The sequence below is a fragment of the Pandoraea terrigena genome (genome assembly GCF_902459705.1).
In the GTDB taxonomy this organism is placed as follows: Bacteria; Pseudomonadota; Gammaproteobacteria; order Burkholderiales; family Burkholderiaceae; genus Pandoraea; species Pandoraea terrigena.
In genome coordinates, this window is sequence record NZ_CABPRU010000003.1 from 344,127 (window position 1) to 459,469 (window position 115,343).

Consider the following 115,343-nt stretch of genomic DNA (forward strand, 5'->3'; position numbering starts at 1 on the left):
ATCGCCCTCGGATATTTCGGCCGCCGCGTCGGTGGCGCCGAGCGAACGGGCGTATTGCAGTACGTCGCTGACGATTTCCTTGAGTTGATCCTGGGTATGCGTGAAGTGCTGGGTCGCTTGGGACATCGTCGCGATTCGGTCAGTGGCTAAATAGGAACCGCCATCTTAGCGCGACTTCCCCGCCGTCGTGCGCAGGCCCGGCAACTATTTGGTCGACGCGCGCCGCGCTACAATAGCGCCCATGACGCATATTCAACGCTATAACCATATCGCCCACGCCGAGCTTTCCGACGAAGGCCCGAGCAAATCCCAGCGAAAGCGCGAGTCGCATGCCTTGCAGGACCTGGGCGAAGAACTGGTCAACCTGGCCAAGGACGCGCTCGCGCGCGTGCCAATGCCCGAGAATCTCGAACGGGCCGTCAAGGACTGTCGCAAGATCACCGCACACGAAGGCCGCCGCCGTCAGATGCAGTACGTGGGCAAGCAAATGCGCACGCTGCACGAATCGGAAGTCGACGCAATTCGCCGCGCCCTCGATATCATCAAGGGCGTCTCGAAGGCGGAAACGGCCAAGCTTCACGCGCTCGAGCGCTGGCGCGAGCGCCTGCTGGCCAAGGACGAGGCCCTCACCGAGTTGCTCGCCCAGCACCCGCAAGCCGACGCCCAGCAACTGCGCACGCTGATTCGCAACGCCCGCCGCGAGCAGGCCGCGCAAAAGCCCCCCAAAGCGTTCCGCGAGCTATTTCAGGCGCTCAAGGATCTGCTTGGCACCGGATCGTCCAGCGTCGAATCTTCGGATGACGCCGACAACGAACTGCCGGAATTCCCAACCCGCGAGGAAGAGTGATGGTTGCCCGCTCACATCCGGACGAACTTCGCGTAGGCCTCGTCTCGATCAGCGACCGGGCGAGCCAGGGCACGTATGACGATCAGGGCATCCCGGCCCTTCAGGCCTGGCTTGGCGCCGCCCTCCAGTCTGCCTGGGTGGCCGAAACACGCCTGATTCCCGATGATGCCGACGGCATTACCGCCACGCTGGTCGACCTCGTCGATACGAGGCAGTGCGACCTGGTGCTCACCACCGGCGGTACGGGCCCCGCCCGGCGCGACGTCACACCGGAGGCCACGTTGCGGGCGGGCACGAAAGAGATGCCGGGCTTCGGGGAGCAGATGCGCCAGATCAGTCTGCGCTTCGTGCCGACGGCCATCCTGTCGCGTCAGGTGGCCGTGATCCGCGAGACGGCCAACCACGCCGCGCTCATCATCAACCTGCCCGGACAGCCCAAGTCGATCAAGGAAACGCTCGAAGGGCTGCGCGACGCGGACGGAAAGTCGATCGTGCCCGGTATCTTTGCTGCCGTACCGTATTGCATCGACCTGATCGGCGGACCCTACGTCGAGACCGACGAAGCCGTCTGCAAGGCCTTCCGTCCCAAGAGCGCCATTCGCGCGCCAAAACCCGCCTGAGCGCCTGACGACGGGACATGACGGGCCGTCCGGTTCGGGCATTCAAAGCACAACGCCAGCGACGTCGCTGGCGTTGTGCTGTCGCTGGCGGCGATCAGGGCGAAGTGGAAGCCGGCGCCTCAGGTACGTCAGGGGCTCCGGGCACGGCCGTCTTCAGGAAATGCTCGCGGTAGTACACCAGTTCGTCGATCGACTCGTGGATGTCGGCCATCGCCGTGTGGGCGGCACGCTTGGTGAACCCCTTGTAGACCGTGGGCTCCCAGCGGCGGCACAGTTCCTTGAGCGTGCTGACGTCCAGGTTCCGGTAATGGAAGAACGCCTCGAGCTTGGGCATGTAACGCGCCATGAAACGGCGATCCTGACAAATCGAATTACCGCACATCGGCGACTTGTTGGGCGGCACGTACTGCGAGAGGAACTCGATCAGTTGCGCTTCGGCACACGCCTCGTCGACGGTCGACGCCTTCACGCGATCGATCAGCCCCGAGCGGCCATGGGTCGATTTGTTCCAGTCGTCCATCCCGTCGAGCACAACATCCGATTGATGGATTGCGAACACCGGCCCCTCGATGCGGCGCGTCAGCGCGGAATCCGTGACGACGACCGCCACCTCGATGATCCGGTCGCTGTCGGGTTGCAGCCCGGTCATTTCCATATCGAGCCAGACCAGATTGAATTCGGCGCGCGCGAGCGTCGTCTCGGCATCGGCAGGCGTGGGATGTTGGGCGGGAATGACAGACATGGTCGGAAGACTCGGGAAAACACGTCGGTGGGCGACCGGCAAGGCGCCTGACCGGTCGAAAGAACTTATAATTCTCGCATACTTCGTATTCTCCTAAAGCGCATGCTCACTTACCTCTTCGTGATCTTCCTGCTGGCGATGGTCATGACCAAGCTTTGGCTGGCCGCCCGTCAGGTTCGCCATGTGGTCGCCCATCGGGCTGCCGTTCCCGAGCGCTTCGCCGACACGATCACGCTGATCGACCATCAACGCGCCGCCGATTACACCGTCGCCCGCACGCGCCTGGGCATGGCCGAGATCTTCGCCCAGGCGGTGCTGCTCGTTGCTTTCACGCTGTTGGGCGGGCTGAACCTGCTGCACATCGGCGTGACCGAGTGGCTCGGCGAAGGCTATCTGGGCCAGATTACCCTGATCGCGGCCGTCCTGCTGATTTCCGGCCTCGTCGACCTGCCCTTCACCTACGTGCGGCAGTTCGTGATCGAACAACGTTTTGGCTTCAACCGCATGTCGCTCGGGCTGTTCATCGCCGACATGCTCAAGGCCGCCGCGATCGGCACCGTGCTCGGGCTGCCGCTGCTGTTTGTCGTGCTATGGCTGATGGAACGCGCGGGGCCGTTGTGGTGGCTGTACGCGTGGATGGTCTGGGTCGCGTTCAATCTGTTCGTGCAGTTCATCTTCCCGCACGTCATCGCGCCGATGTTCAACAAGTTCGAGCCGCTCGCGGACGCATCGCTGGCGCAGCGCATCGAGGGACTGATGCAGCGCTGCGGCTTTGCGGCGCGCGGCTTGTTCGTGATGGACGGCTCGAAGCGATCCGCCCACGGCAATGCTTATTTCAGCGGCTTCGGCCGTACCAAGCGCATCGTGTTTTTCGATACGCTCATCGAGCGGCTCTCGCCCGCCGAAATCGAAGCCGTGCTGGCCCACGAACTGGGGCACTTCAAGCGTCGCCACATCACGAAACGCCTGGTCGTCGCTTTCGTGCTGTCGCTGGCCTTCCTTGCCCTGCTAGGCTGGCTGACTGGCCGCACATGGTTCTATACCGAGCTCGGCGTGATGCCGTCGCTGACCGGCAGCAACAACGCGCTGGCACTGGTCCTGTTCTTCCTGGTGCTGCCGGTGTTCGGCTTTTTCGCCAGCCCACTCAGCAGTCTGACGTCGCGCAAGCATGAGTTCGAGGCAGACGCCTTCGCGGCCAGCCAGACGCAAGCCAGCGATCTGGTCAACGCCCTCGTCAAGCTATACCAGGACAACGCGTCGACGCTCACGCCCGACCCGGTCTACACGGCCTTCTACTATTCGCATCCGCCGGCATCCCAGCGCATCGACCGTTTGCTGGGGAACGCATGAAGCGCAGCGTCAATGGGAAAGCCGTGCCGGTCGAGACCACCGCGCAGGAACGGCGTCACGGCCGAGTCACGGCGGCGCACGGCCGTCACTATGTCGTGGAAGCCGACGATGGCGAGACCGTGCTCTGCTTTCCGCGCGGCAAGAAGAGCGAAATCGCCGTCGGCGACGAAGTGGCCTGGGCGCGAACCGGCGACCAGGGGGTCATCGAAGACATCCTGCCGCGTCGCAACCTGCTCTATCGTTCGGACCAGTTCAGGAGCAAGCTCTTCGCCGCCAACATCGACCAGTTGGTCATCATGTTGGGGACCGAGCCTTACTTCAGCGAAGACTTGCTGGGTCGGGCACTTGTTGCATCGGAAGCCAACGCGCTGCGGCCGTTGATCGTGCTCAATAAAACCGACGTCACGGCGGCCTTGCCCGCCGCGCGCGAACGCTTGGCGCCGTATCGCGCGTTGGGCTACGACGTGGTAGAGCTTTCCGTGCGCGCCGATCCGGAAGGAGCGAAGGCGCTATTGTTGCCGCGTCTGGCGCATCAAGCCTCGTTGCTGCTCGGGCAGTCGGGCATGGGCAAGTCGAGCCTCGTGAACCTGCTCGTCCCCAATGCCGACGCCGCCACGCGCGAAATCTCCACAGTGTTGAACTCCGGCAAGCACACGACGACCTTCACCCGAATCTTCCATTTGCCCGAAGGCGGGCTGCTCATCGACTCGCCGGGCTTCCAGGAATTTGGCCTGCATCACCTCAAGGAGGGTGCGCTGGAGCGCGCATTCCCCGAATTCCGTCCGCGACTCAGCGGGTGCCGGTTCTACAATTGCCATCACCTGAAGGAACCCGGTTGCGCCATTCTTGAGGCGGTGTCCGACGGAAGCATCTCGCAACAGCGCCATGCGCTCTATGCTCAGCTCGTTCACGAGTCGGAGCAGCAGATTCCCTACTGAGGTGTCTTTCAAGGCGAATCGGGTACGCAAAGCCCCAATTCCGCGGCTTTTAACGGGCTGACGCGCCTGGCGCCTGGCGCCTGGCGCGTCAGCCCAACCATACGGCGAGCGTCAGCAGCAGCAACAGAAGCATCCATAGCAGGACTGCGCGCCACACCAGACCAACAGCGGCCTGAAGCGTGCGAGGTGTGCATTCACTGCCGACCGGCAGGACCGCGTCGTCGCCCTGATTGAGCGCATCGACGCTCGAGACTTCCGCCAGCGGTCCGGTCAATCGCGCGCCCAGTGCGCCGCTGCCTGCGGCCAGCAGGATGCCTTCGTTCTCGTTCGGCCACTGCTTGGCATAGTGACGCCAAGCGTATATTGCGTCTTCGAAGTTGCCGACGATGGCGAAACCGATAGCCGTCAAACGTGCCGGTACCCAGTCGATCACGTAGAACACCTTGCGTGCGAAGGCGCCGAACGCGGGACTGCGATCCGGCGCGGGCTCCGTCCAGCGACGCGACAGATATTCGGCGAGGCGGTACAAGACCGCTCCGGCGGGACCGACAGGCATCAGGAACCAGAAGAACACGCCGAAAACATGGCGATGCGACGCAATGACCGCATGCAGGAGCGTGTGACGCACGATCTCGTCCACCGGCATGTCGACCGTGTCGATACCGATCCATTGATGCAGGATTTCCCGCGCTTCGTTCACATTGTCGTTGTTCAGTGCAACGTGAATGTCGGTGAAGTAGTGACTGAACTGCCGGAACCCCATCGTCAGGTAGACGATGAGCACGTTCCAGGCGAAGCCCAGGAAAATGTTGACCCGCATGAGCAGGTAATAGACGACGCCAACGACCAGCACGAATGGCAGCACCACGACCATCCAAGCCAGCACACCGTGACGCGGAAGTCCGGCATCGAAGGATTGCGAAGTATGGGTCGCGTGGGAGCGAATCAGGTTGTAGATCGGGTTTTGCGTGGAGAGGGCACGCACCTGCTCGAGGATCAGCGCGAGGAGTACCGAAAAGAATGTCATGCGTGCGTTCAGATCACCAGACGGAATGACGTAACGATAGCACAGCTTCTCGCAAATGCCCGCCCCAGGCGCCTGCACGACGCACTCACTTGGCGCTTCGAGCAGACAACTTGCAGAAACGATAACGCGCTCGCGTCAGGCCCGCAGGAGTTGATAGAAATTGCGCAGCATGCCAGCCGTTGCTCCCCAAATGAAATACTCACCGCCCGCGGGCTTCGGATAGGGCATCGCGTAAAACCGGCGCTCGCCCACCGGATAATGGAAGACGCGGATCTGATGATGTGCAGGGTCCATCAGGAATTCCAGCGGCACTTCGAAGATCTCGTCGACTTCACCGGCATCGGCCATCAGATCGAACGGCGGCTTGACCAGACCCACGACGGGTGCGACACGAAAGCCGGTTCCCGTGACATAGTCGGGCAAGCGTCCGATCACTTCCACCACCCCGGAATCGAGTCCGATTTCCTCTCGCGACTCACGCAAGGCCGTGGCGATCGGCGTCGGATCGTCGGGCTCCCGACTGCCGCCAGGAAAACTCACTTGCCCGGCGTGTGTGCTCAGATGCTGTGTTCGCTGGGTCAGCAGCACGGTGGTGCCGTACGCTCGCATCACCAAGGGTACGAGCACGGCCGCCGCGCGCGGCGTAAATTGCGCAGGTGGCGCGAGTTCGATCGCGCCCGCCTCGGGCGTCCAAATCGGTGGACTGGCAAGACGATCTCGCAACGCTGCGGGTGTCAGCCGCTCCGCCGGCACCGCGGGCTCCCCCTCGCCCGTCGAGACGATGGGTAACGCTTCAGGATGCAGGATGAGAGGTGGCGCCACGTAGACCTTTGCTTGGTGAAGAACTCCGCTATTTTAGCGAGGAAGCCCAAATCGCGTACACGCAAAGAAAATGCCAATAGCGTGGTAATTCACGGGATTCGAGGGGGATGACACGCCGCAACATCCCGATCGACGAAAGGCGGCACAACGAAAAAAGCACCCCGAAGGGTGCTTTTCCGTACGGCTTTGGCCGCGCCCGGCCACGAGGTCGCCAGGCGTGGCCGCGTCCGACTTACGCGGCAGTAGCGGCCTTGCTCTTGAACGAGAGCTTTTCCTTGATACGTGCCGACTTGCCCGAACGCTCGCGCAGGTAGTACAGCTTCGCGCGACGAACGTCACCACGACGCTTGACTTCGATGCTGGCGATCAGCGGCGAGTACGTCTGGAACGTACGCTCAACGCCTTCACCCGACGAAATCTTGCGGACGATGAACGCCGAGTTCAGGCCACGGTTACGCTTGGCGATCACGACGCCTTCGTATGCCTGAACGCGCTTGCGCGTACCTTCCACCACGTTCACGTTGACGATCACGGTGTCGCCCGGGGCGAATTCGGGAATCGTTTTGTTCGCGGTCAGACGCGCGATTTCTTCTTGCTCGATCTTGGCGATCAGATTCATTTACCACTCCTTGTGCCATCGTATCGGCGTTATATACCGGCATGCCGGCCCCGACAGAGGATGGGTGCAAACCGAATGCCGTCCCCATGACGACACCCGCTGCCTACTTGGCCGATGGATCGGCCCGCAGGCTTGCCAGCCACGCCTCGTCGGCACGACTGAGCAATCCGTTGGCGCGTGCGCTCTCGATCAGATCGGGGCGCTTGCGCCAGGTATTGGTCAACGCCTCGCGGCGCCGCCATTTTTCAATCTCGGCGTGATGCCCGCCCAACAACACGTCGGGCACCCGCACCCCTTCGTACACTTCGGGGCGCGTGTAGTGCGGACAATCGAGCAGTCCGTTGACGAAACTGTCCTGCTCGGCCGACTGCTCATCGTTCAGTGCCCCCGGCAGCAGCCGGATCAGCGAGTCCATCAATGCCATGGCGGGCAACTCCCCCCCCGACAGCACGAAATCGCCAACACTGACCTCTTCGTCCACCACCCGATCGATCAAACGCTGGTCGATGGCCTCGTAGCGGCCACAGAGCAGAATCAGTCCCTGCGCCTCATCACGCAACTCGACCACGCGGCGATGCGTCAGCGGCTTGCCTTGCGGCGACATCAACAACACGCGACCGCGCGATACGCCCGCTTCTGCCTGCGCCGCCTTTGCCGCACCGATGGCGTCGTCAAGCGGCTTGGCAAGCATGACCATGCCTGGGCCACCACCGTACGGTCGATCGTCGATCGTGCGGTAGTTGTTATGCGTGAAATCGCGAGGATTCCAAAACCGCAGACCATAGCGCGACTGCTTGAGCGCCCGGCTGGTGACGCCCCAGTCGGTCAGTGCCCGAAACATCTCGGGAAAGAGCGTCACGACATCAAACTGCATCAAACCGGTTCCGTCCAGAGGTGCCCGAACGCCACAACGGCCGGGCGATCAATCGGTATCTCAGTAATCGAGACCCCAGTCGGCCACAATACGCCCCGCCTCGACATCGACGGTCTGCACATACTTGCCAACGAACGGGATCAGACGCTCAGCGGTCTTCGCCGGCTTATCGTCGACGGCGGGCGCCTCGTAAGCGACACGCAACACGGTGTGCACGCCGTTGTCGAGCAACCCGACGACCTTGCCAAGCGATTCGTCCTGCAGATTCGTGACCTGGGCGCCAATGAGGTCGACCCAGTAAAACTCGTCTTCGCCAGCGCTCGGAAACGCGCTGCGCGGCACCCAGACCTGGAGCCCCTTGAGCGCCTCGGCAGCCGAGCGGTTTTCGCTGCCGCGCAATTGCGCGACGACGGTTCCGGAATGCCCCCGACTGTGCAGCACATTGGCCCGGGCGTAGGCCGACTCACCGGGACGACGAAAATACCAGCAATCGGCGGACAAGAGCCCTTCGCCTTCGCCCGTATGCGGCTGCACCTTGATCCAGCCACGAATCCCGTAGGCGTCGCCGATGTAACCCAGCTCGACGAGATCGTCGGGCACTTCGGTCACCGGGGCGAGCACCTGCTCGGCACGCATGCCGGCGGCGCGGCGCGCCTCAGCACCGATTTTCAGCGGTACCCGCTCACGTGCGGGTCGAGCGGAACGAACCATGCCAATCCAACGTTATGACGAACACACGGCGATGACCGCTCCAGATCGCTCGGGAGCAGACACCGCCGTTCAATTCTCATGCCATCGGCAAACCGACGGCAATGCTGATAGCTCGACTAGCCGAAGCGCTTAGGCAGCAGCCTTGGCGCCTTGCTTGATCAGACGAGCCACGGTCGGCGACAGTTGCGCGCCAACGCCTTGCCAGTACGTCAGGCGGTCTTGAGCAATACGCAGACCTTCCGTGCCTTCGGTAGCGACCGGGTTGTAGAAGCCAATACGCTCGATGAAGCGACCATCGCGACGGTTACGCGAGTCGGTTGCAACGATGTTGTAAAACGGGCGCTTCTTCGCGCCGCCGCGAGCCAGGCGGATAACGACCATAATAAATCCTTGTGAATCCAGAAGTGTTCGGACAGAAAACGCGACATTATAGCGCAAAACCCTCGTCAAAACAAACACTTCCCCGGACGCCAACGGCGCCACGCCAAGCCACGCCCGAATTGGGCGGACGAGACAGCCGTATTGGCGACGGCGAGCACTGGTCTACAATGCACGCATCCTTGGCGTGAAGCGAGTCCGGCATGCGACGATTTCCCGATGGATGGCAACGCCTCGTTCGACCGCCAGGGTCAGCGCGGCTCGCCGCGCGAGTCGTCCGCCTCGTGAAGCATGCGCATCACGCCAGTCTGTTTCTCGGCGCCGCGCTGGCGCTAGCCCCCTGGCCCGCCGCGGCGCACGACGCCCTTCCCATTGAACGTCTCGCACTGCCGCCCGGCTTTCATGTCGAGGTTCTCTCCGATCGCGTGCCCGGCGCCCGTGGCATGACGCTTGGCCCAAAAGGCACGTTATTCGTCGGCAGCCGCGCACAAGGCGTTGTCTATGCCATCACGCTTGATCCGTCGCGCGCCTACGCGGCCAGAGTCCAGACGATCGCCTCCGGGCTGAACATGCCTGTCGGCGTGGCGCTGCACAACGGCACGCTCTATATCTCGGCCGTCTCGCGCATCGTCAAGCTCGAGAATATCGAAAGCCACCTCGACAATCCCGGCAAACCGATCGTTGTCTACGACAAGCTCCCTGGCGAGACGCATCACGGCTGGCGGTACATCGCATTCGGCCCCGATCGGCGCCTGTATGTCGGCGTGGGTGCGCCGTGCAACGTCTGCAAGCGCGATGACAGCCGGTTCGCGCTGATCGGCAGCATGAGACCGGACGGCACCGACTGGCAGGTCGTCGCCCGGGGCGTTCGCAACACCGTAGGCTTCGACTGGCAACCCAGGACCCATACGCTCTGGTTCACCGATAACGGTCGCGATCAACTCGGCGAAGACGTCCCGGACGACGAATTGAACCGACTCACACGCATCGGCGAACACTTTGGATTCCCTTACTGTCATGCCGGCGACATTGCGGATCCTGAATACGGAAGAGCGAAACCCTGCGTAGACTTCACTCCCCCCGTGGCGAAGCTTGGGGCCCACGTGGCCGCGCTGGGCGTGCGGTTTTATACCGGCAAGCAGTTCCCCAAGGACTATCGCGGTAGCCTCTTCATCGCAGAGCACGGCTCCTGGAACCGGAGCCGCAAGGTCGGCTACCGGGTCGTTCGCGCCGTTCTCGACGCCAAGGGCAACGTGGCGAAGCAGGAGATCTTCGCGCAAGGCTGGCTGGGCGACGACGAGTCAGTCTGGGGCCGCCCAGTCGACCTCCTCACGTTACCGGACGGTTCACTGTTGATCAGCGATGATTATGCTGGCGCGATCTATCGCATCACGTACCGGAAACCGTGAGGCGACTTCATGACGGCCGTCGACATCCACTCGGGAATCTCATGGCGATGACCACGCGAGGAACTGCACCGACCGCCATTCGGTCAATCTTTCATGTACTCCGGACTGCGCACGGCGTCCGCCGCTTCCGTGCGTTGCGACACTTTCGCCGCGTGTGCCCTCCCGGCACGCTCGGCCACTAAGCCAAGACAAGATCATGACCCAACGCCGACTCTCGTTCCTGCCCGCCTCGCTCGCTACCTATATGGCAACGCTCCTCGTGCCGGCGGCCATGCTCGCTGGCTGCGCCGCCCCGTCGGGCGGCGGCGCCAGCTCGTCGTCGGCGTCGCCCGGTGCAGCCGCAACCGCCCCCGCCGACATTCTCGGCACCTGGCAACTGATGCGGTGGGAAGGCATCGACGACTTGCCGAGCCTGCCGGAAAGCCGCGCCATCAACCTGACTTTCAACGACAAGGGGGCGTTCTCGGGCTCGGGGGGATGCAACCGGATCTTCGGTCAGTACACGGTGGGGCCGGCCAAGGGCCAGGTTAGCCTTCAGGCGCCGGCCACGACGCGCATGGCCTGCCCGGACTCGATGGCCTTCGAAGACCGCTACCTGCAGACGCTTCCGCGCATCACCCGTTTCGAACGCCGCGACACGCAGTTGATTTTGCGCGCCCCGAACGGCGAAACCCTGACCTATGCGTCGCAAACGCTCCTGGATCGTCCGGTTGCCGGCACCGCCGCCAAGACGGAAGACCGTATTGTCGATGTCGATTCGCAAATGGCGGATTGCGTGGGCGTTGCCCCGCGAAAGTGCTTGCGCGTGCGCAACGCCGACGATTCTGGCAAAGCGCCGTGGGAGCTCTGGTACGCCCACATCGATGGCTTCACATGGAAGCCCGGCGTAGAATACCGCGTGAAAATCCATGGCGAACCCATCGCCAATCCGCCCGCCGACGCGTCGAGCATGCGCTGGACGCTGGTCGAAGTCATTCGCGAAACGCCTGCCCGATAATTCTTCCCCATGAACGCAGTCGCCTACAAATCCAAGACCCTGACCGCCGGCCTGGCAATGCTGTTCGGCACGCTGGGCCTGCATCGTTTCTATCTGTATGGTCTGCGCGACCGCTTCGGATGGGCCCACATCGTGGGGTCGGCCTGCGGCGTGGCAGGCTGGGCGCTGCTTGTCACGAGCGATTTGCACTCTCCCGCAGGATGGGGCCTGACGATTCTCGGCGGCATTTCGCTCTTCTCCGCATTCCTGACGGCGATCGTCTACGGACTTCGCCCCGACGAACGCTGGAATGCCCAGTTCAACGCCAGCGCCCAGCGCAAGTCGCGCTCGGGATGGATCGCCGTCATCATCGTCAGTGTGTCGCTGTTTGTCGGCGCGATGTTGTTGATGGTCGGTCTCGCCGTGGCGTTCCAGACCTATTTCGAAACGCACGACACGCCGAATCGCCTGTCGCAGTAACGCGCGAGCATGACGACACTCTCCACCGCCACTGCCCCCCGGCCAACACTGGGCTTCATCGGTGCCGGCCGCGTCGCCTGCGCACTCGCGATCGCGGCGGCGCGTGCAGGGTATGACGTGACGGCGATCGCAAGCCGTCGCCTCGACGTGGCACAACGCGTCGCATCCGCCCTGCCAGCGTGCGAGGCCCTGCCGATCGACCGCCCGGAGGACATGAACGCCATCTTCTCGCGCGCGGACCTTGTCTTCCTGAGCGTTCCCGACGACGCCATCGCCACGTGCGCCGCGCATCTGTCCCCGCGCGCCGGTCAGGCACTGGTGCATTGCAGCGGCGCGTCCGAGGTCGACCTGCTCGCGGCCGCCCGCCACCAAGGTGCGCAAATTGGCGGCTTCCATCCGCTGTTTCTTTTTGCCGGCCTTGATGACGACGCGATACGCCTCTCGGGCAGCGCCATCACCATCGAAGCGGACGCACCGCTGAACGATACGCTCCACGGTCTTGCCACGGCCATGGGTTGCCGTGCCCTGTCGATTCCGGCGGGCGAACGGATGCGCTATCACGCCGGCGCCAACTACGCTGCCAGTTTTCTGTTGTGCCTGCTCGATGAAGCCACCCAGCTCTGGCAAGCCATCGGCATGCCCGAAGCCGATGCCCAAGAAGCCATGTGGCCGCTGGTCATGGGTACCCTCAACGCGGCCCGCGAGCGCGGACTTGCCGGCGCGCTTGCCGGCCCGGTGTCGCGGGGCGACGCAGGCATCGTCACCCGCCACACGGAAGCGCTTGCCTCGATGGGCGGCAATCACGCGACGCTGTATTCGCTCCTGACGCTTCGGGCGATTCACCTCGCCCGTCAACGCCCGAACGCCGATCGTGCCGCACTCGACGCCATCGCGCGTGCCATCGCCCCGTATTTGCCGCCATTCGCCCCAGAACGCGACGCATAAGGCCATCCAGCGTCCCCCGCCCGTCCCTCCGCTCAGCGCTGCCCTCCCGGGCCAACTCGCCGTGCTCGTCCATCCGATCCTCATCATGCGGGTCATGCGCGTCACCTCGAATACTGTACAAAAAAACAGTATAATGACTAGCATTCCTCGCGAACGCCCTGCCTTCGCATCCCGGACTGCCATCTAGGAGACGAGCCATGGCTTCCTCATTCGCGCCGCCCCCGTCACGCAAGGGCCGAGGCGCTACCGGCAATCTCGAATCGCGCTTTTCAGCATTCCGCCGCGAAAGCGACGAGACCCGGCATGAATCGGACGCAGCCCAAGAATGTGAGGTCAAGTTCGTCACGCAAGTCGCGCTGGAGCACGCGCGGACGATCATCTCGCGCAATCAATCGGCAGACATCCCCTTCGACCGTTCGATCAACCCTTATCGGGGATGCGAGCACGGCTGCGCGTATTGTTTTGCGCGTCCCACGCACGCCTATCTCGGTCTGTCTCCGGGGCTCGACTTCGAAACCCGCCTTTACGCAAAGCACAACGCCGCCGAGCGCCTCGACGCCGAGTTGCGCAAGCGCGGTTATCAGCCTGCGCTGCTGGCACTCGGCGCAAACACCGACCCGTACCAGCCCATCGAACGCGAATACGGCATCACCCGAAGCGTGCTGGAAGTGCTCGAGCGTTTCGGCCATCCCGTCGGCATCACGACGAAATCCGCGCTGGTCACGCGCGACATCGACATCCTGTCGCGGATGGCACAGCGCGGTCTGGCCCGCGTATTCATCTCGGTGGGAACACTCGATGCCGACATCGCCCGCAAGATGGAGCCGCGCGCCAATACGCCCGCGCGTCGTATCGACGCGATTCGCAAGCTCACCGATGCGGGCATCCCGACCGGGGTGATCGTGGCGCCCATCGTGCCCGCGCTCACCGATTTCGACATCGAACGGGTGTTGGCGACAGCGGCACAAGCCGGCGCAACGTACGCGGCTTATGTGATGCTGCGACTGCCGCGCGAAGTTCACGACATTTTCGTCACGTGGCTCGAAGCGCATTACCCGATGCGGGCACGCCACGTCATGAGCCTGATCGAGCAGGTGCGCGACGGCAAACACAACAGTTCCGAATTTGGTACGCGCATGCGCGGCACTGGTCTGCACGCGGAATTGATCCGTCAGCGCTTTCATCTGGCGGCCCGCAAGTTGGGGCTCAATCAGGCGAGACCGCCGTTGCGGAACGATCAGTTCAAAGTCCCCGCGCCTTCCCCCCCGGCTGACACTGCCAACGGACGGCGCCCCCCCTCCCCACGTCCGGCTGACACCGCCGACCCGCAGATGCCCCTCTTTTAAGACGGCTTCCCGACCCAAACGCGCCTTGCGTTCTCCTGCGTGCTTTGACGCCATCCGGCGCCCCACTCATTCGTCGACGTGGATGGTGAGCGTCTCCTTGATCTCCTCCATCACGACATAGCTCTTCGACTGCACGGCACCGGGCAGTTGCAGCAGGATGTCGCCAAGCAGCTTCCGGTATTCGGACATCTCTCGAATGCGCGCCTTGATCAGGTAATCGAAGTCGCCCGAGATGAGATGGCACTCCATCACCTCCGGAATCCGCAGCACTTCCCGCCGGAACTGATCGAACATGTTGCCGGACTTGTGATCGAGCGTGATCTCGACGAACACCAGCAACGAGGCGCCAAGCGCGGCCGGATTCACTCGCGCGTAGTAGCCCATGATCACGCCGTCGCGCTCCATGCGCTTCACGCGTTCGATACACGGCGTGATCGACAGCCCCACCTGCTCGGCGAGGTCTTTCATGGACATCCGCCCGTCTTGCTGAAGGAGGGCGAGGATGCGCCGGTCAAGCCGATCCAGCGTCCGGATCGATTGCTGCTGGACTCTCATTATTTATTCCTGAATTTCAGGCTATATACATTAACTAAACCTACCAATCAGATAATAGTATGCCAATTATTACTGGATAACCATGGTTTTACAGGAGTCAACGCAATGAAGGTCATCGTTCTCGGTAGCGGCGTCATTGGCGTCACCAGCGCCTATTACCTGGCGAAGGCCGGGCACGACGTCACGGTGCTCGATCGTCAGGCCGGTCCTGCGCTCGAGACCAGCTTCGGCAACGCCGGCCAGATTTCGCCGGGCTACGCCTCGCCGTGGGCAGCACCGGGCATTCCGACGAAGGCCATCAAGTGGTTGTTCCAGAAGCACGCCCCGCTCGCCATCCGTCCGGACGGCACGCTCACGCAACTCAAGTGGCTCTACCAGATGCTGCGCAATTGCACGCCCGAGCGTTATGCGGTCAACAAGGAACGCATGGTGCGGATCGCCGAGTACAGCCGCGATTGCTTCCGTGCGTTGCGTGCCGAGACCGGCATTCCTTATGAGGGCCGTCAGGCGGGTACGCTGCAACTGTTCCGTACCGAGGAGCAACTGGCGAACGCCGCGCGCGACATGGCGGTGCTTGAAGAGGCCGGCGTGCCATTCGAGTTGCTCGACAGTCACGCACTCGCCAGCGCAGAGCCAGCATTGGCGGCCGTCTCGCACAAGCTCACTGGCGGCTTGCGCCTGCCGAACGATGAAACCGGCGACTGCCAATTGTTCACTACGCACCTGGCGGCGATGGCCGAGGCGCTCGGCGTGAAATTCCGCTATGACATGCCGATCGACGGGCTGAACGTCGCCGGTGACAGGATCGACGGCGTGGTCTGCGCAGGTACGGTGCAGCGCGCCGACGCCTACGTGGTCGCGCTCGGGTCGTACACCACGCCGTTCCTGCGCGGCATCGTCGACATCCCCGTGTATCCGCTCAAGGGCTATTCGATTACGGTACCCATCGTCGACGCCTCGCGCGCGCCGGTGTCGACCGTGCTCGACGAGACCTACAAGATTGCCGTCACCCGTTTCGACGACCGCATTCGCGTCGGCGGGATGGCCGAAGTCGTCGGCTACGACAAGACACTCAACCCGGCACGCCGCGCCACGCTGGAAATGGTCGTGAACGATCTGTATCCAGGCGCCGGCAATACGGCCGAGGCCTCGTTCTGGACGGGGCTGCGCCCGATGACCCCCGACGGCACGCCGATTGTCGGCGCCACCGCCCTGCGCAATCTGTTCCTGAACACGGGACATGGCACGCTGGGCTGGACGATGTCGTGCGGTTCAGGCCAATTGCTGGCAGACCTGATGTCCGGACGGCGGCCGGCGATTCTGGCCGACGACCTGTCAGTGGCACGCTACGGCCGCGCGCCCGACGCGCAGGCCCAACCGGCCTTCGCCTGATCATCCAGACGGCACCTTCGGGTGCCGTTTTGATTGGCGCCGCCGCAACCTTGGCACGCGCTGTCGTCACTTTTGGCTGTCACATCACAAAAAAGGAGACGCATCATGAAAATCGGTGTACCGAAGGAGATCAAGAACAACGAATACCGCGTCGGCATGACGCCTGCCGCCGTACGCGAAGTCGTCGCGCGCGGGCACGAAGTGTGGATCGAAACCCAGGCCGGTTGCGGCATCGGCATGGACGACACCATCTACGCCGCCGCCGGCGCCCGCATTGCCGCCACCGCGATCGACGTGTTCGACCGCGCAGAGCTGATCGTCAAGGTCAAGGAGCCCCAGGCCGTCGAACGCGCCCGGCTCCAGCCCCACCACACGCTCTTCACGTATCTCCATCTCGCGCCCGATCCCGACCAGACCCATGACCTGCTCAAGAGCGGCGCCACGTGCATTGCGTACGAGACGGTGACATCCGTGAATGGCGGGCTACCGTTGCTCGCGCCCATGTCCGAGGTGGCCGGACGCATGTCGATCCAGGCCGGCGCTACCGCACTGGAAAAGACGCATGGCGGGCTGGGGTTGCTGCTCTCCGGCGTGCCAGGGGTGGAAGCGGGCAAGGTCGTGATCCTGGGGGGCGGCGTCGTAGGTACCAATGCCGCGACGGTGGCCGTCGGCATCGGCGCGCAGGTGACGGTCATCGACAAATCGGTCGACGCGCTGCGCCGCATCAGTGCACAGTTCGGTGGTCGCGTCCAGACGGTCTACTCGACGCAGCATGCCATCGAAACGCATCTGCGTGACGCCGATCTCGTCATCGGCGGCGTCCTCATTCCGGGGGCGGCCGCACCGAAGCTCATCACGCGCGCAATGCTCGGTCTCATGCGCAAGGGCGCCGTCATCGTCGACGTCGCGATCGATCAGGGCGGTTGTTGCGAGACGTCTCACGCGACGACGCATGCCGACCCGGTCTACGTCGTCGAAGGGGTGGTGCACTATTGCGTCGCCAATATGCCGGGCGGCGTGCCGCGCACCTCGACGTTCGCGCTCAACAACGTGACGTTGCCGTTCATTCTGCAATTGGCCGATCACGGACCGGTCGCGGCCATGCGTGCCGATCCGCACCTGCTTGCGGGACTCAACGTGGCACGCGGCAGGGTGACCAACCGTGGCGTTGCCGACGCACTTGGCCTGGCCTATCACGATCCGCACGCCGTGCTGGCGGACTTACCGGCCGCAGCATAGGCGTGACGGCGTTGGTCCGCTGAAGCGTTGACGCGGTGCCTGGGGTCGTCCAACCCGGCGTCGCGTCAGTGTCACTCCGGCGCTCCCGCGTCCCCTGACGCATGACGCGCTGGCCGCGGGCCCGCGCCACGCCTCGCGCTTTGGACATGGGCACACTCCCTTCGTTATACTTGCCCCATCTCGACGGCGCCCGCCGGTCAAACCCGGTACCCAGGCAAGCGTTATCGCGCGGCATCCTGCCTGCCCCGAGCCGTCCCTGTCCATGAGCAAGTGATGAACGCCGACCCGCAAGAACTCAATAAATTCAGTGAATTGGCCCACCGCTGGTGGGATCCGCACAGCGAATTCAAGCCGCTGCACGAGATCAACCCGTTGCGCCTCGACTGGATCGAGCAACATGTGCCGCTCCAGGGCAAGCGCGTGCTCGATATCGGGTGCGGCGGCGGCATTCTCTCCGAATCGATGGCGCGCCAGGGCGCACACGTCAAGGGGATCGACCTGTCGAAAAAAGCGCTCGGCGTGGCTGATCTGCATAGCCTCGAAGTTGGCCTGTCCATCGACTACGAAGAGATTTCCGCCGAGGCGCTCGCCGCACGCGATGCGGGAACGTATGACGTGGTGACCTGCATGGAGATGCTGGAACATGTACCGTCGCCGGCATCCGTGGTGGCGGCCTGTGCAACGCTCGTCAAACCGGGCGGTCATGTGTTCTTCTCGACGCTTAACCGCAATCCGAAGGCCTGGCTGCTGGCCGTGGTCGGCGCCGAATACGTGTTGCGCATGCTGCCGCGCGGTACGCACGATTACGCCAAGTTCATCCGTCCGTCGGAACTCGCGTCGTTCGCCCGCGCCAGCGGCCTGACGGTGCGCGATCTGCGAGGCATGACCTACAACCCGCTGAGTCAGCATTACGCGATCAACCGGGACACCGACGTCAACTACATGATCGCGTGCACCCGCGATGCCTGATATGTTCGAGCCCCCCGCCCGAGACCTCGCAACGCCTTTCGGCACTGCGGCGCAATTGCTGAACGGCAACGTTCGCGCCGTCCTGTTCGACCTGGACGGCACGCTGGCCGACACAGCGCTCGATCTTGTCGCCGCCGTCAACAAGGTACGAACCGACCGCGGCCTGCCGCCAGGACCCTATGAGACGCTGCGCCTGCAAGCGTCGCACGGCGCTCGCGGGCTGATCGGCAGCGCCTTCGGCGTCGCCCCCGAGGATGCGGCGTTCCCCGCCCTGCGCGACGCGTTCCTCGCCAATTACGAAGCCGCCCTGTGCGTGCAGAGTCGCCTGTTCGAGGGGATTCCCGCGCTGCTCGAGGCCTTGGCGGCCCGTGGCATGCCGTGGGGCATCGTGACCAACAAGGCGACCCGCCTGACGCATCCGCTCGTGAAGTTGCTCGGGCTCGCCGACAGCGCCGCGTGCGTGGTGTCGGGTGACACAACGCCGCACAGCAAGCCGCACCCCGCGCCCCTGCTGTATGCCGCCGAGCGCATCGGCATCGCCCCCGGACATATCGTGTACGTCGGCGACGACCTGCGCGACATCCAGGCCGGCAAGGCGGCAGGAATGGCAACGGTTGCCGCGGCCTATGGGTATTGCGGCGACGCGCAGGCCCCTGTCGAGTGGCAGGCGGACGCCGTCGTCGAACACGCGGGGGCGATCGCCCCGCTGGTGATGTCACCGGCCTGAACGGCCGGGTCATTGCCTCCCGGGACGGGGCCGCCGCGGCCACTCCCGGGTCTGTCCCGCCGCGCAACAGTGGCGCGGCGCGTGCTTCACTGGCGACTTACGGGAGACCGCATGGCCGAGCAAGCGAACGATCGCAAACCCCCTTCAGAATCATCGGCATCGTCCGCAGACGGCTCTCGTCTGCAGCAAGGACTCGTTCGCGCACGCGCGCTCGGGCGCGACCCCGACGTGCGCCGTCGTGCGCGCAAGGCCAGCTTGTGGACCGCCGGTGTGATCGCCGTGTTCGGCGTCATCGGCTATTTCACCATTCCGGCCGTGGTCAAGCATTACGCCGTCGAAAAGCTCTCGGCCTATCTAGAACGACCGGTCAGCGTGGGCGACGTCAGCTTCAATCCGTACACGCTGCGCCTGGACCTGCACCAGGTGCACATCGGCGACAAGACACCGGGGCAGCCGTTCGTGGACGTGGGCATGCTGCGCGTGAACGCCTCTTGGAGCTCGCTGTTCCGCTTTGCGCCGGTCGTCGACGAGCTTTACGTCGACACGCCGGTGCTCAACATCGTGCGCACGGCCCCGCAACGCTTCAACTTCTCGGACATCATCGATCGCGCTACTGCGGGAGCGCCGTCGCCCGAGCCGTCGAAGCCTGCGCGCTTTGCACTGAATAATGTTCAGATCAAGAACGGTACGGTGCGTTTCGACGACGCCGTGCAAAACGAAAAGCATGTGATCGACCATTTGCAGGTCGGTGTCCCGTTCATCGCGAACCTGCCGGCCGACACCGATATTTTCGTGCAGCCGCTGCTGCAGGCGTCGATCGACGGCTCACCGCTGCGTATCTCGGGCCAGACCAAGCCGTTCGCCGATTCGCTGGAATCAACGGTCGACATCAAGCTTGACCGGTTCGATCTGACCAAGTACCTCGGCTATTCGCCGGTCACGGTGCCCGCGCAGATCAAGAGCGGCGCGATCAGTACCGATCTGAAGCTGCGCTTCACCCGTGACAAGAACGGCAATCACGTCGTGCTCACGGGCACCGCGGGATTGTCCGATGCCGTCGTCAACGAGCCGGACGGCTCGCCGCTTGTCGCCGTCAAGCAGGTCGACGTGAAGCTGGGCAAGGTCGAACCGCTGGGCAACGTCTATCACATCGATAGCGTGCGGATCGATGGTCTCGACCAGCACGTCACGCTGGAAAAAGACGGCTCAATCAATGTGGCAAAGGCGCTACTTCCGCAGCGTCAGGTCATCAAGGCGGTGGGCAAGGCCGTCGATCAGGCGGCAGCGTCGCCGCGCGCGAGCGAAGCGGCCAAGGCGGCACCGAAGGTCCCGGCCGAGCAGACGGCACGACCCGCATCGCCGGCGTCGGCGGCCGAGGCGGCCCAGGCGAAAGCGTTGGCCGCTGCCCAGCCTGCGCCGCTCGACTTGATGGTCGGCGACGTCTCGCTTGTCAACAGCAAGGTGCGCTTGACCGACGAGCGCGGACCGAAACCGGCGAGCCTCGCACTGGAGAACATCCAGATCGGCGTGAAGCAGTTCTCGACGCTCGGCAAGGACCCGGCAACGTATGACGCATCGCTGGGCATCCAGAGCGGCGGCTCACTCAAGGCGCACGGCCAGTTCAGCCTGCCCGCGTACAACGCAAGTGGTGAACTCGAGGCCCAGTCGATCGCGCTCGCCGCCCTGCTGCCCTTCGCGCAAGGTGCCCTGGCGGGTGACCTGAAGAGCGGCACGATCGGCGTCCAGGCCAAGTTCAGCGCGGCGTTTGCCCCTGACAAGCAGCCCAACGTCCAAATCGAGCCGGCCACGGCCACGCTTGAGAAGATCGAGTGGCTCACGGGTCTCAAGGGCGACCCGCCGGTCAAGCTCGCCAAGGCGGAAGCAAAACTCTCGCGCTTCGATCTGGGGGCCCGGCAAGCGGTGGTCGACGAGGTTACCGTCAGCGGGCTGCAGGTGTCGGCACGCCGCGACAAGGATGGCAAGATCAATCTGCTCGCCCTGACCGGCGACGGCCAGCCGAAAGTGGCTGCGGGCCGCGCAAAGGGTCTCAAAGCGCGCGTCGGCACGGAGCGTGGCCGGCACACGTCGGCCATGCCGGCCAAGTCGACCGCATCGAGCGCCCCGGCAAGCGCCGGTGGCTGGCAGTGGAAAGTCGGCAAGGTCACGCTGGAAAACGCGAGCATCGGTTTTGAAGACCGTGACGTCAAAGGCCGTCCGATCAACGCAACGTTCGCGCCGCTCAACGTCAAGGTGCAAGGCGCGTCGCAAGACATGAGCAAACCGCTGCAATTGGAAATCAGCGGCACGCTCAACAAGAAGGGGGTGCTCAACGCCACCGGCCAAGTCACGCCGCAGCCGCTGGCTGCCGACCTTCAGATCAAGACGCAACAGCTCGATCTGGCGGCGTTCGACTCGTACATGAGCGACCAACTGAACGCAAGCATCGCGAGTGCGCTGCTCTCCAGCAACGGTCGGGCGACCTTCGCGATGAAGGGCAACACCCCGCAGGCGACCTATCGCGGCGACGCCACGCTGGGCAACGTGCGCCTGCTCGACAAGGTGACGGCCGACGACTTCATGCGTTGGAACGCGCTGTCGGTGCAACAAATCAATCTGGCGGTGGGCAGTGGCAAGCCGAACGTCCAGTTGGGCAGCATTGCACTGTCGCGCTTCTACGCGCGTTTGATCATCAACGCGAACGGGCGCTTGAATCTGGCCGATGTAGTCGGCAACAAGGAGGCGGCACCGCGTTCGCTGACGCGCGCGAACGAAGGCGTGCCGCTCGGTGGGGCGACGGCCAAGCCACCGCTCGATGCGGCGGCGTCGGCCGTTGAAGCGGGGCAGCCGACGGCCGCCGAGACGCCGGTGCAGAAACCTGGCGAGACGACGGCACAGCGAGGCCCGGGCTATGGCGCAGGCAAGGCGCTGCCCGCGGACGTCCGCATCGGACGCATCACGCTGCAGGGTGGCAACGTCAACTTCACGGACAACTTCGTCAGGCCGAACTACACGGCCAATCTGACGGATATTGGCGGGCACATCGGCGCATTTGGTACGGCGACGACCGAGCCGGCCGAGGTCGCGCTGCAAGGCAAGGTCAATCGCAATTCACCGATCGGCATCAACGGCAAGATCAATCCGCTCGCGCCGATGGCGTTCGTGGATCTGAGTGCCAAGGCCGACGGCATCGAGCTGACCAATCTCACCCCCTACTCGACGAAGTACGCGGGCTATCCCATCGAAAAGGGCAAGCTCACGGTCGATGTGCACTACCTGCTCGATCAGGCGAAGCTCACGGCGAACAACCACATTTTCATCGATCAGTTGACGTTCGGGGATCATGTGGACAGCCCGACGGCCACCAATCTTCCGGTGCGTCTGGCGGTGTCGCTGCTGAAGAATTCGCGCGGCGAAATCGATGTGGACATCCCGATTTCCGGCTCGCTCGACGATCCGCAGTTCAGCCTTGGCGGAGTGATTTTCCGGGCTTTCGTGAATTTGATCGTCAAGGCGGCGACGGCGCCGTTCAGTTTGCTGGCGTCGGCGTTTGGCGGTGGCGACCAGGAGTTGGGCTACGTCGAGTTCGCACCGGGCAGCGCGCGCCTGGCGCCCGAGAGCGAGAAGCGGCTCGAAACGCTGGTAAAGGCGCTGACGGATCGCACGGCGTTGAAGCTGGATATCGAGGGTCGCGTTGACCCGGCGAAGGATACCGAGGGTCTGCGCAAGGTGGCGGTGGAGCGCGCGATCAAGGCGCAGAAGGTGAAGGCGATGGTCGGCAAGGGCGAAAGTATCGATGTGGACAGCGTGAAGGTGAGCCCGGAGGAGCGCAGCAAGTATTTGACGGCGGCTTACAAGGCGGCCGACTTTGCCAAGCCGCGCAACATGATCGGGTTTGCGAAATCGCTGCCGGACGACGAGATGGAAAAGCTCATGGAGACGAACGTCAAGGTAGGCGATGACGATCTGCGGGCGCTGGCGGATCGGCGGGCGCAGCGCGTGCGGTCGTGGCTGGACGGCAAGATCGCGTCGGATCGGCTGTTCGTGGTGGCACCGAAGCTCACTGCGGACGGCATCAAGGACAAGGGGGCGACAACACGGGTGGACTTTGAACTTAAGTAGGCCATTTGTGTCATAATCAGCATTACCACAGGGGCCGACATGGTTTCGACGTGGGTAGCGAAGCGAATCAGGGCATACCGAGGACCCGTCACCTCGTTAATCAATGGGAAAATTAGTAACTGCAAACGATAACTCGTACGCACTGGCTGCCTAAGGGCGCCTGCCTCGCACTAGCTCTCTGACGGGTTAGGGTAGCAATACCAAGCGAGGTCATTTACGTCAGATAATCTCCGGTGGTGCCACGGCGCCGGGGCCCAAAATCAAGTGGATCGCTGTTGCGTAGCGTGTTCGTCCGCGACAAAACGGTTAAATCAAATGACTGAACTAAGTATGTAGAACTGATCGTAGAGTACTTGCGGACGCGGGTTCGATCCCCGCCGGCTCCACCAACAACACTTCCGAAGACTGTCTCAGTCTTCCGTAAAACCCCGATAGAGCAAGCCTCTTCGGGGTTTTTCTTTTCCTCCATCGATTATTCCCATTTGCGCTTTTCCGGTGGTACGTGGTGGTATTTGTGGTGGCCCAATGAATCTGGTCGCTGATTTGGGCGAGAATGCTCAGCACATGGCGTTTGGCGTTACGCGGCGGCGTGCGCGAGCTTTTCATCGAGAGTCGCAGTTCCGCCGGCAGCCGCAGCATTCCGGAATCAGTTGTCCACAACACACGCGCGATTTGCCACTGAAAGCCACAGGATACGAGCCGGAGAAAAATAACGAATGCCGAAAAATGATCGCATCAAGATGATTGCCAGGAGAACACCGGAATCAGCGGCCATGTCAGCAAACATCAAACGGGCGATGGCAATCACCGCAACGCTCAACCGGTTGACATTCAACGATATAGATGAAGTCCGAGCGTTGTTCAGCGATCTCATCGGCAAGAAAGTGGACGACAGCTTTCTATTGATACCGCCGTTCTATACGACCGGCGGGGTCGATATCCGCGTCGGGCGCAATGTCTTCATCAATCAGAATTGCACGTTTTATGACCTTGGCGGGCTCGACATCGCCGACGATGTGATGATCGGTCCAAACGTGAGCCTCATCACGTCCGGGCATCCCATCGAACCCTCCCAGCGGCACAACGGCGTCATCGCAAAGCCCATCGTGATCGAGAGGAACGTCTGGATCGCAGCCGGAGCGACCATCATCGGTGGAGTCACCGTAGGCGAGAACTCGGTTGTCGCGGCGGGATCGGTCGTCACCAACGACGTTCCGCCGAACACCCTTGTCGGCGGAAATCCAGCAAAGGTCATTCGTTCGATTGCTGACTGACAAAACGTCCTTACCCCTTGAACCGCCATTGAAACCTTCCCGAAGCCGCCGTTCGGGACCGCGCTAATCCCCTGAGCAAATACGCACTGGGCGGACGGCTGTGTTTCAAGCCCGCGCGGCGACGATACCGCGCATCCTCGCGCATGCGCTGTCCCATGCGACAATTCCGGGAGCCACCGCCACCCTACCGCGCCCGAGCGCCGTGCCGCGGCACGACATCCCGGGACATCCAAGGCCAGACATCATGAACCGGAAAGCACTGCGCTTGCGTCCCGACTGGGTGAGGCATGCCGAGCCGATAGAAGGCGTCGAGCGCATCGAAGCGTGGTTTCGCGGCAAGGCGTATGCCATGCATCGCCACGACACCTATGCGATTGGCCGCACGCTCGCCGGCGTTCAGCGTTTCAACTATCGACGCACTCAGCAAAACAGCCTGCCCGGGAACACGCTCGTGCTACATCCCGACGAGGCGCACGATGGTCAAGCGGGCACGGACGAGGGGTTCCAGTACCGGATGATTTACGTTGAACCCGCGCTCTTTCAGGACGTCCTCGGCGGACGCGCGCTGCCGTTCCTCGACGGCGGCGTGACGACCGATCCGCGCCTTGCCGCGGCAACCGCGACGTTGCTGCAGCACGTCGGCCATGCGCTCGAGCCGCTCGAGCAGAGCGATGCGCTCGCCGAACTGGCGCACGCGCTTGCCGCCGTTGCCGGCACGCCCGTACGACGCTCGAAAGGCCACTTCCTCTCGGCGCGGCGCGCACGCGACTATCTGCACGCGAACTGCGCGCGCGTCGTCACGCTCGCCGAACTCGAAGCGGCGACGGGTCGCGATCGCTGGAGTCTGTCGCACGACTTTCGTCTGTTCTACGGCACGAGTCCATACCGTTATCTGACGATGCGGCGCCTCGACGCAGTGCGCCGCATGCTGCTCACCGGCACCTCGCTCGCCGACGCCGCCGCGGCCGCGGGTTTTGCTGATCAGAGTCACATGACGCGACACTTCTCAAAGACATTCGGGCTGACGCCGGGGCACTGGCTCCAGGTCGCGGCCCGCTCCCAGCCCGGCTGAAATACCCACGATCGTTCAATACGGCCGCAAGGCGCGTGCGTATCCTCGACGCATTGACGTTGAACGGAGAAAACGATGTCCCAATCCCCGAACCACACCATCGCACCGGCCGAGCGCGGCCAGTGCCAGGCCATCGATCTGGCGGGCAAGATCGCGCAGATCGACGGTCACTGGCAACCGCGCGTCGTGGCTGAAATGAACGATTATCAGTTTAAGGTCGTCAAGGTCAAAGGCGAGTTCCAGTGGCACCGACATGCCGACACCGACGAAACATTCATCGTGCTCGAAGGCGAGTTGCGTATCGATTTTCGCGCGGGGCCTGCGGGCGACGGGGCAATCGTGCTGCGTGCCGGCCAGATGGCGGTGGTACCGAAGGGCGTCGAGCACAAGCCCTGTGCAAACGCAGAAGTGAAGCTGCTGCTGATCGAACCCCGGGGTGTGGTGAACACGGGCGACGGCGCGACGGGCGAGCGTACTGTCGAGAACGACCAGTGGATTTAAGACGGCCCCCCGGCGTATGCCAGGTGAGACGTCAAAGCGGGCGAGCTTGGGCGTTTCGCCGGAGGCGCGATTGTCGTCGACTGGGGCAGGATGCAAAATTGTCCAGTCAGGACGGTTGACCGCAAAAACTTCAATCTCGCATTCACACGGCATGCACGGCAAGCTTGCATTATTGGGGGCGGATCGATCCGATGATCGACGCGCATTCTGAACCGGGTGTCATTGCACGCTTGCGCCGCCAAGCCCGGGTAACGCCCGAATGTCGGCCCACCCTCGCGATTCATTCAGCTCGTAGCTGGTGCTGCGTCCACCCGCATCCGATTTGCGCAGGACGCCAAAGGCCAGCAATTCGGTAATGTCTCGCAGCGCGGTGTCTTGCGAGCACTTGGCGATCGCCGCCCATTTGCTACTGGTGAGCTTGCCCTCGAAGCCATCGAGCAGCCGATTCACCAGCTTCACTTGTCGCTCGTTCAGCGGCGTTGTCGCCCAGCGCTGCCAGAACCGCGTCTTGGCAAGCACCGCGTCAAGTGTGTGCTGTGCCTGATCGACGGCGCGATGCAACGTTTCAAGAAACCAAGCGAGCCACTCGGTGACGTCAAGCGATTGCTTCTGGGTCCGCTCCAAAATGTCGTAGTAGGCCTTGCGCTCCCGCTGAATTTGCGCCGACAGGCTGTAAAAGCGCTGGGGACTGCCATCGGCTCGTGCCAGGAACAGGTCACCGACGGCACGCGCGATACGGCCATTGCCGTCGTCGAACGGGTGCAGGGTGACAAACCACAAGTGCGCAAGCCCAGCCTTGATCAGCCGCGGCTCATTCGACGCGCTATTGGCCCACTCGATAAAGCGGTCCGTCTCGGTTTGGAGTCGATCGGCGGGCGGTGCTTCGAAATGCACGCGCTGACGACCCGGCGGGCCAGAGACCACCTGCATCGAACCGGTGACATCGTCGCGCCACCCGCCCACATTGATCCGGGCAAGGCCCGAGTAACCCGTGGGGAAGAGGGCTGCGTGCCACCCGAACAAACGATCCTGGGTGATCGAGGCGTTGCAGTTGGACGTGGCGTCGAGCACCATTTCGACTACGCCTTCGACGTGACGGTCCACCGGACCCAGGGCACCAATGTCGACGCCGAGGCGGCGTGCGACGGAGGACCGGACAGGCTCGACGCTGAGATGCTCGTCCTCGATCTCGCTGGTCTTGATGACATCCTCTGTCAGCGCCGACAGGCTGGCCTGGTCGCGCAACGCCATTCCGACGTCGGCCAGTCGTCCCATCAACAAACCTTGAGCGCGGCTGACGTCGGCCAACGACTGGACCAAGGCAGCCAGGTCATAGCGCCAGCTCGGCCAGTCGCTGGCCTGCCAGATATAGGTGTAATCGCCGCTTTTCATACGGAGATTATGTGCCACATTCACCGCAGGCGCAAGTTATTCACCGCATAAAATGCGGTGATATCGCCGCTTTTTCGCCGCACGACCAGCGCTGCGGTGGCAGGCTCGTTTCGGTCATTGGGGGTGTTGAACCGGGCACGCCATCCACACGTCAGTCCCCTGCCCGCGCCGCGCCTCCCTTCACTCCGCCAACCTCGCCGACGCCTCAAGCGACGCATCGCGCCGCTTCAACTCGTCGAGCACCATGCGCTTCGGCACCTTCCCGTAGCCCGACTTCGGCAGCGCCTCCCAAAAGACAATTCGCTTCGGAACCTTGTACTTGGCGATACGGGTCTTGAGCCAATCCTGCAGCGCCGATTCGTCCAGACTCGCGCCGCCATGCAAGACGCAGACGGCCACACCGACCTCCCCCCACTGCGCATCCGGCACGCCCACCACCGCGACCTCGGTGATCGCACCGTGCATCAGCATCAGTTCCTCGATCTCGCGCGGATAGACGTTCGAGCCCCCCGAGATGTACATATCCGACGCCCGACCGGTCAGATACACGTAACCACTCTCGTCCATATGCCCGATGTCGCCGGTGCGGAACCAGCCGTCGCGAAACGACTTGGCGTTGGCTTCCGGATTCCGGTAATAGCCGGCGAATACCGCCGGACCAATGACGCAGACTTCGCCCGTCTCGCCCGGCCCCAACTCGTTCCCCTCGTCGTCCTGAATCGTCACCTGCATGCCGCTGCGCTCGAACCCACACGTGCGCGGCCGCAGCGCAACGGTCTCGTCATTGTGGTCGCACGGCGGCAACACCGTGATGTTGCCGGTGACTTCCCCCAGGCCGTAATACTGCACCAGCACCGGCCCCAGCTTGGCCAGCGCACGCTTCTGATCCTGCTCGTACATCGACGCGCCCGCGTAGATCACGTAGCGCAGACTCGCGTGATCGTACGTATCGACGGCTGGGTGCTCGACCAGCATCTTGAGAATCGTCGGCACCGTGAACATGTTGGTCAGCCGATACCGCTCGATCAGCGCGAACGCCTGCGCCGGATCGAGCTTCTGCGCCGGCATCATTACCGTCGTGCCGCCGCGCGCCATCACGTTGAGTTGATGCATACCCGCCCCGTGCGAAATCGGCGCGACGACCAGCGAGCCGTCCTCGTGCGCAAGGCCGGGCAAAAGGTCGCACAGATGGTTGTTGATGACGAACGCAAGCTGCCCATGCGTGAGCACCGCCCCCTTCGGGCTCCCGGTGGTGCCCGAGGTAAAGAACAGCCAGCACGGCGTATCACGCTCGACCACCGCGTTAGTCATCGGCGCCGCCATGTGGCGATCGATCAACGCACTCACCTGCGGCGATGCGTCGGGCACCGCGTTGTCGCCGGTGAACCAGACGATGTGGCAGTCCGCACGCTCGGCGACGACCGCGGCGGCGTGATCGGGATAATCCGTCTGGCACAGGAATACCGCCGGTTCGGCAACACGCGCCATGGTGGCCACCTCGCCCGGCGCGAGCCGGAAGTTGGTCGGCACCCAGACCGCGCCAAGACGAAACACCGCAATCATCGCCTCGATCATCTCGTTGCTGTTGCGCGAGTGGGCGAGCACGGTATCGCCAGCGCCCACACCGAGCGCACGCAACCCCGCCGCGAGCGCCGAGACACGTGCATCGAACGCCTGCCAGGTCCATTCCTGTTCGCCAAAGACGACCGCGAGATGGTTCGGGAAACGACGCGCGTTGCGCGTCGCAAAATAGGCAAGGTTCATCACCCGCGCCGACGTCGGCGTCATGTTGACGAAACTCATTTGGCGCGCTCCATGATCGAGACGTAGTTGGCCACCGCAGCGCCCCCCATGTTGAATACTCCCGCCAGCGTGGCGTCGGCGATCTGCATGTCGCCCGCCTCTCCCGCTAGCTGCATCGCCGCCATCACATGTTGCGACACCCCCGTCGCACCCAGCGGGTGTCCACGCGACTTGAGCCCGCCCGACGGGTTGACCGGCAGACGCCCGTCACGCGTCGTCACGCCCTCCTCGATCGTCCGCCATCCTTCACCGGGTGCGGCGAGCCCCATCGCCTCATACTCGATCATCTCGGCGATGGTGAAGCAGTCATGCGTCTCGACGAGGCTCAGATCCCCCAGCGTCACCCCTGCGTGGCCGAGCGCCTTGCCCCACGCGCGACGCGCCCCCTCGAACGCGATCGGATCGCGCTTCGCGAGCGGCAGGAAGTCGTTGACCTGGACGCGCGCGCGAAACCGAATCGCGCGCGCCATCGTCATCGCGACCTCGGGGGCGGCGATCACCATCGCTGCGGCGCCGTCAGACACGGGCGAGCAATCGGTGCGACGCAGCGGTCCGGCGACGAACGGGTTGTGCTCCGACGGCGCGTTGCAAAACGCGAACCCGAGATCCTTGCGCAAGTGCGCGTAGGGATTGCGCACGCCGTTCGCATGGTTCTTGGCGGCGATCATCGCCAGTGCGTCACTGTGGTCGCCGTGGCGCGCGAAATACGTCTGCGCAATCCGGCCGAAAATGCCGGCAAAACCGTCGGGATTGCTTTCCTCGCGACGATAGCACCCGCTCATCAGGATGTCCGGAATGGCCCGCCCCGGCACTGCGGTCATCTTCTCCGCCCCGATCACCAACGCGAGCTTGCCACGCCCTGCCGCAATAAAATCCATCGCCGCATGAAGCGCCGCCGACCCGGTCGCGCAGGCGTTCTCGACATGCATCGCAGGCGCAAAGCGCAGGCCGGGCTGCGCGAGCGCGGCGAGTGCGCCCTCGAAGCCCTGCGGCGTAAGGCCGTTGTTGTAGACGCCGACCATGACCGCATCGATGTCTTCGGCCACGACGCCCGCATGCGCCAGCGCGTCGTCGATCACATCCCGCATCAGCGCTTCCACGTCGGGGGCATCAAGCTTGCCGAAGCGCGAATGCGCCCAACCGACCAGCATGGGTTGCGTATTCATCTTGTCTCTTCCTTAGACTCGGGCGCTGGTGAACGTCATTCGTCGAGGATGCCTGCGGCAACGAAACCGCCATCGACCGCGAGCGTCTGGCCGGTCACGAAACTCGCCCCCTCCGACGCGAAAAACGCGACCGCGGCAGCAATCTCGCCCGGCTGGCCGTACCGCTTCATCGGCACCTGGCGCAGATACGTCTCGCGCGCCTGCGCCGAGTGGTGTCGGGTGAGCGGCGTCTCGACCGGCCCCGGCGCGACCGCATTGGCCGTGATCCCCCACTGCGCAAGCTCGATCGCGATCTGACGCGTGAGTCCCATCATTGCGGTCTTCGACGTGCCATAACCGGTGCGCCCTGCGCCAGCACGGATGCCGCTCGTCGACGCGATGTTGATGATCCGGCCCCATTGGCGCGCAACCATGCGACGCGCGGCGTGCTGGGCGAGCGCAAGCGGACCGGTCAGGTTGATCTCCATGATGCGGCGGAACGTGTCGAGCGGGAAATCGATAAACGGCGTCAGACTGGCGATGCCCGCGTTGTTGACGAGCACGTCGCATCGGCCATGACGTTCGTCGAGCGCGGCGAAGAACTGTTCGATCGACGCGCCGTCGCCGACGTCGAGCGTCATGGCGTCGGCGCGCTGCCCGCGCGCCACGATCGCCGACGCCACCGTCTGCGCCGCCTCCAGTGCCAGATCACCGACGATCACGGTAAACCCGTCCTCGGCCAGCCGCTCAGCAATCGCCGCGCCAATGCCGCCCGCGCCGCCCGTGATCACCGCGACCCGTGAATCTGCTTGCATGCCTTGCTCCTGTGTGGAATTCGATAGGTTCGATACGCCCGCGCTCAACTTCACACGCGCCGATGAAATGGATGAATCGATGCCGGGCATCGGCGCGATATCGCGCGTCGCCCGCGTCTTGCGTCACTTGAGCGGAACCATTGCGCAGCTCTGGCCACCGTCGACGGGCAAGCCAACGCCCGTGATAAACCTGGCCTGGTCAGAGGCGAGAAACACAGCGGCGTTGGCGACGTCCCACGGGTCGCCCATGCGGCCCATCGGCACCATCTGGTTGCGCGCCTCGATCATGGCTTCCACGCTGCTGTACTGCGACGCGATCTGCGTATAGATCAGCGGGGTGTGAATCGCACCGGGAAGCACGCAATTGGCGCGGATGCCGTGGCGCGCGTACTGCATTGCCATACTGACGGTCGCCTGATTGACCGCAGCCTTCGAGGCCGAGTAAGCGAAATACGGGTAGCCGGTCCACCCCAGCGACGCGAGCGACGAGATATTGATGATCACGCCGCTGCCGCGCTCGATCATATGCGGCAACACGGCCTTCGCCGTGCGATAGACCGAGCCCAGGTTCAGTTCGATGGCGAGATGCCACGTCGCTTCGTCAAGCTCGACCGGCCCGCCCATGTGCGTCACTCCCACATTGTTGTGCAACACGTCGATGCGCCCCAGGCGCGACAGTGTCTCGGCAACCGCCCGCGCAACCGACGCACTGTCGGTGACATCGGCACGCACGGCGAGCGCCGTGCCATCCGCTTGCGTGATCGCATCGGCCGTGGCCTCGGCCAGCTCGCCGTCGAGATCGACGCAGCACACGCTCGCCCCGGCGCGCGCGTAAGCGGCAGCCGCCGCCTTGCCATTGTTCCAGCCCTCGCCGCGGCAGCCCGCGCCGAACACGATCACGGTCTTGCCGTGCATCGATGCCGTGGCGTTCATGGATGCATTCATTCGCGCCTCCTCGATCTCGTTAAACCAATTAAATCCATAATGTGGACTTTAAATAAAAAGCAATCGACGGATCGAAGAATAGAAGATGACCCGCTTTTGTGGATAGTGCTCGTTAACCACGATTCATAATCAACAACCAATCCCTATAATTTTCACGTAGTTATGCACAACAACTACCCACGATGTGGATTAATCAGCAATTCATCCAAACGTGAAATTCAGAATCAATAGTCCACAATGTGGAGTTTTATAAATGGGTCAATCTCCAGCCGATGAGATACCGCCGCAAGGCAACGCCGCGACGGCATCCGTGGTGTCGATCGAACGAGACGGCTCGCAAAGCATTGATCGCGCGATGGCGTTGCTCAACCTGGTGTCAGCGCAGAGCCGGGTCGGCACGCCGCTGCGCGAACTGGTAGCGCAGAGCGGCCTGAAGCAACCTACGGTGCACCGCCTGCTCGGTGCGCTCACGCGAGCCCGCCTGATCGAGCAGGATCCGCAAAGCAAGCGCTATCACCTCGGCATCGAAAGCTACGTGCTGGGCACGCTGGCGGCCGAGCGCTTCGGCACGCATCGCGTCGCCGTGGGCAGCGTGGTACGGCTCGCGCATCAGTCGGAGGACACCGCCTTCCTGACCGTACGCCGAGGCGATTACGCCGTGTGTCTCCACCGCGAGGAGGGCACGTATCCGGTGCGCGCCCAGGTGCTGACGATCGGGGACTGCCACCCGCTCGGCGTGGGCGCCGGCGCCATCGCCCTGCTGGCCGCACTGAACGATGACGAGGTCGAGCAAACGCTGAGCGCGAACGCGGCCAGTTATCGCGAACATTACCCGTCGATCACGCCCGAGGGGCTGTGGGAACTCGTGCGCGAGACGCGCGAACGCGGCTACTCGACGCACCGCGGTTTGGTGCACCCCGGCTCATGGGGCCTCGGCATCGTGTTTCGCGACGAATCGGGTGCCCCGTCCGGCGCGCTCTCGATCGGCGCGATCGAGAGCCGCATGGGCGAGGATCGTCAGCAAAAATTGGTACGCATGCTGCAGTCCGAGGTACGCAACATCGAACTGCGACTGAAACAACGGATAGAGGCGCACGCGACGGATGCGTCGGTGACGGCGGTCCGCGCCGCCCGTCGCACAAAGTAAGGCCCACTGCCGCACGGCGAGAACGACGAGCACCCCTCGCACGCGCCCACACAATGCCTGGAGACACCGTGAATATGCCCGCCCCTAGACGCCTGACGCAGCCCGGCCCACCGGCTGCGGCGCGGATCGAATCCATCGCCGGCGATGCCCTGTCGCTCACCTTCCCCCTGGCCGGCGGACAAAGCTTGCGCGATGGCATCCTCGCGCCCCTCGAAGCCGCCGGCATGGCCGCGGCCACGGTGCGCATCGAAGGCCTGCGGCTACGCTCGATGCACTACGTGCGCCCGGCCGCATCGCCAGACGACGAGCACGTGGCGTTCTATAGCGAACAACACCGCATCGACGAACCCGTCACGGTCGAGCTGGCCTGCGCGACCGTGGGTCGCCGCGACGGCGGGCCGTTCATCCATTGCCACGCGATGTGGCGCACTGCCGACGGTCGCTGGCAGGGCGGCCATATCTTCTCCGATCAGGTGATCGTCGCGCAGGATACCGAGGCGCGCGCCTGGGGCATCGCCAACGCCGAGATGCGCGCCGACTTCGATGCCGAAACCAACTTCACGCTGTTCCGCCCGGTGCCGATCGAGACACCGCGCCGCCCGGCGTCGACAGCACCCGGCCGGCGATGCGTGGTCGCGCGCATTCGTCCCAACGAGGATCTTGTGCAGAGTATCGAGCAGGTCTGCCGCGACCATGGTCTGCGCGCGGCCACGATTCGCGGCAGCGTCGGCAGCATCGTCGGCGCGCGCTTCGAGAACGCGGCGCCGGTCGACGACATTGCCACCGAGATCTTCGTGCTCGACGGCGCGGTTGCCGAGGCGGCGAACGGTCCGCGCGCAACGCTCGACATCGCACTGATCGACCCGCGCGGCAACATTCACCAAGGTCGCGTAGTGCGCGGCGACAATCCGGTGCTGATCTGCTTCGAGCTGTTCCTGGAGGAGTCCCTGGACGTCGGGACCGCCGCATGACGCGATATACTCTCTCGCACTGGGGCGCCTACGAAGCCGGCGTCGACGCTACGGGCAAAACCTGTCTGCGCCCCTACGCGAACGACAGCGACCCTTCGCCGATCGGCACCTACCAGACCGCCGATTCGCTGCGCGCACTGCGCGTTCGCCGTCCATCGGTGCGGCGCAGTTGGCTGGAAAAGGGGCCAGGGAGCGCCACGCACCTGCGCGGCAAGGAACCCTTCGTCGAAGTGTCGTGGGACGTCGCGCTCGATCTCGTCGCGAAGGAACTCGCGCGGGTTCGCGAGACCTACGGCAACACGGCGATTTTCGGTGGCTCATACGGCTGGGCGAGCGCGGGGCGATTCCACCACGCACAGAGCCAGGTGCATCGCTTCCTGAACTGTGTCGGCGGTTACGTCCGCCATCGGGATTCGTACAGCCTCGGCGCGGCGCATGTGATCATGCCGCATGTCGTCGACGACATGGACGCGCTGATCAGCTACCACCATTCGTGGGACGTGCTCGCCAAACACACCGAACTGTTCGTCACCTTCGGCGGCGTGCCGCAGAAGAATGCGCAGTCGGCACCGGGCGGCGTCGGCCGTCATCGCGTCCCCGGTGGACTGCGTACGATGCACGCCGCCGGCGTCAAGTTCGTCAACATCGGCCCGGTTTCCGACAATCTCGACACCGGCGGCGACGTTGAATGGATCGCGTCGCGCCCCGGCACCGATACGGCATTGATGCTTGCCCTCGCCTGGGTGCTGCGTCACGAGAATCTGCACAACCCCGCGTTCCTCGCCTCGCACTGCGAGGGATATGGCGAATTCGAGCAGTACCTGCTCGGACGTGTCGACGGCATTCCGAAAACGCCCACGTGGGCGGAACCGATCACCGGCGTGTCGGCCGACACGATCACCGCGCTCGCACGACGCATGCACGCAAGCCGCACACTACTCAACGTCGCATGGTCGTTGCAGCGCGCGCATCATGGCGAGCAACCGTTCTGGATGGTCGTCACCCTGGCGGCAATGCTCGGCCAGATCGGCCTGCCCGGCGGGGGCTTCGGCGTCGGCTACGGCAGCGTGAACACCCTGGGCACGCCGCACGACAAACTCGGCGGGCCAACGTTGCCTCAAGGCCGCAATCCGGTCAACGCGTTCATTCCGGTGGCTCGCATTGCCGACATGCTGCTCAAGCCCGGCGAGCCGTTCGACTACAACGGCAAGCGTTATCACTATCCCGACACGCACCTGGTCTACTGGGCCGGGGGCAATCCGTTCCACCATCACCAGGACATCAACCGCCTGTTGCGCGCCTGGCAGACGCCGGACACGATTGTCGTCCACGAGCAATCGTGGACCGCGACCGCGCGATATGCCGACGTCGTGCTGCCGATCTCAACGTCGCTGGAGCGCGACGACCTCGGCTACGCGTCGCAGGAAGCCATCCTGATGTGGATGGCCAAGATCGCCGAGCCGGTCGGCGAATCACGCGATGACTTCACTGTCTTTGCGGGTCTCGCGCAACGGCTCGGCGTCTTCGCGGAGTTTACCGAAGGCCGCGACGCCGCCCAATGGCTCAGGCACATGTATGAAGAAACGCGCGAGCGCTATGCGCGCGCGGACGTCGCGTTACCCGACTTCGACGCCTTCCGCGACGCGGGGATGGTCGATCTTCATTCGCGCGCGCGGCCGGTCGTGATGCTCGAGGCGTTTCGCGCCAATCCCGCCGCCGCGCCACTGAATACGCCGTCCGGGCGCATCGAGCTGTATTCGCGCCGGATCGCCTCGTTCAATATTCCCGACTGCCCGGGTCACGCGTGTTGGCTGCCGCCCGCCGAATGGCTCGGCGCACCGCTCGCGAAGACGTATCCGCTGCACCTGATCTCGGACCAGCCGCGCAACAAGCTGCACAGCCAGCTCGACGGAAGCCCATACAGCGCCGCCAACAAGATTCAGGGCCGTGAGCCGCTCTACATTCACCCGCGCGACGCCGCCGCACGCGGCGTCCACGACGGCGACATCGTCGAGGTGTTCAACGCGCGCGGTCGCTGCCTCGCCGGCGTGCGCATCACCGATCGCATCCTGCCCGGCGTGGTGCGGATGTCCACCGGCGCATGGTACGACCCGGAACCGGACAGCGGGCGCGACAAGCATGGCAATCCCAACGTCTTGACGGCCGACCTGCCGGCCTCGGGCCTGTCGCAAGGCTGCGCCGCGCAGTCGTGCCTGGTCGAGGTCAGCGCGCCGGTCGCCGACCCGCCGCCGGTAAGTGCCTTCGACTTACCCCGCTTCACTATCGCCATCACTGCCGCAACCGCCGTACCGTCCGAGCGCCCCTAGCGCCCGGACGCATCAGGCACCCAAATCCAAAAAAAGCAATCTTCAGGAGACACATCATGCAGAGCCTTTCCCGCCGTTCGATGCTGAAGCTTTCCCTGGGTACGGCGATCGCGGCCCCGGCGATCCTCAAGCACACACGCGTCTACGCTGCCGACTTCACGTTGAAGTACGCCAACAACGCGCCGATGACCCACCCGCTGACGGTACGCATCACCGAGGCCGCCGAGGCCATCCGCAAGGAGACCGGCGGCAAGGTCGACCTGCGCGTGTTCCCGAACAACCAGCTCGGCGGCGACACCGACATGCTGTCGCAATTGCGTGCAGGCGCGCTCGACTTCTTCACGCTGTCGCCGATGATCCTCTCCACACTCGTCCCGAAGGCCGCGATCAGTGGCGTGGGCTTCGCGTTCAAGGGTTACGACCATGTGTGGAGCGCGATGGACGGCGAGTTGGGCGACTACGTGCGCGCGCAGATCGAGCGCGGTGGCCTGCACCCGTTCCCGAAGATTTTCGACAACGGCTTCCGTCAGATCAGCTCGTCGACGCGAACCATCAAGACGCCCGACGACCTGAAGAGTTTCAAGATTCGCGTCCCGCCGTCGCCGATGTGGACGTCGATGTTCCAGGGCTTCGGCGCGGCGCCGCTCACCATCAACTTCGCGGAAGTCTATTCGGCGCTGCAGACGAAGATCGCCGACGGGCAGGAAAACCCATTGGTCACGATCAACTCGGCCAAGCTCTACGAAGTCCAGAAGTACGTAGCAAAGACCAACCACATGTGGGACGGCTTCTGGTTCCTGTCGAACCGCGCCTCGTGGGCCAAGCTGCCGGCGGAAGTCCGCAAGGTGATCGAAGACCAGATCACGGCCGCCGCGATGAAGCAGCGTGTCGACGTCGCGGCGCTCAACGATTCGCTCGAGAAGGATCTGACCGCCAAGGGCATTGCCTTCAACTCGGTCGACGCCGCCGCCTTCCAGAACAAGCTCCAGAGCGCCGGCTTCTACAAGGAATGGCAGGGCAAGTTCGGCGAAGCGGCCTGGGCACTGCTGCAAAAGAGTGCGGGCCGCGCGCTGTGAGCCCCCACAGGCCTTTCGAAGGAGACAGGGTATGAATCGCGCCAGGCTGGAGACTCGCATGAACAAAGGCATATTGCCGCTGCCCCCCGCCGAGGGGGGCGTCATCGCCGCGCTGCAAACCACCTTGGCGAGGTGCGTCGAGTTGCCGGCCGCGCTGCTGGTGCTGGCCGAGATCGTCACGCTGTTCTCCGGCGTCGTCAGTCGCGCCGTGTTCCACAGCCCGCTGGTCTGGTCGGATGAGCTTGCCTCGATCCTGTTCATCTGGCTGGCGATGCTCGGCTCGGTGATTGCCCTGCAGCGCGGCGAACACATGCGCATGACCGCCTTGGTCGGTCGCATGAACGCCGGCCGGCGCGCGTTCCTCGACGTGCTGGCCATCGCCACGCCGCTCGCGTTCCTGCTGCTTTTCATGCCGAGCGCGTACGACTTCGCGGCAGACCAGGCCTTCATCACGACGCCCGCGCTGGAGATTGCCGATTCGTGGCGTGCCGGCGCCATTCCGGTAGGCTGCGCGCTGATGGCGTTGACCGCCCTGCTGCGCCTGGTCCGTCACGGCAACGTGCGCATGGTCGCCGCCGCAGTGGTGACGATTGGCGTGATCGTCGGTGCGCTGCTGCTCGCGCAGCCCGTGCTGCGTGGGCTCGGCAACCTGAACCTGCTGATCTTCTTCGTCGGCTTCGTTGCGCTGATGGTGCTCACCGGCGTGCCGATCGCGTTCTCGTTCGCGCTCGCCACCTTCGGCTACCTGACGCTCGGCACCACCACGCCGGTCGTGATTCTGGCGGGACGGATGGACGAAGGCATGAGTCACCTGATCCTGCTCGCGGTGCCGCTGTTCGTGTTCCTCGGCCTGCTCATGGAGATGACGGGCATGGCGCGCTCCATGGTGGCGTTCCTCGGCAGTTTGCTCGGCCACGTGCGCGGCGGCCTGCAGTACGTGCTGATCGGCGCGATGTATCTCGTTTCCGGCATCTCTGGCTCGAAGGCGGCCGACATGGCGGCGGTCGCCCCGGTGCTGTTCCCGGAGATGCAGCGCCGAGGCGCCAAGCCCGGCGATCTCGTCGCGCTGCTCGCCGCCACCGGGGCGCAGACCGAGACGATCCCGCCAAGCCTGGTGTTGATCACCATCGGCTCGGTGACGGGCGTATCGATCGCGGCGCTGTTCACCGGCGGCCTGCTGCCCGGGGCGATCCTCGGCGTCACGCTGTGCTCGCTGGTGTGGTGGCGCTATCGCCACGAGACGGTGGACAGCGGCGCGCGGGCCTCGGGCTGGGAAATCGCGAAAAGCTTCGCGATCGCGCTGCCCGCCCTCGCGCTGCCGTTCGTGATCCGCGTCGCGGTGATCGAGGGCATTGCCACGGCAACCGAGGTGTCGACCATCGGCATCGTCTACTCCGCCGCGATCGGCGTGCTGATCTACCGCCGCTTCGACCTTAAGCGGGTGTATCCGATGCTGGTCGAGACTGCCTCGCTGACGGGGGCGATCCTCCTGATCATCGGCGCGGCGACCGGCATGGCGTGGTCGCTCACGCAGTCGGGCTTCTCGACGATGCTCGCCGCGGCAATGCGCGACGTCCCGGGCGGTCCGGTCGGCTTCATGGCCATCTCGATCCTGGCGTTCATCGTCCTGGGCAGCGTGCTCGAAGGCATTCCGGCCATCGTACTGTTCGGTCCCCTGCTGTTCCCGGTGGCGCAGAGCGTGGGCATCAACGAGGTGCATTACGCGATGGTGGTCGTCCTGTCCATGGGCATCGGCCTGTTCGCGCCGCCGTTCGGCGTCGGCTACTACTCCGCGTGCGTCATCAGCAAGGTCCATCCCGACGAGGGCATGCGGCCCATCGTTGGCTACATCGTCGCGCTGGCCATCGGCCTGGTGCTGGTCGCCGCCGTGCCCTGGCTCTCGACGGGCTTCCTCACCTGACCTTGGCCGATTCACGCCCCAGGAACTTCCCCCACTCCGGACCTGCCAACGCGGCGCGCGCTGCCATGCAGCGCGTTGCCCGACGCGCGCCGGGACACGTTCACTTTGCACAGGAGACTTCATGAGCACCGTTGCATCGCCCCCCACCGATACCTTGAGTCGGCTCGCGCAACGCGCGCATCGCATCCGCCACAACGCCATCACCATGGCCGAGGTTCAGGGCCAGGGTTATATCGCACAGGCGCTGGGCATCGCCGACGTGCTGGCCGTCGCCTATCTGCATGCCATGAACGTTCGGCCGCAAGAGCCGCAATGGGAGGCGCGCGATCGCTTCCTGCTGTCGGTCGGCCACTACGCCATCGCGCATTACGCCGCGCTCGCCGAGGCCGGCTACTTCCCGAGGGAGGAACTCGTCACCTACGGTTGCGACGACAGCCGCCTGCCGATGTCGGGCATGATGTCGTACACGCCGGGCGCGGAAATGTCGGGCGGCTCGATCGGTCTCGGCCTGCCGATGGCCGTGGGCATGGGACTCGGCCTCAAACGCAAGCAGTCAGCGTCGTTCGTCTACACGCTGATGGGCGATGGCGAGCTTGCCGAAGGACCGACCTGGGAAGCGGCAACGTCGGCATCGGCGTTCAAGCTCGACAACATCATCGCCATCGTCGATGTCAACGGCGTGCAAGCCGACGGCCCGTCAACGGTCATCATGCCGACCGAGCCGCTGGTGCAGAAGTTCGAGGCGTTCGGCTTCTACACCCAACGCGTCAACGGCAACGACCTGCCCGCCGTGCTGCGCGCCTTCGACAATGCCCGGTCTCACGACAAGCCCGTGCCGCGCATCATCATCTGCGACACCAAGATGGGCAAGGGCGTCGATTTCCTCGAAGCCCGCGAAAAAAATCACTTCATTCGCCTCGACCCGCCGGAGTGGCAACGGGCATTCAGCGCGCTCAACGCGCAAGGGAGCGCAGCATGAACACATCCGTAGCCGAAAAACTGTCGACGACGCCAACCGGCCAGCCCCCGGCGCCCGCCATGCCGGCGATTATCGCGTCGTCGGTCGATGAGGGACACCGGACGCGCGCCACGCCCTTCGGCAAGGCGCTCGTCGCCCTGGCCGACGAGCGCCCCGAGATCGTCGGCATGAGTGCCGACCTCGCGAAATATACGGACATGCACATCTTTGCGCAGGCGTATCCGGAGCGCTTCTACCAAATGGGCATGGCCGAGCAGTTGATGGCGACCGCCGCGGGCGGACTGGCCAAGGAGGGTTTCATTCCCTTCGCGTCGACCTACGCGACCTTCGCCGCACGCCGATGCTACGACTTCATCTCGCAGGGAATCGCCGAACAGCACGCCAACGTCAAGATCATTGGCGGGCTGCCAGGCCTGACCACCGGCTACGGCCCCAGCCACCAGGCCACGGATGACATCGCGATCTTCCGTGCGATGCCCAACCTGACCGTGATCGATCCTTGCGACGCCCTGGACATCGAGCAGATCGTGCCGGCCATCGCCGACCACCCCGGCCCTGTGTACCTGCGCGTGCTGCGCGGCAACGTCCCGCTGGTGCTCGACGAGTACGGCTACACGTTCGAACTCGGCAAAGCCAAGCCAATACGCGACGGCAACGATGTCCTGGTCATCTCGACCGGCTTCATGACCATGCGCGCCCTCGACGCCGCCAAGGCGCTGGCGGCCGATCGCATCGACGTGGCCGTGCTGCACGTCCCGACGATCAAGCCGCTCGACGAGGCGACCATCGTGCGCGAGGCAGCGCGTGGCGGGCGTCTGGTCGTCGTCGCGGAAAACCACACAGTGATCGGCGGCCTGGGCGAAGCGGTGGCCGGAGCGCTGATGCGCGCCGAGGTCTCGACGCGCTTTCGCCACATCGGCCTGCCCGACCAGTTCCTCGACGCGGGGTCCCTGCCGGTGCTGCAGGATCGCTACGGCATTTCCCGCAAGGCGCTCATCGCCTCGATCAAGCATTGGTTGGACTGACGCGGGTCAAGCGAGCGCGACGAGGGATCGCGCGCTCGCCCGACACGTCGTCAGCTTAACGCTGCGGCTGCGCGGCGGCACCGACCGCCTTGCGCACCTTGGCGACCTGAGCAACCGTCACCGCCGGTGCCTGGTTGCCCCAGCTCGAGCGCACGAACGTCAGCACGTCCGCCACATCCTGGTCGGTCAGACGGTCGTCGAAGCCCGGCATCGCGTAATGTGTCGGCGCCGTCTTCGTCCACGGCATCTCCGCACCGCGCAACACGATGTGGATGAGCGAGGTCGGATCGGTCGAGTTTACCGTCGCGCTCAGGGCGAGCGTCGGGAACGTCTGCGTGTAGCCCTTGCCGGTGCTGCGGTGGCACGCCGCACAGTTGTCGAGGAACGTGAGCGCACCGTTGCCCTTGCCAGCGCCCGTACGCAATGCCTTGGCCACGGTGTCGTCGTAGGCGAGCGCCTTGGCGTTCGGGTCGACCGGCTTGAGCGTCTTCAGGTACTTGGCGATGGCCGCGAGATCGTCGTCGTTCATGTGCTGGGTACTGTGCTGCACTACGTCCGACATCCCGCCGAAAGCCGCGGAGTGATCGTTACGTCCGGCCTTCAGGAACGCCGTGATATCGGCTTCGCTCCAGCTACCCAGGCCGTCGGTAACATCGCCCCGCAGATTCTTCGCCAGGAAGTTGTCGACCACGCCGCCCGACAGGAATGCGGTGCTGTCGTCGGTGAGCGCCTTCTCCTGGAAGGCAACACCGCGCGGCGTGTGGCACGCGCTACAGTGAGCCAGACCTTCGACGAGATAGCGTCCGCGCGAGATCGGATCGCGATCGGTCGAGGCGGTGTCGGCAACGACCGCCGGTGCGAACATCTTGCGCCAGATCGACAGCGGCCAGCGCATCGACATCGGCCAGGGGATATCGGTCGACTTGTTGGTCTGCGCGACCGGCGGCACGCCGTTCATGAAATAGGCATACAGCGCCTTGATGTCGGCCGGACGCACCTTCGCGTACGAGGTGTACGGCATGGCCGGATACAACGTCGCGCCATTTTTCGCGATACCGTGACGCACCGCCTTGTCGAAATCCTCGAGGCTGTAGCTGCCGATGCCAGTGCCCTTGTCCGGCGTGATGTTCGTCGAGTAGATCGTGCCGATCGGCGAGGCGATCGGCAGGCCGCCGGCGAATGGCTGCCCCTTGGGCGCCGTGTGGCACGCGGCACAATCGGCCGCGCGAGCGAGATATTCGCCCTGCTTCACGAGTTGCGCTTGCGGATCGTTCGCGGCAGGCGGCTGCGCCCCCCCTTCCACCGCCACGGCGGGTACCGTGCGCGTGGGCACGGGTGAGACGGCTGTCCCGGCGGGCGACGTCGCACTCTGCGCCCACGCGGCGGCCCCCATAAGCGTCAGGGCACCCGCCGTAAACACGCCAGCGAAGCGTTTCATCATCGTTTTGCGGATCATGGTTGCGCTCCTCAGGCCTGGACCAGCGGGCCGGCGTTCTTGAGGTACTGTTCGCGAATCGCCTTCGCGGACCAGTACGCCAGCGCCGCCACCACGCCCGTGGGGTTGTAACCCATGTTCTGCGGAAACGCCGATGCGCCCATCACGAACACATTGGATACGTCCCAGCTTTGCAGATACTTGTTGACCACGCTGTTCGACGGGTTCGTGCCCATGATCGCGCCGCCGGTCGTATGCGTGCTCTGGTAGATCCGCGTGTCGTAGTGCGTGCCTTTCTTGCGGATTGCGCGGAACACTTTCTCCGGATTCATCGCGCGGCCGACCGCCTCCATCCGGTCGCCCATGTAGCCCAGCATGGCGTACTCGTTGTCGTGCCAGTCGAACGTCATGCGCAGCAGCGGCACGCCATAGGCGTCCCGGTATGTCGGGTCGAGATCGAGGCACGCGTCGCGATACGACATGACCGAGCCCGAAATGCCGATCGTCATGTAACGCTGATACGCGTCGGCAACGCCCGCTTTCCATTGACTGCCCCACGACGGCGTGCCCGGCACGCTCGGCGTCATCTTGATCGGACGTCCGCCAGTGCGCACGTGACGGATGCTTGCGCCGCCGATAAACCCCAGCGGCCCGTGGTCGAACTGGTCGCCGTTCAGGTCGTCCATCGACACACCGCCCGCCCCCGTCCCGATGAAGGGGTTCAACTGGGTGCCCTTGGGCAGCAGCACGTTGATCGCGCCGTTCATCTGATAGGCGTAGTTCTTGCCGACGACGCCCTCCCCCGTCTTCGGATCGTAGGGCTTGCCGATGCCCGAGAGCAGCAGCAGGCGCACGTTGTGCATCTGGTACGCGGCCATGATGACGAGATCGGCCGGTTGCTCGACTTCGCGGCCCTGCGCATCGATGTAGGTCACGCCGGTGGCCTTCTTGCCGTCGCTGTCGAGATTGACCTTGATGACGTACGAATGGGTGCGTAACTCGAAATTGGGCTTCTTGAGCAGCACCGGCAGGATGGTGGTTTGCGGCGACGCCTTCGAGTACATGTAGCAGCCGTAGTTCTCGCAGAAGCCACAGAAGTTGCACGGCCCGAGGCGCACGCCGTACGGATTCGTGTAAGGCTCGGAAGTGTTCGCGGCGGGCGCGGGATACGGATTGAAGCCGACCTCGCGTGCCGCCTTCTCGAACAGCGATGCCCCGTAGGTCGTCTGCAGCGGCGGCGTGGGGAATTCGCTCGAACGCGCGCCCTCGCGCGGGTTGCCGCCGGGCACGATCGTGCCGTTCAGGTTGCCGGCCTTGCCCGACGTCCCGAACACTTTCTCGGCGAAATCGAAGTGCGGCTCCAGTTCCTCGTAGCTCACGCCGAAGTCCTGGATCGTCATGCCGTCGGGAATGAATGCCTTGCCGTAGCGCGCCTCGTAGTGGCTGCGCAGCTTCAGCTCCTCGGGCAGGATGCGGTAGTGCATGCCGTTCCAGTGGAAGCCCGCGCCGCCCACGCCGTTGCCGAGCAGGAACGAGCCGTTCTGGCGGTAAGGCACGGCGAGATCGTCCGGCGTGTGACGAATCGTGACGGTCTCGCGCGCCAGTTCCTGGAAGAGCTTGCCGCGCACCGAGTATTCGAGTTCGTCGATGACTTTGGGGTACTGCGCGTCCGTGGGCGTGTCGCGCATCGCGCCGCGCTCGAGCGCCACGACATTGAGCCCGGCATCGGTGAGTTCCTGGCCGAGGATGGCCCCGGTCCAGCCAAAGCCCACGATGACGGCGTCGACCTTATCTTTCTTGATGGCCATGGATCAGCCCCGCTTTCCGGAAATCGACACGGGCCCGTACGGGTACTTGACGTTCGGCTGGTCTGCCCAGTCGAGAAAGTCGGCGCGGGCGCCGGGAAAACCCACCATCTTCCAGCCCACCATGTCCCGGTTGCCGCCGTGGATGGGATCCGAGAAGAATCCTTCCTTCGTATTGGCCAGCAGATACGAGAAGAACGTGCGCGCAGGCACGCTGTCGAATTCGACCTTCGCGTGCTCGAGATCGCCGAGCACGGTCTCCTGCGCGGCGTGATCGAGGTCGGCGAATGCCTTGTTGTACTGTTTCTTGCAGTAGGCGTCGCAGGCCGCAATGCCGTGCCGATAGATGTCACGCGGCACGAGGCTCAACTGGTAGCCCATCTCGGGCGGCTGATCGGTGTGGAAAGGCCCCTGCATGTACCACAGCTTGCCGTGCCCGAAGGGCGTTTCCATCTGGCGGTCGATGAACTGCGGCACATCGGCCTGGAGCGCCCCCGGGCCGAGGTCGTCGGCGGGAATCAGACGATCGACGGCGGCGTTCACGAAACGCCATTCGTCAGCGGTGAAGTATTTGGGCGCGTAGGGCGTGGTTGACGCGGCGGGGGCAGCGGGCTTGTCGCTGCTGCAGGCCGACTGGGTGAGCGTGGCGCCGGTGGCCAGGGTCGTGGCAGGCACGATCGCCAGCACCTGACGCAAAAAACGTCGGCGCGGTTCCTTGTCCTGTGACATGGAGTTCTCCGTTTTGTGGGGGACGAATCACGCATGACAGTCAAGCCATTGCTCACCATGCGTGAAGAAAACCTGACAGGCTATTCGCTTCGCGTAGCGCAATTAACGCGGCCATTCTACTGACAAGCCCCCCTGCATGGCAAAACAAGAGTGTTGCGCAATTCGCGCAAACCATTGATTAAATAGGCTTGCAGATAATTAAAATATTCACTATCACGCGCGCACGAAGTGTTTCGCCAAATAAAATTCCTGGTGTGATTTCTTCGCGGAAGGCGTGAGGAAACCGCAGTGGCGGACAAGGACAGACGTCGCGGCAGGCGCGCCCTGGCGCCACATGAAAAAGGCCGCTCCGTGTTCCGGTAGCGGCCTGGCTTGCTTGATAACGCGGTTGATTACTCAGGGATGCGCGGCAGCGACGAGATCGGTGGCGGCGGTGGCGGCGACAAGGGGGGCGGAGGCGGCGGTGGCAACTGCGTCGCCCGGTCTCGCCCGCTGCCGACAGTCCTGCTTGTTCCCATGGTCGGTTCAGGCGATGCTGGCTCGGGCAGCATGGATCGGGAGAAAATCGTCCGCAACTGGTGCTGCTGCCCCGAATGCGCGCTGCAAAATGCCTGGGCGAAATATTCTCGCCGCGAGAGTGGTGATGCTTCGCGCAGGGACTCCGGTGAAACCTTGGCTTTCACAACGCGCGCGTATTCGCTCCCGTCCGGCGCGGTGAAGCGGGGGACATCCGACTGTGCGTCCGCCCGCGCGACACGCGCGTATCCATGCGCATCCGTCCCCTCGGGACTGTCGGGACGCTCGGCGCCCGGCGCGTTCACCGGGGGACGAATGCGATGCGAAAGCCGGGTGGCATCCACCGGCGTGGCCGTCGTCCGACGCAACCGTTCACGATTCGGACTCCGTGGGTCGGCGGCGGGCGTAAGGTCGTCGCCAAGCTGGCTGTCGTCATGCGCGGGCGTCGGTGTGCCCGCAGACGCCCTGCCCGCCTCCGACTGCCCGAGGTGACCGTGAACGGCGCGGCCGGCCGCCTTCCATGTATCGATGTCCAGTGCCCTGACGGCGAGCCAGGAGCGTGCAGCCTCGCGGCCGCTGGATCTGGCGTCGTTGAGCACCGCCGTGTACTCCTGCGCGCCGAACCCGAGGCGCCGAATCATCTTGAGCGTGACAGGCTGGTCGGCCGGATAGCCGAGAAGCAGGGCCAGGCGGGCCGAATCGTTGGCCGCACGCGTCTGGTTCCGGGCAAACCAGGAGGTCGACTCGGCAGGCTTGAGTACCCAGTTGCCATCGCGCACGGCCAGGCGCAGCGGCACATCGGCTCCGCCGTTGGTCATCTCTCGCTCAGCCTCGCGCGCCATGTCGTTGAGCGCGATCAGGGCGTTCAGTTCGGAACGAAGCAGGTCACTCCGTCGTTCGTGCGAATTCACCGTCAGTCGCAACATCGAATCCCGAAGCGCAGCGAGATCGTCGCGATTTCTCAGGGCAATCATCTGGGCCTCCCCCTTCGGTAACGAGGGAAGGGTCGCGGCCAGCTTGTGAACCTCGCGGCTCACCTGTGCAATCTCGCCAAGCTGCGCGCGCACCGAGCCTGTGGCGAACGTCCGCACAAAACGGGTTGGCTCGGCGGGAATCCCGAGACGTACGCGCTGCATGGAGGACGCGCGCGCAAGCTCGAAGCTCACGTCGGCGTCGACGGCGTCGGTAAACCGGGCGCACCAGCGCCCAAGCCCCTCGCCGACGAACTTGGGCATCAGCGGGTCGGCGCACAGGCGCTTGGCGTGAAGCACCTCCCGATCGCGCTCCGCGCACCAGGTTCCCAGGGAAATGCCGTTGTTGGCTTGTGTGCTTCGCGGCCGCACCGGGTAGGACTGCCAAGGCTTGCCGGTCGATCCAAGCGCCGACGTTGCAATCGATCCCAGTCTCTGAAAGTCCGAGCCGAAGCTGTTCCCATCATCAGGCGGCTTCGACCGGGTAATGGAAATGAGTTGCACCGGCGAGCCGCGCGATGCAGCGGAAATGGTTCCCATGATCGTCTCCAAGGTAAACAGACCGAATGGTCTTCAACCGCAAGGAGACTAGAGCGGTTTGCCGGGAAGCGATGTCGATTGTGTGGGAAGACTTCGTATTGTGGCACCGGCTCATCGTTTTCCCGCACGCAATGCGCGTGCACAACGAGGCCATTCGAGGCGCCTGCCGCCCCTCGCCAGCGCCCTCAGAACCGCGCCAGCAGTTCCCCGATCAGCGCCGCACCTTCCCTGCCCTTGGCCGAATCGGCCCAGAGTCGGTCGATCATGGCGCGGTACATGCCGACGCCGTCGGGTGACGTCGTGATGGTGGCAATGCCGGTACGCAGGTTCGGTAGCTCGCCGAGACGGAACGGCGAGACCGCGACATAGGCTTCGCCGTGCGCCTCGAAGATCTGGAACGACTCATTGGGCATGTTGTCGCTCACGACGCCGATCTGCACGCCCGTCGTGTCGGCCTCGAGAAACTCGACAATTCGCGCGACCTCGCGACGTGCCGCCATCTTGCGCTCGAGCTGCACGCCCGGTGGCAGCCCCAGCCGCCCCACGAGACCGTGATGCAGGAACTGCTCGATCTGACGCAGCCCGATGAGGCTGGTCACGGCCAGTTGGTGACGCGAGAAACTCGACTTGCGCTCCTGCAAAATGCCCAGCACGCGATCGATCGTGTTCGCCCAATGGCGGTCGGCGAGCGCGGGCGGAATGCTCTCCTCGAGCATGCGACGCAGCCACACGTCGTAGTCGTGCGAGGTGAGCAGAAACGAAATTGGGTCGAAGTGCGCCACGACGCGCTCTGAGCGGCCTTCCAACTGACGCATCCGCTCGAAGTAGCTCACTGCCGAGTCGTGATATTCGACTTCCACCCCCAGCAGATTTGCCAGCGACACACCCAGCAGTGCCGCGAGCCGCTCGAGGGTGTCGATCTTGACGATCTCGCCGCGCTCGAGCTTATAGATGGCCGCGCGCGAGATATCGAGTTGCTCGGCCACATCCTCGCTACGTAACTCCGCCGCCAGCCGATAGGCGCGCAAACGTTCGCCAATGGCTCGGAAATTGAAACGCGCGCCTCTCGGCGCCCGGGATGTCGTCGCAGCTCGATTCAAATCGCCCCCTCTCGGATGCCAATGCCCGGTCCGGCCAAACGCGCCGCGCCCGCATTGCAGTGCCGGGATTATACCGGTCGCCTGCACGTCTCGATGCCGCGCCTTTGCCGCCGAGACAGTGCCGTTCCCCCTCCCCGGCACTGTCGCAAACACCCCACATCGACTTGTCGAATATTTTTCTATTGTCTATTTTTTTAGACATCGGCACGATTCCGATCACGGGGACCCCACGGCACGGGCCTGCTCCGCAACGCGGGCAAACCCAATGCTTCGTGGAGGATGCCCCATATGCTCGCAGCGATAGCCTGCGCTTCGTCCATAAATTTAGACAGACAAAGAGGGAATGATGAAAACCTGGCACAAGGTGGCTGGCGCCGCCGCACTGGGCGCCGCGACGCTCGCAACCACGGCTCACGCGCAATCGAGCGTAAGCTTCTACGGCCTGGCAGACGCCTACGTCGGCTCGGTGAAGAACCCCGGCGGCAACGCGGCCGTCGTGCAGCAAGGCGGCGGCATGACGACGTCGTATTGGGGGCTGGCCGGCACCGAAGACCTGGGCGGCGGTAACCGCGCGCTGTTTGTGCTGGAAAGCTACTTCCAGCCGAACAACGGAACGTACGGCCGCTTTGCCGGCGACAGCTTCTTCTCGCGTAACGCATACGTCGGTCTGTCCAGCGCCATCGGCACCTTGCGCCTGGGTCGCATCACCACCCCGCTTTATCTCGCCACGATCCGGTTCAACCCGTTCAACAATTCGTATACCTTCTCGCCGATGATCTTCCACACCTACAAGGGTCTGGGAACGCAAGGCGTGGTGGGCGACTCGGGTTGGAACAACGCCGTCGCGTATACGTCGCCGACATACGCTGGGATGGCGGGCACGTTGCTATACGCGACGGGCAACAGCCCGACCGACCATAGCGCGAAGAAGTGGGCCGCTGCGATCACCTACGCCAACGGCCCGTTCGCCGCGGCCGTGAACTATCAGTACGTGAACTTCAGCACGACGCCGGGAGACTTTGGCACGCAATTGCCGGGCGTCACCGGGCTGACCAACCAGAACACGGCACAGCTCGGCCTCTCGTACGACTTCGCCGTGGTGAAGGTCTTCGCTCAGTACATGCTCATCGCAAGTCAGGCCGCGAGCGGCAACTTCCATGCCAATACCGGACAGTTGGGTGCCTCGGTGCCGCTCGGCCGCGGCAGCGTGCTCGCCTCGGTCGCCTACACCGGCTCGAACGGTTCGGGCGACAACCAGCGTCGCACCACTTGGGCGCTCGGCTATGACTATCCGCTATCCAAACGTACGGATATCTACGCCGCGTACAAGTACGACCACATGAGCGATCTGTCGACCGGCCAGACCTACGGCGCCGGCCTGCGCATGAAGTTCTGAGCGAAGGCGGGTCACATCGCCGGCCTTCCCGAGGCAGGCAACGGCGGACGATTGCCGCCCGTGACGAACGCCATCGCACGGCCTCGATATCAGGGTTTGACCCAATTATTTTCGCCTTGCCTGCCTCACCGGGTTCGTTTAGTCTAAATATTTAGACAAATGGAGAGCATGATGGATCTGCAACTTGCATGCGTCTGGTTACAACGCGAGACGGTCGGTTTGTCCGACATCGAAGACTTTGCCGCGCGTTGTCTCAATGCGTCGAGGACAGCCACGCGCGAGTCCGCTGCGTTGTTGTTGCTGGCGCAGGCCGCACAAACGTTCGCGGAACGCCAGTCGGGCATCGCCGCGAGCGGCGAGACCTTTCAGGCATTTCTCGCACGCAGCAAGGCCTATGCCACGATGTTGCGCGATGCGGCAGCCACCTCCGATGCCAGCTTCCTTGCCTCGCTGAACGGCTTCGCCGCGCAATTGACGACCGAGGTCTATGCGTGACGTTGCGTGACGACGAGCGAGTCTTGACGTGCATCCCCGGCGGGATTTTTTCACTTGATTGTCTAAAAATTTAGACAAATTGACAGAATTGGACGAAACCGACGTAGCGGCTACCACCGCGTCGCTTCGCCGCCTCACAGGAACCGATCATGGAAGTCAACCTGAACACACCGGGTGCGCAACGCGCGGGCGCCACGTCCGACGACATCGTCACCCCTTACGCATGGAAAGCGCTCGCGGGCTCTGCCATTGGGTATGCAATGGACGGTTTCGATCTGCTGATTCTCGGCTTCATGCTACCGGCGATTACGGCGGGGCTGCAGCTCTCCCGCGGACAGGCCGGTGCTCTCGTGACATGGACGCTGATCGGCGCCGTCGCCGGCGGCATTCTGTTCGGCGCGCTCTCGGATCGCTATGGCCGTGTGCGCATGCTCACGTGGACGATCCTGCTGTTCGCCGTCTTCACCGGGCTGTGCGCGTTTGCGCAGGGCTTCTGGGACCTGCTCGCGTATCGCACGATTGCGGGCATCGGGCTGGGCGGCGAATTCGGCATCGGCATGGCGCTGGCCGCCGAAGCCTGGCCCGCGGCCAAACGCGCACGCGTCTCGTCGTACGTCGCACTCGGCTGGCAGACGGGCGTACTTGCCGCAGCGCTGCTTACGCCGCTGCTGCTCCAGCACATCGGCTGGCGCGGCATGTTCCTCGTGGGGGTGCTGCCTGCCCTCATGGCATGGGTACTGCGTAACAAGCTGCATGAACCCGAAGTCTTCGTACGACGCACCGGCAAGACCGCGCAGCCCGGTCAGAGCAGCAGCGCCTTCCGTCTGCTCGTCAAGGACGCCAGCACCACTCGCGTGAGTCTGGGCATCGTGATCCTCTGCTCGGTTCAAAACTTCGGCTACTACGGGATCATGATCTGGCTGCCGACGTTCCTCTCGCAAAAGCTCGGTTTCTCGCTCACGAAGTCCGGCCTCTGGACTGCGGCCACCGTGATCGGCATGATGATCGGCGTCTGGGTTTTCGGGCAACTGGCCGACCGTATCGGACGCCGTCCCACGTTCCTGCTGTATCAGGCGGGTGCCGTGGTCATGGTGATCGTCTATGCCCAGTTGACCGACCCGACGGTGATGCTCTTCGCCGGCGTGCTGATGGGCATGTTCGTGAACGGCATGGTCGGCGGCTACGGCACGCTCATGTCCGAGGCGTACCCCACTGCGGCACGCGCCACCGCGCAGAACGTGCTGTGGAACATCGGGCGCGCCATCGGCGGGCTAGGGCCTATCGTCGTTGGTGCGCTCGCCGCCCGCTACTCCTTCCAGATTGCCATCGCGCTGCTCGCGAGCCTGTATGTGCTCGACATGATCGCGACGCGCTTCCTGATCCCGGAACTCAAGGGCGTCGAACTCGAATAACGAGATGCGCGACGTGCACAACGCCAGCCCCCACTCTCCGGAGCCCCCCATGTCAGTCTCCACTCTGACGCGTACCGACCTCACCCGCGCATTGGGTGGGCTGCCTTCGGACACACACGACCCTCGCGATGCGTCTTGCCGCGCGCTCACGGTCGCGACGCATCGCTGCCGCGTGCTCACGCATCACGCAGTCAATGCGCGTTACCGCTATCTGCGTTTGCAGGCCGATGCGCCCATCGCGCTCACGACGCAGCCTGGCCAGTTCTACCAACTGAAGTGTCCGGTCACGGACAGCGACGCCCCCTTCTTGCTGCGCCCGATGAGCGTCTACGGCACCGGCCCCGAGCCGGACATCATCGAGTTTCTCTACAACGTCACGGGCGTCGGCACGCGCGCACTTGCCACCCTGCCGGAAGGCGCAACGCTCGATATCGTCGGCCCGCTCGGCAATACCTTCACGCTCGATACGCAGTCCGGGCAGTGGCAGCGCGTGATGCTGGTCGCGCGCGGCGTCGGTCTGGCGACGATGGCCCCGCTCGTGCAACGGGCGGCGGCGGCCGGGCTGAAGTTGACGGTCGTCATGTCGGCCCGCACCGACGCCGATTTGATGCGCGACGAATTCCTGCGCTCGCCCCAAGCACGCGCATTGGCCGACGTGCATTGCGTGTTCGACACCGACGGCTCGTCGGCCGTCGAAGCACTGGAGCCGCGCATACGTACCCTGCTCGACACCACACCGCACGACGCCGTCTACACCTGCGGCTCGCATCGTCTGCTGATGCTGCTCCAGCGTGTGCTGGGCACTCATCCGCACATCACGGCCGAGGTCGCGATGGAACAACGCATGGCGTGCGGCATGGGTGTCTGCCTGTCGTGCGTGCGCCTGTTCGATCGCGATGGCGACAAGCAATTCCTGCGCGTGTGCCGCGAAGGCCCGGTGTTTCCGATTCGCGACGTCGTCGGGGAGGTGAATTTTGGCTGATCTTTCCATACGCATCGGGTCGCTCGCGCTGCGCAATCCCGTCATGCCGGCCTCTGGCTGCTTCGCGCTCGAATATGCCGAAGCGCTGGATCTGACCCGGCTCGGTGCGCTCGTCATCAAGAGCGTCTCACCCGCAACCCGTGCGGGTAACCCGACGCCGCGCGTGGCCGAGACCGCCAGCGGCATGCTCAACTCCATCGGCATTCCGAGCAAGGGGCTCGACGCCTACCGGCGTGACGTGCTGCCCGCCTATACGCGTTTCGATACGCCTGTGGTTGTGTCGGTGTCGGCCGACACGGCGGAGTCTTTCGGGCAAGCCTGCGAGACGTTGTCGCTGCCGGAAGTCGCGGCCATCGAGGCGAACATCTCCTGCCCGAACCTCGAGGCGGACGGCATGGCCTTCGCCATGCTGCCCGAGAGCACCTACAAGGCTGTGAGCGCCATTCGCCGACGCACCTCGCATCCGGTGTGGGTCAAGCTCACGCCCAACGCCGGCCAGGTCGCGTTGATCGCCAAAGCGGCGGAAGACGCTGGCGCCGACGCCATCGTCATGGGCAACACCGTGCTGGGCATGGCCATCGACGTGCGCACGCGCAAGCCCAAGCTCGGCAACGTGATGGGCGGACTCTCCGGCCCGGCGATCAAACCGCTCGCCGTTCGGCTCGTGCATCAGTGCCATCGGGCGGTACACATTCCGATCATCGGCTGCGGTGGCATCGAAACGGCAGACGACGCGGTCGAATTCATGCTCGCGGGCGCATCGGCCGTGCAAGTCGGCACAGCGTCGTTCCGCGATCCGGCCGTCATGGGACACATCGTCGATGGACTGGCGGCGTATTGCGATGCGCAGGCCGTCGAGCGCATTGCAACACTCACCGGCGCCGTCGCGCTCGACGCCCAACTGACCGACCGTTGGCTGCGATTCGCACAGCAATCCGGCTGAGCCGTCGCACGTTTTACGCAACCCTCGCGATGCATTACGCGAAAAGAAGCACACTCATGGAACTGAACGCGCTGGCCCCGCTGGCCGAGCAACTCTTCACCGACCTGCGTCGCCTTGGCGACGATGGCGTCGGCATTACCCGTGACAGCTATGGCGAGGGCGAGAATGCCGCGGCCGCGTACTTGGCGCAATGGGCCGGGCATCAGGGACTGGCCGTCTCGCGCGACCGCGCCGCCAATCTGGTCTTTACGCTGCCCGACGACACCGGCGACGCCCCCGCCACATGGATCGGATCGCATCTCGATTCGGTGCCGCAAGGCGGCAACTACGACGGTCTTGCCGGTATCGTGGGTGGTCTGTTGTGCCTCGTCGAACAACAACGCAGCCAGCGTCGCACATCCACGCCGGTGCGCGTACTCGCCTTGCGCGGAGAGGAAAGCGCGTGGTTCGGTCGAGCGTACATGGGGTCGAGCGCGCTGTTCGGCAAACTGAACGATGCCGATCTGGCCATGCCCCACCGCACGCATGGCCGCACGCTCGCGGCATGTATGGCCGAGGCTGGCGCCGATATCGACGCGATTCGTGACGGCGCCACGCTATTCGACGCCTCACGCGCCAAGGCGTGGCTGGAACTGCACATTGAACAGGGCCCGGTGATGATCGCGCGCGACCTGCCAGTGGCCATCGTGCCCGGCATTCGCGGCAACGTGCGGCACAACCGCGTGTCATGCGTGGGTGAAGCCGGCCACTCGGGCGCCGTGCCGCGCTGGCTGCGTCACGACGCCATGTTCGCCGTGGCCGATCTCATCACGCGTCTCGACGAGCACTGGAGCGCCCTGCTCGCGCGCGGCATCGATCTGGTGGTGACGACCGGTATCGTCGGCACCGATCCCGCCGAGCATGCCATCTCGCGCATTCCAGGCAAGGTGGACTTCAGTCTGGAAGTGCGCAGCCAGAGCGCTGATACGCTCGACGTGTTCTACGAGTTGATGCGTACCGAGTGCCGCGCCATCGAACGCGATCGTGGCGTGCAATTCGTGTTCGACCGGCGACTCGCGTCGCCCCCGGCGATCATGGATGCGCAGGTGTCGTCGTGGCTGGTCGACGCTTGCCGCACGCTTGATCTTGCGCAGGAACGGGTGCCGAGCGGCGCCGGCCACGACGCTGCCATCTTCGCCAACGCCGGCATTCCGAGCGGCATGGTGTTCGTGCGCAACGCCAACGGCTCGCACAATCCACACGAGAGTATGGATCTCGACGACTTCATGCGTGGGGTACAGGTACTGGACGCCGTCACGCATCGACTCTGAGCGTGCGCTTGCGTCAACGCAAAAAAACGGGCCGCTGACATGCGGCCCGTTTTGTCATGCATCGTCAATTCACTATCAAGGCGCGTCACCTTGACGGCCTTAAGAATCTTAACGGCCTTACGGCGCCAGGGCGATCACCTCGGCGACCGCAGCCGTCAGTTTCTTCGCATAGGGTACGTGCAGGAACTCGTTCGGGCCATGCGCGTTCGACTTGGGACCGAGTACACCGCACACCATGAACTGCGCCGTCGGGAAACCGGCTTGGAGCGTATTCATCAGCGGAATCGTACCGCCTTGGCCGATGTACGCCACATCTTCGCCATAGTGCCGTTGCGATGCGGTATTGAGCGCCGACGTGAGCCAGGGCGCCACATCGGGCGCGTTCCAGCCGGAGGCTGCACCGGCATCAGACTTGAACGTCACCTTCGCGTTGTAAGGCGGATCGAGTTCCAGCAGCGACTTGAGTTCGGCCACGGCCTGCGCGGCGTCGACAAGCGGCGGCAGACGCAGCGACAGCTTGAACGCCGTGCGCGGACGTAGCACGTTGCCCGCATCCGACAGCGCCGGCAGGCCCGCCGCCCCGGTGACCGACAGCGACGGACGCCACGTCGAATTGAGCAGGGCCTCCTTCGGATCGGTCGTGGTCGGCAGCACCGAGCTGCCATCCTGACCGCACGCCCACGGCATCTTCTTCCAGACGTCGTCGCCAAGAATGCGCGCCGTCGCTTCCGCCTCTTTCAGGCGCTGCAACGGAATCGGCGTGTGAAAGCCTTGCGGCAGCACGTTGCCGCTGCCCGCGTCTTCCAGACGTTCGAACAACTGGCGCATGATGCGAAAACTCGACGGCGCAATGCCACCGTAGCCGCCCGAGTGGATACCCTCGTCAAGCACCTGCACTTCAAGGCTGCCCGAGATCAGGCCGCGCAGCGACGTCGTGAGCCACAACTGATCGTAGTTGCCTGCCCCCGAATCGAGGCAGACGACCAGGCCGACACGCCCCAATCGTTCACGCAGCGCATCGACATACGGCAGCAGGTCGTAGCTGCCCGACTCTTCGCACGTCTCGATGAGACCGACGCAGCGCGGGCGCTCCACGCCCTGGGCATCGAGGGCGGCCAGCGCCGTCACGCTGGAATAGATGGCGTAACCGTCGTCTGCACCGCCACGGCCATAGAGCCTGCCGTCTTCGAACTTGGGCGTCCACGGGCCCAGGTCACGACGCCATCCATCGAACTCCGGTTGCTTGTCGAGGTGGCCGTAGAGCACGATCGTCTCGTCGCTGCCCGAGCGCGTGGCGGGGGCCTCGAAGAAGATCACCGGCGTGCGGCCGTCCAGACGAATCACTTCGAGCTTCAGGCCCTTCACTGGTTGACGCTCTGCCCACTGGGCGGCATCGCGCACCACGCGATCGATGTAGCCGTTACGCGCCCAATCGGCATCGAAGCCGGGGCTCTTGGCGGGTATGGCGATGTAGTCGGTCAGCGCATGCAGGATTTCTTCGTTCCATTTACGCTCAACGAAGTCGCGCAAGGCTGCGGTATCGAGCAATGGCTGAGTCGGCGTGACGGTGTCGTTCATGGGGGGCGTCCTTGAGGATGGCTTGATTGACGTGGCGGATCGCGCCGCGCCGATCGAGAGGGTCGCGAAGCGCGATCCAGGGCACTCGTCCGGCGCCGCGGCGGGCCGTGGCCGTGACCGTGACCGTATGGCGACATCATAGCCATTCCCGGCGACGGTGGCGACCCGCCGAGCTGAAGTCGCCCGCCTTGCCGACCGCCATCACACGTCTGCAGGGCGGTAGGTCGCTCGGGGCCGGAGCATGAATGCTTGCTCCCGCTGCTCGATCGCGTGAGCACACCACCCGCTGGTTCGCGCCACCATCCATAACGCGGCGGCGCTGCCGCCCGGCATTCCCACCGCCTGCGTTAATGCCACAAGGGAAAGGGCCAATCCAGGCGTAAGCTGAAAGCGCTCATTCGCATCGGCGAGAAGCCTGGCCATCGCTTTGGCCCGGCTGGCGTTGTGGGCCTGTTTGGCGGCCAATCCCAACAAAACCTGCGCTCGCGGATCTCCATTGGGGTAAAGCGGATGGTTGAATCCGTACAGCGTTTTCCCTTCCGCGCGGATCCGGTCGAGATGATCGTTGTGGGTCGCGCCAGACAAGCGGGCGACCAGCCTGCGCTCCACAACATATGTCGCGCCTCCGACCGAAGTCCCCAAATGCGTGCAGATCGCCGCCGCGACGCTGTTGAACAGGGGCGCGGACGTGGATGCCGCGGCTCGTGCAGCCAGCGTGGCAGGCGTCAGTTCGTGGTCGGCACAAACAATCAGCAAGGCATTGATCGCTTCGATCGCACTCCGCGTTGTGCTCGCGCCGCTAGCCCGCAATGCCCATGCGGCCAATCGCTCATTCGGTCGGCGGGGTATGTAAGCCCGCGAAGTCGATAGGAATCCAATGCATCCGACGAGCGCATGATAGACCCGTTGTACGCGGCGCAAATCGCCGTGAGCGCATTGCGGCCCATCCGGCATCTCGTGTCCATTCAAGGCGAGTGCGCACATCGCCATCAGATTTCCAATGTCGTCGGGCGGCCCCAACTCGGCATGAAGGTGTAGCAATGCGTGAAGGCGTTCTGGCAGTTCGATCATTGGCCATGGCTCTGCCAGGGGGTTCCACGTGCCCGTCACGAGGAGTTCGACAATGGCCTCGAAGGGGTAGCCCTGCGTCGCCAATTCGACGGCGGCGTGGCTCCGGTAGCGCGGACCATGTTCGTCGATTCTGGTGATCGACGTGGCAACGATCGGCTCGCCCCAGTGCATCGAAGTCGCTGCTGTCACGGCACGCGGTACTCGCCCGCGTCCACGCGCGACCATCGCGTCAACGTCAGCGCGGGCGTAGAGGTGTCGATGCGTCCCCGGGACCGGGATGCTCTGTATTTTTCCACGACTCACGTAGGAATAGAGCGTCTTCGCCGTCACGCCCAGCGCACTGAGGGTTTCGTCCCGCGACAAATAGTCATGCCGATACTTCATGGTCGATTATCAGAATCAATCTTGAGGCAACAAGGGGGGGTACCTAGAATATTCACACATCGGCCACATGGCGCAACGGCCGGCAGAATAGTCCCGCGCGGGGACGACCGTCAATCGAAGGAGACCATGACATGCACCCTGCAACCACAGCCTCGGCGGATAATTTCGTCGATGCCGAAAAGCCAGTAACGTGGAACGTCAACGATATTCCATGGGTACCCCTGACAGGCCTTTTTATTAACAAGTCCGGTTACAAGGCCGTCACCGAGCCCGCGTACACGAATGATGCCTATAGCATCGAGCTGACGAGTGTCGGGCCAGGAGGGGCATCGGCGACTCACGTCGAGCCGCACGCACATCTGTTTTATGTACTGTCCGGCGTGGGAGAAGTTACGGTGGGTGACGAGACATCCCCCGTCTCTGCTGGCTCCGTCAGCCCGATCTCTGCTGGCGTTGCTCACTCGTTCCGCAATCTGGGCGAATCCGCGCTGGAAATGCTGGTCATTTACCACCCACCTCGCGTTCGCGCAAAGCCACCGATGCCGACGCTACGCACGACGGTGGCGGCACTGCGGCAAGAGGCCACGGGCGTCATCCGCGTTGAACTGCAACCGGCAGACAGCGCATCCTTTCCCACGTTTACACCTGGCGCACACGTCGACGTTCGTTTGCCCAATGGCATCACCCGGAGCTATTCGCTGACCAACGCTCCCGACGAAACGAACCGATACGTCCTGGGCGTGCTTGAGGCTCCGGAAAGTCGAGGTGGGTCACGGTACCTGCATCATGCGCTGGAGGTCGGCTCCGAACTGATCATCTCCCGCCCGAGAAACAACTTTGGCCTCGCCGACTCCACGGAACGCGCCGTGTTGATCGCCGGTGGCATCGGCATCACGCCCTTGCTGTGCATGGCTCGTCACTTGAGCGCGAACGGTCGCGACGTGGTGCTCGCCTACTGCGCCCAGACGCGAAAACACGCGGCCTTCGTCAACGATATTCTCGCGCTCGACATCCCTGTAACGTGGCATTTCGATGACGAACAGGGCGCGCAGTTCGACCTCAAGCGATATATGGCGTCCCAGCCACGCGGCGCTCACTTCTATGCATGTGGCCCCACTGGCTTTCTGGGAGCATTCGAACGCGCATGTAGCGACCTGGAGATCCGGAATGGTCACATCGAGCGCTTCTCAGGCGCCAGGCCTGCATCCGAGTCGCAGCCATCGTACGCCGTCACCCTGAATCGGTCGGGAAGAACACTGAACGTTTTGCCGGGTACAACGCTGTTGCAGACGTTGCTGAACGCAGGGGTCGAGGTTCCATACAGTTGTCAGGAGGGCGTGTGCGGCACCTGCAAGACCGCAGTATTGGCCGGCGAACCTGATCATAGGGACTCGGTGCTGACGGCGACGGAGCGGGCGTCCAACACCGTGATGGCTGTGTGCGTCTCCGGTTGTCGTACACCGTCGCTACTGCTCGATCTGTAGCAGGCGAACGCAACGCAACCGGTGTTGCCTGCGCCGACCAGAGCGGGACGCGTTGACCATTGCTTTACGCGTCACACCGGAGAGGCACCCCAGTTCATGACGTGCCAGTCGAAGCACGTCACCGTTGCCCAGGCACCCCGTTCGCCGCGTTAGCGCAGACGAACGCTGGACTCGCCGCGAAAGCGAGTCACACCAGCGTTCCTGCATCCCCCTGACGGCGCTCTGGCGCGATGATCATCAGAGCCAGCGCCACGCGATGGCCACAGCGCCAACGGCGATGCCGACGGAGATGACAATGCCAAACCATGCCAGTTGCGCACGCCGTGCCCGACGGCGGCTAGATTCCGAAGTGTCGTAAAAACGACCCAATCCGCCCGAGTACAACTTTTCCCAGCGAATTTCCATGGCGCACCTCACAAATCAATCAAACCGGCCCGCGTGACGATTCTTTTTACTGTTTTATCGAAAATTCTGAGACGCAAGACAATTCGGATAAATCCGGGCAAATCGGTAACACCAGATCACCCAATATTCCGACACAGCGTCGTCGTTTCAAGATGGCACTATTCTTTCGTAAACGCAATAGCGTGAACCCGCACAATCCGGCGTCATAACCATGAGAGACCACGTTATCGACGATGGATATCGGCGTGCTTAACGCGCTTTATCGAAGGCAGCTTGCAATCTTTAAGGGGAAGCGTCGCCAATTACCGACATTCAGCCATGCCGATCGTTTCGAAACTCGACGTTTTTGTAACAAAACGTTTCGAAGCCGAGCGGCCGCGCCGTTGAATCGGGCGATTGAAGTGGTGAGGCGAACGCGCAGAATCCCCGCGGCACAAGCTCGGGAGACGGTACTGTCGTCAAGGAAGGTGGATCGGCGTCAGCGGAGGCAACGCGGCGCGGCCGTCCGCCGAAGGCGGTGCCGCGCACGAAAAGGAAGATGGGTGACTTTAGCGTCCCAGGAAGGCCGCACCTACCGACATGAGAACGAATCCGCCAACACTACAGCCGATCGCGATTGCCAACAGGCGTTGAAAGAGTTGCTCGCGCTCATTCGCGCTGCGATGGGAACGGGGTGCTTCGTGATGAATCGTTCCCCAACCACTCGAATACACTTTTTTCCAACGGATGTGCATAAGTTACCTCGCGTTGTTTAGTGTTCGTAGCCTTGCCCGTCATCGATTTACGCTATCGGAATCGACGAGACGCAGGGCTAGTATGCGCTTTGCCGAGCGGTCGTAAACCCCCCATCCGTGCTGCGTCGCCGCAAGCCAAATACGTGATTCCGACGGATTCCGAGACGGAAGCGCGAGGCGACGAATTCCGTCCATCCGACGCGATTCATAATTTGTGACAGGGCGTGTCAATGCGACAGAATGTCGCAGGTGCGACAAGTTGTCGCGCAACCCGCATGAATCGTGGAATTGGGTGTTTCGCCAAGTGCGACAGCGCAAGTCGTGTCGCAAGCTTCGCAGCACTGGCAGGCCGGACGACCAGAGAGGTCGAGGCAGCACCAGGCGGTCAACCTCATCGCATCGTGCACCGCAACATCGATTGTTCGGATAAGCGACAAAGCTCGGGTAAATCCGGGGGAGCGAAGCGCCTCCCCCGCCGGCGTCATGATTCGAATGGATTTTTCACCTGTCGCGCGGTCGTGCCGCCCGGTGCGGCCGCCTGGGCCGGCAGATCGGCGCCGGAAAGCGCCGTGACCACGGCGTCGAGCACCGCCTTGAGCGTTTGTGCCTGCCGCAGCCCTTCGGCGTCGCGGCGAATCTCCAGATTGCCGAAGAGGGCGACGTGGTCTGTATGATTTTCGACGTTGAACTCACCCAGCGTGAGCGCATCGGCATCGTTGGCGAACGGGGCGAACGCGGCGTTGGCAGAAGACGAAGCAGACATCGGGGACTCCTGGAGCGAGGGGGAAATCGGTCAATTGAGATCGGCCAAAGCGGCGGCCATCGTTACCGGCGAGGCCGCACCCGAGGTGATCGGCCCGACGCGGTCCCGCCGTACCTAGCGAACGATCGTACGCAAGAATTCGAGCACCGTCTGCACCTCGCGATACGACGGCACGTCCGGATCACGTTTTCGCTTGCCGCCCGCCGCCTTGGGCGCGGGCAGGCGCATCGCGGTGCGTTTGACGCCCGACGGCATGCCCGGGAAGAAATCAATGCCGGCGAGCGTCTCGAGTTCCGCCACGCTCACGACCGAATAGTCGCTCGTGGCCTCGTTCGCGACCAAGTAGACACCGGCCTGCTGGCGCTTGGGGTCATAGACGATTTTGTACAACTGCGTGGGCACCATCACGCGATTGCCCACCTGCGTGATCGACTTGCCCTTGAAAAGCGGCCCCGTGATGACGAACAATTCCCCGCGATCCTGTGCGAGCTTGCGCACGCTCGACTCGATGCCCGCCCACAGATAACGATTGTTCTCGCTGTTCTGCGGCACCATGTTCGACAAGGAAAAGCTCTCCGATTGGGCCTGCGCGTCCGGCATATCGGCCGACGGCGCCATGTGTCCCCGGTCGTATCCCGAACGCACGTAATCGCGAAGCTCGGCCCGTTCATCGACGGGAAGCCGCGATTCTGCGTGAAAATTGTTGACGCGCGAGATCTGGCGCGCGTCGCGCAGGCCCGCACGGGTGAGATGCTCGGCCGACCAGAGCGGCGTGCGCGTCACGCCCGAATGCATGACACCGAACGCGCTGAAGCACACTTCGCGCGCGCTGCGCGACATGGCGGCCTGGGTGATGTCGGGGGCGGTACCGGCCCAGTAGTGGTCGCCGCAGGCCGAGGCAGCGGCGAACGCATCGCCCGGAAAGGCCACGACGGACGTCGCGGCGACTGCGCAGGAAAGGGTGGCCAGAGCGGCGGCCAATTGCCCGGCCATCGCGCGCAAGCGGCTTGCGCGCACTGCGGTGACCGTCCATCGAAACTGCTTCATCGCACTGCTTAAGGTAAGGCGTCAGGGGGTGCGATTGTAGCGGATGAACGACTATTCGGGGACGATACTGCCCGCACCGTAGGCGGCGCATTGCAGGGTCTGGGCTGGGCCTAGGTTATCGCACTCGTCGGCTTGCGCACTCGGCAGCCAGTCCTTCGCCAGGAACAGCACACAGAGCACCAGCGCGAGCGCAAGGAACAGTGTCTTCATTGCGGCATCCGAGTTGGGTTGCCGCATTGTATGCGGGGACGCCGCCGCGCAACCTGTCCCGCGCGCCCGGAAATTGTTTCCTTTCGTTACCACAGCAAGCGCCGGACCGGCGCTGCCATCAGTCGCCGGGCACCTCACCTCTGAGCGCAACGAGCGCCGCCAGCGGTTCGCTCAACGCCCCCTCGGCGCGCAAGCCATCGACCACCCCGACGCGATCGGGCATCGCGCGGTTTTGCGACATCTTGAATTTGCCTTCGATACGGCGAATCGGAATTTCCACGCCGACGATGGCACGCAGCATGCCGTCGATAAAATCGACCGGTGCGTCTTCCACCGCCCACGGCGCGGCACGCCGCTGCTCCTGCGATTGCGTGAGATCGCCGACGAGACGCCGCAACCACGACGCATCGTCGATCACGCGCGGCTTCCCCCAGACATGCACGGCAGCGTAGTTCCAGGTCGGTACGACTTTGCCGTGCTCCGCCTTGGCGGCATACCATGAGGGGGTGATGTACCCTTGTGGCCCCGTAAACGCCACGAGGCAATCGTCGACGTCGCGCAGCGCCGGGCCATGCGGATTGGCCCGCGCCAAATGCCCACGCAGGGTGCCGAACTCGCCTTCGTCGGGGTACATCAGGAACGGAATTGAATCGGCGATCAGCCCCTGCGGACCGGCGCTGACAAGCAGGCCAAGCGGCTGGGTTCGAATGAGATCGTGCAGGACTTCAGGACGATCCTCGGTAAAAGCGGCGGGCTGGTACATCGACGACTCCGGACAAAAGCAGCGGAAAGGGGTTGCATCTAGCGTATGCCCTCCCGTGGCCCCTGGAGAAGACCCAAAACCGATTATTTTCTTGGTGCCACCGCACGCCCCGCCGGCGCGATCGGGGTCAGAGGAAGGACTTGGCCTGATCGAGAATCTTGTCGCAGACTTGACGCGTCAGTTGCTCCTTGAGCCCACCGCCGTTCAGGTCGACGGTCTTGCCGTCGGGAGAAGACAATAGTCCCTTGGCGCCATCGAGATAGCCCGGGCTGGCCGCCGGCGATCCCGACTGGGTGCCGAGCTTGCCGAGCAGCTTGTCCTTGACGTCGGTCGCCGAACTCAGATTCCCGCCACTCAGATAGTTGTTCTTGACGCAGAACTGCAACACGCCCGTTGCATTGCCGATGCTGCCCGACGTCAGCGCGCTGGCCGAGCCAAGCCCGCCCAAGCTGCCTGCCAGGCCACTGGCATTACTGCCGCCGGCACCGCCGCCCACCGCATTCTTGAGCATATCGAGCTGCGCGCGCGCCGGCATGACTGCGCCGAAGGCCAGTACCAGCGCGAGGCCTATCCCCACCATCCCGGTCGGGAACCTGGTTTTGCCACCTGCATTCGCCGAATTCTCCGTGCGTCGCGACATACGATTCTCCGTGATGAAAATGACGTGAGTCAGGTGGGCTCACTATAGCAGGACGCTCTCGCCAAGACGGTCCATGACCGCCACCGGCCCGGGCGGCGCCGTCAGAATGGCGCGGCGGTGGTGGCGAGCGCCTCCGGCACGATGACGCTGGCATCGACGCCCGCGTTCTCCTTCAGAAGAAAGACCAGATGATGCCCAGCGAGCAGTTCGATGCGACGATCGCGCGCAAACTCTTCGACCCCGTCGTCGAACACCCCGGTTGTCATCAACATGCCGCGGGCAGCGCCAATCTTCTGCATCTCGGCGAGCATGGTGCGTGCGGCGGCGATCTCCAGACGCGCGCCGTTGTGCATTTCGCGGTACACGTGCACGACGACGTCCCCCCCAAAAATCGGATGCGGATCCCACGCACGGCAGGTCAGCATGCCCGCCTGCTCCCCCGGCAAAAGCGGCGGCCCCTCGAAACCGTGCGAGCGCAGCAAGTGGAACATCACCTGCGTGAAGTCCTTGTCGGAGAGCGTCATCAGATTGAAGCGGCGGTCGACGGCGACGTCGGCGTCGGTGACGACCGTCGTCATATCGACGCCCGCCACCGGTGCGACAGCCTGCAGCGCCTCGGGACACGCCGACACGCGCGCGCCGAGTGCTGCCAGATGCACCTCGGGATCGCCTTCGGCCAGCCTAAGGGCCGTGAAGTCGGCGCGCGTGGCGTGGACGCTCGCCAGACATACACGGGCATCGCCATCGCTGGCGTATACATTGAAGACGACGGCGTTCACCTGATGCAGTGGATCGACCGAGAACAGTTCGTGCAGCGAGCGGAGCACGATCTGGCGCAATGCGTTGGCGTACACCTTCGCACGCACGGCCTCACTGGCAGGCACGCCCTGCACAAGCCCCTGCGCGGGGTGGTAGTGATAGTCGAATACAACGGGCACGGCGGCGTCGAGCGTCGGCACGTCATAGCCGATGGCCAGCAACTTGTGGTGCTCGACGTAGTGCGCCGCGAGCGTCTGCGCAAACGCTTCCGGATACGGGCTGCGGCTGAGCACGATGCGCGCATAGCCCGTGATGGCCGCCGCTTCGCCGCGCAACAATGCCCCCTCGAAGTCGGCCACGGCCGCATTGTGACGTGCGCTCTCGGCCCGCGCGGCTTCCGTGGCCTTCTGCTGTGCGATCTGGAGAATCATCGAGCCTTGCGCCCGGCGGATCTTCGACGCCTCGTGCTCGCGTTCCGCATGGACGAACTCGCTGCGCGCCTTGGCGACTGCCTGCTCATAGCGCCCCGACGCGCCCGGCATGGCGAGTGCTAGCCGGCCCGGCTTCTCGGGCGCGAAGGTTTCCCATTCGGGCTTGGGCAGAATCTTCGGGAGGTGCCGGGTATCGAGCGCCGTCGGTGTGCTGCTCGCGCGCAGGTCGGCCGGCGGAATGCGCAGATCGCGCGCGAGACCGTCAGCGAGCAGGCGCTCCAGCCTTGCGACCGCCAGCTTGGCCTGGGCGCCCTGCGCTGCCGCTTCGGCCTGATGCCGCGCCACCTGCGCGCGTTCACGCGCGGCGGCGTCGGCGGCCGGCGCCGCGTCCAAGGCACGTTGTGCCTGATCCACGGCGCGAACTTCCGCCAGCGAGCGCGCCTGCATTTGCGCGTGCTGCTGCTCGCGCACGTGCGCGGCGCGCCAGAATTCCCGCGCCAGACGATCGATGATGCTCTCGAATCCCCGATTCACTATTGCCCCCGCGAGCGATATTGATTTTGTTTTGTCAAGCGAACTACACCATCCAACACGGCTGTTCCTTCGTTCGACGTCGGTATTGACGACGCCCCGCCGCCAGGTTCACCGTCCCGGTTGCGACCGCTGCGCCTTGTGCCATCGGGCCGCCTCCGACTTTTACGTAGGGGACGATTGTAGGACGATGGCCGCTCGCCCAGCAAAAAATCTTTCGTTTCCTTGCCGGGCGAGCATGTCACGCGCGCAGCACAGGCGCCCTGATCGTCATCAAATCGCCATGACGGCATCGACGTCGCCCGCCTGGGGGGAAACGTTGCGCAGATGTCATCAATGACGGCTACCATGTCGCGGTTTCCCCGAACGTCGATTCGTCTTGGTTCCGCTTGGTCCCTCTTCTCCGCCGACATCGCGACATGAACGATCCAGCACCTGCCTCCGCCGCCCCCGCGGCCGCATCCCTTTACCTGCGAACGGCATGGCTGAGCGCGTTCGCGTGCCTGTTGCTGACGTTGGCCGCCATCGCGTGGATCGATCGGCCGGTGGTGGACTTCGCCCATACGCATACGCAAGGTACACGGTGGATTCAGCACGTTGCGGCGCTGCCTTCACCGTTATTTGTGCTGGCCTGGCCGACGTTTGCGATCGTCGGCGCGGCGCTCGTCTGGCGCCGAGACCTTCCGGCGTGGGCGGTGACGCTGTGGCTCGCTGCTGGCGCCGTGGGCATCGGCAGCGTATTCAAGCAAGGCTTGAAGTTCGCTTTCGGGCGGACATGGCCGGCCACATGGATTCATGACAACCCATCGTATCTGCGCGACGGTGTGTTCGCGTTCCGGTGGTTCGGCGGCGACGGTGCGGCTTACGCGTCATTTCCCTCGGGGCACCTCACCGTGATGCTGGCGTTTGCGACGGTGCTCTCGCTGCGACACCGCGCCCTGCGCTGGCCGTGCGCCGTGGCGGTTGCGCTGACGGGCTTCGGCCAGCTTGCCGCCGCGTACCACTGGACGAGCGATGCCCTTGCGGGGGCCGCGCTCGGCATCGCGGTTGGCACGACGGTGGTCTGGGCCTGGCAACGCTGGGCAACGCGGCCGGTGATTGCTGTGTAGATGGATTGGCGGGCATGGCGTAGCGACACCCCCAGCGATTGCACTACACTTGAGCTTGCTGCGCGCGACGGCCCCATCGGGAAACGAGCGCGCGGTTTGCGCCGCCTCTTGCCCCTCAGTTTCGACGGAGCCTGTGATGACGACGTCCCTGATTCTCAATGTGATTGGCCCGGATCGCCCGGGCCTGGTCAACGCGATCGCCGATCGCGCGAGCGCCTCTGGCGCCAACTGGCTGGAAAGCCGCCTGGCCAATCTGGCCGGGCAGTTCGCCGGCATCATCCATCTGCAAGTCCCCGACGAACACGCCGACGCGCTTTCGCAAGCGTTGCAAGCGCTCGAAACCCAAGGCCTGCGCATCGCCGTCACACGCGCCCAAAGCGCCGCCGCCGACCCGGCCGCCCGTACGCTTCAGCTCGATCTCATCGGTCAGGATCACCCCGGAATCGTCAAGGAAATCTCGCACGTGCTCTTCTCGCGCGGCATCAGCATCGATGAGCTCGCCACGCAATGCGTCGAAGGATCGATGTCGGGTGGCACGCTGTTTCACGCGACGGCCCGGCTTCATGTCCCCGCGAGCGTCAGTACGGAATCGCTGCGCGAGACCCTGGAAAGCCTGGCCGACGACCTGATGGTCGATGTCGAACTCGATTCGCCTTCCGGTGCGTGAGCGCGCGCCGATGAAGCGGGTCGTCCTGTTCATCCTGGGGGCAACCGCGCTCGTCGCCCTGCTCTCGCTGCTGCCCCTGCCCTTCGAGCGCCAGACGCACATCGTGAACACGGTCACGCTGCACGCGCCGCCGCCGGTCGTCTACGACTATGTCACTACGCCAGCCAACTGGCCGAAGTGGCATCCGGCGTCACTCGCCGTGCAAGGCGCCACCGATCACTCGCTCGCTGTGGGGGAAAAAGTCGCCGAGGAATTTCGCCTCGCCGGACGTCACGGCATCATCCACTGGAAGGTCACCGAAGCGAAGCCGCCGCGCGAATGGCGTATCGAGGGCCAGATGAACCGGCGCCCGTCCGGCGAAGTCCGCTACAGACTCACGCCTGACGGCACCGGCACGCGCTTCGAGCGCGACGTCACCTATCGCACGCCGAATCTGCTGTTCCTGATGCTTGATCCGATCTTCATCGAACCGCGCATGCGCGCCGACTCGGCACAAGGCACGAAGCAACTCGAACAGGCCTTCGAGACCGCGACGGCCGGCATCTCCGCCCCCGCCCCCATGTCGGCGGTCGCCACAAGTCCTGCGCAAGCGCAGTAGCGGTGGGCGTTGCGATGTCGTGGTGCCGTGAACGTCGCAGCGTGGCGGCGTGACAGTGTCGCCGCGTAGCGCTTGTCTTACTCGTTGAACGTGCCCGCCATCGCCTCGGCGGCCGTCTGAAGCTCCGGCAAGAATGCCATGAGCGCGTCGAGCGTGCGACGCTGCGCGCTTGCCTGCACCGCGATGGCCGCGCACGCGCGATTACGGTCGAGCATCACGGGCACGGCCATGGCGATCATGCCCGGCACATGCTCTTCGTTGTTGGTGCCGACCCGGCGCTTGCGCGTCTCGGTCAACTCCTCGCGCAAGTCCTCGAGATCCGTGATGGTGTTCTCCGCACGTGGCCGCAGCGGCAGATGCGCGATCAACTTCTCGCGGCGCGCGCGCGGCAGGAATGCCAGCAACAGCTTGCCGCTCGCCGTGCAGTGCAACGGCACGCGCGAACCCGGCGCAAGCTTGAGCTGACGTGACCAATCCGTCTCCACACGGTCGAGGTAGACCAAGTCGTCGCCCGAGAGCATCGACAGGTTGCAGGTCTCGCCCAGTTTGTCGACCAGTTGCTGCAGGATGGCGTGGCGCGCGGCCGCCGGCCCGACATGCATCAGCGCATTGACGGCCATCGCGCGCACCCGCGATGACGGCTCGTAATGCCGGCTGCCGGCTTCGCGCGACACAAGCCACGCCGCTTCAAGCTGCTTGAGAATGCGATGCACCGTCTGCTTGGGCAGACCAATGGCGGCGACGATCTCCGCCAAGGTCATTGGCGTGCCTGACGCACTGAGAATTTCAAGTATGCGAAATGCGCGGACGGCCGCGGCGTTCGACTGATTGCTCATGTCGGTACTGGGGTCTCGGGGTCGAGTTGTGTTCTAGATCGTTATCGCTCGCGGCGGCCTCCCTGCTGCTCAACGTCGACACGCCACCGCCCCAGCCCGCTCCCAAGCTGCCACGCCGCCATGCCGTCGCACCGCGACGTCCCGTTTTCCGCATTCTAGTGCCAATCTGCCTCCGCTGACGATTGGAGACAAACCCGGAGATATGTCAAATACCGGATATCGACCACCGGCTGGCCGCGGGCGACGGCCCGGTCTTCCGCGTGTGCCACGCTCGCGAGGGCCGCCAAGGTCGCCATCGTGACGGCAACCCCGCCGATGCCGTTCAGGCCTTGCCCGACAGCACCCGCAACCGATGAATCAGGCTGGAGGTGTCCCAGCGCGAGCCGCCGAGCGCCTGCACGTCCCCATAGAACTGGTCGATGAGCGCCGTGACCGGCAGCGACACGCCGTTGCGCTGCGCTTCGGCCAGACACAGGCCCAGGTCCTTGCGCATCCAGTCCACCGCGAAGCCGAAATCGAACTTGCCGTCGATCATCGTCTGGCCGCGATTGTCCATTTGCCAGCTCGCCGCCGCCCCTTTATTGATGACGTCGAGCACGAGCGGCATGTCCAGTCCGGCGCACTGGCCGAAGTTGATCGCCTCCGACAGCCCCTGCACGAGCCCGGCGATGCAGATCTGGTTCACCATCTTGGCAATCTGCCCAGCGCCGGCCTCGCCAACGCGCGTGACGGCGCGACCGTAGGCGCCCAGCGTCGGCGCAACCCGGTCGAACGCCGGCGCGTCGCCGCCGCACATGATTGTCAGCACGCCATTCTTGGCACCGGCTTCGCCCCCCGAGACGGGGGCGTCGACGAAGTGCAGTCCTTTCGCGCGCGCGACGGCATAGAGTTCGCGTGCCACGTCGGCCGAGGCGGTCGTGTGATCGACAAAGACGGTGTCCGCCTTCATGCCCGCAAAGGCGCCATGCTCGCCGAGCACGATGCTGCGCAGGTCGTCGTCATTGCCCACGCAGGCGGCCACGATATCGGCGTCACGCACGGCCTCGGCGGGGGTGGCGGCAGCCGCGCCGCCATATGCCTTGGCCCACTGCTGCGCCTTGGCAGCCGTCCGGTTATAGACGGTGACCTGATGACCGGCACGTTGCAGATGACCGGCCATGGGATAACCCATTACGCCCAGGCCGAGAAACGCGACACGCACGGAGGTTGCTTGCGATGAAGGGGAAGTCAATTCGAGGGCCTCGCAGGTTGATTCGCTAGGAGGGAACCCAGGGGCGCATGGTACACGAGACGCCGACGGGGATCCTGTCTGAAATTCAGGGGGCTTGCGATCCATCATTATAGAGACGGGCGGCGCCTGGGCGCTAGCGCAATCCCCCGCCACACGGGGGATTCGCGCAAATTTGCCCCAGCTTGGTGCGGCGCCTGGCTTTCAGTAATTCCTCGTAAACAGCCGGCCGTGCTTCCGGTTTGAAAAATTGTGTTTCCGTGGCTGGCGTTGGTGCCGGGTTCCGATACAATGCGCGGCATGGCTGATTTTGATACCTGTTGGTCAATTCGCGTTTACTACGAGGACACGGACGCCGGAGGCGTCGTCTTCTACGCCAACTATCTGAAGTTCTTCGAACGGGCCCGTACCGAGTGGCTCCGTTCGCTGGGCATTGAGCAACTCGAGTTGGCCCGTCATACCGGCATGATTTTCATCGTTCGCGCGACCGCACTCGACTATCTGGCCCCTGCCCGGCTGGATGATCATCTCACCGTCAAGAGCCGCATCGAGCGCATTGGCGGCGCCTCCGTCGATTTTCACCAGGAAGCCTGGCGAGACGCGCCGGACGGCAGCAGCGAACTGTTGGTGCGCGGCAGCATCAAAATCGGCTGCGTGGGGGCCGATACCCTGCGCCCGGGCAAGATTCCCATGAACGTGCGTCTCGCCATGCAATCGGCCGCCAAGGTGGCCACCGCCGCAGCGGGCGAGCCTGCCCGTCCCGCAGCCGCCTGAAGCCAACGACAAGAACTCCGGTCAGTCAATAACCACACCATGCCCGATCAAGACCTTTCCATCATTTCGCTGGTCCTGCATGCCAGCGTGCTCGCCCAGGCCGTCATGGGCCTGCTGCTGCTGCTCTCGCTGCTCTCGTGGACGCACATCTTCCGCAAGATCTTCGCGATTCGCCGCGCCCGCGCCCAGACCGAGCGCTTCGAGCGCGACTTCTGGTCGGGTGGCGATCTTCAGGCGCTCTATCAAAGCGCCCTGAACAACCGGCATCAGACGGGCGCGCTCGAGCGCATCTTCGAATCGGGCATGCGGGAATACATCAAGGCGAGCGAGAAGGGTCTGCACGATCCGAATGCCATTCTGGACGGCGCGCGTCGTGCCATGCGCGCCTGTTATCAACGCGAAATGGACTCGCTCGAAGCCAATCTGCCCTTCCTCGCATCGGTCGGTTCGGTCAGCCCGTACATTGGTTTGTTCGGTACGGTGTGGGGTATCATGAACGCTTTCCGCGGCCTGTCGAACGTGCAACAAGCCACGCTCGCCAATGTAGCGCCGGGCATCGCGGAAGCGCTGGTGGCCACGGCCATCGGTCTGTTCGCCGCTATCCCTGCCGTGGTTGCCTACAACCGCTTCGCCAACGACATCGACCGGCTGTCGATCCGCTTCGAAAGCTTCGTCGAAGAATTCTCCAACATCCTGCAACGGCAGATTCACTAAGCACTCCGGGAGCGCCGAGACATGGCAGGTTCTATGCGCAACGCTCGCCGCGGCCGTCGCGCCATGGCGGACATCAACGTCGTACCCTACATCGACGTGATGCTGGTGCTACTCGTCATCTTCATGGTGGCTGCGCCGCTCGTCGCACCGTCGATCGTCAATTTGCCGAGCGTCGCCAACGCGAGTCCGCAGCAGCAGACGCCGCCGGTGGTCGTCAACATCGAAGCCGATAACCGCATGCTGGTGCGCTACAAGGATGGTGAGAACACCATTGAGCAGCGCATGAGCGGGGGCGATCTGACCGGGTTCCTGCAAGGTCGTCAGGCCGCGAACCCGGATCAGCCGGTCGTCATTGCCGCCGACAAGTCGGTGCGCTATGAAATCGTCATGAACGTGATGTCCGATCTCAAGGCCCAGGGCGTCAAGCGCGTGGGCCTGCTCGTCAAGCAGAAATGAGCCGCACCGCAGCCCGCCCCGACCGTCCCCATCGCCCCATCGGCCCACGCCACGATGAGCGCGGCACCGGACGGGCATTTCTCCTCGCGCTGTTCATGCACGCGTTGCTGTTTGCGCTGCTCTTCTATGGCATGCGCTGGCAGAACAGTTCTCCCGCCGGTTCCGAGGCGGAGTTGTGGACGCCCTCGGAAGTCGCCCAACCGACGCCCCCGACCGTGGTGACGCCGCCGCCGACGCCCGCCCCGCCCGCCGTGGCCGCGCCGACGCCGCCGGCCGAAGACGCCGACATCGCCCTCCAGCAGAAAAAGCGCAAACAGGAGCAGCAAGCCGCCGAGCAGGCCCGCCTGCTCGAGGCGCAGCAGGAGAAGGCGCGCCAGGAAGCCCTCAAGCAGAAGCAACTTGCCGAGCAGCAGGCCGCGGCCGAGCTTGCCCGCAAGAAGGCGGCGGAGGAAGCCGCCCATCAGCAGAAGCTGGCCGATCAGAAGAAGGCTGACGAGGTGAAGCGTCAGAAGGATGAGGCTGCGAAGAAGGCCGAACAGTTGAAGCAGCAGCAACTGGCCGATGCGCAGAAGAAGGCGGACGCCGAGAAGAAGGCTGAGCAAGACAAGGCGGCCAAGGCCAAGGCCGCGAAGGAAGCGGCAGCGCAAAAGGCGGCCGACGCTGCGCGCGCCGAGCGTCTGGCGGCATTGCGCGGGATGGCCGGCGGCACAGCGGGCGCGACCGGCAACGGTCTGGGCTCGCAGGCGGGCGGTACCGGCTCGGGCGCGGGCGGCACGGCGTCGGCGGGCTATGCCGATCGCGTGCGCGCGAAGGTCAAGCCCAACATCGCCTATGGTGGCGACACCGCGGGCAATCCCACGGCCGTCGTCTCGGTGCGCCTCGCCCCGGACGGCAGCGTACTGTCGATGCAGCTGGTCAAATCGAGCGGCAATCCCGCCTGGGATGCCGCCGTGCAGTCCGCCATCACCAAGTCCGACCCCTTGCCACGCGACACCAATGGCAAAGCCCCCCCGAGCGTCAACCTGCGCTTTAGCCCCAAAGGCTGAGTGTGTTGTCAAACGGGAACGAAAACCGAGCGACGCGAGTCCATTTTCATCCGAGTGTGGTAAAAATGGCGCTTGCAACGCGTAACTGACCAATCGAACGCATGCGAATTTCCAGTCAATATGCATGGCGTGCGCTGGTGGCCACCTGGCTCACCGCAGCGTGCACGATCGCCCATGCGCAGACGCCGCTGACCGTTGACATTACGGGCGTCGGCACCAATCGTTACCCGATCGCCGTGTCCAACTTCAAGGGCGCCGCGCCGACGGACATCGTGTCTGTCGTGAAGGCCGACCTGACCAACAGCGGGCGCTTCAATCAGATCGACACGGGCGGCACCGCTGTGGGCGTGGACGATTCGGTCGATCTCGGTACCTGGCGCGCCAAGGGGGCGAACGCCTTCGTCTCGGGCACGATCGTCCCGGCAGGCAACGGCAACTTCCAGGTCAGCTTCCGCCTGTACGATGCCGTGAACGGACAGCCGCTCGGCGGCCTGGCCCTTACCGCGTCTGCGGCGAACCTGCGCCTGACGGCGCACAAGATTGCCGACTACATCTACCAGAAGCTGCTGGGCGACCGCGGTGTGTTCGCCACGCGTCTGTCCTACGTCTTGCATAGCGGCAACCGCTACCAGTTGCAGATTTCGGATTCTGACGGCCAGGATGCGCGCGTTGCGCTCAACAGCCGGGAGCCGATCATCTCGCCGGCCTGGTCGCCGGATGGCACGAAGGTCGCCTACGTCTCGTTCGAGAAACGCAAGCCGGTCGTGTACATCCACGATCTGCCCACAGGCCGTCGTATCGTGCTGGCCAACGAGAAGGGCAACAACTCGGCCCCTTCGTGGTCGCCGGACGGCAGCAAGCTCGCCGTGGCCCTCTCGCGCGACGGCAACACGCAGATCTATCAGGTCAACGCCAGTGGCGGTGGCCTCAAGCGGCTGTCGCGCAGCGGCGCGATCGACACCGAACCGCAGTATTCGCCGGACGGCAAATGGATCTACTTCACGAGCGATCGTGGGGGTGGTCCGCAAATCTACAAAATGCCGGCCGGTGGCGAAGGGGCAGGCGCTGCGCAGCGCGTGACCTTCAAGGGGAGTTACAACGTCAGCCCGCGAATCAGTCCCGATGGCAAGTTGCTCGCGTTCATTGCGCGTCAAGGCGGCGGATTCAAGCTGTGCGTGCAGGATATGAGTACTGGCGATGTTACGGCTCTGACCGACACCAGCCACGACGAGTCACCGAGTTTTGCCGCAAACGGCAAGTACATTCTTTATGCAACGCAGTCGGGGGGCCGAAAGGTTCTCGCGGCAGTCTCGGTGGACGGGCAAACCCGGCAGATTCTTCAGGTTCGGGGAGGGGAAGTTCGCGAACCCTCCTGGGGCCCTTTCATGCAATAACATCAACAGCATCATCAATCGGAGGCTCAAATGAGTTCCCTGCTTCGTAACATCCTCGCCATCTCTTCGCTGGCCGCTCTGGCCGCTTGCTCGTCGGGCGTGAAGCTCGACGACCAGGCTAACGCCAACAAGGGTCAAGCCACGGACGCCCGCGCTGTCGCTCCCGTCGACGCCTCGGCTGACGAACTGAACAACCCGAACGGCCCGCTCGCCAAGCGCAGCGTGTACTTCGGCTTCGACCAGTACAGCGTCGATGCACAGTACACCCCGATGCTCCAGGCACACGCCGCCTTCCTGAACAAGTATTCGCAGCGTCACGTGCTGGTGCAGGGCAACACCGACCCGCGCGGCACGAGCGAGTACAACCTGGCGCTGGGCCAGAAGCGTGCCGAGGCTGTCGTGAAGGCCATGTCGGCACTGGGCGCCAACACCAACCAGATGGAAGCCGTTTCGCTGGGCAAGGAAAAGGCCACGGGTACGGACGAGGCGAGCTGGGCCCAGGACCGTCGCGCCGATCTGGCTTATTGATTGAATCGTCATGACGTCTCGTTTGCTTAAAAACATGATCTGCGCGGTGACGCTCGGCACTGCGGTGCTGAGCCCGCTGGCGCATGCCGGATTGTTCGATGACGACGAGGCGCGTAAAGCGATCCTCGATATCCGCAGCCGTCTGGATTCGGACAAGCAGCGGATCGAAGGGCTCACGCGCAACGTGCTGGATTTGAACAATCAGATTCAGCAGTTGCAGCGTGATCTGGCCGACCAGCGCGGTCAGAACGAAGATCTGAAAAACCAGCTTGCGAACCTGCAACAGAGTCAAAAGGATTTCTACAACGACCTCGATGGTCGCCTGAAGAAATTCGAACCACAGCAGATGACCGTCGGCGGCGTGACCGGCACCGTCCAACCGGGCGAGAAGGATATCTTTGACGCCGCGCTGACGAAATTCCGCAATGGTGACTACAGGGGTGCGCAGACGGCATTCCGGACCTTCTCGGCCAAGTATCCCGACAGCCCGTATCAACCCGAAGCGCAGTTCTGGCTTGGCAATGCGCAGTACGCCAACAAAGATCTGAAGGGGTCGACCGCGACGCTGCAGGGGATCGTGACGAAGTATCCGACGAGCCCGAAGGCTGCCGAGGCGATGCTGGCGATTGCCAGCAACCAGGCGGAATCCGGGCAGATTGCAGCAGCGAAGAAAACGTTGCACGATTTGATGGCCAAGTATCCGGACAGCGAATCGGCAGCGGAGGCCAAGAAGCGTGCGGCCAAGCTGAAGTAAGACGCCCCACGGGAGACTGTGCGAACCTGCCCTCCGTGAGACGTCACTCGTCAAACGCACAACGCCGCCTTTGGGCGGCGTTGTGCGTTTCCGGCATTGGCAACGTGCCCGGCACATCCAGGCTTTCCGGATGACTGCCGCGACCTCAAGTAGAATACGGGCTTTGCAAGCGTTCAAAGCGCGGCACCCCCGATAACCACAACGTTGGCCACGCCCCGTGGCTCGCGACAACGAATTGAACGGCCGGGCACGGCCGCCATCGCCTTCTCGCCTCATGACCGACGTCGATCTCACCGCCCTCTCCCACACCGTGGTGTGGTTCACCTTTGCGCTGGCCTTTGTGTTTGGCGCTGTACTGCAGCGCACGCATTTCTGCACGATGGGCGCGCTATCCGACATCGTGAACATCGGTGATTGGAACCGCATGCGCATGTGGTTGCTCGCCATCGGTGTTGCGACCATCGGCACGGGCGTGCTGGCATCGCAGGGCATCATCGATCCGGTCAAGGCGATTTACACGACGCCGCGCTTTACGTGGCTGTCGTATCTCGTCGGCGGCTGGCTGTTCGGTTTCGGCATGGTGCTGGCGTCCGGTTGCGGCAGCAAGACGCTGGTGCGCATTGGCGGCGGGAATCTGAAGTCGCTGCTGGTTTTCGTGATGATCGGGTTGTCGGCCTACATGACGCTCAAGGGCCTGTTCGCCGTATTGCGCGTGACGGCCATCGATAGCGTGCAAACGACGTTTGCGACGTCGCAGGATTTGCCGACGTTGTTAGGCGGCCTGTTTGGCGGCGACGTGCATCGCGCACAGCTCGTGCTCGGGTTGGCGATTGGCGGCGCGTTCGTGATTGCGGCGCTTGCGAGACGCGAATTCTGGACGTTCGACAATCTGCTGGGCGGCCTCGCCGTAGGGGCGATCATCGTGGCGCTGTGGTACGTCTCGGGCAAGCTCGGATACGTTGCCGAGAATCCGAATACGCTGGAGGAGAGTTTTGTCGCAACGAATTCCGGGAAGATGGAAGCGCTGTCGTTCGTCTCGCCGCTGGCCTACACGATGTATTGGCTGATGATGTGGAGCGACACGAGCAACGTCGTCACCCTGGGCATTGCCAGCGTGTTGGGCGTCGTTGCCGGGTCGTTCGTCTACGCGCTGGCGTCGCGCAATTTCCGCTGGGAAGGTTTTCAGGGCACGGAAGACACCGCGAATCACATGGCAGGTGGCGTGCTGATGGGTTTCGGTGGCGTGACGGCGCTGGGTTGCACGGTGGGCCAGGGATTGTCGGGCGTGTCGACGCTGGCGCTGGGTTCGTTCCTCGCGACGGTGGCAATTCTCGTGGGCGGCGTCTGCGCATTCAAGTACCAGATGTGGCGCATTGAGCGCAGTGTTTGAGCGCAATTCGCACGCATATGCGCGGAATGGCGCCGAAACGGACACATCCACGCCACGCTGGTCTTGACACTATGGTGACGGCGTCGCTATAATCTTTTTCTTCGTTGGGTCGTTAGCTCAGTTGGTAGAGCAGCGGACTTTTAATCCGTTGGTCGCAGGTTCGAGTCCCGCACGGCCTACCACGAATTCAGGGGCTTGCAGAGATGCAGGCCCCTTCTCATTTGCTCCGCAAATTCCCTCTTGCTTCGCGCGGAGAAAACCGCGTGGCGCGTCTATTCCATCTCAATCGTCCCTGCCGCTAGGATTGTTATTTCAAAAGCGAAATTGCATTCGCCGCCATGCCTGTCCGTGAGGAACTGGCCTGACTGGTCCAGCCGCAAGGTCTCGACCGTCATCCGGACGTAGCGCTTCGTGAGGCTCGTGGATCGCCCTCACGTGGGTGAGCTCCATGACTGATTCGTCAATCAGATCGAGCGCATCCTGTATCACTCGGCCCCTTCCCCGACCTACGGCCGCCGCGCAAGGCCTCTGCTGAACAAAGTCCCTCCCGCCGTGATCCATGCTCTCCATCTTCCGGCGTTGTCGACTGGCCAACGGACAGTTGTCGGCCGCTGAGCGTTGTTTAACCCGTGCCGTTTTGTGCTGACTACCAGTTCATCACCAACTTTGAGCGTTTAACCCCGTCGATACATGTAGTGGCAAAAGCATCAAACTCGCCTCCGCCGATCATGACACGTGTGTGCTCATCCGGCGCGAAGTCCGCGAAACGGGTGCTCAATCTGAACAGGCGGGCCGCCGCGGTCGCGACGGCCCGCCTTTCATCGAGGTTTGCGCAGGAACTGCAGCGCACGTTTGTGCGCGAGGGCGGCCGCGCCCGCATGATAGGTCTCGCGCTCCCTGCAGTTGAAGCCATGCTCGGCGCCAGGATACGTGTGCACTTCGGCGTCGCGACCGGCAAAACGTTCGCGCAACGCGCCCGCGAGCGCAAGTGGCACATGCGAATCGCTTTCGCCGAAGTGGAATTGCATCGGTGCGACAATGCCCTCGCACTGGTCCAGCTGATGCTGGATGCCACCACCGTAATACGAAACGCCGATATCGATCATCCGCTCGGCGGCGGCCGCGAAGGTCAACCAACCGCCGAAACAGAAGCCAACCGCACCGACCTTTCCTGTCACCTCCGGCAGCGCGCGCAGACGCTTCGCCGCCGCGCCGACATCGGCGACGGCGAGCGGCTTGTCGAGAGCCTCGTCGTAGAGCTGATTTGCACGCACGCGATCCTCGCCGTGATAGCCGATCTCGAGGCGCGGCGCGATACGCCAGAACATGTCCGGTGCAAGCACAACGAAACCCTGCGCCGCATATTGCTCGACGACGCCGCGAATGTGCGCGTTGACACCGAAGATCTCCTGCAACACGAGAAGCCCCGGACCACGGCGCGCGGGCGGCAACGCGAGAAATCCTTGAAAACTTCCGCCATCGTACGCGTCGATGTCGATCCACGAAGTCGATAAACTCATAACGTCACCATATCGAGAATTGTCTTCTTGCCACCTTTGTACGTGTACAGCGTAATCACACCGTGCGACAGATCGCCGTGTGCATCGAACTTCGTCCGCCCGGTGACCCCCGCATAGTCCGTACTCGGCATCGCGGCGAGGATCTTGGCGGGATCGATCGAATTCGCGCGCTTCATTGCGTCGACGATCACGTACACTGCGTCATACGAGAACGGCGCGTAAATCTGGATCGGTTCGCCGAAGCGCTTCTCGTACTTCGCGGCGAAGGCCGCGCCTTGCGGCATTTTCTCCAGCGCTTCTCCCGCTTCCGAGCACACAACGTTATCAGCCGCTTCGCCTGCCAGCAACGGCATTCTAGCCGTGCACATGCCGTCGCCGCCGAGAATCTTCGCGCGTAAGCCCAGTTGCCGCGCCTGACGCGCGAACGGACCGCCGGTCGGGTCCATTGCGCCTACCATGATCGCATCGGGATCTTCACCTTTGATCTTCGTGAGAATCGCGCGGAAGTCAATCGCCTTGTCGTTAGTCGCGTCGTGCGATAGCACCTTGATACCGAGCGCTTCGGCCGCTTTCTGGAACTGATTGGCGAGGCCCTCGCCGTACGCGGTCGAGTCGTCGACGATCGCGAGCGTTTTGACCTTCAGCGTTTCCGCAATATATTTCGCGAGCGCCGGACCCTGCTGTGCATCGGTGCCGACCATCCGGTACGACGTGCGGAAACCTTGCTGCGTATAGACCGGGTCGGTCGCCGACGGCGAGACCTGGACCAGACCGGCATCGCTATAGATTTTCGAAGCAGGAATTGTCGTTCCAGAGTTCAGATGGCCGACCACTCCAATCACGTTGTCGTCCACGAGCTTTTGCGCAACCTGCGTGGCCTGGCGCGGGTCGCCGGCATCGTCCTGACTATCGAGCTGCAGCGTGATCTTCTGACCGCCGATCACGAGTCCTTGCGCGTTGATTTCTTCGATCGCGAGGCGAGCGCCGTTTTCGTTGTCCTTGCCGACGTGTGCCATGCTGCCGGTCAGCGGCGCGACGCTGCCGATTTTCACGACGGTCTGCGCGTGCGCGACGGCCGCAGCCGTGCCCAACGAGAGCGACACCGCGACGCACCACACATTCATTTGCCTTGTTGCCATATTCATCTCCATCAGTTTTTGTTTGCTACGCGTAAAGGAAGGCCCCGCCGCGACGACAATGTGTGCGGATTTGCGCCCGAGGAATGCCGCTCCCTACCGGAGCGGCGAAATCGAATTCGTTGCGATACTCAAGGGGCCAGCAAGCCTTCCCTCTCAAGTGCGCGTCGCACCGCGCCGCGTTGCGCGACGCGTGTCGCGAGTGCCGTCCACGCCGGGAAGTCACGATGCATGTCATACCGAAGCGTCTTCGCGCGGCCCCAGATCCAGAACGTGAGCAGACATCCGTCGGCGACCGAATAGCACGAACCGGCGGCCCATTGATCGCTCGACGCGGCGAGCCTGCGCTCCACCATCTCCCAAACGGCACGCGACGACACACGCCCCTTGTCCGCGACTTCACGGCGGGCGGCATCGCTATCGGCGAAACGCTCGGGCCGCCGCAAATGGCCGAACGTTTCATGCAAACCCGACGCGCACCATGCGACCCATTCGGCGCAACGCGCCTCGCCTTGCGGATCGCCGGGCCACAACGCCGCGTGCGGAAAGCGCCGCGCGATATACAGCAGCACCGCGGGCAATTCCGTCACGACGAACCCATCGTCGACCAGCGTGGGGACGCGCCCCTTCGGATTGATGGCGAGATACCCGGCCGAGCGCTGCTCGCCGTCGGCCAGCGCAATGCGCACCGGCTCGAATGCCTCACCCGTTTCTTCGAGCGCGATATGCGCGGCAAGCGAGCACGCTTCCGGCGAATAGAAAAGCCGTGGAACGGTTGATTGCGCGGAAATCATGCGTCGTCGTCGATCACGGCCGTGCCGTCGATCTCGATCAGCACACCCGGCGCGAGTCTCGCGACCTCGACCGCCGTGCTCGCCGGCATCGGTGGTTTCAGATAGCGCGCGCGCACATCGCGTACGGTCGCCATCGCCTCGATATCGGTAAGGTGGATCGTCAGCTTGACGATGTCGGACAGCGTCGCGCCGGCTGCGTTGAGCGTGCGTTTCAGATTCTCGAACGCCTGCGCGGTTTGCGCCTCGATCCCGCCCTCGACGACCCTGCCTTGCGCATCGCGACCAACGTGGCCGGCGAGATAGACCGCGTTACCCGCCTTCACCGCGTAAGAGTATGTCGGCATTGCATGTGTGCCCTGCGGCACGATGAACTGCTTTTTCATCGGGTATCTCCAGTGGAAACGGGTCCCTCGCCCGATCATGCTGCCGCAATCACGATCAGTTCGACGAACAGCCCCTTCGACGCGAGTTGCGCCTGCAAGGTCGAGCGCGACGGCGCGTTTTCCTTGTCGACCCATGCGTCCCACACTTCGTTGACCGCGCCGTAATCGGCAACGTCGGCAAGAATCAATGTCGCGTTCAGAATGCGCGACTTGCTGCTGCCGGCCTGCGCAAGCAGCGCTTCGACCTTTGCCAAAATCTCCTGCATCTGCTCCGCGGCGGGCTTGTTCGCCGTGCCGACCTGTCCGGTCAGATAAACGGTGCCGCCGTGCACGACGCTCATGTGAATGCGTTTGCGGAAGTCAAAGCGTTGAATGTCGCTCATGGTGAAATTCCTTTTGCGTTAAAGGTTCAATGCATTAGTTGCCCGAGAAAATCCCGGGTACGTTCGTGAAGCGGATTCGAGAAGAAGGATTCGGGCGGTTGATCCTCGACGATCGCGCCGGCGTCCATGAAGATGATCCGGTCCGCGACGCGGCGCGCGAAGCTCATCTCGTGGGTGACGCACAGCATCGTCATTCCCTCTTCAGCGAGCGTGACCATCGTGTCGAGCACTTCTTTGATCATCTCCGGATCGAGTGCCGACGTCGGTTCATCGAAGAGCATCACTTTCGGATTCATGCACAGCGCCCGCGCGATGGCGACACGCTGCTGCTGGCCGCCCGAGAGCTGCCCCGGATACTTGTCGGCCTGACTCGGAATCTTCACGCGCTCGAGATAATGCATCGCACGATCGCGCGCCTGGTCCTTCGTGAGACGGCGGGTGCGCACGGGTGCAAGCATGCAGTTTTCGAGCACCGTCATGTGCGGAAAAAGATTGAAGCTCTGGAACACCATGCCGACCTCCCGGCGGACTTTCTCGATGCTCTTCGTCGCGCCCGACAGTTCGACGCCATTGACGACGATCGTGCCTTGCTGATGTTCTTCGAGCGCGTTGATGCAACGGATCATTGTCGACTTGCCAGAACCCGAAGGCCCGCAAATGACGATACGTTCGCCGCTTTGAACAGTCAGATCGACATCCTGCAGAACGTGGAAACGGCCGTACCACTTGTTGACGCCGCGCATCTGGACGGCTGCGGTCATGCCGTCCGGTCTGACCGGAGGCATCGTTATCGGATGGGACATGGGGACTCCGCGCTTAGCGTAATGTTTGAAAACGCTTCTCGACGTACTTGCCGTACTTCGACAGGCTGAACGATCCGATGAAGTAAATCAGTGCAACGAACACATAGACTTCCGTGTGATACGCACTCCACTCGCCGCTGTGATAGGCCGCCTGCGCCGAGGCCATCAGATCGAAGAGCCCGACGATGATCACCAGCGACGTTTCCTTGAAGGTGATGACGAACTGGTTGATCGTCGCCGGCATCGCAATGCGGAACGCCTGCGGCAGCGTGATCAACGAGGTCGTGTGCCAATAGCTCATGCCCAGCGCCTGCGAAGCCTCGACCTGTCCACGACCTACTGCCTGCAAGCCGCCGCGCACGATCTCCGACTGGTAGCACGCGAAGAAGAACGTGAAACCGACCAGCGAGCGTACGAGTTTGTCGCCCTGAAGCACGTGCGGCAGCATCAACGGAATGATGACCGTCGCGGAAAACAGGATCGTCAGCAGCGGCAGCGAGCGAGTCACGTCGACGATAAAGGCCGTCAGATGACGGAACACCGGATAGCGGCTCTGGCGCAACAGCGCGAGACCGATCGCAACGGGCAAACCGAATGCGATGACCGTGATGTAAATAAGGAGCGTAAGCGTGAGGCCGCCCCAACGTGACGACGTCACGACGTCGAGACCGAACACGCCGCCGTGAATAAACAACAGGAACAGCAGGTAGCCGCCGAGCCATACCGGTACCATGCGCGCGGCGCTCCACATGCGCGGCATGCACGCCAGTGCGAGCGTGCAGACGGCGATGACGGACGCGATCGCCGAACGCCACTGCTCCTCCATCGGATACAGGCCGAACAGGATGATGCGCCAGCGGGCGCGAATCACCGACCAGCATGCGCCAGTTGCGTCGCTACAGCTTTGCGGCGTCGTGCCGAACACGCCGTTCACGACGGCCCACGACAGCACGCGCCACAGCACGAACGCGAGGACCAGCGTGCTGAGCGTCGACAGTATCCAGTCGCCTGGACCGGGCAGCGCGCGTTTCTGTCGCGGCGGACCTTCGCCGACGGACGAAGGCGTCCGATGCATGGCGTCGCCCGACAGCGGAAGCGGATCGACCTTGTTCATCAACGGTTCCCCTTGAAGGCGATCGCGCGGTTCAATACGTTCATCACGAGCGTCAGTGAATAATTCAGTGCGAAGTAGACGACCATCATCGCGATCAGGAATTCGACGGCCTGGCCGGTCTGACTGATGCTGACCACGGACACCGAGTACACGTCGGCATAACCGATTGCACTGCCGATCGCCGTGGCCTTCACGATGAACAGGAAGATGTTCCCGAGGGCGGGCACCATCGAGCGCAGCGCGATCGGAAAGCGCACGCTGGCGAACGCCGCGTACGCCGGCACCCCGAGCGCCTGGGCCGCCTCGATCAAACCGCGCGGTACCGACAACAAGCCGCCGCGCACGATTTCACCAATGTAGGCGGCGGAAAACAGCACGGTGGCAAGCACCAGCGCGATCAGTTCGAGCGGCACGTTCCAGCCGCCGCGAAAGCTGAATCCGGTCATACGCGGCAAGTCGACGACAACCGGTCCGCTTCGCAGCAACACGACCGACAACGCGATCAGCGCGATGGCAACGATTGCCAGCGCGAGGTTCGCCACGCGCCGCCGAGTCGCCGCGCGTCGCCAGAGAGCGCATGCGCCCAACGCGACCAGCGCGACCGTCCACGCCCAGCCAAGCCCCGCCGATCCGACCTTCACCGACGGAAGGAACAACCCTTGATTGCTCATGAACGCGGCATCGAAAAAGGCCGGTGGATTCGCCCTCGGTGCCGGCAAGGTCGTCAGCGTCGCGTACCAAAACAGTGCCTGCAACACGAGCGGTACGTTGCGGAATATCTCGACGTACGCGCGGAACATCTGCGCGACGACGCGATTTGGTGCGAGCAGTCCGATGCCAATTACCACGCCGAGCATGCACGCGAACATGATGCTCATCACGCTCGCGCCGAGCGTATTGACGAACGCGACGACGAGCGTCCACCAGTATGGATCGTCGGGGGTCTGATCGAGGAAGGGCGAGCTGATCTGCCAGCCGGTCGCGCGATCGAGCACGCCAAAGCCGTACGCGATGCCTTGCGCGTGCATCCGCTGCCACGCTGTCGCCATCGACCAGCCAATCAACGCGACCAGCACGGCCACGACACCGATCTGAAACGTCCAACTGGCGATGTGGTTTTTCCGGTATGTGGTGTTGCCGTTCATTGCAATACCTCTCAAAACAGAGTTCACGCTAGATCGCGCGAGCCAGTCCTTTCGGCCGGTCGGCCCACGCGTAGTAGTTGAGCAACGCAGGCATCGTCCAGCGATTGCGTGCGAGTAATGGCAATGCCGGAAAGCTCGCGTTGTCGAACAGCGTTTGCGCTTCGTCGGGCCGATCAAGAATGCGCGCTGCCGCCTTGCGCGCGAGATACGGTCCCATCGCGTTGCCGGAAAAACAGTAGCCGAGCGCGTAGTGCATGCCTTGCGGACTCACGCCGACGTGCGGGAACAGATCGCGTGTGCCGGCACAACGGCCCGCCCATCCATGCGTGATACGCACATCGGCGAGCTTTGGAAAGATGAAGCGCAAGTCGTCTGCGAGTGCGGCGAGCGTGCGTCGCGACATCGAAGGGTCGCTGCCGGTGCGGCCTCCGAACAGCAAACGCGCGCCATCGGGCGAAAACGTCATGAAGTGCGAGCGGCGGCGATTATCGTGATATGTGCGGCGTTGCGGAAGCACGTCACGCCACGTCGCGTCGTCAAGTGGTTCAGTCGCGATCATGTACGAGTTGATCGGCGCGAGTCGCTGTTTGAACCATGGAAGCGCATCTCCCGTGTAACCGTTTGTCGCGATCAAGACATCGCGGCACGCGATCACGCTGCGCGCCGTGTGCACCACGAAGCCATCACGCGTGCGTTCCATTCGCGTCACGGGCGTATGCCCGACGATGCGCGCGCCCGCCGAAATCGCACGTTGCAACATGAACTCCATGTACAGGCCCGGATGAATCGCGCCATTCTCGATCACGCGCACGCCGCCGAGATAGAGCGGTGAGCCGAGTTCATCGGCAATGCGCGTACGATCGAGTACGTCGATTTCTTCGCCGAGCAGCCGCGCTCGCCGCACATATTCGCGTGTGAGGCGTACGAGATGCGCGTCGCTCATCGCACCAATCACGCGGCTGCATTTGCGCCAGCCGATCGCGTCGCCCGCTTGCGCGCCGAGCCCCGCGAGCGCATCGTAGGCCGCGCGCAGTTCGCCGAAATAGCCGATCGCCGTCGCTTCGCCGAGCGTGTCGCACAGTTCACCGAATGCGTGCTTGAAATTGCGCCCGATCTGACCGCCGTTGCGCGTACTCGCGCCGCCGCCGGGACGGCCCGCATCGAGCGCGAGCACGTCGCGGCCCGCGTCCGCTAGCACGCGCGCTGCTTCGACGCCTGTCAGCCCCGCGCCGACGATCACGACATCGCACTTCTGCGGCAACGACGCGTGCGCATCGAAGGTCGCGTCGTGCGGACGCGCATCGGCCCAGTACGGATGCAGCGCCATCGCGTCGCCCGATGTGTCCGAAGAAACGCCGGGCGAAACATCGTACGAAGCAGCCTCGCGGATTGAATCGGAAGGCGGTGTCATCGGAGGCTGGAGCAGAACTGTTGAAGGCGGCGGCACGCTTCGTCGAGCACGTCCTGGGACGCGGCGTACGACACGCGGAACTGGCCGGGACTGCCGAACGCCGATCCGTGCACCACCGCGACGCCCGCTGTTTCCAGGAGTTCGCGTACGAAGTGCTCGTCAGTGTGCAGGACAGTGCCATTCGCCGTCGAGCGCCCCAAGAATTCGGTGCACGACGGAAATGCATAGAACGCGCCGTCGGGTGTCGCGCATTCGATTCCCGGAATCGCCCGCAATGCGTCGATCACCTTGTCGCGCCGCGTACGGAACGACGCGCGAGATTCGGAGACGAAATCTTGCGGTCCGTTCAGCGCCGCGGCCGCCGCGAACTGCGCGATCGACGAAGCGCCGCCGGTCAGTTGGCTTTGCACGAGTTCCATCGCCTTGATCAGTGGCGCGGGACCGCCCGCGAAACCAACACGCCAACCAGTCATCGCGTAGGCCTTCGACACGCCGTTGACCGTCAGCGTGCGATCGGCGAGGTCTGGGCAGACCTGCGCCAGCGTCCTGTACGGATCGTCGGTGTAGATCAGATGCTCATAGATGTCGTCGGTGAGGATCCAGACGTGCGGATGGCGGCGTAGCACCTCGCCGAGCGCGGCGATCGACGCGCGATCGAGCACCGCACCCGACGGATTGTTTGGCGAGTTCAGGATCAGCCAGCGCGTTTTTGGCGTGATCGCGGCATCGAGCGCTTCGGGTTGCGGCAGAAAGCCGTCAGCGGCCGACGTCGACACGAACACCGGCGTCGCGCCGCATAACTGCGTGAGCTGCGGATACGACACCCAGTATGGCGCGGGAATCAGCACTTCGTCGCCAGCATTTAGCGTCGCGATCATCGCATTGGCGATCACTTGTTTCGCGCCCGCGCTCACGACAATCTGATTCACCGCGTAATGCAGGCCGTTATCGCGCGCGAACTTCGCGGCGACCGCCTCCTTCAGCACCGGCACGCCTGACACCGGCGGATAGCGTGTGCTGCCTGCGGCGATCGCCGCGCACGCTGCTTCGCACACGTGCCCAGGCGTATCGAAGTCCGGCTCGCCGATCGACAGCGACAGGATGTCCTTGCGTCCCGCCGCGCGCAGATCACGCGCTTTCTGCGTGATCGCGATCGTCGCGGACGGACTGATGCGCGACAGCGCGGCGGAACGTGCAAATGCGTTCGACATGTTCACTGTACCTTTCCCGTTAAACCGCGCGAATCGGATTGCTCAAACGCCCGACACCTTCGATCGATACGTCAATCGTGCCGCCGTACTTGCGTAGATCGATGGTCGCCATCTTCCACGGCTCGACTGCGGGCACCGTGCCGACCGATACGATGTCGCCCGCTTCGAGCGTGTGCGCGGCCGACAGATACTCGATCAGTTCCGGAATCCGGTACACGAAATCGGACGAATGTCCCTGCTGCACGAGTTCGCCGTTCAGATGCGCGTCCATTGCGAGCCGGTGCGGGTCGGGCACTTCGTCGGGCGTGACGAGAAACGGCCCCATCGGAGAAAACGTATCAAAATTCTTCCAGCGGCCAGGATAGGTCAGTTGCTCCTCGCTGCCGTCCTTGCGGCGCAAACGGATCCATTCGGACGTCGCGCGCAGATAATGCGCGGTCAGATCGTTGTGCACTGTGTAGCCGAAAATGTGCCCGGGCGCGTCAGCGGCAGCGATGTGCTTGCCGCCTTTACCGATGATCAGCGCAAGTTCCACCTCCGGGCCGACACAGCCGATGTCGGGCAGCTCGATCGGATCGAACGGACCGGTGATGCAGGTGCGCAGCTTGATGAAGTATTGCGCGCGCGGATTCTCCGGCTTGATTGAACGTTCCCAGTTCGCGCGTCCGTTGATCGCAATCGCGAAGAACTTCGGCGGTTCGGTAACGGGGGCGCGGAAATGCAGTTCGTCGAGCGTGAGTGCGCCCAGTTTCAGCGCTTCCTTTTCGTCGAGCTTTTCCAGCTTCGCGCGCAGCACATGGAGATCGATGTCGCCGGTGTTGGTAAGCTCGATGAATTCGACCATCGATTTCAAGGGTCGATCAATCAACGTCGCAACATCGACGATCAACCCACCCTTAAGATGCACACCGACGTGAATGTGCGGTGAGTCCGGCGTGTCGTATTGGCAAAGACGCATGGCGTTCAGGTTCCTTTGAGAGTCAGGCGGCGCGCACAAGCTTGCCGTTCGCGTCACGAGAGACGCCGTACGCGGCGACCGCCGCTTCCCAACTGATCAGATAGCGTTGCAGATCCGCTTCGATCAATTCAAGCGGCCGCTCTTCCGGGTTGCCGAAGCCGCCGCCGCCCGGCATGTCCAGCACGACGCGCGCGCCGGCCGGGATCACCTGACGTCCTTTCGGTTTGAGGAGCTCGCCCGATTCCAGGCGCAAGATGCCGTTCGCGCCGTCGCTGCCGCCCGAGCGTCCGCGCGGCGCGTTATGAATGCGATCGAAGGTGGCGAGAATGGCAAACGGCGCGTCTTCACGGCTGCCGACGACCATGGTCTGGCCCAGGCCACCACGGAATTTCCCGACGCCGCCCGAATCCTGACGGAGTTCCTTTTTCCAGATCACGAGCGGTGTGATCGCCTCGGTCACTTCGACGGGAATATTCTTCACACCGCTCGGAAACGGCGTCGCCGACAAGCCGTCGCAGTTCGAACGCGCGCCCATGCCCCCGCTGTGCAGGCTCATCATCATGAAGTTCGTCTGCTTGACACCATTGCCTACCATCGGCGTGAGGCCCATGCCCGCGCCTGCCTTGACGCCCCACAGCGAACCCGCGCCTTCGGCGGGTGCGCGGCCCGGCAGCAGTTCGTGCATCGCGCCAAACACAACATCAGGCACCAGATGGCCGACCACGCTTCGCACCGCAACGGCCGAGGGGAACGGAGCATTGACGATGGTGTTCTCCGGCGCGGTCACAACGATCATGTCGAGCGACGCCGAGTTGTTCGGCACCTTTGGTGCGACAACACATTTGACCGCGAATGACGCATACGCAGCCGTATAGCACAACGGACAGTTGATGCCGAAGTCCGACACCGGCGAGCTGCCGTCGAAATCGACGACGATGCGCTCGTCCTCGATCGTCACCGTGCAGGTCAGGTCGACCGGCTTGTCGTAACCGTCGGTGCGCATGGCGTTGCTTGCCTGCTTCTTCGGCAACGGCGCGAACGCGTCGAGCATCGCGTGGCGCGTGTTCTCAAAGATATAGTCGCGCACCGCATCGAGCGAGTCGATTTCGTACTCCCGCATCAACGCAGTCATCGATTTCACTGCGTTGTCATTGCACGCGGCGAGCGCGTACATGTCGCCGATAACCTGCGTCGCTTCGCGCACGTTATTGCGCACAATTTCGACAAGCCACTCATTAGTCCGGCCTTCGTCGGCAAAACGCATGATCGGCACGCGCAGACCTTCGTGATAGACCGTGCGCCCTTCCGGCGAAAATCCGACACCGCCGATGTCTACCACGTGTGACGTGCATGCGAAGAACGCAACCACCTTGCCGTCCAAAAAGGTCGGCGTGACGAACGTGAAGTCGTGCAGATGGCCGGTGCCCTGCCACGGATCGTTGGTGAGAAAAACGTCGCCTTCCTTCATCTGCGCCGGCGGAAAACGCTTGATGAAGTGCGGCACCGCCATCGCCATCGAGTTGATGTGACCAGGTGTGCCGGTCACCGCTTGCGCGAGCATCCGCCCTTCGGCGTCGAACACACCTGCCGACACATCCCCGCCTTCGCGCGTGGTCACGCTGAACGAAGTGCGAATGAGCGTTTGCGCCTGTTCTTCGACGATCGCGAGCAGACGGCTCCATGTCACTTGGAGTTGGATCAAATCGGACTTCATATCAATTCTTCCTTTCAAGCTCGATGTAACCGGATTGCAGGATCAACGCGTCGAAATTGCGTCCGACGAGTGTCGAGGTTTCGTCTTCGACGATCACTGCCGGACCTTCGACGACCGCGCCAGGCGTGAGCTCGCTTCGAATGTATATGCCGTGCTCGAGCGCTTTCATTAGTTCGGGATCGAAGATCGCGCGGCGTGACGATGGCTGCGCTTTGGCGCCACGTCGGGTCGGCGGTTGCGTTTGCGGCGCGGGCACCGGAATGTTCGCGGCGAGACTCCATGTCATCACCTCGACGCCAAGTATCGGAATCGTCCGGCCGAACAGTGCTTCGTAGCGCTCGGCGAAGAGGCGCTCCATCAACGCCTTGTCGTCAGCGGTCAACGGACGCGACGGCAACGCGACATCGATTTCATGGCCCTGCCCGCGATACCGCATGTAGGCCACGCGCATTTCCTCGATCGCGCCCTTCGCGCTCGCCTTGCGGATCGCGGCGGCGGCTTCGTCGCTCATCGAGGCGAACAGCTCGTTGACCGCTTGCGGGTCGAATTCGTCGAGATTCACATAGCGCGAGCGCGTCACGTGATAGCCGATTGGCGCCTGCAGGAAGCCGATCGCCGACCCAACGCCCGCGCCGGTCGGAATCACCACCTTGCGAATCCCACACTTGTCGGCCAGACGCGCGGCGTGCAGAGGTGCGGCGCCGCCGAACGCGATCATTGTGCGCTCCTGTAGATTCTTGCCCCACTCGATTGCATGCACGCGCGCTGCGTTTGCCATGTTTTCATCGACGATCTCGCTGATGCCGGCAGCCGCCGCGCGTTCGTCGATGCCGAGCGGTTCGCCGATCACCGCGTGTAATGCGCTAGCCGACGCATCGGTCGACAGGCGGATTTGACCGCCTGCGAAGCGTTGGGGGTCAAGCCGGCCGAGCATCAGATCGGCGTCAGTGACCGCGGGACGCTTGCCGCCGCGCCCATAACAGGCCGGGCCTGGCACCGACGAGGCGCTCTCCGGGCCGACCGTGATACGCCGCAATTCGTCGAGGCCCGCGAGCGAGCCACCACCCGCGCCGATCTCGACCATCTCGATCACCGGAATGCGCAGCGGATAACCGCTGCCTTTCAGAAAGCGATATGCACGGGCGACTTCAAATGTGCGCGATTGCAACGCGCGGTAATCGTCGACGAGACAGATTTTCGCGGTCGTGCCGCCCATGTCGAACGACACGACGCTCGTTTCGCCGAGTTCCTGCGCGAGATTGCTGGCCAGCACCGCGCCGCCCGCCGGCCCCGATTCGACGAGGCGGATCGGGAATTCGCAGGCGGTCTGCAGCGTCGTCATCGAACCGCTCGATGTAATCATCAGCAGACCGCAGTCAAAGCCGCGTTCGACGAGTTGCGTTTCCAGCCGTTGCAGATAACCCTGCATCTGCGGACGCACGTAGGCGTTCGCGACGGTCGTCGAGACGCGGTCGTACTCGCGGATTTCTGGGCTGACCTCACACGACAGCGAGATCGGAATGCCCTGCAGAAGGCGGGCAAGCGCGGCACCGGCGCGACGTTCGTGACTATCGTTCGCGTAGCTGTGCAGGAAGCACACCGCGACCGCTTCGATGCCAGCATCCTTCATCTGTTGCGCGACGAGTTCGAGCGCAGCTTCATCGAAGGCGACGAGTTCGCTGCCGTCGGCGGCCAGACGCCCTTCGACGCCCCAGCGATGCTCGCGCGGTACCAGCGGCTCCGGACGTACCATATAGAGGTCTGATTGCTCGAACCGATGTTCGTAAGCGATCTCCAGCGAATCACGGAAGCCTTCGGTCGTCAGAAGACCGACTTTCGCGCCCTTGCGCTCGATAATCGCGTTGGTCGCGAGCGTCGTGCCGTGCACGATCGCTCCAACGTCGGCGGCGGTGATGCCGGCCCTTGTCAGCGCGATTTGCGCGCCTTCGAGAAAACCCTGCTCGGGGTCGCCCGGCGTGGTCAGCACCTTCGCCGTGTGGCGCGTACCGGACACGTCAAGGACGACGTCGGTGAACGTACCACCTATGTCTACAGCCAGTCGAATCACAACGCTCTCCTTCTGTCGGGCAGTTGCACGACGTGATGCCGTGCTGTTGGACTGCCTCGTTTCGATATACAGTCGATTGGATCGAATAATAGGACACAGAATAAAAAATTCCTACTGAGGGTAAATACCGACACATCGTCCTGATATTTGGAACATAACTTTGTATAATGATCTACATCCGGTGCAGTAGAGCCGGCAATTTGTCTCAAGGATTTTTCAATGGAACGCTTCAAGGACAAGGTTGCGCTCGTTACCGGCGCAGCTCAGGGGATCGGTCTCGCGTGCGCGGAACGGCTTGCGCAGGAAGGCGCGCTTGTCGTCGGCGCAGATCTGCAGGACTCGGTGTTCGACGCGATGAAAGCGATCGGCGGCATCGGCATCAAGGCCGATATGTCCAGTCAGGACGACATCACTCGCCTGTTCGATAGCGCGCTGAAACAGGCCGGCAAGCTCGACGTGCTGGTCAACAACGCGGCCGTGACGAGCCCGGCCGATTTTCTCGACTACAAGCTGGAAGACTTCGAGCGCGTTCTGCGCATCAATCTGACGTCGGCGTTCTCGGCGTCGCAACGCTTCTCGCGCGAGCTCGTCGCGCGTAATGCACCGGGGGCGATCGTAAATATGTCGTCAATCAACGGGCAGGTCGCGCTGCCGAATCAGACCGCGTATGTGACGTCGAAGGGGGGGCTGAACCAACTGACCAAGGTGATCGCGATTTCGCTTGCGAAGTACGGTATCCGCGCAAACGCCATCGGACCGGGCACGATCCTTACCGAAATGTCGAAGGCACGCGTGCTCGCCACCGAGGAATCGCGCCACCGAATCCTGTCGCGCACGCCGCTCGGCCGTCCGGGCGAAGTGTCGGAAATCGCGTCAGTGGCGGCGTTCCTCGCCAGCGACGACGCGTCTTACATGACCGGCCAAATCGTCTATGTGGAAGGCGGCCGCCTCGCGTTGAACTACACTTGCGACGTGTCGGCAGCTGCCTGATCCGCGTCCTTCTTTGCTCTGCCGGCGCGTCGGCGCCGTTCACTTGCTACGGGAATACACGCCATGAAAACGATGCTCAAACAGGCACTGTCAATCGCCGGCGCGGCATTCGCGCTCGCCGCATTCGCGCCGTCGTCCGCCTATGCCGCCGGGCCGAATTCACCAACGCTCGATCGCATTAAGACGCGCGGCAACCTGATTTGTCCGGTGCCAACCTCGCCCTATCTGGGCTTCTTCGAAGTCGGCAGCAACGGCAGCTGGCACGGCCTCGACGTCGACATCTGCAAGTCGATCGCGACCGCGATCCTCGGGCCGAATCCAAAAGTGAGCTTCTCAGCGGTGAGCTGGGCGGATCGCTTTCCGGCGCTGCAATCTGGCTCCATCGATCTGATCGCGATGTTCACCAGTTGGACACGCAGCCGCGACACGAAGCTCGGCCTGCAGTTCAGCAATCCGTATCTGTTCGCCGGCGTACGGCTGATGGTACCCGCGTCGCTAAAAATCAAATCGGCGAAGGAACTCGACGGTGCGACGATCTGCGCGGTCGCGGGATCGACCGGCGACAAGCAGCTCGTGAACTACCTGCGCTCGCTGAACGTGAAGTACAAGATGCTGACCTTCGAGAACTTCACCGACGTCGTGTCCGCGTATAAGAATCACCGTTGCGACGCGCTATCGGCGGCGGGTCCGGGTCTCGCAGTGCTGCGCGCCGGCGAGCTGAAGACGCCGGAACAGATGATCCTGCCGGATATCGTGTCGATGGAACCGATAAGCATCGCGGTGCGGCAAGGCGACGACGCGTTCCTCGATGTGATTAACTGGACCTTCGGCGCGTTGATCGAAGCGCAGCGTCTCGGCATCACGCGGGAGAACGTCGACGCGAAGCGCGTCGACAGAAACAGTTCGGCCGAAGTGAAGTATCTGCTCGGCGTGACGCCAGGTGTCGGCGAGGGACTCGGTTTGCCGGACGCCTGGGCGTACAACGTGATCAAGCAGATGGGCAATTACAGCGAGATCTATGCGCGTAATCTCGGCGACAAGAGCCCGTACAAATTGCCGCCTGGACAGAACACGCTATGGTCGAAAGGCGGACTGCTGTTTTCGCCGACTTTCGACTAAGTGATGACGGAGCGTCATATTGCGGCGGGCAGCCGCATGAGGGATTGACTATAATTTCAACGCGGCCGCCAATATTGGCGGCACGTTCTTTTCGCCGCCGCCGTGGCGACGGAAAGACGCGAGGCCGGCGCGTTGCGTTTCGCCGGCGGCCTCGTCTCACATCGCATCTGGATCTATGGACACAACGATTCTCAAAGGACTGACTGTACTGGAACGGCTCGCCGAAAGCGAGCAGCCGCGCGGCGTCACCGAACTGAGCCGCCAGATCAATCTGACCAAGAGCAACGTCCAGCGCGTGCTGAGCACGCTGGTCGAACTCGGCTACGCCCAGAAAGATCCGGTCACTGGCCGCTATGGTCCCACGCTGCGGATGTGGGAGTTCGGCTACAAGACATTGTCGCGCGATCGCGTGCGGCTCGCGGCGGCCTCACAGTTGCGCCGCCTGCACGAACAGTGCGGCGAAACAGTGTTTCTTTGCATGGGCGACGGGCTCGACATCATCTATGTTGACAAGATCGAAAATAATGACGCGAATCGCGTGTTCTGCATGATCGGCATGCGGTTGCCCGCGCTGCGCACGGCGGCGGGCCGCGCGATCCTCGCGTTCCACAACGAATCGATGTGGGAACAGGCGATCGCCGAATCGCAGAGCGCGGACCCACAGTGGATGACCGATGAAGTGGCTTCGGAAATGCGGCAGCGCCTGGCGAAGGTGCGCGCCGACGGCTATGCGACATCGATCGGCGAATTCCGTAGCGGGACCAACAGTCTGGCTGCTCCGGTCTGGAATGCAGACGGCAGACCGATCGCATCGGTCGTTCTTAACGGAACCAGCGATAGACTCGGAGCCGAACGTGTGGTGTCGCTCGCCTCCGACGTCGTTGGCGCCGCCACACGCGTATCGGAAGCGCTCGGTTATCGCGGCAACTGACATTGCACGGGTAATCGCGCCAACGGTCTACCGGTCGTTCACATGCCTTCCGCTGTGTACAGCAGTAACACAATGGTCTCGTTCTATCCGATCAGGAGGTCATGCCCACACATAACGACGACAAGACCTCGTCGGTGCTTGCGGGTTCACCAGGGCGCGGGAATATTTTCTCCATGCTGTGCTGATGCGAAACCATGTCCAGATCCGACCGGGAAGCTGCGCTCGCGAAAAGCATCCGCAAGCCGAGCGGCCGTGCCCGTAACATCACCGGGCGGATGCGCGAGTGGAAGGCTGACAATCCCCTTTTGCAGATCGATCACGACAAGCGCCGGGCATTTGTCCAATTGAGAGAGAGGCACGGGAGACTCCTTAGTTACGTTCGAGAGGAGAGACGGATTATTTCCGTGGCCCTGTGGAAGCGTTCGATCGAGCAGCGTAAAGATCGGCAAGGACGCGGTAACAGAAATCATCACAATTGTCAGAGCATGAATGCCGCTTTCGCCGTGAACAAAGATCAGGCAAACGCATCCTACGAATGCGCCGACTGCGCCGATGACAAATGGACATCTAAGGCTTGTAGTTCGTGCGGCAAGGTTCATTAAGAAGCTCATCGGCAATATCAACGCTATGCTGAATAGCAGGACGCCTGACAGATCGAGCTCTTGAACGAGGCGCGAAAAACTTGCGATACGTGGCGCATCTTTGGGTACCCATAGCACTACCAGAAAAGCGGTTAGGATCGCCAGCGGCACATTGATTGTGAAATCCCGCGCCAACCAAACGTTCCCGTTATAAGACCTCCCAACATGGGTCCGAAAGCAGTGGTTGCAATGGCAGCGAAAGACAGCGCTCCCATCGCCAACCGAGGTGATGCCATCGCGTGCCGATCTCTCTGGGACCGAAAGATACGCATGGCAGATGGGTACGCGCCGGACGTTCCCACGCCAGGCAAAACGCGAGAGGCCACCAATATCGCGAGCGAAGGTGCGAGCGCACCGATGATCCCGGCAATGGCTACAAGAGCGAGAGAAATCAGATAGATACGGTGCTGACCAAACGGATCAGCAAATCGTCCCATCATGGGCTGAGCGATTGCACTCGTCAGATAAAGACCCGCAATTACAAAGCGGAAACCAAAATGTGACGGCCTTTGTGACTGAGGCAAGAACGTGTCCATAGCCTACAGATCCCCGAGGCGTCGAATAATGTCGACTGCTTCGACGAGAGTTTCTTGCTCAGCCGGAGAAAGCTGTGAAATCGCAGCTAACAGCCAATCGCGTTTGGCGAGACTCACGGGCCTGTCAGAATTTTAGTGTGCCGAAGTCATGAGACGACAACGGAATCAACGTCCCATGACCGAAGCAACTGCGACCAAGATGTAGAGCAATTTCTAAGCGGCGCGCTCAGCAAAGCTCGATTGCTGAGCGCAAGAGAACGATCGATCGTACGCATTGCCGGTCTCGCAGCAGGCGCGACGCGCTGGTATCGCAAGATCGAGCCAGTTCACGGTGAACGCGTTTGCCGGCGCCGTGCCGGGCCGATGAATCCAGTTGTCGGGATGGCAGGGGCAGCTGGCGCGACAACGTGTTCGTCGAACGGATATCGCGCAGCATCAAGTACGCAGCGGTCTGCCTGCAAGCGTAAGAGTCGGTCAACTACGCCCGGTGCGCCATCAGCGATATATCGAGTTGTACAACCGGAAACAGCCCCATTCGAGCCTGTCGGATCGGACGCCGCGAGGCATACTTCGCGATGCGGCCTGTGATCAAATTGGCAGCATGACAGCCTCGGATGTTCCACTTAAAAATCTCAGAAGACTGTCCGAACGAATCAGACCACCTTCGTCGGATTGATACTCTCTGCGACGACGCGGTTCTTGAGTGTACCAACTCGTTCGATCTCAACTTCGACGAGATCTCCCGGCCGCATGAATACCGGCGGTTGGCGCTTGAAGCCAACACCGCCGGGCGTGCCCGTCAGGATAACGTCCCCCGGCACCAAGGTGGCAAAAGCTGACGCGTACGAGATCAGCGAAGGAATATCAAAGATCATCATGTGCGTCGTCGCACGTTGCATTTCAACGCCGTTTAGTCGGGTGACAAGGCTCAACTCTGCGCCATCCTCGATCTCATCTCGTGTCACGAGCCACGGTCCAAAAGCGCCGGTAGCATCAAAATTTTTCCCGCTCGTCCATTGTGTCGTGTGTTGCTGCCATTCGCGAACCGAGCCGTCGTTGTATGCCGCATAGCCAGCAATGTGCGACCAGGCGTCGGACTCGTTGATGCGCCGCCCTGCCTTGCCAATTACGATTGCGAGTTCCCCTTCGTAGTCCAGCGAAGGCGATTCAGTTGGCACCACAAGGTTTTCATTGTGGCCGACCTGAGAAGTCGCTGTGCGCACGAAGATTGCCGGATGGCCCGTTTTCGGCCTATTGGCTTCCACGCGGTGTGCTTCATAGTTAAGGCCGACGCAGAAGATCTTCTGTGGCTCCGGGATGACCGGCAAGAAGCGGATATCGTCGACCGGCAGATCAGCATTGCGCGCAGACGCCAGAGCAGTGAGTTCGTTGAAGGCATTCGCTTCTAGCGCCGATCGCAGCGTCGGAAAGCGCCGCCCCGTCAGAGCACCTAGGTCTATGATGCCCCCGCGCTCACCAATGACACCCCAGCTAACTCTGCCTCCGTGCTCGAAGCTCAACAACCTCATGTTTCCTCCTCGTAGATCTTGACGCCGCATGGCGTGACACTTTGAATACGCGAAGCTTAAACATGCGCTCGTGCGCAAGCAATCAAGGTTCGCTTATGAACTCATTGGGAAACGTGCTGGATCGAACACGCGTGCACCGGTGCTTTCTAGCTAAACCACGCGTCGCGCGGGACGGTACCGCTTTCGGGCAGAGACGACAGGTCAGAGGTGAACCGTATCAGAAACTCTCGAAACGACTCGGCAGCTGGCGACAGGGTCTTGCCGCGTCGCTGGAAAAAGCAGATTTGCCGATCCACAACGGGCGCTTCAACGTCGACTGCCGCCAGCCCGAAGAACGCCACCATATGAATCGCAGAAGACGGCAATGCCGCTATACCGTGTCCGAATTTAACCATTCCAAGAGCCGTTGTGAGGAATGCAACCTGCTGCGCCGGACGCAAAATCAGGGAGGGGGAATGAGCCGCGAGGTCGGCTTGCAACTGGCGCGTGTAGTCGGTCGGCAGGGTGACAAAGGGAAACTGCAATGCCTCCTTCCAGGAGACCCTCCGGCCACTCACCAAAGGATGGTTCACTGGACAGATGAGCCGAAACCGGTCACGAAACAGAGGCTGCTGCACGATGTTCTGGGATATCGGTCGGGTTGGAGCCACCGAAAAATCGACCTCATCACTAGCGACCCGCTGGAGCGCGACTTCGTTGAGCGAATCCAGCAGCTTGATGTGGATAGCGGGAAATTCGCGCTTGTATGCATCCATCGCGGCCGGCATCAACCCAGCGCTATACAACGGTGTGCATGCAATCCGGATTGCCCCGCGCTGCACATCCTGTAGTTGCAGGGCGCTGTTCACCGCGCTATCGAGATCCTGCAGGACACGTAGTGCCAGTGGGTAAAAATCCGCACCAGCGACGGTAAGGCTGATCCTGCGCGTGCTGCGATCGAAAAGACGAACGCCCAGCTCACCCTCCAATTCCTTGACGAGTAGGCTCAGACCTGACTGAGTGAGGTAAAGGCGGGTCGCCGCCTCGGTGAAACTCCCCGCGTCAGCAACGGCTGCAAAGGCCCGCAGCTGCTTGATCGTAATGTTCATAACGTTTCATCATGGATTAATGAGCAAGACGGATTGGATGATATTTCCAACCCTCATATCCTGTCACCTGCGGCTGACCCCATGCGGTCCGCGAAAATACCCTCACAAGCGAGACATCCATGCTGCGATTCAATCCAAATCTTCGCTGGCTATACGCCGAACTTCCAATGCTCGATCGCTATGCCGCCGCCGCGCGCGCGGGCTTTAGAGGTGTTGAGGTAGCCTTCCCATACGAACATTCCGCTCGCGACATCGCAACGATCCTCGATGATAACGGTTTGACCCTCGTTCAGATACTGACCCCCTGCAACTGGGATGCCGGAGAACGTGGCATCGCAGCGCTCCCCGGTCGCGAGAAGGACTTCCGGGCCAGCGTCCAGGTCGCAATCGAGTATGCCGTGCAGGTCGGCAAGCCTTTGGTCCATGCCATGGCGGGAAATCTTGAATCCGGCATGTCACGTGAACTGTGCCGGGACACCTTCCTCGCAAACATCGATTACGCAGCCGGCATCGCTGCTCGCGAAGGGCTGACGATCATCCTCGAGCCCTGTTGCAGCGACCGATTCCCTGACTACTTCTATCATCGCCTTGACGAAGGTGTAGACATTATCAGGACGGTGGGCAGGGCAAACGTCAAACTCTGTTACGACACGTATCACGTTCAAAGCGAAGAGGGCTCGCTCGTCAGCCGGTTGCGTGCGGTGTATGACCATGTCGGCCACATCCAGGTAGGCGACGTCCCCGGGCGCGGCGAGCCGGGAACCGGTGAAATCAGATTCCCCTTCATTCTCGACGAGATTGAGAAGCTCGGCTGGCCAGGCTGGATCGGCTGCGAGTACACGCCCTCCACACCTGACACGAATGATGCTCTCTCATGGGCTCAGTCCTATGGCATCGCACGCCCCGCGAAGTAATTCAAGACGTCATGTCAGGCATTGAGACACCCTGACCTCCCAATTGGAGCACGCTTCATCATGCTGACACACCAAGATAACGAAATGCTCACCCGCACGGGTACAGGTACGCCGATGGGCGAACTGTTCCGGCGCTTCTGGCAACCCGTAGCGCTCTCCCGTGAACTGCCAGAGAACGACGGACCACCCATCCGCGTTCAACTTCTGGGCGAACATCTGGTCGCCTTCCGCGACACGCAAGGCCGCGTCGGTCTCGTCGAACCGAAGTGCCCTCACCGTGGCGCCGATCTTTTCTATGGTCGGAATGAAGAATGTGGCTTGCGATGCGTATTTCATGGATGGAAATTCGACGTTACCGGCAAGGCTGTAGATCTGCCTATCGTCCCGCGCGATTCCGCCTATCACGAGACGATTTCCATCCGCGCCTACCCGACGCGGGAGTTCGGCGAGATCATATGGGCCTGGCTTGGCCCGAAGGACTCCGTCCCCGAAGTGCCCCAACTCGACTTCGGCACGGTTTCCGCGCCCCATCGCTATGTGACCAAGAAGCTCCAGGAATGCAACTGGGCACAGGCGATCGAAGGCGCTCTCGATACCTCGCACTTCTCGTTCCTCCATATGCCGGCCCCCAGTGTGCCGTCGAACGAAAATCCCGACGCACCGGCTGACGAACGCCGGCTGCGCTGGATTCGCGAAGATCCGATGCCGCGCTTCTCCATTCTTGAGCACGATGTCGGATTCGTTGTCGGCGGTGCTCGCAGGACGGATAGCGAACTGTTGTACTGGCGCTCCGCGCAGTTTGCGCTGCCCTCGCACAGCACAACGCCGTCTACCCTCCCCGGCGAAAACCATTTCGGTTACACCTTCGTTCCGATCGACGACGAAAATTGCTGGATCTACACCTATGTATGGAATCCGGAACGCCCGTTGTCCGAGGAAGAGCGCGCCCATCTGAAGGGCGGGCACGGCGTGGTCGCGGAGGTCGACGAGAACTTCAGGCCCCTGCGCAACCGCTCCAATGAGTACATGCTCAATCGCGTCGAGCAAAAAACCCTCTCATTCACGGGCGTACGCGGAGTTGCAGAACAGGATGCCCTTGTACAGGAAAGCATGGGGCGTATCGCGGACCGAACGATCGAGCACCTGACGACGACAGATGCAGCGGTGGTGCGCTTCCGTCGCACCATGCTCAAACAGGCGAAAGACCTCGCCGCGGGCACGGAGCCCTCCGCTCCGCGGCATCACGAAGGCTTCCGACTTCGGTCCGGAAGCTGGATGGCCAACGAGGGAGTGCCGTTTGAGGACGTGATGCGCGAGCGGTTCGGGGACCCTGTGGGACGTGTAATCGCAGAAAACGAAACAGTCACAAAGTAGCTCTGACACCCCACGGATGGGCGATGGTGACCAGTTCCCATCAGCCCCCGTTACATAACGACTATATGGAGACACGCAATGGAGAATCTTGTCGACGAGTACGCTGACGGCAGCAACAGCGCACAACCTGCCAGTGATACCACTTACGCAAAAGTGAAACGCCGCCTCCTGCCGTTCCTGTTCGTATGCTACGTCATCAACTTCATCGACCGGGTCAATATCAGCTTTGCACACCTCCAGTTCAAACAGGACCTGGGGTTGACCGACGCCTCGTACGGACTGGGCGTCGGGCTCTTCTTCATTGGTTACGTCCTGCTCGAAGTCCCCAGTAATCTCCTGCTGCAACGTATCGGCGCGCGCCGCACCATCGCCCGGATCATGATTTTGTGGGGTTTAATATCAGCAGGCATGATGTTCGTAAATACACCTACTGAATTCTATATCGCGCGAATTCTCCTCGGGGCGGCTGAAGCCGGATTCTTCCCCGGTGTCGTTCTTTACCTGACTTATTGGTTTCCCGCGTCTCAACGCGCTCGCGTAACGTCGATCCTCCTATCGGCGGTTGCCGTTTCCGGCATCGTCGGTGGTCCGGTCTCCGGATGGATTATGAGTCACATGAACGACATTCACGGGCTTCGTGGCTGGCAGTGGCTGTTTCTGCTGGAAGGCGTGCCGGCTGTCGGCGCGGGCGTGATCGCGCTCTTCTACTTGACTGATCGGCCATCTCAAGCACATTGGTTGACGAAGTCCGAATGCACATTCATTGAGGACAACCTCGCGGCAGACGAAAGAGCCAAAGGCCGTGTCGCTCCGCACTCGTTTGGCGCCGCATTGAAAGATCGGCGTGTATACATCGCGGCGCTTGGCTACATGGTTGTTCCATGGGCAGGGAGCGTTCTCAATTTTTGGGCCCCGTCCATCATCCTTCATTCCGGCATTACGAACGTCTTCCACGTGGGCCTTCTGTCAATGGTCCCCTTCCTGATCGGTGGATTGATGATGATCGTTATTGGCAACAGCTCGGACCGAACACTCGAACGCCGTTGGCACTTTGCCGGTTGCGCCTTCATCGCGGCCGTTGGCATTGCGTGTCTCCCCGCAGCTTCCAACAGTTGGGTGGCATCCATTGCGTTGCTCACGCTGTCAACAATTGGTTACCTTTCGGCGGTGTCGCTGTTCTGGACGATTCCCCCGGCCTACCTCTCGGGTCCCGCCGCGGCGGGTGGGATTGCTTTGGTAAGTTGTATTGGACAGGCAGGTGGTCTGATTGCTCCACTTGTGATCGGCAAGGTTAACCAACTTACGGGTAACATCGCGCTGGGGCTCTACGTCGTTGTCGCCGTCCTTCTTGCTGGCGCGGCATCTATCCTTCTTGGCATCCCCGCACATGCCTTGCGAGAACGCCACTAGTTTCAGAAGTCACCTTTAGAAAAGCCATCCTCCCGGTGCATCAAAAAAAACGGCGATGAGCAGATGCTCATCGCCGTTTTAACTTGATTTCCCCTCGGATTCTCAGAGATCAAGAACCAGTTCCGTCCCATTGCAACCTGAACAGCAAATCATCATTGATCGGTTGGCTTTGCGCTCGTCGGGACCCAAAACGCTGTCCCGATGATCCGGCTTTCCGCTGATGACACGCGTTTCGCAACTCCCACAGACGCCTTCCTTGCACGAGAACGCAACGTTCACTCCGTTCGCCAGCACTGCATCAAGAACAGTTTGTCCTTGTTCTACCTGAATTGTCTTGCCGGACTTGGATAGAACGACCGTGTAACCACCTTCGCTTGCCGATTCAACCGCTCCCGAAAACCGCTCCAGATGCACATGGGAGGACGGTCTATCCGCACAAGCCTCTACGAACGTGTCCAGCATGGAGCTGGGGCCGCAGCAATAGAGGTGAGCGTTGCTCGCCGACACCCCGACGCAGGCCGAAAAATCAACCTTGGCTTCTGCGATATCGTCGAAATGGCAATGTAGCGTGCCGCTACCACGCCTCGCCAACGCATCAAGAACGTCTACGTAGGCAGCGCGGTCCGCACTGCGCGAAAAGTAATGCATTTCCCACCGGCGACCAAGTGACGTCAGGCACTCAGCCATCGAAACGAGTGGCGTGACGCCAATACCCCCCGCAAACAGCACCGTCGACTCTGCAGATACATCCAGAGGGAAATGATTGCGTGGTTCGCTAATCCAGAGCATATCGCCATTCGCGAGCCCCCTGTGCATGAACTTTGACCCGCCCCGCGATGCGGGATCAAGGTTGACGGCTACCACGTAACGGTGTGACTCCGAGGTCGAATTGACGAGAGAATAGTGGCGAACAAGCTCATTTGGCAATGTGACCTCAATATGCGCGCCAGCGCTGAAGCGCGGCAACTCACGCGCCTCAACAGGTCTCAGGTCGAAGGACTTGATGCTCAATGCCTCGTTCTTGATGCTGTGCACGCGGACCAAAATGCCGGCACCTGATGTGTCACGAGTTTGGATTGACAACGGACTGGTTGTGGGCAAGGTCATTCGTTTTCACCAGAGTTATGTTTTTCGATACCCTGATCATATTTTTAATATCCGGTATCGAACAACAGCAGTCCCCTAATCAATTCAGAAATTCTCCTAATATAAGGTCGCGACCGCTTCGAAGGTAAGTGACCTCCCCCTGCGACGTCCCCCCGTATTCAGTAGCATCAGGCTTTAGAGTCCGGGGGTTAATGTAACGCTTTCTCGGCCAGTTTCCGGGCATAGGTTGCGGGTGTTAATCCGCCCAACGATTTCTTCGGTCGTTCCTCGTTGTATTCGCGCCGCCAGGCCTCGATTACGACCTTGGCGTGCGCCATGCTGGTGAACCAGTGTTCATTGAGGCATTCGTCCCGGAAACGCCCGTTGAACGATTCGATACCGCATACAGCCGCTCGACTCGCTTGTGATTCACCCACTGACCCGACTGCCGCAGCTTCAGATAAATCATGCCCGAACCGTAACGGCGATGCCGTTGAGCCAGCGCCACGATCTGCGCTCGCAAAGCCAAATTGCGGTCCGGGGCTGGCCGATACCGATAGGCGCTGGCGCTCATGCCGATGACCTGCAAGGCTCGGCGTTCGCTCAGGCCTCGCTCGGTCATGTGGCGCACCAGCTCTCGGCGTGATGGTGCGCTCACCACTTTTTTCGCAAGGCCTCGCGCGTGACCTCGTTCTCCAGCATTGACTCCGCCAGCAGCTTCTTCAGCCGGGCATTCTCGGCTTCCAATTCTTTCAGTCGCTTCGCGTCGGGCACGCTCATGCCGCCGAACTTGCTGCGCCACAGGTAATAGCTGGCCTCGGAGAACCCATGCTGGCGGCATAGATCCTTGATCGGGATGCCAGTCTCGGCCTCTCGCAAGAAGCCGATGATCTGCTCTTCGGTGAATCGCTTCTTCATGTCCAATCTCCTGACTACGTGATTGGACTCTAAATCGTCGCGCTACTCAAATCGGGGGAGACGTCGCAGCCCTCATGGTGTCACCCGGGCCGCGTTGCAAGCACACCGTCGCCGGTGGCGAGCGCCGCTGGGGTACGCAACATCATGATGTCGACTGCACGGTCCGCCACCGCCATCACGGTCGCGTTCGTGTTGGAACTGATAATCGACGGCATCATCGATGCGTCGAACACACGCAACCCGGTAACGCCCTTCACCTTGAGGTCCGGAGTCAAGACCGACTTGGGATCGCCGGGGCGCCCCATCCTGCACGTACCCACCGGATGGTAGTTCGATTCCGTGGTGCGCCGGATGTATTCGGAAAGTTCATCGTCGGAATTAAGCTGCGGCCCCGGTCCAACCTCCTGCCCGACAATCGACGCAAACGGTTCGAGCGCCGCAACGCCTCGAAGATACCGGATCGCTTGGACGAGTCTTGCCCTATCCTCGTCATCGCCGAGCCAGTTCGGACTCACGAGTGCATCGTCCGCAGGGTTTGCCGATGCAAGCCGTACGGTTCCGCGAGACCGCGGCCGCACCAGGTTGGCCATCAGCGTCATCCCGTAAGTCGGCCTCGGAGCCTGCGGATCCGGCCACATGACACCCACGCAATAGAGCTGCAGATCCGGTTCGCCATCGGAATCCTGCAGATTGACAAATGCCATGGTTTCCGCACCGTTCGACGCAATAGGGCCGTTGTGGAACGCAAGATATTGCAGTCCGTTCCATAGCGCACGCACGCCTCGATCCTCGCCGAAATAGCCGTGCTGCCCGTGCGTGGTCATCGACACAACCGCGACGTTGTGATCCTGCAGATGTTCGCCGACCCCCGGCGAATCGACTCGTACCTCCACGCCGTGCTCGCGCAGATGTGCCGCGGGACCGATGCCGGACAACATCAGGAGCTTCGGCGTCGCGAACGCGCCGGCGCACACGATCACCTCGGCCGAGGCCCGTGCCCGCACGCGCTTGCCGCCCACCGCATACTCCACGCCGACCGCGCGGGCGCCGTCGAACAGGATGCGTTGCACGTTGGCCTCCGTGATCATCGACAGAAGCGGATCGGATATGACCGGCGCGAGAAACGCGTCCACCGCGCTGCATCGTTGACCCCGGTGCGTGGTGGTCTGCATGTAACCCACCCCGCGCAAGCTTCCGGCATTGAAGTCCGTCGCAAACGGCAAGCCCTGGCGCTGCATCGCCCGCACAAACCGATCCGCCACGTCGGCCCTGTATAACGGATCCGACACCTTCAGCGGACCATCCGCACCGTGCGCTTCATTGTCGAGCCGCTGATTACCTTCCTGTTTGCGGAAATAGGGAACCAGTCCGTCCCATGACCAGCCGGTGTCGCCGGTTGCGGCGACCCAACGGTCATAGTCGGCGCGGGAGCCTCTTGTATAGGCCATCGCATTCACCGAACTGCCGCCGCCTACCACGTTGCCCTGAGGAATGGAAACCGTCCGACCGCCCAGCGACGGCTGGCGAGCCGACGCATAACGCTTGACATAGGGGCTGCCATTGAACAGCATCTTGAACGTGCCCGCCGGCATGCGGATAAGCGCGCTGTTCGCGGGTGGCCCCGCCTCAAGCAGCAACACCTTCGCTCCCCACTCGCGCACAAGCCGGCTCGCCGTCACGCAGCCGGCACTGCCGGCGCCAATCACGATGTAGTCGTAGTCCATCGTGTCACGCCTGCGTCCGGCGCGGTGCGTTGGCCGGAAGATAAATCGCCTGATCTTCAAGGAATGCGTTCAAGCCTTCGGGGCCGCCCTCTCTACCGAGCCCCGACTGCTTGAAGCCCCCGAATGGCACGTTGGGCGCCATCTCGAGTCCGTTGACCGAGACATTTCCAGCCCTGATCCGGCGCGCGGTCGCGTAAGCGCGCTCGACATCGCTCGAAAACACCGTGCCGCTCAAACCAAAGTCCGTGTTGTTCGCGAGCGCCACCGCATGATCGATGTCGTCGTAGGCGAGGATCGAAACGACCGGTCCGAAGATTTCCTCCCGGGCAATCGTCATGTCGGACGTTACGCCGGCAAACACCGTGGGCTCGACGAAGAACCCGGCATCAAATTGAGGATGCCGGCCGCCGCCCGTTGTGATCCGCGCCCCCTCCTTGCGTCCCGTTTCGATGTACCCCAACACACGATCGAGCTGGCGCTGGCTCGCGAGCGGTCCGATCTGCGTCGTCACGTCCCACGGATCACCCACCTTGAGGCAGCCGATCACGGCGCTGTATGCGTCGACGAACTCCTGCTCGCGACTGCGTGGAACCAGAATGCGGGTCTGTGCAAAGCAGATCTGCCCCGAGAACGGCATCGTGAATGGCGCCAGCGCAGCAAGTGTCGGATTCAGTTCCGCGTCGTCGAGAACGATGGCCGCAGATTTTCCGCCCAATTCGAGGGTCACTCGCGCCATGCGGTCCGCGCACATCTTCGCAATCACCTTGCCGGTCGCGGTGCTGCCGGTGAAACTGACCTTGTCGACTTCCCGCTTTGCCACCAGATGCGCCCCCCGCTCCGCGTCGGCCGTGATCACATTGAGCACGCCCGGTGGAAGTCCTGCCTCGTGCGCGCATTCCGCGACGACCAGCGCGTCGAACGGCGTTTCGGGCGGCGCCTTGATCACGACCGTACAGCCCGCCGCCAGCGCCGCGCCCAGCTTGTACGAGAGGATGGGAAGCTGCGCGTTCCACGGCGCGATCAGCGCCGTCACGCCGACGGGCTGGCGGATGATCCTCGCCTCGCCCGCTCGCGTCGGCCGGGTTTCCTGGAAAGCGAACGTCGACGCCAATTCAGCGTAGTAATCGAGCATCGCCGTCGCAGTCGGCACGAACATATCGGCAAACCAGACCGGCGCGCCGACTTCCGCCGTCCAGATACGCGACAGGGTCCTCATGCGCGAAGCGAGCGCCGTCGACATCCTGCGCAGGCACGCAGCCCGCTCGACGCCGGACATGCGCGGCCAGGGGCCCGTGTCGAATGCCGTTCGCGCGGCATCGACGGCTTTGTCGACATCCCCGGTATCTGCAAGCGGAACGCGGGCGAATGCGTGCCCCGTCGACGGCGCGACCAGCTTGACGGTTTCCCTGGCGCTGGGCAGCACCCATTGCCCATCGATGTAGAATCTTGATAGCACATTTCCATTCAGTTCGGATTGCGTATCAAACGGAAAAGTAGACATGAATGCTCCTGATGTTGGCGATTCCCTCGTACCGCGATTCGAGATGCCGTTTCAAAGACGTCGAATCCGGCTATACAGCCTAGAAGCTGTGCCCATAACTCACGCCCACGACCACGGTTCTGGTTCTCTCGCTGAATCCGGTGCTCGCGCCGTCGCCGGTCACCCTGACAGGGAATCCATATTCGAACACTCCGCTCACGTCGTCGGTCCGGTTGAACCGGTAGGTCGCACCGGCCGAAACCGAGGTCGAGACTGGCATCGCCGAAAGCAGGTTCTGGGCAACCACCGACGGTCCGATCGGATGGTTGCCGCGCGAAAAGCCCGCGCGCAATGTCCAGCGTGAGTTGACGTCCCACGCCGCGCCGATCCGGAAGAAGTCCTGGCTTTGCCAGCCGAATCCCTGCGACGACCCGATGACCGTATTGGAGAAATCGATATGCAGCCAGTCCGCTGCAAGCGTGACACCAGGGATGATCTTGTAGGCGATACCGGCGCCATACTGAGAACCGATGTCGATTCGCCCTCCGCCCGCCGCCAACAGGTCGTTGTCGTAACCGGACAACCGCCCCATTCTGATTCGGCTGGCGTAACTTGCACCGAAGGTGAATTCCGGCGTGGGCTGCCAGATATAACCGACCCGTGCGCCATAGCCGAACGCATTTGACACGCCGTGCGAAGGCAGCGGCTTGAGGGTTCCGTCTTGTGTGGGTACGATTGCGCCGTTCGCCGAGAAGCGCTCGTACGCGAGAGCGAGACTCACACCGATGATGTTGTGCTCCGTGACCCGATAAGTAACGGTCGGCGCGGCAATCACCGTCTGCAAACTCGATTGCGCAACGCCTGCGCCGGCAATCGGCAACGCGGGTCGACCATAACTCGTTCCCACGCCCACGCTAGACATCGACACACCCAGCGTCAATCGTGGCGTAATCTGCCAATTCGCACCGCCGTTGGGAACCGGATATACCTTGCCGGTATGGAGCTTATTGGCGTCGCTCCCGTAGTCGAAGTCGGTCAACGGTTCGAGTAACTGGATACCGAAGTCGACTCGCGATCCCACCAGCCCCATGCCGGCGGGGTTGTCGGCCGCCGCCGTACTGTCCTGTGGAAATGCGATCGAGGTTCCGGCCATCCCGGCGGACTTGACGCCGTTACCGCTGAGTCCGATTCCGTCGACTGCGTGCGCATATTTCGTGGGAAGTATCGCAAGCATACTTATTGCCAACACGTGCGCGCAGCCACCCCTGCGAAATCGCTTCGCCATTTTTTGTCTCCTGATATTTTTTATTGAGGCGCCGTCTCTGGCGAACGCCCTTGGTTTAAAGATCGATTACCAGCAACTTTGAACGCGAACGCGATACGCATATCGCCATGCAGTCACCACGCTCGTGCTCCTTCGCGGTGAGAAAATAGTCACGATGCTCGGGGCTTCCTTCCAGTACGTTCACCACGCAGGTTCCGCAGATGCCCTGCTCGCAAGAGGTTTCAATCTCCGTTCCATGTTCGCGGAGCACATCCACAATCGTCCGGTCCACCGGAATCGTGAAGGTCCTGTCGGATCGTGCGAGCCTCACGTCAAACGACGTTTGAGGTTCGGTATCCGACGCGACCCCTGCGGCGAAATATTCAAGGTGGACCGCGTCGTCGGGCCAGCCGTGACGCGCGGCGACCATGCGAACCGTGTCCATAAACGCTTGCGGTCCGCACAGGTACAGATGAGCGCCTTCGCGACGGTGGCGAAGCGCATCGTCCAGCGTCGTCTCGACGGCATCGCGATCCTGACCAAACAGCAGCTGGCACGAGTCGCCAAGCGGTCCGCCGTCCAACTCGTCGCGGAAGGCGGCGTGCGTTTCGGACCGGGTGAAATACAGCAGCTCGAAAGAATGTGCCTGATCGTGTAACAGCCGCGCCATGCTGATAATCGGCGTGATACCGATGCCGCCGGCCACGAGCAGACTGTGGCCAGATTCGGTGCTCATCTTGAAGTGATTGCGCGGCGCGGAGATGCTCAGTTCGCTGCCGACGTGTAGCGATTCATGGACGAACTCCGACCCGCCGCGCGATTCAACCTCACGCTTGACTGCAACCTCGTACACCGATGTGTCAGCGTACGATCCGCACAGCGAGTACTGTCGGGTGATGCCCTCGCCAAGATGCAAATCGATGTGCGAGCCAGGCTCCCACGCCGGCAACAGGGATCCGTCCAAGGGCGCCAGTCTCAGCAGGCGGATCCCTTCTGCAATGGTTTTGGCGGCGACTACTCGAACGGGAATGGTATTCATGGAAAGATACATCGGGAAAATTCGGGTCACACAATGACGAAGTCGTTGCGACAAAAATTGCCGTCACCTCGCCGGCGGTGCCGCCAACCACTCGCTGCTGGCGGCGCGTTCACGCTCATCCGGCAAACCGCATCGGTCGGCGAGACACGGCGGCGCGGCGTTACGCCGTAGGGGGTTGCAGCATGAACAGTTCCGCGGTCTCCGTGTAACCTGCGCAGTACGCTTCCTTCGAGTCGCCCCCGCGGATCTCCCCAGTGATTACGACCATGTCGCGGAAATCGTTATCCCGTGGCTGGCGAACCACGCCGCGAGGATCCTCGCCAGCGACGACAGCCTGTGCTGCCTCATCGAGCATCCGGCGCGCGCGCACGATGGCAATGTCGGAAGACGAAAGATGTTCGCCGCTCTGTTCATGGATCGTGCCTTGCGACTGGGTAATCGCGATGTCGTGCACCGAAAAGCATTCACCCAGGCCCAGATAAGCCTCGCGCTTCATTGATTCGCGATCCTGCGAATACAGGTCGTCCTTGGCGCGCCGCATGCGATCGCCTTCGGCCTTCTCCGATTCGTACTGCTTTTCGAGCGCGACCTTATCCAGCTTTCCGCTGCGATGAAAGATGAATTCCCAGCGCCAGTGATGTTCATCGTCGATAGGAACGTCCCACAGCATCGTGACACCACCGTCGCCCAGGTAGCCTTCGAATCCGCCAACCGCGCACGCGTTCGGCATCACAAAGTTTGTAATCCGAATCGATGATCGATCGGTACCTTCGATCTTGCGCAGCGTATACAACCTCACGCCGAAACGCGTGTCTTCTACAGCCAACTCAGGCCGGGCCTGGTTGGAAAACACTCCCCAGCGCGCTTGCATGTCCGCACTTGCCAGTTCGAGCTGATGCAGATAAGAGGTATGCACCGGATCGATATTGCCTTCGCTCGCCTGCATCCAGTTGCAATCGCCGCGCCAACGCGTCGTGTAGCGATATTCGCTACCACCGGCAAGCGCGGGATAGTTCGGGAAGAGTGGCGGCTCGCCGGGGCCCATGTACGCCCAGAATGCGCCCCCTGCCTCGTGGATCGGATAGGACTTCATCCGGATACGGTCCTTGGCAGTCGGTGAGGCTTCGGCCGGCTGATCCAGGCAGCGGCCGTTCACATCGAATAGCCAGCCGTGATAGGGGCAACGAATGCCGCCGGCCTCAATGCGACCCAGCGCGAGGTCAGTGCAGCGGTGCGCGCACTTCCGGTCAATCAGACCGACCTGCCCCTCGTCATCTCGGAATAACACGAGGTCCTCACCCATGATGCGGATTGGCTGTGGCGCCGCACCGGGCGACAACGAATCGCTCAATGCGACCGGCTGCCAGTAACGTCGAAGCAATTCGCCTGCCGGCGTGCCTGCGTTGGTCTGTGTCAGGTACTGGTAACGATCCGCTCCGCGTGGACGCGGCTTAATCGTGATCGGATGTGTGGAGGTTTCCATGATGTCTCCTATATTCTGTTCAAAGGACAAATTGAAAAAACATCGGCGTTAGCGGCTGGGACTAACCGGGACCGGCAGTATCTATGCGCCGTCATCAGCACTCAGTTGACGCGGACCGCCAGACAGAAGCGGGAGTGCCAGCACGACTACCGCGGCGGCGGCATCACCAACGATCAGCCTCCGCATCAATCCGTCCGAGCCCAACATGCCGATAGATCCTTCGAATAGCGCGTTGAGCGGCGTTCCCGCGAGGCAAGTCGTAAACGAACAGAGCAGGCCCCGCCAGATAACAGGGCGACCGCGCAGCCGAACTCCGACCCGTTGCTGCAAATCCATTGTTTGTCCACTCGATGCCAATGAGTGTTACGATATATTGATATCTGATTAAGAAAAATCGCAATTTCAACATATCTGTTATGTACATTTGGTAGGATTTGGCTCATGGAAATCAAGCAGCTCCAGCACTTCTCCCGCATCGCCGAGACAGGCAACCTGACCCGGGCTGCCAGCGTTCTCGGTCTGACCCAGGCGGCCCTGAGCCGCCAGGTTGCGCAGCTCGAGGCGGAACTCGGCACCGAGCTATTCCGGCGCAATGGGCGCGGGCTCGTTCTGACCGATGCGGGTCAACGGCTGCTCGATCATGTGCCCATCATCCTGCGTCAGATCGCATTGGCCGAGCGCGCTGTGCGAGGGAGTGTCGGACCCGTACGCGGCACGCTGGTACTCGGCTTGCCGCCGAGCCTGGCACGCACGGTCGTGGTGCCGCTGATCGATGCATTTCGCGAGCAACTGCCTGAAGTGACGCTGCGCACAGTTGACGGCTTATCGGCGAATCTGGTTGAAATGGTCGGGATCGGTAAGCTCGATTGCGCGGTGGTCTACAACCAGCCGCCGGGTGATGCCATCGAATTGCGTCTGCTGGCCGACGAGGATCTTTATCTCGTCTCAAGCGTCGCGACCACTCGTGCCGGAAAGGCGCTGCCGCGGTCGCTGACACTCGTGGAATTGGCTACGCTGCCGCTGGTGACAGCGGGTACTACGAACGCTGTGCACGCGGCTCTTGCAAGCGCCATGGCGTCGCTCGGCCTGCAGCCACAGGTCGTGCACGAGATCGAAAATCTCACCGCGATCCTCGATCTGGTCCGCAAGGGCTACGGGAGTTCGGTGATTCCGCTAAGCGGAGTGCACTCGTGCATCGGCGACCCAAAGTTGCGACTGCATCGCATCCGCAAACCGCTTCTGCGATGCAGCCTTTCGGTTGCGACGCCTGCGCGCGCGCTTCAAGACCCGCTGATCGGGCAAGGCACCTCGTTGGTGCGCGAAGTCGTGCGACAGCAGCTAGTGCAATTCCATGCGGACGTCGAGAAAGCCATAGACGCATGATTCAAAATCAGGTCCGGCGTTTCGGACCTGGGCGTACCCGCTAATTGCTAGAAGCGTTGTTGAACACCGAACAGAACGCCGGTCTGCTTCGCGCCCGCCACCGTGAAATATCCCGCGCCAACCGCATATGACGCCCGACTATTGTTCTGCATGAAGCCGAGCATCGTATAGATGGAAGTTCGTTTCGACAAAAGATATGTTGCGCGCATCACGTAGTAGTTGGCGTTCTTTTGATCCGTCGTGGTAATTCTCGAAATCTCGCCGTCCAGTTCCACGTCCGGCGCAACCATGTACGACGCGCCGATGTAAAAGATGTTCGTCTGGTAATCCATCGTTGCAGCCGTCATTCGATGGATCGCGCCGCCGCGAAACGACAGGTCCCCGAGTTGAGCGTAACCGCTCACCATATATCGCGTGGTCTTCTGGCTTGCGCTGGAAAGTAACAGCGGCATCGACGGATCGAAAGATACGCTGCCGGGCAACGCTCCAGGTCCACCGCGCAGCTCATCATAAACAAGCTGCAGACCAAATTCTGGCCCCCAATACCCGGCCAGTGCCGTAATCTGTCGGCATGATGTCGGACTTCCTGCAACACTTCCCGGGCAATTGGTAGCCCCTGGGTTATACGTCGCCCCGCCATTCACCGCAGCGCTTCCTGCGCTGCTCTGGGCATCACGGCCGGTGCTATAGGTGGCCCCCATCACGAAATGATGGAAATCATTGAAGTAACTGAGTGTGTTGTCGGAACGGCTGTTCGGCAAATACGGATCCAGCGCCGCCAACGAGTACAGAGCCGGCCCCAAGACCGTCGACTTCATCAACGCGACATACGTCATGTTGATCTGACGTCCCACGCGAACCGTGCCATACGGCGATTCGATTCCTACCCACGCAGACCGGCCAAAAATGCGATTACCGTTCTGAAGCGTGCCGGAATTCGGCGCAAAGCCGCTCTCCAGTTCGAAAATTGCACTCAGCCCGGAGCCAAGGTCCTCCTTACCGCGCAATCCCCATCGTGAGGGCAGCGCGCTGGAGAGCGACGTCATCCGGATAGCCGAACCGGGCGCACTCGTTTGCCCCGGCGCCGTGGCCGCGTGGCTCTCCCAATCCACGCCGGTGTCAATCAGGCCATAGAGCGTCACACCGCCTTGTGCATGGGCGTGAACAGAGGCCAGCAGCGCAGTTGCGACCACCGTCCCGTTAAGAACCCTTTTCATGTCTCCAACCCTTATAAGAATATTTTTATGCTTCCATGACTTCCGACTTCTGAGTCGTGCGTCACCTACCCGTGAAAAAAGGCAGATTCATTGGCCTGATCAATCGTCATCTGTCGTGCGAGAATTTCCGGCGGGTTTGTATAATTTATGTTCGCCATACTGACTATCACCTCTCACTGACGTGATTTACTGCATTCAAATAACGGCACTCGATAAATTCTCCGATTTTCGTCATTGATTTGTCGGGGCCATCACTCGCACTGATGACTCCCCCACTACAATCGCTGACTGGAGCGTTCAGCCCAGTTGTTGCGCGAGCTGTTGCAGGACCCGATAGCAGGGGAGCACACTTGCCACGCTCGCATTCGGTTCGCGGCGCTCGCGGATTGCCGCAACGAATTCACGATCCTGCCGTGCTACACCGCTCAATGAACCCTCAGGCAGGTCGAGTTCAACGGCCTCCCCCATGCCGTTGGTCAATGCGTCATAGCGCGCGATGTAGGTCGGACCGTCGCCGATATAGCGAAAGGTCGATCCCAGTGGTCCGTCGTTGTTGAAACTCAACGACAACGTACACAACGCGCCGCCGCGGCTCTTGAGCTGGATTGACATGTCCAGCGCAATTCCCAGCTTCGGATGGAGCGGCCCCTGTAAGACATTGGCCGCGATCACCTCCTCGCCTGTTTGATACTGAAACAGGTCTATCGTATGCGCCGCGTGATGCCACAGCAGGTGATCCGTCCAGCTTCGCGGCTGACCGAGCGCATTCGTGTTGATCCGGCGCAGAAAATGCGTCTGAACATCGAGCTGACGCAACGAAAACTCGCCGACAACGATACGTTCATGTAGCCACTGGTGCCCAGAATTGAAACGTCGCGTATGCCCACACATTGCAATCAGCCCCGTACGCTGCTGCCATGATCGGACCGCCTCGGCGTCGTCGATGGATTCTGCCAGGGGAATTTCGACTTGCACGTGCTTGCCGGCCCGCAGACAAGCGATAGCCTGCGCTGCGTGTAATGGTGTTGGCGTACACAGGATCACCGCATCTATGTCGGAGCGGGCTAGCACCTCGTCTAGTTCGATACCGGCCTGCGCGATCCCATGGCGGCCGGCAATCTCGCGCGTCTGTTGCAAATTCCTACCCACGAGCGACACCACTTCCGCGTCG

General features: G+C 62.8%; 103 protein-coding genes, 1 tRNA gene, 1 other RNA gene and 2 pseudogenes (2 of these 107 cut by a window edge). 52 read left to right on the forward strand and 55 right to left on the reverse strand.

Annotated elements, in window-relative coordinates; genetic code table 11:
* Positions 1 to 126, reverse strand: partial view of a metalloprotease PmbA gene (gene pmbA / locus PTE31013_RS09190; RefSeq protein WP_150612504.1) — the start only. It extends 1,233 nt beyond the left edge of the window; only the first 126 of its 1,359 coding nucleotides appear in the window; its start codon is at positions 124 to 126; the stop codon falls past the left edge of the window.
* Between the two features lie 115 nt (positions 127 to 241).
* On the opposite strand from pmbA, the gene yjgA reads away from it, so the two are divergent.
* A complete protein-coding gene (gene yjgA, locus PTE31013_RS09195) occupies positions 242 to 847 on the forward strand; it encodes a ribosome biogenesis factor YjgA (RefSeq protein ID WP_150612505.1) in 606 nt (201 codons plus the stop codon).
* Positions 847 to 1,467 carry a molybdopterin adenylyltransferase gene (mog, locus tag PTE31013_RS09200; protein WP_150612506.1) on the forward strand — a complete coding sequence of 207 codons (621 nt, stop codon included), beginning with the start codon at positions 847 to 849 and terminating at the stop codon, positions 1,465 to 1,467. The genes yjgA and mog overlap by 1 nt, the downstream gene beginning before the upstream one ends.
* Positions 1,468 to 1,561: 94 nt before the next feature.
* On the opposite strand, the gene orn is transcribed toward mog, so the two are convergent.
* Entirely contained in the window at positions 1,562 to 2,209 is a 648-nt protein-coding gene (orn, locus tag PTE31013_RS09205; RefSeq protein ID WP_150612507.1) for an oligoribonuclease, read from the reverse strand.
* A gap of 102 nt (positions 2,210 to 2,311) precedes the next feature.
* Between orn and PTE31013_RS09210 the strand changes: the two genes are divergently transcribed.
* Positions 2,312 to 3,559, forward strand: coding sequence for a M48 family metallopeptidase (locus tag PTE31013_RS09210; RefSeq protein WP_150612508.1), 1,248 nt, complete (start codon positions 2,312 to 2,314; stop codon positions 3,557 to 3,559).
* Entirely contained in the window at positions 3,556 to 4,497 is a 942-nt protein-coding gene (gene rsgA / locus PTE31013_RS09215) for a ribosome small subunit-dependent GTPase A (RefSeq protein ID WP_150612509.1), read from the forward strand. The genes PTE31013_RS09210 and rsgA overlap by 4 nt, the downstream gene beginning before the upstream one ends.
* Positions 4,498 to 4,585: 88 nt before the next feature.
* On the opposite strand, the gene PTE31013_RS09220 is transcribed toward rsgA, so the two are convergent.
* The 6 genes from PTE31013_RS09220 to rpsP form a co-directional block, all read right to left on the reverse strand.
* Positions 4,586 to 5,524, reverse strand: coding sequence for a CobD/CbiB family protein (locus tag PTE31013_RS09220; protein WP_150612684.1), 939 nt, complete (start codon positions 5,522 to 5,524; stop codon positions 4,586 to 4,588).
* A gap of 135 nt (positions 5,525 to 5,659) precedes the next feature.
* On the reverse strand, positions 5,660 to 6,346 hold the full coding sequence (locus tag PTE31013_RS09225; RefSeq protein WP_246174098.1) for a CoA pyrophosphatase: 687 nt from the start codon (positions 6,344 to 6,346) through the stop codon (positions 5,660 to 5,662).
* 232 nt (positions 6,347 to 6,578) lie between these two features.
* Positions 6,579 to 6,965: a 50S ribosomal protein L19 gene (gene rplS / locus PTE31013_RS09230; protein ID WP_150612510.1), complete on the reverse strand. Its 387-nt coding sequence runs from the start codon at positions 6,963 to 6,965 to the stop codon at positions 6,579 to 6,581.
* Positions 6,966 to 7,068: 103 nt separating this feature from the next.
* Positions 7,069 to 7,839: a tRNA (guanosine(37)-N1)-methyltransferase TrmD gene (trmD, locus tag PTE31013_RS09235; RefSeq protein ID WP_150612511.1), complete on the reverse strand. Its 771-nt coding sequence runs from the start codon at positions 7,837 to 7,839 to the stop codon at positions 7,069 to 7,071.
* Positions 7,840 to 7,899: 60 nt separating this feature from the next.
* Positions 7,900 to 8,550 (reverse strand): ribosome maturation factor RimM, encoded by a 651-nt coding sequence (gene rimM, locus PTE31013_RS09240; RefSeq protein ID WP_246174108.1) that lies wholly within the window; start codon positions 8,548 to 8,550, stop codon positions 7,900 to 7,902.
* A gap of 129 nt (positions 8,551 to 8,679) precedes the next feature.
* On the reverse strand, positions 8,680 to 8,931 hold the full coding sequence (gene rpsP / locus PTE31013_RS09245) for a 30S ribosomal protein S16 (RefSeq protein ID WP_150612512.1): 252 nt from the start codon (positions 8,929 to 8,931) through the stop codon (positions 8,680 to 8,682).
* A 200-nt stretch (positions 8,932 to 9,131) separates the two neighbouring features.
* Here rpsP and PTE31013_RS09250 point away from each other — a divergent pair, with 200 nt between their 5' ends.
* From PTE31013_RS09250 to PTE31013_RS09270, 5 genes are all read left to right on the forward strand, one after another.
* Positions 9,132 to 10,337: a PQQ-dependent sugar dehydrogenase gene (locus PTE31013_RS09250; RefSeq protein ID WP_425495550.1), complete on the forward strand. Its 1,206-nt coding sequence runs from the start codon at positions 9,132 to 9,134 to the stop codon at positions 10,335 to 10,337.
* A 196-nt stretch (positions 10,338 to 10,533) separates the two neighbouring features.
* A complete protein-coding gene (locus PTE31013_RS09255) occupies positions 10,534 to 11,334 on the forward strand; it encodes an META and DUF4377 domain-containing protein (RefSeq protein WP_150612513.1) in 801 nt (266 codons plus the stop codon).
* 9 nt (positions 11,335 to 11,343) lie between these two features.
* Positions 11,344 to 11,793, forward strand: a complete 450-nt coding sequence (locus PTE31013_RS09260) for a TM2 domain-containing protein (RefSeq protein ID WP_150612514.1) — start codon at positions 11,344 to 11,346, stop codon at positions 11,791 to 11,793.
* A gap of 9 nt (positions 11,794 to 11,802) precedes the next feature.
* Positions 11,803 to 12,738, forward strand: coding sequence for a Rossmann-like and DUF2520 domain-containing protein (locus tag PTE31013_RS09265; protein ID WP_150612515.1), 936 nt, complete (start codon positions 11,803 to 11,805; stop codon positions 12,736 to 12,738).
* A 197-nt stretch (positions 12,739 to 12,935) separates the two neighbouring features.
* Positions 12,936 to 14,084 carry a PA0069 family radical SAM protein gene (locus PTE31013_RS09270; RefSeq protein ID WP_150612516.1) on the forward strand — a complete coding sequence of 383 codons (1,149 nt, stop codon included), beginning with the start codon at positions 12,936 to 12,938 and terminating at the stop codon, positions 14,082 to 14,084.
* A gap of 66 nt (positions 14,085 to 14,150) precedes the next feature.
* Here the strand turns inward: PTE31013_RS09270 and PTE31013_RS09275 are convergent, their stop codons facing one another.
* Positions 14,151 to 14,639 carry an Lrp/AsnC ligand binding domain-containing protein gene (locus PTE31013_RS09275; RefSeq protein WP_150612517.1) on the reverse strand — a complete coding sequence of 163 codons (489 nt, stop codon included), beginning with the start codon at positions 14,637 to 14,639 and terminating at the stop codon, positions 14,151 to 14,153.
* A gap of 105 nt (positions 14,640 to 14,744) precedes the next feature.
* On the opposite strand from PTE31013_RS09275, the gene PTE31013_RS09280 reads away from it, so the two are divergent.
* The 9 genes from PTE31013_RS09280 to PTE31013_RS09320 all read left to right on the forward strand — a co-directional run bounded on the left by PTE31013_RS09280 (position 14,745) and on the right by PTE31013_RS09320 (position 25,932).
* Entirely contained in the window at positions 14,745 to 16,031 is a 1,287-nt protein-coding gene (locus tag PTE31013_RS09280; RefSeq protein WP_150612518.1) for a D-amino acid dehydrogenase, read from the forward strand.
* Positions 16,032 to 16,136: 105 nt separating this feature from the next.
* Positions 16,137 to 17,270, forward strand: coding sequence for an alanine dehydrogenase (ald, locus tag PTE31013_RS09285; protein WP_150612519.1), 1,134 nt, complete (start codon positions 16,137 to 16,139; stop codon positions 17,268 to 17,270).
* 270 nt (positions 17,271 to 17,540) lie between these two features.
* Positions 17,541 to 18,239, forward strand: coding sequence for a bifunctional 2-polyprenyl-6-hydroxyphenol methylase/3-demethylubiquinol 3-O-methyltransferase UbiG (gene ubiG, locus PTE31013_RS09290; protein WP_150612520.1), 699 nt, complete (start codon positions 17,541 to 17,543; stop codon positions 18,237 to 18,239).
* 1 nt (position 18,240) lies between these two features.
* Positions 18,241 to 18,966 carry an HAD-IA family hydrolase gene (locus tag PTE31013_RS09295; RefSeq protein WP_150612521.1) on the forward strand — a complete coding sequence of 242 codons (726 nt, stop codon included), beginning with the start codon at positions 18,241 to 18,243 and terminating at the stop codon, positions 18,964 to 18,966.
* Positions 18,967 to 19,077: 111 nt separating this feature from the next.
* Complete coding sequence (locus PTE31013_RS09300; RefSeq protein ID WP_150612522.1) at positions 19,078 to 23,085, forward strand: DUF748 domain-containing protein; 4,008 nt, start codon at positions 19,078 to 19,080, stop codon at positions 23,083 to 23,085.
* 30 nt (positions 23,086 to 23,115) lie between these two features.
* Positions 23,116 to 23,474, forward strand: a transfer-messenger RNA (tmRNA) gene (gene ssrA / locus PTE31013_RS09305).
* 327 nt (positions 23,475 to 23,801) lie between these two features.
* Positions 23,802 to 24,359 (forward strand): sugar O-acetyltransferase, encoded by a 558-nt coding sequence (locus PTE31013_RS09310; RefSeq protein ID WP_150612523.1) that lies wholly within the window; start codon positions 23,802 to 23,804, stop codon positions 24,357 to 24,359.
* A 244-nt stretch (positions 24,360 to 24,603) separates the two neighbouring features.
* The gene (locus PTE31013_RS09315; RefSeq protein ID WP_150612524.1) at positions 24,604 to 25,431 is read left to right on the forward strand and encodes an AraC family transcriptional regulator; all 828 of its coding nucleotides are present in this window, start codon (positions 24,604 to 24,606) and stop codon (positions 25,429 to 25,431) included.
* A gap of 75 nt (positions 25,432 to 25,506) precedes the next feature.
* The gene (locus PTE31013_RS09320) at positions 25,507 to 25,932 is read left to right on the forward strand and encodes a cupin domain-containing protein (RefSeq protein WP_150612525.1); all 426 of its coding nucleotides are present in this window, start codon (positions 25,507 to 25,509) and stop codon (positions 25,930 to 25,932) included.
* Positions 25,933 to 26,151: 219 nt separating this feature from the next.
* On the opposite strand, the gene PTE31013_RS09325 is transcribed toward PTE31013_RS09320, so the two are convergent.
* From PTE31013_RS09325 to PTE31013_RS09345, 5 genes are all read right to left on the reverse strand, one after another.
* Positions 26,152 to 27,324 carry a Fic family protein gene (locus tag PTE31013_RS09325; RefSeq protein ID WP_150612526.1) on the reverse strand — a complete coding sequence of 391 codons (1,173 nt, stop codon included), beginning with the start codon at positions 27,322 to 27,324 and terminating at the stop codon, positions 26,152 to 26,154.
* A gap of 180 nt (positions 27,325 to 27,504) precedes the next feature.
* Complete coding sequence (locus tag PTE31013_RS09330; RefSeq protein WP_150612527.1) at positions 27,505 to 29,127, reverse strand: acyl-CoA synthetase; 1,623 nt, start codon at positions 29,125 to 29,127, stop codon at positions 27,505 to 27,507.
* Positions 29,124 to 30,293: an acetyl-CoA acetyltransferase gene (locus PTE31013_RS09335; RefSeq protein WP_150612528.1), complete on the reverse strand. Its 1,170-nt coding sequence runs from the start codon at positions 30,291 to 30,293 to the stop codon at positions 29,124 to 29,126. The genes PTE31013_RS09330 and PTE31013_RS09335 overlap by 4 nt, the downstream gene beginning before the upstream one ends.
* A gap of 35 nt (positions 30,294 to 30,328) precedes the next feature.
* Complete coding sequence (locus PTE31013_RS09340) at positions 30,329 to 31,087, reverse strand: SDR family NAD(P)-dependent oxidoreductase (RefSeq protein WP_150612529.1); 759 nt, start codon at positions 31,085 to 31,087, stop codon at positions 30,329 to 30,331.
* Positions 31,088 to 31,210: 123 nt separating this feature from the next.
* Positions 31,211 to 32,032 (reverse strand): SDR family NAD(P)-dependent oxidoreductase, encoded by an 822-nt coding sequence (locus PTE31013_RS09345; protein ID WP_150612530.1) that lies wholly within the window; start codon positions 32,030 to 32,032, stop codon positions 31,211 to 31,213.
* 253 nt (positions 32,033 to 32,285) lie between these two features.
* Between PTE31013_RS09345 and PTE31013_RS09350 the strand changes: the two genes are divergently transcribed.
* The 7 genes from PTE31013_RS09350 to PTE31013_RS09380 all read left to right on the forward strand — a co-directional run bounded on the left by PTE31013_RS09350 (position 32,286) and on the right by PTE31013_RS09380 (position 41,478).
* Entirely contained in the window at positions 32,286 to 33,179 is an 894-nt protein-coding gene (locus PTE31013_RS09350; protein ID WP_150612531.1) for an IclR family transcriptional regulator, read from the forward strand.
* A gap of 74 nt (positions 33,180 to 33,253) precedes the next feature.
* The gene (locus tag PTE31013_RS09355) at positions 33,254 to 34,150 is read left to right on the forward strand and encodes a PCC domain-containing protein (protein WP_246174126.1); all 897 of its coding nucleotides are present in this window, start codon (positions 33,254 to 33,256) and stop codon (positions 34,148 to 34,150) included.
* Entirely contained in the window at positions 34,147 to 36,477 is a 2,331-nt protein-coding gene (locus PTE31013_RS09360) for a molybdopterin-dependent oxidoreductase (RefSeq protein ID WP_150612533.1), read from the forward strand. The genes PTE31013_RS09355 and PTE31013_RS09360 overlap by 4 nt, the downstream gene beginning before the upstream one ends.
* A gap of 56 nt (positions 36,478 to 36,533) precedes the next feature.
* Complete coding sequence (locus PTE31013_RS09365; protein WP_150612534.1) at positions 36,534 to 37,553, forward strand: TRAP transporter substrate-binding protein; 1,020 nt, start codon at positions 36,534 to 36,536, stop codon at positions 37,551 to 37,553.
* A gap of 58 nt (positions 37,554 to 37,611) precedes the next feature.
* Positions 37,612 to 39,474, forward strand: a complete 1,863-nt coding sequence (locus PTE31013_RS09370) for a TRAP transporter large permease (RefSeq protein ID WP_150612535.1) — start codon at positions 37,612 to 37,614, stop codon at positions 39,472 to 39,474.
* A gap of 121 nt (positions 39,475 to 39,595) precedes the next feature.
* Positions 39,596 to 40,453 carry a transketolase gene (locus tag PTE31013_RS09375; protein WP_150612536.1) on the forward strand — a complete coding sequence of 286 codons (858 nt, stop codon included), beginning with the start codon at positions 39,596 to 39,598 and terminating at the stop codon, positions 40,451 to 40,453.
* Positions 40,450 to 41,478, forward strand: coding sequence for a transketolase family protein (locus PTE31013_RS09380; protein WP_174978496.1), 1,029 nt, complete (start codon positions 40,450 to 40,452; stop codon positions 41,476 to 41,478). The genes PTE31013_RS09375 and PTE31013_RS09380 overlap by 4 nt, the downstream gene beginning before the upstream one ends.
* A gap of 55 nt (positions 41,479 to 41,533) precedes the next feature.
* On the opposite strand, the gene PTE31013_RS09385 is transcribed toward PTE31013_RS09380, so the two are convergent.
* From PTE31013_RS09385 to PTE31013_RS09405, 5 genes are all read right to left on the reverse strand, one after another.
* The gene (locus PTE31013_RS09385) at positions 41,534 to 42,934 is read right to left on the reverse strand and encodes a c-type cytochrome (RefSeq protein ID WP_246174146.1); all 1,401 of its coding nucleotides are present in this window, start codon (positions 42,932 to 42,934) and stop codon (positions 41,534 to 41,536) included.
* An 11-nt stretch (positions 42,935 to 42,945) separates the two neighbouring features.
* The gene (locus tag PTE31013_RS09390; protein ID WP_150612537.1) at positions 42,946 to 44,721 is read right to left on the reverse strand and encodes a GMC family oxidoreductase; all 1,776 of its coding nucleotides are present in this window, start codon (positions 44,719 to 44,721) and stop codon (positions 42,946 to 42,948) included.
* Positions 44,722 to 44,724: 3 nt separating this feature from the next.
* The gene (locus PTE31013_RS09395; protein ID WP_150612538.1) at positions 44,725 to 45,447 is read right to left on the reverse strand and encodes a gluconate 2-dehydrogenase subunit 3 family protein; all 723 of its coding nucleotides are present in this window, start codon (positions 45,445 to 45,447) and stop codon (positions 44,725 to 44,727) included.
* A gap of 392 nt (positions 45,448 to 45,839) precedes the next feature.
* Positions 45,840 to 47,474: a hypothetical protein gene (locus PTE31013_RS09400; protein WP_150612539.1), complete on the reverse strand. Its 1,635-nt coding sequence runs from the start codon at positions 47,472 to 47,474 to the stop codon at positions 45,840 to 45,842.
* Positions 47,475 to 47,659: 185 nt separating this feature from the next.
* Positions 47,660 to 48,502 (reverse strand): helix-turn-helix domain-containing protein, encoded by an 843-nt coding sequence (locus PTE31013_RS09405; RefSeq protein ID WP_246174149.1) that lies wholly within the window; start codon positions 48,500 to 48,502, stop codon positions 47,660 to 47,662.
* 415 nt (positions 48,503 to 48,917) lie between these two features.
* On the opposite strand from PTE31013_RS09405, the gene PTE31013_RS09410 reads away from it, so the two are divergent.
* The 6 genes from PTE31013_RS09410 to PTE31013_RS09435 all read left to right on the forward strand — a co-directional run bounded on the left by PTE31013_RS09410 (position 48,918) and on the right by PTE31013_RS09435 (position 55,112).
* Positions 48,918 to 49,970, forward strand: coding sequence for a porin (locus PTE31013_RS09410; RefSeq protein ID WP_017235149.1), 1,053 nt, complete (start codon positions 48,918 to 48,920; stop codon positions 49,968 to 49,970).
* Positions 49,971 to 50,141: 171 nt separating this feature from the next.
* Entirely contained in the window at positions 50,142 to 50,465 is a 324-nt protein-coding gene (locus PTE31013_RS09415) for a hypothetical protein (RefSeq protein ID WP_017235150.1), read from the forward strand.
* A gap of 260 nt (positions 50,466 to 50,725) precedes the next feature.
* On the forward strand, positions 50,726 to 51,877 hold the full coding sequence (locus PTE31013_RS09420) for an MFS transporter (RefSeq protein WP_232424696.1): 1,152 nt from the start codon (positions 50,726 to 50,728) through the stop codon (positions 51,875 to 51,877).
* 49 nt (positions 51,878 to 51,926) lie between these two features.
* On the forward strand, positions 51,927 to 52,859 hold the full coding sequence (locus PTE31013_RS09425) for a dihydroorotate dehydrogenase electron transfer subunit (RefSeq protein ID WP_246174161.1): 933 nt from the start codon (positions 51,927 to 51,929) through the stop codon (positions 52,857 to 52,859).
* Entirely contained in the window at positions 52,852 to 53,802 is a 951-nt protein-coding gene (locus PTE31013_RS09430) for a dihydroorotate dehydrogenase (RefSeq protein WP_150612543.1), read from the forward strand. The genes PTE31013_RS09425 and PTE31013_RS09430 overlap by 8 nt, the downstream gene beginning before the upstream one ends.
* Positions 53,803 to 53,858: 56 nt before the next feature.
* Positions 53,859 to 55,112: a hydantoinase/carbamoylase family amidase gene (locus PTE31013_RS09435; RefSeq protein ID WP_150612544.1), complete on the forward strand. Its 1,254-nt coding sequence runs from the start codon at positions 53,859 to 53,861 to the stop codon at positions 55,110 to 55,112.
* A 117-nt stretch (positions 55,113 to 55,229) separates the two neighbouring features.
* Here PTE31013_RS09435 and PTE31013_RS09440 read toward each other — a convergent pair whose 3' ends face one another.
* Complete coding sequence (locus tag PTE31013_RS09440; protein WP_150612545.1) at positions 55,230 to 56,690, reverse strand: M20 family metallopeptidase; 1,461 nt, start codon at positions 56,688 to 56,690, stop codon at positions 55,230 to 55,232.
* A 201-nt stretch (positions 56,691 to 56,891) separates the two neighbouring features.
* Positions 56,892 to 58,145, reverse strand: coding sequence for a citrate synthase (locus PTE31013_RS09445; RefSeq protein ID WP_150612546.1), 1,254 nt, complete (start codon positions 58,143 to 58,145; stop codon positions 56,892 to 56,894).
* 131 nt (positions 58,146 to 58,276) lie between these two features.
* On the opposite strand from PTE31013_RS09445, the pseudogene PTE31013_RS25060 reads away from it, so the two are divergent.
* Positions 58,277 to 58,654: pseudogene (locus tag PTE31013_RS25060) on the forward strand (cupin domain-containing protein); the annotation flags it as partial.
* A 30-nt stretch (positions 58,655 to 58,684) separates the two neighbouring features.
* Positions 58,685 to 59,629 (forward strand): PDR/VanB family oxidoreductase, encoded by a 945-nt coding sequence (locus PTE31013_RS09450; RefSeq protein WP_246174261.1) that lies wholly within the window; start codon positions 58,685 to 58,687, stop codon positions 59,627 to 59,629.
* A gap of 1,620 nt (positions 59,630 to 61,249) precedes the next feature.
* Here the strand turns inward: PTE31013_RS09450 and PTE31013_RS09455 are convergent.
* The 6 genes from PTE31013_RS09455 to PTE31013_RS09475 form a co-directional block, all read right to left on the reverse strand.
* Positions 61,250 to 61,531: a hypothetical protein gene (locus PTE31013_RS09455; RefSeq protein WP_150612548.1), complete on the reverse strand. Its 282-nt coding sequence runs from the start codon at positions 61,529 to 61,531 to the stop codon at positions 61,250 to 61,252.
* 114 nt (positions 61,532 to 61,645) lie between these two features.
* Entirely contained in the window at positions 61,646 to 62,578 is a 933-nt protein-coding gene (locus PTE31013_RS09460; protein WP_246174162.1) for a DNA/RNA non-specific endonuclease, read from the reverse strand.
* A gap of 51 nt (positions 62,579 to 62,629) precedes the next feature.
* Positions 62,630 to 62,788 (reverse strand): hypothetical protein, encoded by a 159-nt coding sequence (locus PTE31013_RS24765; RefSeq protein WP_174978497.1) that lies wholly within the window; start codon positions 62,786 to 62,788, stop codon positions 62,630 to 62,632.
* Between the two features lie 118 nt (positions 62,789 to 62,906).
* A complete protein-coding gene (locus PTE31013_RS09465; protein ID WP_150612549.1) occupies positions 62,907 to 63,551 on the reverse strand; it encodes an FMN-binding negative transcriptional regulator in 645 nt (214 codons plus the stop codon).
* Positions 63,552 to 63,678: 127 nt separating this feature from the next.
* On the reverse strand, positions 63,679 to 64,131 hold the full coding sequence (locus tag PTE31013_RS09470) for a DUF2501 domain-containing protein (RefSeq protein WP_150612692.1): 453 nt from the start codon (positions 64,129 to 64,131) through the stop codon (positions 63,679 to 63,681).
* Positions 64,132 to 64,292: 161 nt separating this feature from the next.
* Positions 64,293 to 65,915 (reverse strand): restriction endonuclease, encoded by a 1,623-nt coding sequence (locus PTE31013_RS09475; RefSeq protein ID WP_150612550.1) that lies wholly within the window; start codon positions 65,913 to 65,915, stop codon positions 64,293 to 64,295.
* A gap of 416 nt (positions 65,916 to 66,331) precedes the next feature.
* Between PTE31013_RS09475 and PTE31013_RS09480 the strand changes: the two genes are divergently transcribed.
* The 3 genes from PTE31013_RS09480 (at position 66,332) to PTE31013_RS09490 (ending at position 68,286) form a co-directional block, all read left to right on the forward strand.
* The gene (locus PTE31013_RS09480) at positions 66,332 to 67,021 is read left to right on the forward strand and encodes a phosphatase PAP2 family protein (protein ID WP_150612551.1); all 690 of its coding nucleotides are present in this window, start codon (positions 66,332 to 66,334) and stop codon (positions 67,019 to 67,021) included.
* A 136-nt stretch (positions 67,022 to 67,157) separates the two neighbouring features.
* On the forward strand, positions 67,158 to 67,688 hold the full coding sequence (locus PTE31013_RS09485; RefSeq protein ID WP_150612552.1) for a glycine cleavage system transcriptional repressor: 531 nt from the start codon (positions 67,158 to 67,160) through the stop codon (positions 67,686 to 67,688).
* Positions 67,657 to 68,286, forward strand: coding sequence for an SRPBCC family protein (locus PTE31013_RS09490; protein ID WP_150612553.1), 630 nt, complete (start codon positions 67,657 to 67,659; stop codon positions 68,284 to 68,286). Before PTE31013_RS09485 ends, PTE31013_RS09490 begins: the two co-directional genes overlap by 32 nt.
* A gap of 77 nt (positions 68,287 to 68,363) precedes the next feature.
* Here the strand turns inward: PTE31013_RS09490 and PTE31013_RS09495 are convergent, their stop codons facing one another.
* Both PTE31013_RS09495 and PTE31013_RS09500 read right to left on the reverse strand, forming a co-directional pair.
* The gene (locus tag PTE31013_RS09495) at positions 68,364 to 69,122 is read right to left on the reverse strand and encodes an IclR family transcriptional regulator (protein ID WP_150612554.1); all 759 of its coding nucleotides are present in this window, start codon (positions 69,120 to 69,122) and stop codon (positions 68,364 to 68,366) included.
* 322 nt (positions 69,123 to 69,444) lie between these two features.
* A complete protein-coding gene (locus PTE31013_RS09500; protein ID WP_281351801.1) occupies positions 69,445 to 70,353 on the reverse strand; it encodes an NAD(P)-dependent oxidoreductase in 909 nt (302 codons plus the stop codon).
* 288 nt (positions 70,354 to 70,641) lie between these two features.
* On the opposite strand from PTE31013_RS09500, the gene ybgC reads away from it, so the two are divergent.
* The 9 genes from ybgC (at position 70,642) to PTE31013_RS09545 (ending at position 77,588) form a co-directional block, all read left to right on the forward strand.
* Positions 70,642 to 71,124 (forward strand): tol-pal system-associated acyl-CoA thioesterase, encoded by a 483-nt coding sequence (gene ybgC, locus PTE31013_RS09505; protein ID WP_150612555.1) that lies wholly within the window; start codon positions 70,642 to 70,644, stop codon positions 71,122 to 71,124.
* A 39-nt stretch (positions 71,125 to 71,163) separates the two neighbouring features.
* Entirely contained in the window at positions 71,164 to 71,838 is a 675-nt protein-coding gene (tolQ, locus tag PTE31013_RS09510) for a protein TolQ (protein WP_150612556.1), read from the forward strand.
* A 21-nt stretch (positions 71,839 to 71,859) separates the two neighbouring features.
* On the forward strand, positions 71,860 to 72,294 hold the full coding sequence (gene tolR, locus PTE31013_RS09515) for a protein TolR (protein ID WP_023873635.1): 435 nt from the start codon (positions 71,860 to 71,862) through the stop codon (positions 72,292 to 72,294).
* Positions 72,291 to 73,340, forward strand: a complete 1,050-nt coding sequence (tolA, locus tag PTE31013_RS09520) for a cell envelope integrity protein TolA (RefSeq protein ID WP_150612557.1) — start codon at positions 72,291 to 72,293, stop codon at positions 73,338 to 73,340. Before tolR ends, tolA begins: the two co-directional genes overlap by 4 nt.
* Before the next feature lie 101 nt (positions 73,341 to 73,441).
* Positions 73,442 to 74,734, forward strand: coding sequence for a Tol-Pal system beta propeller repeat protein TolB (gene tolB / locus PTE31013_RS09525; RefSeq protein WP_150612558.1), 1,293 nt, complete (start codon positions 73,442 to 73,444; stop codon positions 74,732 to 74,734).
* Between the two features lie 30 nt (positions 74,735 to 74,764).
* A complete protein-coding gene (locus PTE31013_RS09530) occupies positions 74,765 to 75,262 on the forward strand; it encodes an OmpA family protein (protein ID WP_150612559.1) in 498 nt (165 codons plus the stop codon).
* 10 nt (positions 75,263 to 75,272) lie between these two features.
* Positions 75,273 to 76,016: a tol-pal system protein YbgF gene (ybgF, locus tag PTE31013_RS09535; RefSeq protein WP_246174171.1), complete on the forward strand. Its 744-nt coding sequence runs from the start codon at positions 75,273 to 75,275 to the stop codon at positions 76,014 to 76,016.
* 274 nt (positions 76,017 to 76,290) lie between these two features.
* On the forward strand, positions 76,291 to 77,406 hold the full coding sequence (locus tag PTE31013_RS09540; protein WP_150612560.1) for a YeeE/YedE family protein: 1,116 nt from the start codon (positions 76,291 to 76,293) through the stop codon (positions 77,404 to 77,406).
* 106 nt (positions 77,407 to 77,512) lie between these two features.
* Positions 77,513 to 77,588 (forward strand) — tRNA-Lys (locus tag PTE31013_RS09545).
* Between the two features lie 636 nt (positions 77,589 to 78,224).
* On the opposite strand, the gene PTE31013_RS09555 is transcribed toward PTE31013_RS09545, so the two are convergent.
* From PTE31013_RS09555 to PTE31013_RS09615, 13 genes are all read right to left on the reverse strand, one after another.
* Positions 78,225 to 78,926 (reverse strand): dienelactone hydrolase family protein, encoded by a 702-nt coding sequence (locus tag PTE31013_RS09555; RefSeq protein WP_150612561.1) that lies wholly within the window; start codon positions 78,924 to 78,926, stop codon positions 78,225 to 78,227.
* On the reverse strand, positions 78,923 to 80,050 hold the full coding sequence (locus PTE31013_RS09560; RefSeq protein WP_425495553.1) for a branched-chain amino acid ABC transporter substrate-binding protein: 1,128 nt from the start codon (positions 80,048 to 80,050) through the stop codon (positions 78,923 to 78,925). The genes PTE31013_RS09555 and PTE31013_RS09560 overlap by 4 nt, the downstream gene beginning before the upstream one ends.
* Before the next feature lie 143 nt (positions 80,051 to 80,193).
* Positions 80,194 to 80,751, reverse strand: coding sequence for a glutathione S-transferase family protein (locus PTE31013_RS09565; RefSeq protein WP_425495551.1), 558 nt, complete (start codon positions 80,749 to 80,751; stop codon positions 80,194 to 80,196).
* A gap of 101 nt (positions 80,752 to 80,852) precedes the next feature.
* Entirely contained in the window at positions 80,853 to 81,239 is a 387-nt protein-coding gene (locus PTE31013_RS09570; RefSeq protein WP_174978498.1) for a RidA family protein, read from the reverse strand.
* A gap of 35 nt (positions 81,240 to 81,274) precedes the next feature.
* Entirely contained in the window at positions 81,275 to 81,622 is a 348-nt protein-coding gene (locus PTE31013_RS09575; RefSeq protein WP_150612564.1) for a RidA family protein, read from the reverse strand.
* 26 nt (positions 81,623 to 81,648) lie between these two features.
* Entirely contained in the window at positions 81,649 to 82,383 is a 735-nt protein-coding gene (locus PTE31013_RS09580) for an amino acid ABC transporter ATP-binding protein (protein ID WP_150612696.1), read from the reverse strand.
* 55 nt (positions 82,384 to 82,438) lie between these two features.
* Positions 82,439 to 83,539: an amino acid ABC transporter permease gene (locus PTE31013_RS09585; RefSeq protein WP_150612565.1), complete on the reverse strand. Its 1,101-nt coding sequence runs from the start codon at positions 83,537 to 83,539 to the stop codon at positions 82,439 to 82,441.
* The gene (locus PTE31013_RS09590; RefSeq protein ID WP_150612566.1) at positions 83,539 to 84,684 is read right to left on the reverse strand and encodes an ABC transporter permease subunit; all 1,146 of its coding nucleotides are present in this window, start codon (positions 84,682 to 84,684) and stop codon (positions 83,539 to 83,541) included. Before PTE31013_RS09590 ends, PTE31013_RS09585 begins: the two co-directional genes overlap by 1 nt.
* Positions 84,685 to 84,712: 28 nt before the next feature.
* Positions 84,713 to 86,011, reverse strand: a complete 1,299-nt coding sequence (locus PTE31013_RS09595; protein WP_174978500.1) for an NAD(P)/FAD-dependent oxidoreductase — start codon at positions 86,009 to 86,011, stop codon at positions 84,713 to 84,715.
* An 80-nt stretch (positions 86,012 to 86,091) separates the two neighbouring features.
* A complete protein-coding gene (locus tag PTE31013_RS09600; protein ID WP_150612568.1) occupies positions 86,092 to 87,306 on the reverse strand; it encodes a pyridoxal phosphate-dependent aminotransferase in 1,215 nt (404 codons plus the stop codon).
* Between the two features lie 19 nt (positions 87,307 to 87,325).
* Positions 87,326 to 88,264 (reverse strand): fumarylacetoacetate hydrolase family protein, encoded by a 939-nt coding sequence (locus PTE31013_RS09605; RefSeq protein ID WP_150612569.1) that lies wholly within the window; start codon positions 88,262 to 88,264, stop codon positions 87,326 to 87,328.
* Between the two features lie 22 nt (positions 88,265 to 88,286).
* On the reverse strand, positions 88,287 to 89,978 hold the full coding sequence (locus tag PTE31013_RS09610; RefSeq protein WP_150612570.1) for a hydantoinase B/oxoprolinase family protein: 1,692 nt from the start codon (positions 89,976 to 89,978) through the stop codon (positions 88,287 to 88,289).
* A 1-nt stretch (position 89,979) separates the two neighbouring features.
* Positions 89,980 to 92,046 (reverse strand): hydantoinase/oxoprolinase family protein, encoded by a 2,067-nt coding sequence (locus PTE31013_RS09615; RefSeq protein ID WP_150612571.1) that lies wholly within the window; start codon positions 92,044 to 92,046, stop codon positions 89,980 to 89,982.
* Between the two features lie 219 nt (positions 92,047 to 92,265).
* Between PTE31013_RS09615 and PTE31013_RS09620 the strand changes: the two genes are divergently transcribed.
* The 3 genes from PTE31013_RS09620 to PTE31013_RS09630 all read left to right on the forward strand — a co-directional run bounded on the left by PTE31013_RS09620 (position 92,266) and on the right by PTE31013_RS09630 (position 95,086).
* A complete protein-coding gene (locus PTE31013_RS09620; protein WP_150612572.1) occupies positions 92,266 to 93,036 on the forward strand; it encodes an SDR family NAD(P)-dependent oxidoreductase in 771 nt (256 codons plus the stop codon).
* A 63-nt stretch (positions 93,037 to 93,099) separates the two neighbouring features.
* On the forward strand, positions 93,100 to 94,155 hold the full coding sequence (locus PTE31013_RS09625) for a transporter substrate-binding domain-containing protein (RefSeq protein ID WP_150612573.1): 1,056 nt from the start codon (positions 93,100 to 93,102) through the stop codon (positions 94,153 to 94,155).
* 175 nt (positions 94,156 to 94,330) lie between these two features.
* The gene (locus PTE31013_RS09630) at positions 94,331 to 95,086 is read left to right on the forward strand and encodes an IclR family transcriptional regulator (RefSeq protein WP_150612574.1); all 756 of its coding nucleotides are present in this window, start codon (positions 94,331 to 94,333) and stop codon (positions 95,084 to 95,086) included.
* Positions 95,087 to 95,232: 146 nt separating this feature from the next.
* Here the strand turns inward: PTE31013_RS09630 and PTE31013_RS24770 are convergent, their stop codons facing one another.
* The 4 genes from PTE31013_RS24770 to PTE31013_RS09650 form a co-directional block, all read right to left on the reverse strand.
* Entirely contained in the window at positions 95,233 to 95,862 is a 630-nt protein-coding gene (locus PTE31013_RS24770) for a cysteine hydrolase family protein (RefSeq protein WP_174978501.1), read from the reverse strand.
* The gene (locus tag PTE31013_RS25345; RefSeq protein ID WP_150612575.1) at positions 95,820 to 96,263 is read right to left on the reverse strand and encodes an MFS transporter; all 444 of its coding nucleotides are present in this window, start codon (positions 96,261 to 96,263) and stop codon (positions 95,820 to 95,822) included. The genes PTE31013_RS24770 and PTE31013_RS25345 overlap by 43 nt, the downstream gene beginning before the upstream one ends.
* 653 nt (positions 96,264 to 96,916) lie before the next feature.
* Positions 96,917 to 97,792 (reverse strand): fumarylacetoacetate hydrolase family protein, encoded by an 876-nt coding sequence (locus tag PTE31013_RS09645; RefSeq protein WP_150612576.1) that lies wholly within the window; start codon positions 97,790 to 97,792, stop codon positions 96,917 to 96,919.
* A gap of 146 nt (positions 97,793 to 97,938) precedes the next feature.
* Entirely contained in the window at positions 97,939 to 98,880 is a 942-nt protein-coding gene (locus PTE31013_RS09650) for a LysR family transcriptional regulator (protein WP_150612577.1), read from the reverse strand.
* A gap of 119 nt (positions 98,881 to 98,999) precedes the next feature.
* Here PTE31013_RS09650 and PTE31013_RS09655 point away from each other — a divergent pair, with 119 nt between their 5' ends.
* The 3 genes from PTE31013_RS09655 (at position 99,000) to PTE31013_RS09665 (ending at position 102,578) form a co-directional block, all read left to right on the forward strand.
* Entirely contained in the window at positions 99,000 to 99,794 is a 795-nt protein-coding gene (locus PTE31013_RS09655) for a hydroxypyruvate isomerase family protein (RefSeq protein ID WP_150612578.1), read from the forward strand.
* Between the two features lie 60 nt (positions 99,795 to 99,854).
* On the forward strand, positions 99,855 to 101,168 hold the full coding sequence (locus PTE31013_RS09660) for a Rieske 2Fe-2S domain-containing protein (protein ID WP_150612579.1): 1,314 nt from the start codon (positions 99,855 to 99,857) through the stop codon (positions 101,166 to 101,168).
* 78 nt (positions 101,169 to 101,246) lie between these two features.
* On the forward strand, positions 101,247 to 102,578 hold the full coding sequence (locus tag PTE31013_RS09665) for an MFS transporter (protein ID WP_150612580.1): 1,332 nt from the start codon (positions 101,247 to 101,249) through the stop codon (positions 102,576 to 102,578).
* 102 nt (positions 102,579 to 102,680) lie between these two features.
* Here PTE31013_RS09665 and PTE31013_RS09670 read toward each other — a convergent pair whose 3' ends face one another.
* The 7 genes and pseudogenes from PTE31013_RS09670 to PTE31013_RS09700 all read right to left on the reverse strand — a co-directional run bounded on the left by PTE31013_RS09670 (position 102,681) and on the right by PTE31013_RS09700 (position 111,572).
* Positions 102,681 to 103,685 (reverse strand): PDR/VanB family oxidoreductase, encoded by a 1,005-nt coding sequence (locus PTE31013_RS09670; RefSeq protein WP_150612581.1) that lies wholly within the window; start codon positions 103,683 to 103,685, stop codon positions 102,681 to 102,683.
* A 188-nt stretch (positions 103,686 to 103,873) separates the two neighbouring features.
* Positions 103,874 to 104,582 (reverse strand): annotated as a pseudogene (locus PTE31013_RS09675) (transposase).
* An 80-nt stretch (positions 104,583 to 104,662) separates the two neighbouring features.
* Positions 104,663 to 106,306 (reverse strand): GMC family oxidoreductase, encoded by a 1,644-nt coding sequence (locus PTE31013_RS09680; protein WP_150612582.1) that lies wholly within the window; start codon positions 106,304 to 106,306, stop codon positions 104,663 to 104,665.
* Positions 106,307 to 106,310: 4 nt separating this feature from the next.
* Positions 106,311 to 107,807: an aldehyde dehydrogenase gene (locus tag PTE31013_RS09685; protein WP_150612583.1), complete on the reverse strand. Its 1,497-nt coding sequence runs from the start codon at positions 107,805 to 107,807 to the stop codon at positions 106,311 to 106,313.
* A gap of 79 nt (positions 107,808 to 107,886) precedes the next feature.
* Entirely contained in the window at positions 107,887 to 109,020 is a 1,134-nt protein-coding gene (locus PTE31013_RS09690; RefSeq protein ID WP_246174187.1) for an OmpP1/FadL family transporter, read from the reverse strand.
* Positions 109,021 to 109,126: 106 nt separating this feature from the next.
* Positions 109,127 to 110,089, reverse strand: a complete 963-nt coding sequence (locus PTE31013_RS09695) for a PDR/VanB family oxidoreductase (RefSeq protein WP_150612585.1) — start codon at positions 110,087 to 110,089, stop codon at positions 109,127 to 109,129.
* Between the two features lie 160 nt (positions 110,090 to 110,249).
* On the reverse strand, positions 110,250 to 111,572 hold the full coding sequence (locus PTE31013_RS09700) for a Rieske 2Fe-2S domain-containing protein (protein WP_150612586.1): 1,323 nt from the start codon (positions 111,570 to 111,572) through the stop codon (positions 110,250 to 110,252).
* A 441-nt stretch (positions 111,573 to 112,013) separates the two neighbouring features.
* On the opposite strand from PTE31013_RS09700, the gene PTE31013_RS09705 reads away from it, so the two are divergent.
* Positions 112,014 to 112,955: a LysR family transcriptional regulator gene (locus PTE31013_RS09705; protein ID WP_150612587.1), complete on the forward strand. Its 942-nt coding sequence runs from the start codon at positions 112,014 to 112,016 to the stop codon at positions 112,953 to 112,955.
* A gap of 47 nt (positions 112,956 to 113,002) precedes the next feature.
* Here PTE31013_RS09705 and PTE31013_RS09710 read toward each other — a convergent pair whose 3' ends face one another.
* Positions 113,003 to 114,172 (reverse strand): porin, encoded by a 1,170-nt coding sequence (locus PTE31013_RS09710; protein ID WP_150612588.1) that lies wholly within the window; start codon positions 114,170 to 114,172, stop codon positions 113,003 to 113,005.
* A gap of 297 nt (positions 114,173 to 114,469) precedes the next feature.
* Positions 114,470 to 115,343: the 3' portion of a Gfo/Idh/MocA family oxidoreductase gene (locus PTE31013_RS09715; RefSeq protein ID WP_150612589.1), read on the reverse strand. The gene runs 80 nt beyond the window's last position; 874 of the gene's 954 nt are visible here — the last part of the coding sequence; the start codon falls outside the window, past its right edge; its stop codon occupies positions 114,470 to 114,472.

Bases quoted from the DNA above. Each gene is read 5' to 3' on its own strand.
- yjgA (WP_150612505.1), top strand. From the start codon at position 242: ATGACGCATATTCAACGCTATAACCATATCGCCCACGCCGAGCTTTCC.
- mog (WP_150612506.1), top strand. From the start codon at position 847: ATGGTTGCCCGCTCACATCCGGACGAACTTCGCGTAGGCCTCGTCTCG.
- orn (WP_150612507.1), bottom strand. From the start codon at position 2,209: ATGTCTGTCATTCCCGCCCAACATCCCACGCCTGCCGATGCCGAGACG.
- PTE31013_RS09210 (WP_150612508.1), top strand. From the start codon at position 2,312: ATGCTCACTTACCTCTTCGTGATCTTCCTGCTGGCGATGGTCATGACC.
- rsgA (WP_150612509.1), top strand. From the start codon at position 3,556: ATGAAGCGCAGCGTCAATGGGAAAGCCGTGCCGGTCGAGACCACCGCG.
- PTE31013_RS09220 (WP_150612684.1), bottom strand. From the start codon at position 5,524: ATGACATTCTTTTCGGTACTCCTCGCGCTGATCCTCGAGCAGGTGCGT.
- rplS (WP_150612510.1), bottom strand. From the start codon at position 6,965: ATGAATCTGATCGCCAAGATCGAGCAAGAAGAAATCGCGCGTCTGACC.
- trmD (WP_150612511.1), bottom strand. From the start codon at position 7,839: ATGCAGTTTGATGTCGTGACGCTCTTTCCCGAGATGTTTCGGGCACTG.
- rimM (WP_246174108.1), bottom strand. From the start codon at position 8,550: ATGGTTCGTTCCGCTCGACCCGCACGTGAGCGGGTACCGCTGAAAATC.
- rpsP (WP_150612512.1), bottom strand. From the start codon at position 8,931: ATGGTCGTTATCCGCCTGGCTCGCGGCGGCGCGAAGAAGCGCCCGTTT.
- PTE31013_RS09250 (WP_425495550.1), top strand. From the start codon at position 9,132: ATGCGACGATTTCCCGATGGATGGCAACGCCTCGTTCGACCGCCAGGG.
- PTE31013_RS09255 (WP_150612513.1), top strand. From the start codon at position 10,534: ATGACCCAACGCCGACTCTCGTTCCTGCCCGCCTCGCTCGCTACCTAT.
- PTE31013_RS09260 (WP_150612514.1), top strand. From the start codon at position 11,344: ATGAACGCAGTCGCCTACAAATCCAAGACCCTGACCGCCGGCCTGGCA.
- PTE31013_RS09265 (WP_150612515.1), top strand. From the start codon at position 11,803: ATGACGACACTCTCCACCGCCACTGCCCCCCGGCCAACACTGGGCTTC.
- PTE31013_RS09270 (WP_150612516.1), top strand. From the start codon at position 12,936: ATGGCTTCCTCATTCGCGCCGCCCCCGTCACGCAAGGGCCGAGGCGCT.
- PTE31013_RS09275 (WP_150612517.1), bottom strand. From the start codon at position 14,639: ATGAGAGTCCAGCAGCAATCGATCCGGACGCTGGATCGGCTTGACCGG.
- PTE31013_RS09280 (WP_150612518.1), top strand. From the start codon at position 14,745: ATGAAGGTCATCGTTCTCGGTAGCGGCGTCATTGGCGTCACCAGCGCC.
- ald (WP_150612519.1), top strand. From the start codon at position 16,137: ATGAAAATCGGTGTACCGAAGGAGATCAAGAACAACGAATACCGCGTC.
- PTE31013_RS09295 (WP_150612521.1), top strand. From the start codon at position 18,241: ATGTTCGAGCCCCCCGCCCGAGACCTCGCAACGCCTTTCGGCACTGCG.
- PTE31013_RS09300 (WP_150612522.1), top strand. From the start codon at position 19,078: ATGGCCGAGCAAGCGAACGATCGCAAACCCCCTTCAGAATCATCGGCA.
- PTE31013_RS09310 (WP_150612523.1), top strand. From the start codon at position 23,802: ATGCCGAAAAATGATCGCATCAAGATGATTGCCAGGAGAACACCGGAA.
- PTE31013_RS09315 (WP_150612524.1), top strand. From the start codon at position 24,604: ATGAACCGGAAAGCACTGCGCTTGCGTCCCGACTGGGTGAGGCATGCC.
- PTE31013_RS09320 (WP_150612525.1), top strand. From the start codon at position 25,507: ATGTCCCAATCCCCGAACCACACCATCGCACCGGCCGAGCGCGGCCAG.
- PTE31013_RS09325 (WP_150612526.1), bottom strand. From the start codon at position 27,324: ATGAAAAGCGGCGATTACACCTATATCTGGCAGGCCAGCGACTGGCCG.
- PTE31013_RS09330 (WP_150612527.1), bottom strand. From the start codon at position 29,127: ATGAGTTTCGTCAACATGACGCCGACGTCGGCGCGGGTGATGAACCTT.
- PTE31013_RS09335 (WP_150612528.1), bottom strand. From the start codon at position 30,293: ATGAATACGCAACCCATGCTGGTCGGTTGGGCGCATTCGCGCTTCGGC.
- PTE31013_RS09340 (WP_150612529.1), bottom strand. From the start codon at position 31,087: ATGCAAGCAGATTCACGGGTCGCGGTGATCACGGGCGGCGCGGGCGGC.
- PTE31013_RS09345 (WP_150612530.1), bottom strand. From the start codon at position 32,032: ATGAATGCATCCATGAACGCCACGGCATCGATGCACGGCAAGACCGTG.
- PTE31013_RS09350 (WP_150612531.1), top strand. From the start codon at position 32,286: ATGGGTCAATCTCCAGCCGATGAGATACCGCCGCAAGGCAACGCCGCG.
- PTE31013_RS09355 (WP_246174126.1), top strand. From the start codon at position 33,254: ATGCCCGCCCCTAGACGCCTGACGCAGCCCGGCCCACCGGCTGCGGCG.
- PTE31013_RS09360 (WP_150612533.1), top strand. From the start codon at position 34,147: ATGACGCGATATACTCTCTCGCACTGGGGCGCCTACGAAGCCGGCGTC.
- PTE31013_RS09365 (WP_150612534.1), top strand. From the start codon at position 36,534: ATGCAGAGCCTTTCCCGCCGTTCGATGCTGAAGCTTTCCCTGGGTACG.
- PTE31013_RS09370 (WP_150612535.1), top strand. From the start codon at position 37,612: ATGAACAAAGGCATATTGCCGCTGCCCCCCGCCGAGGGGGGCGTCATC.
- PTE31013_RS09375 (WP_150612536.1), top strand. From the start codon at position 39,596: ATGAGCACCGTTGCATCGCCCCCCACCGATACCTTGAGTCGGCTCGCG.
- PTE31013_RS09380 (WP_174978496.1), top strand. From the start codon at position 40,450: ATGAACACATCCGTAGCCGAAAAACTGTCGACGACGCCAACCGGCCAG.
- PTE31013_RS09385 (WP_246174146.1), bottom strand. From the start codon at position 42,934: ATGATCCGCAAAACGATGATGAAACGCTTCGCTGGCGTGTTTACGGCG.
- PTE31013_RS09390 (WP_150612537.1), bottom strand. From the start codon at position 44,721: ATGGCCATCAAGAAAGATAAGGTCGACGCCGTCATCGTGGGCTTTGGC.
- PTE31013_RS09395 (WP_150612538.1), bottom strand. From the start codon at position 45,447: ATGTCACAGGACAAGGAACCGCGCCGACGTTTTTTGCGTCAGGTGCTG.
- PTE31013_RS09400 (WP_150612539.1), bottom strand. From the start codon at position 47,474: ATGGGAACCATTTCCGCTGCATCGCGCGGCTCGCCGGTGCAACTCATT.
- PTE31013_RS09410 (WP_017235149.1), top strand. From the start codon at position 48,918: ATGATGAAAACCTGGCACAAGGTGGCTGGCGCCGCCGCACTGGGCGCC.
- PTE31013_RS09415 (WP_017235150.1), top strand. From the start codon at position 50,142: ATGGATCTGCAACTTGCATGCGTCTGGTTACAACGCGAGACGGTCGGT.
- PTE31013_RS09420 (WP_232424696.1), top strand. From the start codon at position 50,726: ATGGACGGTTTCGATCTGCTGATTCTCGGCTTCATGCTACCGGCGATT.
- PTE31013_RS09425 (WP_246174161.1), top strand. From the start codon at position 51,927: ATGTCAGTCTCCACTCTGACGCGTACCGACCTCACCCGCGCATTGGGT.
- PTE31013_RS09435 (WP_150612544.1), top strand. From the start codon at position 53,859: ATGGAACTGAACGCGCTGGCCCCGCTGGCCGAGCAACTCTTCACCGAC.
- PTE31013_RS09440 (WP_150612545.1), bottom strand. From the start codon at position 56,690: ATGAACGACACCGTCACGCCGACTCAGCCATTGCTCGATACCGCAGCC.
- PTE31013_RS09445 (WP_150612546.1), bottom strand. From the start codon at position 58,145: ATGAAGTATCGGCATGACTATTTGTCGCGGGACGAAACCCTCAGTGCG.
- PTE31013_RS09450 (WP_246174261.1), top strand. From the start codon at position 58,685: ATGCCGACGCTACGCACGACGGTGGCGGCACTGCGGCAAGAGGCCACG.
- PTE31013_RS09455 (WP_150612548.1), bottom strand. From the start codon at position 61,531: ATGTCTGCTTCGTCTTCTGCCAACGCCGCGTTCGCCCCGTTCGCCAAC.
- PTE31013_RS09460 (WP_246174162.1), bottom strand. From the start codon at position 62,578: ATGAAGCAGTTTCGATGGACGGTCACCGCAGTGCGCGCAAGCCGCTTG.
- PTE31013_RS24765 (WP_174978497.1), bottom strand. From the start codon at position 62,788: ATGAAGACACTGTTCCTTGCGCTCGCGCTGGTGCTCTGTGTGCTGTTC.
- PTE31013_RS09465 (WP_150612549.1), bottom strand. From the start codon at position 63,551: ATGTACCAGCCCGCCGCTTTTACCGAGGATCGTCCTGAAGTCCTGCAC.
- PTE31013_RS09470 (WP_150612692.1), bottom strand. From the start codon at position 64,131: ATGGTGGGGATAGGCCTCGCGCTGGTACTGGCCTTCGGCGCAGTCATG.
- PTE31013_RS09480 (WP_150612551.1), top strand. From the start codon at position 66,332: ATGAACGATCCAGCACCTGCCTCCGCCGCCCCCGCGGCCGCATCCCTT.
- PTE31013_RS09485 (WP_150612552.1), top strand. From the start codon at position 67,158: ATGACGACGTCCCTGATTCTCAATGTGATTGGCCCGGATCGCCCGGGC.
- PTE31013_RS09490 (WP_150612553.1), top strand. From the start codon at position 67,657: ATGTCGAACTCGATTCGCCTTCCGGTGCGTGAGCGCGCGCCGATGAAG.
- PTE31013_RS09495 (WP_150612554.1), bottom strand. From the start codon at position 69,122: ATGAGCAATCAGTCGAACGCCGCGGCCGTCCGCGCATTTCGCATACTT.
- ybgC (WP_150612555.1), top strand. From the start codon at position 70,642: ATGCGCGGCATGGCTGATTTTGATACCTGTTGGTCAATTCGCGTTTAC.
- tolQ (WP_150612556.1), top strand. From the start codon at position 71,164: ATGCCCGATCAAGACCTTTCCATCATTTCGCTGGTCCTGCATGCCAGC.
- tolR (WP_023873635.1), top strand. From the start codon at position 71,860: ATGGCAGGTTCTATGCGCAACGCTCGCCGCGGCCGTCGCGCCATGGCG.
- tolA (WP_150612557.1), top strand. From the start codon at position 72,291: ATGAGCCGCACCGCAGCCCGCCCCGACCGTCCCCATCGCCCCATCGGC.
- tolB (WP_150612558.1), top strand. From the start codon at position 73,442: ATGCGAATTTCCAGTCAATATGCATGGCGTGCGCTGGTGGCCACCTGG.
- PTE31013_RS09530 (WP_150612559.1), top strand. From the start codon at position 74,765: ATGAGTTCCCTGCTTCGTAACATCCTCGCCATCTCTTCGCTGGCCGCT.
- ybgF (WP_246174171.1), top strand. From the start codon at position 75,273: ATGACGTCTCGTTTGCTTAAAAACATGATCTGCGCGGTGACGCTCGGC.
- PTE31013_RS09540 (WP_150612560.1), top strand. From the start codon at position 76,291: ATGACCGACGTCGATCTCACCGCCCTCTCCCACACCGTGGTGTGGTTC.
- PTE31013_RS09555 (WP_150612561.1), bottom strand. From the start codon at position 78,926: ATGAGTTTATCGACTTCGTGGATCGACATCGACGCGTACGATGGCGGA.
- PTE31013_RS09560 (WP_425495553.1), bottom strand. From the start codon at position 80,050: ATGAATGTGTGGTGCGTCGCGGTGTCGCTCTCGTTGGGCACGGCTGCG.
- PTE31013_RS09570 (WP_174978498.1), bottom strand. From the start codon at position 81,239: ATGAAAAAGCAGTTCATCGTGCCGCAGGGCACACATGCAATGCCGACA.
- PTE31013_RS09575 (WP_150612564.1), bottom strand. From the start codon at position 81,622: ATGAGCGACATTCAACGCTTTGACTTCCGCAAACGCATTCACATGAGC.
- PTE31013_RS09580 (WP_150612696.1), bottom strand. From the start codon at position 82,383: ATGACCGCAGCCGTCCAGATGCGCGGCGTCAACAAGTGGTACGGCCGT.
- PTE31013_RS09585 (WP_150612565.1), bottom strand. From the start codon at position 83,539: ATGAACAAGGTCGATCCGCTTCCGCTGTCGGGCGACGCCATGCATCGG.
- PTE31013_RS09590 (WP_150612566.1), bottom strand. From the start codon at position 84,684: ATGAACGGCAACACCACATACCGGAAAAACCACATCGCCAGTTGGACG.
- PTE31013_RS09595 (WP_174978500.1), bottom strand. From the start codon at position 86,011: ATGGCGCTGCATCCGTACTGGGCCGATGCGCGTCCGCACGACGCGACC.
- PTE31013_RS09600 (WP_150612568.1), bottom strand. From the start codon at position 87,306: ATGTCGAACGCATTTGCACGTTCCGCCGCGCTGTCGCGCATCAGTCCG.
- PTE31013_RS09605 (WP_150612569.1), bottom strand. From the start codon at position 88,264: ATGCGTCTTTGCCAATACGACACGCCGGACTCACCGCACATTCACGTC.
- PTE31013_RS09610 (WP_150612570.1), bottom strand. From the start codon at position 89,978: ATGAAGTCCGATTTGATCCAACTCCAAGTGACATGGAGCCGTCTGCTC.
- PTE31013_RS09620 (WP_150612572.1), top strand. From the start codon at position 92,266: ATGGAACGCTTCAAGGACAAGGTTGCGCTCGTTACCGGCGCAGCTCAG.
- PTE31013_RS09625 (WP_150612573.1), top strand. From the start codon at position 93,100: ATGAAAACGATGCTCAAACAGGCACTGTCAATCGCCGGCGCGGCATTC.
- PTE31013_RS09630 (WP_150612574.1), top strand. From the start codon at position 94,331: ATGGACACAACGATTCTCAAAGGACTGACTGTACTGGAACGGCTCGCC.
- PTE31013_RS25345 (WP_150612575.1), bottom strand. From the start codon at position 96,263: ATGGACACGTTCTTGCCTCAGTCACAAAGGCCGTCACATTTTGGTTTC.
- PTE31013_RS09645 (WP_150612576.1), bottom strand. From the start codon at position 97,792: ATGAGGTTGTTGAGCTTCGAGCACGGAGGCAGAGTTAGCTGGGGTGTC.
- PTE31013_RS09650 (WP_150612577.1), bottom strand. From the start codon at position 98,880: ATGAACATTACGATCAAGCAGCTGCGGGCCTTTGCAGCCGTTGCTGAC.
- PTE31013_RS09655 (WP_150612578.1), top strand. From the start codon at position 99,000: ATGCTGCGATTCAATCCAAATCTTCGCTGGCTATACGCCGAACTTCCA.
- PTE31013_RS09660 (WP_150612579.1), top strand. From the start codon at position 99,855: ATGCTGACACACCAAGATAACGAAATGCTCACCCGCACGGGTACAGGT.
- PTE31013_RS09665 (WP_150612580.1), top strand. From the start codon at position 101,247: ATGGAGAATCTTGTCGACGAGTACGCTGACGGCAGCAACAGCGCACAA.
- PTE31013_RS09670 (WP_150612581.1), bottom strand. From the start codon at position 103,685: ATGACCTTGCCCACAACCAGTCCGTTGTCAATCCAAACTCGTGACACA.
- PTE31013_RS09680 (WP_150612582.1), bottom strand. From the start codon at position 106,306: ATGGACTACGACTACATCGTGATTGGCGCCGGCAGTGCCGGCTGCGTG.
- PTE31013_RS09685 (WP_150612583.1), bottom strand. From the start codon at position 107,807: ATGTCTACTTTTCCGTTTGATACGCAATCCGAACTGAATGGAAATGTG.
- PTE31013_RS09690 (WP_246174187.1), bottom strand. From the start codon at position 109,020: ATGCTTGCGATACTTCCCACGAAATATGCGCACGCAGTCGACGGAATC.
- PTE31013_RS09695 (WP_150612585.1), bottom strand. From the start codon at position 110,089: ATGAATACCATTCCCGTTCGAGTAGTCGCCGCCAAAACCATTGCAGAA.
- PTE31013_RS09700 (WP_150612586.1), bottom strand. From the start codon at position 111,572: ATGGAAACCTCCACACATCCGATCACGATTAAGCCGCGTCCACGCGGA.
- PTE31013_RS09705 (WP_150612587.1), top strand. From the start codon at position 112,014: ATGGAAATCAAGCAGCTCCAGCACTTCTCCCGCATCGCCGAGACAGGC.
- PTE31013_RS09710 (WP_150612588.1), bottom strand. From the start codon at position 114,172: ATGAAAAGGGTTCTTAACGGGACGGTGGTCGCAACTGCGCTGCTGGCC.